Origin of the sequence: Microbacterium testaceum StLB037 (assembly GCF_900104345.1) — a bacterium.
Taxonomy (GTDB): Bacteria; Actinomycetota; Actinomycetes; order Actinomycetales; family Microbacteriaceae; genus Microbacterium; species Microbacterium testaceum_A.
This window is the reverse complement of sequence record NZ_FNJN01000006.1, coordinates 168,376-249,558: the sequence shown is the minus strand read 5'-3', so window position 1 is coordinate 249,558 and position 81,183 is coordinate 168,376. Positions and strand designations below refer to the sequence as shown.

At 70.4% G+C, this 81,183-nt stretch carries 84 protein-coding genes and 1 tRNA gene (1 of these 85 only partly in view); 38 read left to right on the top strand and 47 right to left on the bottom strand.

The features are described from left to right. Positions 1 to 155 precede the first annotated feature (155 nt). Positions 156 to 1,637: an FAD-dependent oxidoreductase gene (locus tag BLS25_RS14110; RefSeq protein WP_074696552.1), complete on the bottom strand. Its 1,482-nt coding sequence runs from the start codon at positions 1,635 to 1,637 to the stop codon at positions 156 to 158. A 165-nt stretch (positions 1,638 to 1,802) separates the two neighbouring features. On the opposite strand from BLS25_RS14110, the gene BLS25_RS14105 reads away from it, so the two are divergent. The 4 genes from BLS25_RS14105 to BLS25_RS14090 all read left to right on the top strand — a co-directional run bounded on the left by BLS25_RS14105 (position 1,803) and on the right by BLS25_RS14090 (position 6,327). Further along, the gene (locus BLS25_RS14105) at positions 1,803 to 2,471 is read left to right on the top strand and encodes a TetR/AcrR family transcriptional regulator (RefSeq protein WP_074696550.1); all 669 of its coding nucleotides are present in this window, start codon (positions 1,803 to 1,805) and stop codon (positions 2,469 to 2,471) included. Positions 2,472 to 2,659: 188 nt separating this feature from the next. Next, entirely contained in the window at positions 2,660 to 3,901 is a 1,242-nt protein-coding gene (locus BLS25_RS14100) for an acyl-CoA dehydrogenase family protein (protein ID WP_074696548.1), read from the top strand. 204 nt (positions 3,902 to 4,105) lie between these two features. Next, a complete protein-coding gene (locus BLS25_RS14095; RefSeq protein ID WP_056226570.1) occupies positions 4,106 to 5,278 on the top strand; it encodes an AI-2E family transporter in 1,173 nt (390 codons plus the stop codon). A gap of 5 nt (positions 5,279 to 5,283) precedes the next feature. Continuing rightward, positions 5,284 to 6,327, top strand: a complete 1,044-nt coding sequence (locus tag BLS25_RS14090) for an ATP-dependent DNA ligase (RefSeq protein WP_176786383.1) — start codon at positions 5,284 to 5,286, stop codon at positions 6,325 to 6,327. A gap of 181 nt (positions 6,328 to 6,508) precedes the next feature. Here BLS25_RS14090 and BLS25_RS14085 read toward each other — a convergent pair whose 3' ends face one another. Then, entirely contained in the window at positions 6,509 to 7,780 is a 1,272-nt protein-coding gene (locus tag BLS25_RS14085; protein ID WP_176786382.1) for an MFS transporter, read from the bottom strand. A gap of 55 nt (positions 7,781 to 7,835) precedes the next feature. Here BLS25_RS14085 and BLS25_RS14080 point away from each other — a divergent pair, with 55 nt between their 5' ends. Continuing rightward, positions 7,836 to 8,786 (top strand): ArsR/SmtB family transcription factor, encoded by a 951-nt coding sequence (locus BLS25_RS14080; RefSeq protein ID WP_074696547.1) that lies wholly within the window; start codon positions 7,836 to 7,838, stop codon positions 8,784 to 8,786. Here the strand turns inward: BLS25_RS14080 and ligD (BLS25_RS14075) are convergent. Further along, positions 8,783 to 9,808: a non-homologous end-joining DNA ligase gene (ligD, locus tag BLS25_RS14075; RefSeq protein ID WP_074696545.1), complete on the bottom strand. Its 1,026-nt coding sequence runs from the start codon at positions 9,806 to 9,808 to the stop codon at positions 8,783 to 8,785. The two genes, BLS25_RS14080 and ligD (BLS25_RS14075), sit on opposite strands and share 4 nt — an antisense overlap. A gap of 286 nt (positions 9,809 to 10,094) precedes the next feature. Here ligD (BLS25_RS14075) and BLS25_RS14070 point away from each other — a divergent pair, with 286 nt between their 5' ends. Beyond that, positions 10,095 to 10,721 (top strand): DUF1684 domain-containing protein, encoded by a 627-nt coding sequence (locus tag BLS25_RS14070; protein ID WP_056226561.1) that lies wholly within the window; start codon positions 10,095 to 10,097, stop codon positions 10,719 to 10,721. 53 nt (positions 10,722 to 10,774) lie between these two features. Here the strand turns inward: BLS25_RS14070 and BLS25_RS14065 are convergent, their stop codons facing one another. The 3 genes from BLS25_RS14065 to BLS25_RS14055 all read right to left on the bottom strand — a co-directional run bounded on the left by BLS25_RS14065 (position 10,775) and on the right by BLS25_RS14055 (position 15,586). Then, the gene (locus BLS25_RS14065) at positions 10,775 to 11,869 is read right to left on the bottom strand and encodes an SseB family protein (protein WP_074696543.1); all 1,095 of its coding nucleotides are present in this window, start codon (positions 11,867 to 11,869) and stop codon (positions 10,775 to 10,777) included. A 628-nt stretch (positions 11,870 to 12,497) separates the two neighbouring features. Beyond that, the gene (locus BLS25_RS14060) at positions 12,498 to 14,933 is read right to left on the bottom strand and encodes an ATP-dependent helicase (RefSeq protein ID WP_074696541.1); all 2,436 of its coding nucleotides are present in this window, start codon (positions 14,931 to 14,933) and stop codon (positions 12,498 to 12,500) included. A gap of 176 nt (positions 14,934 to 15,109) precedes the next feature. Next, positions 15,110 to 15,586, bottom strand: coding sequence for a YflT domain-containing protein (locus BLS25_RS14055; RefSeq protein ID WP_074696539.1), 477 nt, complete (start codon positions 15,584 to 15,586; stop codon positions 15,110 to 15,112). A 140-nt stretch (positions 15,587 to 15,726) separates the two neighbouring features. Here BLS25_RS14055 and BLS25_RS14050 point away from each other — a divergent pair, with 140 nt between their 5' ends. Continuing rightward, positions 15,727 to 16,134, top strand: coding sequence for a YccF domain-containing protein (locus BLS25_RS14050; RefSeq protein WP_056226553.1), 408 nt, complete (start codon positions 15,727 to 15,729; stop codon positions 16,132 to 16,134). Between the two features lie 3 nt (positions 16,135 to 16,137). Here BLS25_RS14050 and BLS25_RS14045 read toward each other — a convergent pair whose 3' ends face one another. Continuing rightward, positions 16,138 to 17,076 (bottom strand): hypothetical protein, encoded by a 939-nt coding sequence (locus BLS25_RS14045; RefSeq protein WP_074696537.1) that lies wholly within the window; start codon positions 17,074 to 17,076, stop codon positions 16,138 to 16,140. Between the two features lie 147 nt (positions 17,077 to 17,223). Continuing rightward, positions 17,224 to 17,592 carry a VOC family protein gene (locus BLS25_RS14040; RefSeq protein WP_056226549.1) on the bottom strand — a complete coding sequence of 123 codons (369 nt, stop codon included), beginning with the start codon at positions 17,590 to 17,592 and terminating at the stop codon, positions 17,224 to 17,226. A 55-nt stretch (positions 17,593 to 17,647) separates the two neighbouring features. Between BLS25_RS14040 and BLS25_RS14035 the strand changes: the two genes are divergently transcribed. From BLS25_RS14035 to BLS25_RS14015, 6 genes are all read left to right on the top strand, one after another. Beyond that, positions 17,648 to 18,085 (top strand): MarR family winged helix-turn-helix transcriptional regulator, encoded by a 438-nt coding sequence (locus tag BLS25_RS14035; RefSeq protein WP_074696535.1) that lies wholly within the window; start codon positions 17,648 to 17,650, stop codon positions 18,083 to 18,085. Positions 18,086 to 18,121: 36 nt separating this feature from the next. Then, positions 18,122 to 19,027: a DMT family transporter gene (locus BLS25_RS14030; RefSeq protein WP_074696533.1), complete on the top strand. Its 906-nt coding sequence runs from the start codon at positions 18,122 to 18,124 to the stop codon at positions 19,025 to 19,027. After that, complete coding sequence (locus BLS25_RS14025; protein ID WP_081349860.1) at positions 19,008 to 19,712, top strand: GntR family transcriptional regulator; 705 nt, start codon at positions 19,008 to 19,010, stop codon at positions 19,710 to 19,712. Before BLS25_RS14030 ends, BLS25_RS14025 begins: the two co-directional genes overlap by 20 nt. A 92-nt stretch (positions 19,713 to 19,804) precedes the next feature. Next, positions 19,805 to 19,877 (top strand) — tRNA-Met (locus BLS25_RS16985). A 54-nt stretch (positions 19,878 to 19,931) separates the two neighbouring features. Next, positions 19,932 to 20,402 (top strand): helix-turn-helix domain-containing protein, encoded by a 471-nt coding sequence (locus tag BLS25_RS14020; protein ID WP_056226543.1) that lies wholly within the window; start codon positions 19,932 to 19,934, stop codon positions 20,400 to 20,402. A gap of 185 nt (positions 20,403 to 20,587) precedes the next feature. Continuing rightward, positions 20,588 to 20,815 carry a hypothetical protein gene (locus BLS25_RS14015; RefSeq protein ID WP_056226541.1) on the top strand — a complete coding sequence of 76 codons (228 nt, stop codon included), beginning with the start codon at positions 20,588 to 20,590 and terminating at the stop codon, positions 20,813 to 20,815. A gap of 12 nt (positions 20,816 to 20,827) precedes the next feature. Here BLS25_RS14015 and BLS25_RS14010 read toward each other — a convergent pair whose 3' ends face one another. Further along, positions 20,828 to 21,166, bottom strand: coding sequence for a metalloregulator ArsR/SmtB family transcription factor (locus BLS25_RS14010; protein WP_074696531.1), 339 nt, complete (start codon positions 21,164 to 21,166; stop codon positions 20,828 to 20,830). Between the two features lie 66 nt (positions 21,167 to 21,232). Between BLS25_RS14010 and BLS25_RS14005 the strand changes: the two genes are divergently transcribed. The 3 genes from BLS25_RS14005 (at position 21,233) to BLS25_RS13995 (ending at position 22,741) form a co-directional block, all read left to right on the top strand. Further along, positions 21,233 to 22,000 (top strand): DUF2071 domain-containing protein, encoded by a 768-nt coding sequence (locus BLS25_RS14005; RefSeq protein WP_218128183.1) that lies wholly within the window; start codon positions 21,233 to 21,235, stop codon positions 21,998 to 22,000. Positions 22,001 to 22,019: 19 nt separating this feature from the next. Next, positions 22,020 to 22,244: an RNA-binding S4 domain-containing protein gene (locus BLS25_RS14000; protein WP_056226534.1), complete on the top strand. Its 225-nt coding sequence runs from the start codon at positions 22,020 to 22,022 to the stop codon at positions 22,242 to 22,244. Positions 22,245 to 22,351: 107 nt separating this feature from the next. Continuing rightward, complete coding sequence (locus tag BLS25_RS13995) at positions 22,352 to 22,741, top strand: nuclear transport factor 2 family protein (RefSeq protein WP_056226532.1); 390 nt, start codon at positions 22,352 to 22,354, stop codon at positions 22,739 to 22,741. Between the two features lie 148 nt (positions 22,742 to 22,889). Here the strand turns inward: BLS25_RS13995 and BLS25_RS17215 are convergent, their stop codons facing one another. From BLS25_RS17215 to ykgO, 3 genes are all read right to left on the bottom strand, one after another. Continuing rightward, on the bottom strand, positions 22,890 to 23,186 hold the full coding sequence (locus tag BLS25_RS17215) for a hypothetical protein (RefSeq protein WP_056226530.1): 297 nt from the start codon (positions 23,184 to 23,186) through the stop codon (positions 22,890 to 22,892). Beyond that, positions 23,183 to 23,491 carry an ArsR/SmtB family transcription factor gene (locus BLS25_RS13985; protein ID WP_056226528.1) on the bottom strand — a complete coding sequence of 103 codons (309 nt, stop codon included), beginning with the start codon at positions 23,489 to 23,491 and terminating at the stop codon, positions 23,183 to 23,185. The genes BLS25_RS17215 and BLS25_RS13985 overlap by 4 nt, the downstream gene beginning before the upstream one ends. A gap of 91 nt (positions 23,492 to 23,582) precedes the next feature. Continuing rightward, positions 23,583 to 23,705: a type B 50S ribosomal protein L36 gene (gene ykgO, locus BLS25_RS13980; RefSeq protein ID WP_056226526.1), complete on the bottom strand. Its 123-nt coding sequence runs from the start codon at positions 23,703 to 23,705 to the stop codon at positions 23,583 to 23,585. Between the two features lie 79 nt (positions 23,706 to 23,784). Here ykgO and BLS25_RS13975 point away from each other — a divergent pair, with 79 nt between their 5' ends. After that, positions 23,785 to 24,780 carry a GTP-binding protein gene (locus BLS25_RS13975; protein ID WP_074696529.1) on the top strand — a complete coding sequence of 332 codons (996 nt, stop codon included), beginning with the start codon at positions 23,785 to 23,787 and terminating at the stop codon, positions 24,778 to 24,780. 49 nt (positions 24,781 to 24,829) lie between these two features. Then, a complete protein-coding gene (locus BLS25_RS13970) occupies positions 24,830 to 25,039 on the top strand; it encodes a hypothetical protein (RefSeq protein ID WP_056226521.1) in 210 nt (69 codons plus the stop codon). Between the two features lie 85 nt (positions 25,040 to 25,124). On the opposite strand, the gene BLS25_RS13965 is transcribed toward BLS25_RS13970, so the two are convergent. The 4 genes from BLS25_RS13965 to BLS25_RS13950 form a co-directional block, all read right to left on the bottom strand. After that, entirely contained in the window at positions 25,125 to 26,213 is a 1,089-nt protein-coding gene (locus BLS25_RS13965; protein ID WP_056226518.1) for an ABC transporter permease, read from the bottom strand. Further along, the gene (locus BLS25_RS13960; RefSeq protein ID WP_074696527.1) at positions 26,210 to 27,274 is read right to left on the bottom strand and encodes an ABC transporter ATP-binding protein; all 1,065 of its coding nucleotides are present in this window, start codon (positions 27,272 to 27,274) and stop codon (positions 26,210 to 26,212) included. Before BLS25_RS13960 ends, BLS25_RS13965 begins: the two co-directional genes overlap by 4 nt. 131 nt (positions 27,275 to 27,405) lie before the next feature. Then, the gene (locus BLS25_RS13955; protein WP_074696525.1) at positions 27,406 to 28,335 is read right to left on the bottom strand and encodes an NAD(P)/FAD-dependent oxidoreductase; all 930 of its coding nucleotides are present in this window, start codon (positions 28,333 to 28,335) and stop codon (positions 27,406 to 27,408) included. Positions 28,336 to 28,454: 119 nt separating this feature from the next. Further along, complete coding sequence (locus BLS25_RS13950) at positions 28,455 to 29,447, bottom strand: glycerophosphodiester phosphodiesterase family protein (RefSeq protein ID WP_074696523.1); 993 nt, start codon at positions 29,445 to 29,447, stop codon at positions 28,455 to 28,457. A 142-nt stretch (positions 29,448 to 29,589) separates the two neighbouring features. Here BLS25_RS13950 and BLS25_RS13945 point away from each other — a divergent pair, with 142 nt between their 5' ends. Both BLS25_RS13945 and ligD (BLS25_RS13940) read left to right on the top strand, forming a co-directional pair. Beyond that, complete coding sequence (locus tag BLS25_RS13945) at positions 29,590 to 30,459, top strand: Bax inhibitor-1/YccA family protein (protein WP_074696521.1); 870 nt, start codon at positions 29,590 to 29,592, stop codon at positions 30,457 to 30,459. 122 nt (positions 30,460 to 30,581) lie between these two features. Beyond that, positions 30,582 to 31,811 (top strand): non-homologous end-joining DNA ligase, encoded by a 1,230-nt coding sequence (gene ligD, locus BLS25_RS13940; protein ID WP_074696519.1) that lies wholly within the window; start codon positions 30,582 to 30,584, stop codon positions 31,809 to 31,811. Here the strand turns inward: ligD (BLS25_RS13940) and BLS25_RS13935 are convergent. Beyond that, the gene (locus BLS25_RS13935) at positions 31,778 to 32,335 is read right to left on the bottom strand and encodes a TetR/AcrR family transcriptional regulator (protein ID WP_074696517.1); all 558 of its coding nucleotides are present in this window, start codon (positions 32,333 to 32,335) and stop codon (positions 31,778 to 31,780) included. The two genes, ligD (BLS25_RS13940) and BLS25_RS13935, sit on opposite strands and share 34 nt — an antisense overlap. Positions 32,336 to 32,404: 69 nt before the next feature. On the opposite strand from BLS25_RS13935, the gene BLS25_RS13930 reads away from it, so the two are divergent. Continuing rightward, positions 32,405 to 33,118 carry an MBL fold metallo-hydrolase gene (locus tag BLS25_RS13930; RefSeq protein WP_074696515.1) on the top strand — a complete coding sequence of 238 codons (714 nt, stop codon included), beginning with the start codon at positions 32,405 to 32,407 and terminating at the stop codon, positions 33,116 to 33,118. Positions 33,119 to 33,305: 187 nt separating this feature from the next. Here BLS25_RS13930 and BLS25_RS13925 read toward each other — a convergent pair whose 3' ends face one another. From BLS25_RS13925 to guaB, 8 genes are all read right to left on the bottom strand, one after another. Further along, entirely contained in the window at positions 33,306 to 34,673 is a 1,368-nt protein-coding gene (locus BLS25_RS13925) for a glycosyltransferase (protein ID WP_256335596.1), read from the bottom strand. A gap of 410 nt (positions 34,674 to 35,083) precedes the next feature. After that, positions 35,084 to 36,664 carry a glutamine-hydrolyzing GMP synthase gene (guaA, locus tag BLS25_RS13920; protein ID WP_056226495.1) on the bottom strand — a complete coding sequence of 527 codons (1,581 nt, stop codon included), beginning with the start codon at positions 36,662 to 36,664 and terminating at the stop codon, positions 35,084 to 35,086. After that, the gene (locus BLS25_RS13915; protein WP_056226492.1) at positions 36,661 to 37,182 is read right to left on the bottom strand and encodes a DUF3817 domain-containing protein; all 522 of its coding nucleotides are present in this window, start codon (positions 37,180 to 37,182) and stop codon (positions 36,661 to 36,663) included. The genes guaA and BLS25_RS13915 overlap by 4 nt, the downstream gene beginning before the upstream one ends. 10 nt (positions 37,183 to 37,192) lie before the next feature. Further along, positions 37,193 to 38,086 carry an SURF1 family protein gene (locus BLS25_RS13910; RefSeq protein ID WP_074696511.1) on the bottom strand — a complete coding sequence of 298 codons (894 nt, stop codon included), beginning with the start codon at positions 38,084 to 38,086 and terminating at the stop codon, positions 37,193 to 37,195. Between the two features lie 13 nt (positions 38,087 to 38,099). Then, positions 38,100 to 39,215: a GuaB3 family IMP dehydrogenase-related protein gene (locus tag BLS25_RS13905; protein ID WP_074696509.1), complete on the bottom strand. Its 1,116-nt coding sequence runs from the start codon at positions 39,213 to 39,215 to the stop codon at positions 38,100 to 38,102. Between the two features lie 15 nt (positions 39,216 to 39,230). Then, positions 39,231 to 39,917 carry a TMEM175 family protein gene (locus BLS25_RS13900; RefSeq protein WP_056226483.1) on the bottom strand — a complete coding sequence of 229 codons (687 nt, stop codon included), beginning with the start codon at positions 39,915 to 39,917 and terminating at the stop codon, positions 39,231 to 39,233. Between the two features lie 31 nt (positions 39,918 to 39,948). After that, complete coding sequence (locus tag BLS25_RS13895; protein ID WP_074696507.1) at positions 39,949 to 41,637, bottom strand: ABC-F family ATP-binding cassette domain-containing protein; 1,689 nt, start codon at positions 41,635 to 41,637, stop codon at positions 39,949 to 39,951. 217 nt (positions 41,638 to 41,854) lie between these two features. Then, entirely contained in the window at positions 41,855 to 43,357 is a 1,503-nt protein-coding gene (gene guaB, locus BLS25_RS13890) for an IMP dehydrogenase (protein WP_074696505.1), read from the bottom strand. Between the two features lie 346 nt (positions 43,358 to 43,703). Here guaB and BLS25_RS13885 point away from each other — a divergent pair, with 346 nt between their 5' ends. From BLS25_RS13885 to BLS25_RS13870, 4 genes are read left to right on the top strand one after another with little or no spacing between them, the layout of a single operon-like run. Further along, the gene (locus BLS25_RS13885) at positions 43,704 to 44,993 is read left to right on the top strand and encodes an ABC transporter permease subunit (protein ID WP_081349859.1); all 1,290 of its coding nucleotides are present in this window, start codon (positions 43,704 to 43,706) and stop codon (positions 44,991 to 44,993) included. A gap of 7 nt (positions 44,994 to 45,000) precedes the next feature. Continuing rightward, positions 45,001 to 45,984: a branched-chain amino acid ABC transporter permease gene (locus tag BLS25_RS13880; protein WP_056226471.1), complete on the top strand. Its 984-nt coding sequence runs from the start codon at positions 45,001 to 45,003 to the stop codon at positions 45,982 to 45,984. Positions 45,985 to 45,997: 13 nt separating this feature from the next. After that, positions 45,998 to 46,972 carry an ABC transporter ATP-binding protein gene (locus BLS25_RS13875; protein WP_143017967.1) on the top strand — a complete coding sequence of 325 codons (975 nt, stop codon included), beginning with the start codon at positions 45,998 to 46,000 and terminating at the stop codon, positions 46,970 to 46,972. Next, positions 46,969 to 47,691, top strand: coding sequence for an ABC transporter ATP-binding protein (locus tag BLS25_RS13870; RefSeq protein WP_056226465.1), 723 nt, complete (start codon positions 46,969 to 46,971; stop codon positions 47,689 to 47,691). The genes BLS25_RS13875 and BLS25_RS13870 overlap by 4 nt, the downstream gene beginning before the upstream one ends. A gap of 540 nt (positions 47,692 to 48,231) precedes the next feature. On the opposite strand, the gene BLS25_RS13865 is transcribed toward BLS25_RS13870, so the two are convergent. From BLS25_RS13865 to groES, 3 genes are all read right to left on the bottom strand, one after another. After that, positions 48,232 to 49,581: an ABC transporter substrate-binding protein gene (locus BLS25_RS13865; RefSeq protein ID WP_056226462.1), complete on the bottom strand. Its 1,350-nt coding sequence runs from the start codon at positions 49,579 to 49,581 to the stop codon at positions 48,232 to 48,234. 167 nt (positions 49,582 to 49,748) lie between these two features. Next, positions 49,749 to 50,690: an EamA family transporter RarD gene (gene rarD, locus BLS25_RS13860; RefSeq protein ID WP_056226459.1), complete on the bottom strand. Its 942-nt coding sequence runs from the start codon at positions 50,688 to 50,690 to the stop codon at positions 49,749 to 49,751. A gap of 138 nt (positions 50,691 to 50,828) precedes the next feature. Then, positions 50,829 to 51,125, bottom strand: coding sequence for a co-chaperone GroES (gene groES / locus BLS25_RS13855; protein ID WP_013583903.1), 297 nt, complete (start codon positions 51,123 to 51,125; stop codon positions 50,829 to 50,831). 132 nt (positions 51,126 to 51,257) lie between these two features. Here groES and BLS25_RS13850 point away from each other — a divergent pair, with 132 nt between their 5' ends. Next, the gene (locus BLS25_RS13850; RefSeq protein ID WP_074696503.1) at positions 51,258 to 52,445 is read left to right on the top strand and encodes a THUMP-like domain-containing protein; all 1,188 of its coding nucleotides are present in this window, start codon (positions 51,258 to 51,260) and stop codon (positions 52,443 to 52,445) included. A 9-nt stretch (positions 52,446 to 52,454) separates the two neighbouring features. On the opposite strand, the gene BLS25_RS13845 is transcribed toward BLS25_RS13850, so the two are convergent. Genes BLS25_RS13845 through tsaB form a run of 4 tightly spaced genes read right to left on the bottom strand, consistent with a single transcriptional unit; the run spans position 52,455 to position 55,214 of the window. Continuing rightward, on the bottom strand, positions 52,455 to 52,919 hold the full coding sequence (locus tag BLS25_RS13845; protein ID WP_074696501.1) for a hypothetical protein: 465 nt from the start codon (positions 52,917 to 52,919) through the stop codon (positions 52,455 to 52,457). Continuing rightward, positions 52,916 to 54,016 (bottom strand): tRNA (adenosine(37)-N6)-threonylcarbamoyltransferase complex transferase subunit TsaD, encoded by a 1,101-nt coding sequence (tsaD, locus tag BLS25_RS13840; protein WP_056228327.1) that lies wholly within the window; start codon positions 54,014 to 54,016, stop codon positions 52,916 to 52,918. The genes BLS25_RS13845 and tsaD overlap by 4 nt, the downstream gene beginning before the upstream one ends. Then, positions 54,016 to 54,582 carry a ribosomal protein S18-alanine N-acetyltransferase gene (gene rimI, locus BLS25_RS17210; protein ID WP_074696499.1) on the bottom strand — a complete coding sequence of 189 codons (567 nt, stop codon included), beginning with the start codon at positions 54,580 to 54,582 and terminating at the stop codon, positions 54,016 to 54,018. The genes tsaD and rimI overlap by 1 nt, the downstream gene beginning before the upstream one ends. Next, positions 54,582 to 55,214, bottom strand: coding sequence for a tRNA (adenosine(37)-N6)-threonylcarbamoyltransferase complex dimerization subunit type 1 TsaB (gene tsaB, locus BLS25_RS13830; RefSeq protein ID WP_074696497.1), 633 nt, complete (start codon positions 55,212 to 55,214; stop codon positions 54,582 to 54,584). Before tsaB ends, rimI begins: the two co-directional genes overlap by 1 nt. A 64-nt stretch (positions 55,215 to 55,278) precedes the next feature. On the opposite strand from tsaB, the gene BLS25_RS13825 reads away from it, so the two are divergent. Further along, positions 55,279 to 56,247 carry an alpha/beta fold hydrolase gene (locus BLS25_RS13825; RefSeq protein ID WP_081349857.1) on the top strand — a complete coding sequence of 323 codons (969 nt, stop codon included), beginning with the start codon at positions 55,279 to 55,281 and terminating at the stop codon, positions 56,245 to 56,247. On the opposite strand, the gene tsaE is transcribed toward BLS25_RS13825, so the two are convergent. From tsaE to coaA, 8 genes are all read right to left on the bottom strand, one after another. Beyond that, positions 56,225 to 56,728: a tRNA (adenosine(37)-N6)-threonylcarbamoyltransferase complex ATPase subunit type 1 TsaE gene (gene tsaE / locus BLS25_RS13820; protein WP_371129342.1), complete on the bottom strand. Its 504-nt coding sequence runs from the start codon at positions 56,726 to 56,728 to the stop codon at positions 56,225 to 56,227. The two genes, BLS25_RS13825 and tsaE, sit on opposite strands and share 23 nt — an antisense overlap. Further along, entirely contained in the window at positions 56,725 to 57,846 is a 1,122-nt protein-coding gene (gene alr / locus BLS25_RS13815) for an alanine racemase (RefSeq protein ID WP_056226448.1), read from the bottom strand. Before alr ends, tsaE begins: the two co-directional genes overlap by 4 nt. Further along, positions 57,843 to 58,250: a holo-ACP synthase gene (locus BLS25_RS13810; RefSeq protein WP_074696495.1), complete on the bottom strand. Its 408-nt coding sequence runs from the start codon at positions 58,248 to 58,250 to the stop codon at positions 57,843 to 57,845. Before BLS25_RS13810 ends, alr begins: the two co-directional genes overlap by 4 nt. A 104-nt stretch (positions 58,251 to 58,354) precedes the next feature. Continuing rightward, positions 58,355 to 60,205: a glutamine--fructose-6-phosphate transaminase (isomerizing) gene (glmS, locus tag BLS25_RS13805; protein WP_074696493.1), complete on the bottom strand. Its 1,851-nt coding sequence runs from the start codon at positions 60,203 to 60,205 to the stop codon at positions 58,355 to 58,357. Positions 60,206 to 60,215: 10 nt separating this feature from the next. Continuing rightward, positions 60,216 to 61,253 (bottom strand): HTTM domain-containing protein, encoded by a 1,038-nt coding sequence (locus BLS25_RS13800; protein WP_074696491.1) that lies wholly within the window; start codon positions 61,251 to 61,253, stop codon positions 60,216 to 60,218. Beyond that, entirely contained in the window at positions 61,250 to 62,059 is an 810-nt protein-coding gene (locus BLS25_RS13795; protein WP_143017964.1) for a DUF5819 family protein, read from the bottom strand. Before BLS25_RS13795 ends, BLS25_RS13800 begins: the two co-directional genes overlap by 4 nt. 2 nt (positions 62,060 to 62,061) lie before the next feature. Then, on the bottom strand, positions 62,062 to 65,400 hold the full coding sequence (locus BLS25_RS13790) for a choice-of-anchor G family protein (protein ID WP_176786381.1): 3,339 nt from the start codon (positions 65,398 to 65,400) through the stop codon (positions 62,062 to 62,064). A 412-nt stretch (positions 65,401 to 65,812) separates the two neighbouring features. Then, a complete protein-coding gene (coaA, locus tag BLS25_RS13785) occupies positions 65,813 to 66,766 on the bottom strand; it encodes a type I pantothenate kinase (RefSeq protein WP_074696485.1) in 954 nt (317 codons plus the stop codon). 74 nt (positions 66,767 to 66,840) lie between these two features. Between coaA and BLS25_RS13780 the strand changes: the two genes are divergently transcribed. Next, positions 66,841 to 67,770 (top strand): Ppx/GppA phosphatase family protein, encoded by a 930-nt coding sequence (locus BLS25_RS13780; RefSeq protein WP_074696483.1) that lies wholly within the window; start codon positions 66,841 to 66,843, stop codon positions 67,768 to 67,770. Between the two features lie 62 nt (positions 67,771 to 67,832). Here BLS25_RS13780 and glmM read toward each other — a convergent pair whose 3' ends face one another. From glmM to BLS25_RS13760, 4 genes are all read right to left on the bottom strand, one after another. Beyond that, the gene (gene glmM / locus BLS25_RS13775; protein ID WP_056226426.1) at positions 67,833 to 69,188 is read right to left on the bottom strand and encodes a phosphoglucosamine mutase; all 1,356 of its coding nucleotides are present in this window, start codon (positions 69,186 to 69,188) and stop codon (positions 67,833 to 67,835) included. A gap of 14 nt (positions 69,189 to 69,202) precedes the next feature. Next, positions 69,203 to 69,673 carry a 30S ribosomal protein S9 gene (gene rpsI, locus BLS25_RS13770; RefSeq protein WP_074696481.1) on the bottom strand — a complete coding sequence of 157 codons (471 nt, stop codon included), beginning with the start codon at positions 69,671 to 69,673 and terminating at the stop codon, positions 69,203 to 69,205. 24 nt (positions 69,674 to 69,697) lie between these two features. Beyond that, positions 69,698 to 70,144: a 50S ribosomal protein L13 gene (gene rplM / locus BLS25_RS13765; RefSeq protein ID WP_056226423.1), complete on the bottom strand. Its 447-nt coding sequence runs from the start codon at positions 70,142 to 70,144 to the stop codon at positions 69,698 to 69,700. 363 nt (positions 70,145 to 70,507) lie between these two features. Then, positions 70,508 to 71,344 (bottom strand): alpha/beta fold hydrolase, encoded by an 837-nt coding sequence (locus tag BLS25_RS13760; protein WP_074696578.1) that lies wholly within the window; start codon positions 71,342 to 71,344, stop codon positions 70,508 to 70,510. A gap of 142 nt (positions 71,345 to 71,486) precedes the next feature. Here BLS25_RS13760 and BLS25_RS13755 point away from each other — a divergent pair, with 142 nt between their 5' ends. Beyond that, positions 71,487 to 71,966: a PepSY domain-containing protein gene (locus BLS25_RS13755; protein ID WP_074696479.1), complete on the top strand. Its 480-nt coding sequence runs from the start codon at positions 71,487 to 71,489 to the stop codon at positions 71,964 to 71,966. Between the two features lie 162 nt (positions 71,967 to 72,128). Then, positions 72,129 to 73,433: a hemolysin family protein gene (locus BLS25_RS13750; protein ID WP_074696478.1), complete on the top strand. Its 1,305-nt coding sequence runs from the start codon at positions 72,129 to 72,131 to the stop codon at positions 73,431 to 73,433. Between the two features lie 51 nt (positions 73,434 to 73,484). On the opposite strand, the gene BLS25_RS16980 is transcribed toward BLS25_RS13750, so the two are convergent. Beyond that, positions 73,485 to 73,622 carry a hypothetical protein gene (locus BLS25_RS16980; RefSeq protein ID WP_176786380.1) on the bottom strand — a complete coding sequence of 46 codons (138 nt, stop codon included), beginning with the start codon at positions 73,620 to 73,622 and terminating at the stop codon, positions 73,485 to 73,487. A gap of 113 nt (positions 73,623 to 73,735) precedes the next feature. On the opposite strand from BLS25_RS16980, the gene BLS25_RS13745 reads away from it, so the two are divergent. From BLS25_RS13745 to BLS25_RS13735, 3 genes are all read left to right on the top strand, one after another. Further along, positions 73,736 to 74,212, top strand: a complete 477-nt coding sequence (locus BLS25_RS13745) for a MarR family winged helix-turn-helix transcriptional regulator (protein WP_074696476.1) — start codon at positions 73,736 to 73,738, stop codon at positions 74,210 to 74,212. A 37-nt stretch (positions 74,213 to 74,249) separates the two neighbouring features. Further along, a complete protein-coding gene (locus BLS25_RS13740) occupies positions 74,250 to 74,669 on the top strand; it encodes an organic hydroperoxide resistance protein (protein WP_056226410.1) in 420 nt (139 codons plus the stop codon). A 112-nt stretch (positions 74,670 to 74,781) separates the two neighbouring features. Continuing rightward, positions 74,782 to 75,429: a response regulator gene (locus tag BLS25_RS13735; RefSeq protein WP_074696474.1), complete on the top strand. Its 648-nt coding sequence runs from the start codon at positions 74,782 to 74,784 to the stop codon at positions 75,427 to 75,429. Positions 75,430 to 75,450: 21 nt separating this feature from the next. On the opposite strand, the gene BLS25_RS13730 is transcribed toward BLS25_RS13735, so the two are convergent. Then, complete coding sequence (locus tag BLS25_RS13730) at positions 75,451 to 76,521, bottom strand: PIG-L family deacetylase (protein ID WP_074696472.1); 1,071 nt, start codon at positions 76,519 to 76,521, stop codon at positions 75,451 to 75,453. Between the two features lie 251 nt (positions 76,522 to 76,772). On the opposite strand from BLS25_RS13730, the gene BLS25_RS13725 reads away from it, so the two are divergent. The 3 genes from BLS25_RS13725 (at position 76,773) to BLS25_RS13715 (ending at position 77,881) form a co-directional block, all read left to right on the top strand. Then, positions 76,773 to 77,054 carry a hypothetical protein gene (locus BLS25_RS13725; protein ID WP_056226400.1) on the top strand — a complete coding sequence of 94 codons (282 nt, stop codon included), beginning with the start codon at positions 76,773 to 76,775 and terminating at the stop codon, positions 77,052 to 77,054. Positions 77,055 to 77,123: 69 nt separating this feature from the next. Further along, positions 77,124 to 77,648: a YbhB/YbcL family Raf kinase inhibitor-like protein gene (locus BLS25_RS13720; RefSeq protein ID WP_074696470.1), complete on the top strand. Its 525-nt coding sequence runs from the start codon at positions 77,124 to 77,126 to the stop codon at positions 77,646 to 77,648. Positions 77,649 to 77,659: 11 nt separating this feature from the next. Then, complete coding sequence (locus BLS25_RS13715; RefSeq protein ID WP_074696468.1) at positions 77,660 to 77,881, top strand: three-helix bundle dimerization domain-containing protein; 222 nt, start codon at positions 77,660 to 77,662, stop codon at positions 77,879 to 77,881. Positions 77,882 to 77,901: 20 nt separating this feature from the next. On the opposite strand, the gene BLS25_RS13710 is transcribed toward BLS25_RS13715, so the two are convergent. Continuing rightward, complete coding sequence (locus BLS25_RS13710; protein ID WP_176786379.1) at positions 77,902 to 78,957, bottom strand: PIG-L family deacetylase; 1,056 nt, start codon at positions 78,955 to 78,957, stop codon at positions 77,902 to 77,904. A 279-nt stretch (positions 78,958 to 79,236) separates the two neighbouring features. Between BLS25_RS13710 and BLS25_RS13705 the strand changes: the two genes are divergently transcribed. Both BLS25_RS13705 and BLS25_RS13700 read left to right on the top strand, forming a co-directional pair. Continuing rightward, positions 79,237 to 80,817, top strand: a complete 1,581-nt coding sequence (locus BLS25_RS13705; protein WP_256335595.1) for a sugar transferase — start codon at positions 79,237 to 79,239, stop codon at positions 80,815 to 80,817. Positions 80,818 to 80,893: 76 nt separating this feature from the next. Continuing rightward, positions 80,894 to 81,183 carry the beginning of a UDP-glucose dehydrogenase family protein gene (locus BLS25_RS13700; RefSeq protein ID WP_074696573.1) on the top strand. Its footprint extends 1,036 nt past the window's final position, so 290 of the gene's 1,326 nt are visible here — the first part of the coding sequence; it begins with the start codon at positions 80,894 to 80,896; its stop codon lies beyond the right edge, outside the window.

Here is an 81,183-nt window from a genome sequence, read left to right as displayed (position 1 = left end):
CCTCATCAGAGCCGCCGAAGTGTCACCATCACACACCCCGAAAGTGTCACCGATGTCCTGAGGCAGAACTGTCACCAAAGTCCTGAGACATGACATCCTGCAGCGAATGTGTCAGCGAGATGCAGTCTCAGCGCCGCGTCGCGACCGCCACTTCCTCAGCGCCCGCGCACACCCAGATCGGCGGATGCCGCACCCTCGAGCCGCGTGCCGTCCGGCGCGTAGCGCGAGCCGTCGACGGGGCTGTCCCAGGAGCGTTCCGCGTCGTTCCAGGTGAGCGGGGCCGGGGCGACCACCGCGCGCGTCTGTCCCTCGATCGTCGAGACCGCCGCGGTCCGGAGCCCCTGCCGCGACACCAGACCGGCGCCCTCGGCTGGCCGCTTCACCGGCGCCGGAGCCGCCGCAGCGAACGCCCCCGCGGCCACGCCGACGCGCCGTCCCGCCTCGCCGATCCCCCGGCCGAGGTCGGCGGGAACGGTCATGCGGGTGCCGATCGTGCGCATCCACTGCGGGCGGTCTCTGCGCGAGACCCCGCGGATCTCGTCGGTCAACCGCATCGCGGCGGCGGGGCCGTTGGTCAGCCCCCACCCTGCGTATCCGGTGGCGAAGCGGAGGCGTCCGAGGCCCCTCGGCATCCCTCCGACGAAGGGCACGAGGTTGTGCGATTGGTAGTCCTGGCCCGACCAGCGGGCGAGCTCGGCGCCGACCGGCAGCGTGCGACGGGCCCAGGCGGCGAGGCCTTCGGCGAGAGCGACTTCCGAGGGGGCGGAGCCGACCGGATGCCGTGCCCCGGTCACCAGCAGAACACCGCGTCCGAACGAGGACGGTGCCGCGACGACGCTGCGGCCGTCGGCGCCGACCTCGCTCCACATGCCGCCGGGGGCCTCGGCATCCCCCTCCATCTCGAACGCGATCGCCCACGAACGCAGCGCGCGCGTCTTGAGATCGTAGAGGCCGCGGCGTGCGATGGGCGTGCCGGTGGCGAGCACGACGGTGTCGCCCAAGATCGTGCCGTGGTCGGTGTCGACGCGACCGGTGGGGAGGGCGTGGACGTCGGTCACGCGCACGCAAGTGTGCAGCGTCGCCCCGGCCGCGAGGGCTGCTTCGGCGAGCGTGCGCGAGAGCGCCGCGGGGTCGAGGGCGAGCTGGTCGTCGAGGGCGAGGGCTCGCACGGGCGTGCGACCGCCGAGGTCGGAGGGGGCGTCTTCGCGGACGGAAAGCCCCGCCTCGCGCGCGGCGTCGCGCACCGCGTCGATCGCCGAATCGGTGGCGATGCCCCGACCGAACGTGAAGGCGGTGCGCCGGTCGGCGGCGGCACCGGCGCGCTCGGCGAGCCACTCCTGCCCCGCGCGATTCGCGTCTACGTAGGCCTTCACGAGCCCGGCGGGGTGATGCGCGCGGAGCGCCGCGAGGGTCGTCCCCTGCAGAAGGGATGCCATCCCCACCGACGCCCCGGTCGCCCCCTGACCTACCTCGCCGGTGTCGACCAGGGCGACGTCGACTCCCGCTTCGGCGAGCATCACCGCGGTCGAGAGACCGGTGATCCCCGCCCCGACGACGACCACGTCGTGCCGCGCGTCGGGTTCGAACGGCGTCCCGTCGACGGACGTCTGGTCGCGGTGCCACAGGGAGGAGGTCATGCGTTCATCCCATCGCGGGCGCGGGGGTCTCGGCATCCGGTTGCCTCCATCGCCCGGATCGTCTACTCCCGCGTGAGGGGTCGAAAACGGTCGCCTGGGAATGCTCTCGGCGACACTTCTCGACCTCTCACGCGCGCGAAGGCGGGCCGCGGATAGGCTCGGGGCGTGACCGACAGCGCCGCCCCCTCGAGCCGGACGGCCGTCGTGTCCGCCGCGATCGACCTGTTCGTCGAGCACGGCTACGACCAGACCTCGGTCGAGCAGATCGCGCAGGCGGCGGGAGTGTCGCGGTCGACGTTCTTCCGGCAGTTCGGCGGGAAAGAAGACGTCGTCTTCGCCGACCACGAGGTGCTGCTCACCGAGACGCGCGCGTACCTCGCGCAGCCGCACGACGACCCGTGGGCGGCCGTATGCGAGGCGTCGGTGCGGGTGTTCCGGCACTTCGCCGCCGACCCCGAGGTCGCCCGGCGCCGCTACGCGATCGTGCGGCAGATCCCGGGCCTGCGCGACCGCGAGATCGTCACGGTGTTCCGCTACGAACGTCTCTTCGACGAATACCTGCGCGAGGCGCTCCCCGGTCTCGACCCGCTGGATGCCGTCGGCTTCGCGGCCTCGGTCACGGCGGTGCACAACCACGTGCTGCGGCGGCTGATGCGGGGTGCGCGGGTGCCGGCATCCACTCTTCGTCGCGCCCTCGACGACGTGCTGCGCCGCTACGGTGTGCACCCCGACGGGGACGAAGCGGCCGGAGACGACCTGATCGTCGCCGCGTTCCCGCGGCGTATGCCCGCGGCGGAGGTCACGCGGCGGCTGCGCGGGGCGCTCGGGGACTGAGCTCGGGGCGCGGCGCTCGGGGCTGAGCGCGGGGGTGCGGCCGCTCGCTCGACCGCCCGGCCTGACCGTTGAGTGTCCAAGACACTCGGGCGCCTCCGAAAATCGTCCGCGCGTTCTGGACACTCATCGCGTGATGAGCCACCAGAATGGCGTGACACCGAGTACCAACATGCGCGATACTGGGACCCATGACCATCGACGCCGATGCCCGCACGCTCCCCGGTGAGCGCGTCGCCCGCTACGACCTGCTCGGTCGCCGCGACACCGACTACTACGCGGTGTTCGCCGACATCCCCGACGCCGACCGCGCCGTGTGGGACACCGCCAAGGCCTTCGCCGACGAGGTCGGCACGCGCATGCAGGGCGAATGGGATGCCGCGAGCTACCCGATCGACCTCGTGAAGCGCATGGGCGAGCTCGAGCTGTTCACCGATGGCATCGAGCACGACGAGCTGCCGTACACCTCACCCCTGGCCGCGGGCCTGGTCAACATGGAGATCTCGCGCCACGACGGCTCCCTCGCCACCGCCCTCGCCGTGCAGGGCGGACTCGCGCTGCGGACGCTCGCGTTCTACGGCTCGGCCGAGCAGCAGCAGCGCTGGCTGAAGCCCCTCGCCGACGGAACCGTGCTGGGCGCCTTCGCGCTGACCGAGCCCGACCACGGCTCCGACTCCGTCTCGCTCGAGACCACCGCGACGCGCACTGACGACGGCTGGTCGCTCAGCGGCACGAAGAAGTGGATCGGCAACGGCGCCTCGGGCGGCATCACCTTCGTGTGGGCCCGCGTCGAGAACGAAGGAGGCGACGACCACGGCAACGTGCGGTGCTTCCTCGTCGAGCAGGACACCCCCGGCTACACGGGCACCGTCATCACCGGAAAGGTGTCGCTGCGCGGCATCCACCAGGCTCACATCGCGATGGACGGCGTGCGTCTTCGCGCGGATGCCGTGCTGCCCGGCAGCCACACCTTCAAGGATGCGTCGGTTGTACTCTTCGCGACGCGTTCGGGTGTGGCCTGGTCGGCGCTCGGCCACGCGACCGCCTGCTACGAGATCGCGCGGACGTATGCCACCGAGCGCATGCAGTTCGGAAAGCCCCTCGCGAAGTTCCAGATGGTGCAGGAACGCCTCGCACAGATGCTCGACGAGCTCACCGCGATGCAGCTGTACTGCCGTCGTCTCGCCGACCTCGAGTCGTCGGGCGGCCTGCGTCCCACTCAGGCGTCGCTGGCGAAGTACCACAACACCCGCGCCGCGCGCCGGGTCGCCGCGATCGCCCGCGACCTTCTGGGCGGTAACGGCATCCTGCTCGAGAACGGCGTGATGCAGCACATGGCCGACATCGAGGCGATCCACACCTACGAGGGCACCGAGAGCGTCCAGGCGCTGCTGCTCGGCCGCGACATCACGGGCATGAGCGCGTTCGTCTGATCCCGGATGCCGGGTGACCGGCGGCCGACTCCACTCAATGACGTCGCGCGCGTTCGGTCCCGGATGCCGTGGCCGGACTGAGCGGGACCGCGCGGGCCTGCGGCCCGCGGAACGCCGGGGATCCCGGCATCCGTCGCCCTATCCGCCCCCGGGATGGCGCGCAACCTCCGCACCCATGTCGGAGGCCCCCGCTACCTTGTGAGCATGGGCCTGTTCTCTCGTCACCCCGCGCCGCGCGACGCCGTCAACTCCGTCGCGCAGGCCGTCCAGACTCCGCCGAAGAGCCTCTGGGCCGACGGGTTCGGCCGGCTCGCGGTGCGGGCCGTGCAGATCATCGTCGTCGTGGTGCTCGTCGCGGGGATCATCTGGGGCATCCAGCAGGTGACGCTCGTCATCATCCCGCTGGTACTCGCGCTCATCTTCGCCTCCGCCTTCGGCCCGGTCACGATGTGGATGCGCCGCAAGGGCGTGCCCTCGGTCATCGCGACGCTGCTCACTCTGCTCGCCGTTGTCGTCGTGCTCGCCGCGCTCGGTTGGCTGGTCGCCAACGCCGTCATCAACCAGTGGGACTACCTCAGCTCGCAGGCTGTTCAGGGCTTCGAGCAGGCCCAGGACTGGTACCACACGCTGCCCTTCGCGATCTCTCAAGACCAGGTCAACCAGGCGATCCAGGGCATTCAGGGCTTCGTCACGAGCTCGTCCTTCGGCACCGGTGCACTCGCCGGCGTGAGTGCGATCGCCTCGTTCGTGACGGGCTTCGTGCTGATGGTCGTCATCCTCTTCTTCTTCCTCAAAGACGGCCCCCGCATGTGGGAGTTCGTCCTGCGTCCGTTCCACGGCAGCGACTACGAGCGGGCCCGTCGCATCGGCGACAAGACGGTTACCGTCCTCGGCTCGTACGTGCGCGGCACGGCGTCCGTCGCCGCCGTCGATGCGATCGGCATCGGCATCGGCCTCGCGATCCTGCAGGTGCCGCTCGCGCTGCCGCTGGCCGTGCTCGTCTTCCTGCTCGCGTTCATCCCGATCGTGGGTGCGGTCACCGCCGGCATCCTGGCCGCGCTCGTCGCGCTGGTCACCAACGGTCCGATCGTGGCCCTCATCGTCGTCGGAATCGTCGTGCTCGTGAACCAGCTCGAGGGCAACTTCCTCCAGCCGGTGCTCATGGGTCGCTCGATGAAGCTGCACTCGTTCGTCGTGCTCGTCGTGTTGGCCGGTGGTACCGCGATCGGCGGCATCCTCGGCACACTGCTGGCCGTGCCGCTGACCGCCGTGGTGTGGGGCATCATCACCGTCTGGAACGGCCCCGACAAGCCGGCCGAGTGGGCGCGCCGCAAGAAGCGTAAAGATCCCGTCCCCCTGTCGGGTAACGAGAGCTGACGCCCGTGCCGTACGACATCCCGGCGCCGATGCTGGCGAAGTCCGTTCCCGAGGTGCCCGAGCACGCGAAGATCGAGGGCGGCTTCAGCTACGAGCCCAAGTGGGACGGCTTTCGCGCCCTCATCTCGTGGGACGGCACCGATGTCGAGATCGGCAGCCGCGGCGCCAAGCCGCTCACCCGGTACTTCCCCGAGCTCGTCGCGGCGTTCGCCGAGCTGCTGCCTGAGCCGTGCCTGATCGACGGCGAGGTCGTCGTGGCTCGTGGCGCCGAGGGCGAGCAGCGCCTCGACTGGGAGGCCCTGTCGCAGCGTATCCACCCCGCGGCCTCGCGAGTGAACATGCTCGCCGAAGAGACCCCCGCCATGTTCATCGCGTTCGACCTGCTCGCCCGCGGCGACCGCGACCTGCAGGACGAGCCGTTCTCGGAGCGGCGGGCGCAGCTCGAAGACCTGTTGGGTGCCGTGCCGCATCCCGTGCACGTCACGCGCACGACCGACGACCCCGACCTCGCCCGCCGCTGGCTCGCGGAGTTCGAGGGCGCCGGCCTCGACGGCGTGATCGCCAAGCCCCTCGCCCAGCCCTACGCGCCGAACAAGCGCACGATGTTTAAGATCAAGCACGCCCGCACCGCCGACGTGGTCGCCCTCGGGTACCGCATCCACAAGTCCGGGGAGGGCGTGGGTTCACTACTCGTCGGCCTCTACGACGACGAAGGCCGTCTGCACGGCGTCGGCGGCGTCTCGGCGTGGACCGACAAGCGGCGCAAAGAACTGATCGACGAACTCGCGCCTCTGGTCGAGCGCGACGCCGACGGCGAGGCGGTGGTCGGCGAGACCGACCGCTCGCGCTTCTCGGCGTCGAAGGACGTGTCGTTCGTGCGGCTGCGCCCCGAGCTCGTGCTCGAGGTGCGCTACGACCAGCTCGAGGGCATGCGCTTCCGCCACACCGTGCAGTTCGACCGCTGGCGCCCCGACCGGGACGCGCGCTCCTGCACCTTCGCCCAGCTCGAGACCGTCACCTCGTACGACCTGGGCGACGTGCTCGACTGAGACCGGCTGCTCGTCGAGCTGGCGGTGCGGTCGGGGTATGGCATCCGCCGTGCCCCCGCCTGTCGCTGCCGCGCGCCGCGCGCGTCACGAGAACAGGGGATGCCACCGGAACAGGCCGAAACCGGCGCAACCGTCCTGCTCTCACGGCAGTGTCCTGTTCTGGTGACGGCGACCGCGGGCGCTACCCCGCGGCATCCGCCTCCCGTGCCGCCCGGCGGGCGATCACCACGACGCCCGCCGCAGCCCCGGCGAACATGGCGGCGAGGATCGCCCACCCGCCCGTCCCGAGGTCGATCGCCGTCAGCGTCACGACGGCGGGCGCGATCATCGCCCCCACCGCGTACCCCGTGCCGTAGACGCCCTGGTAGCTGCCCATACGCTCCTGCGGGGCGAGGTCGAAGCTCAGGCTCCAGCCCGCGGCGCTCGACATGATCTCGGCGAGCGAGTGCACGACGGCAGCCGCCAGAAGCACCACGATCACCAGCGTTGCGGGCCCCCAGCCTTCTCCCCCGACCCATCCGGCGCCCGCCCACAGCGCGCAGGCCGCGACCATGAGCCATCCGGCTCGCGTCATCGCGCGTCCCGCGCCGGCGAAGGTTCCGGTGCCGCGGCTCATCCGCACCTGCAGCAGCACGACGACGATCGTGTTGACCAACAGGAGCGGGCTCACCACCACGTCGGCGGCGATCGTGTGCGACACGACCCACAACGGCACACCGATTTCGAAGACCCCGAACTGGATGCCGAAGACCCCCATCAGAGCGGTCAGCCACAGGAAACGCGGGTCGCGGTAGGGACTCCGGCCCGCCGCGGCGGGGGCCGTCGAGTCAGGTGCCGTGACCACGACGTCGACGCGCGCCGGGTCCAGGCCGGCGACGAGCACCGCGGAGGCCAGGAAGAGCGACCCGGCGAGAGTCATCGTCAGGTGGAAGGCGAAAGGTGTCCCGAGGGCGAGGGGAATGGCCGCGACCGCCGTACCCACACCGATGCCGATGTTGGTCACGGTCCGCATCGTGGCGCGGATCCGCACGCGATCCTCGCCGCGGAACGCGCGGCCGACCACGGCGGAGCGCACGCTTCCGCCGCCCTGCTGGGCGAGCAACACGAGCGACGCGACGACAACGAGCGTGGGCAGATCGCGCACGAAGAGGTAGCCGATGAGGGCGCTCCCCTGCACGACGTGCAGCACGACGAGCATCGTCCGCGCGCTGAAGCGATCGGACAGGTGCCCGAAGACGAGCGAGCTCACGACACCGACCGCGCCGGCGATCGTGAGGCCAATTCCGACCGTGACCGGCTCGAGGCCGACGATGAGCGTGAGGTAAAGCGTGGTGAGGGTGAAGAACGCGCCGCGACCGAGGGTGTCGACCAGGGTGACTGTCAGCAGACGTCGGAGCGTCTTGTCCGTCTGCACGAGGGTTCTCAGGGGGACGGTGGGGATCGTGCTGGTCACGTCTCCATTGATCCAGGCACGGCCGAGTCGTTCAATCGATGTAGCGTGGGGCTTCATGATCCGATACGAGTTGGACGCCGCCGACATCTCGGCGATCCGCTTCGGCATCTCGCCGTTGTCCGAACTCGGGCTCAGTCTGCGCGCGCTCTCACAGCCCGACGGCTTTCCGCTGCAGCGCCCGTGGCTCGAGCGGATCGCGTCGGTGCGTCCCCTGCTCGATCTCGAGGTGCTGCTCGCGCTCGTCAACGACCGCAAGTGGACCGCCGACTTCGTGAACCCTCGGCCGGCTTCTCCGCTGACCTCTCTCGATGACGAGCTGACCGCGCTCGGACGGATCACCCGCGCCCACTTCACGACCGACCTCGAGCGCGTGCACGGAGAGGTGCCCACGGTGTTCCGGGGCCGACACGACCTGGTCATCGCCCGCCTGCAACGCGCCCTCGCCACCACGTGGGACCTGTGCTTCGCCCCGCACTGGGCGCGCATGAGCACCGTGCTGCGCGCCGACATCGCCTACCGCGGCCGCATCGCCGCCCAGGCCGGGATGGGCACCGTCCTCAACGGACTCTCGGATGCCGCCCGCTACGACGGCCGCCACCTCGACGTGCGGCTGTGGAACCCCGAGATCCGCCGTCGCCCGGTGCGCGGCGACGGGCTCACTCTCGTCCCCTCGATCTTCACGGTCCGCGTCTCGACGCCCATCGACGACGACCTGCCGCCGACGGTGATGTACCCGGCCCGCGGCCAGGGGGCGATGTGGTCGACGAGCGGGCAGCCCGCGCCGGACGCCGTGTCCGACCTGCTCGGGCGGACGCGCGCCACCTTGCTCGCGGCCCTGGGCGAGCCGGCATCCTCCACCGATCTCGCCCTGCAACTGGGCGTCTCGACCTCCGCGATCAATCAGCACCTGCGCGTGATGGAGCGCGCCGGGCTCCTGAACCGAGCGCGCTACGGCCGCGCGGTGCTGTACTACCGCAGCGCCGCGGGCGATGCGTTGACGCCCTAGGCCTCCGGGTTCTTCGCCCGAGACGGCTGCACGCGCGGGGGCTCCCCCGGCATCTTCGGGAACTCGGGCGGGAACGGCAGCTCCCCCAGACCGTTGTCGAGGTCACGCTGCCACCACTCCAGCAGGGTGTCGATGCGTCCGGGCTTGTCAGCGAACCCCTTCCAGGGATCACCGACGGATGCCAGTCGCTCGGGGATCGAGCGCACGGTGAACGCGAGCGGGTCGAGGTCGTCGAGCTCGTCCCAGGCCACCGGCGTCGACACCGTCGCGGTCGAAAGCGCCCGCGGTGAATACGCCCCGGCCATGGTGCGGTCGCGGTTCGCCTGGTTGAAGTCGACGAAGATCCGCTCGCCGCGCTCTTCCTTCCACCAGTTGGTGGTCACGGCATCCGGCATCCGTCGCTCCAGCTCGCGTGCCGCGGCGATGACCGCGTGCCGCACGTCGAGGAACTCGTGCGTCGGCTCGATCGGGCAGAACACGTGCAGGCCGCGGTTGCCACTGGTCTTGATCCAGGGCTCGAGCCCCGCCTCGCGCAGCACAGCGCGCAGCTCGTGAGCGGCGGTGACGGCCTCGGCGATGCCCGTTCCCGGCTGCGGGTCGAGATCGATACGCAGCTCGATCGGGTGGTCGGGATCGGTCGCGAGTGAGGCCCACGGGTGGAACACGATGGTGTTCATCTGCGCCGCCCACACCGCCGACGCGATCTCGCCGAGGAAGAGCTGCGGATGCCGGCGCCCGCTGTTGTACGTCACGGTCACGGCCTCGACGAAAGCGGGCGCACCCTTCGGCGGGTTCTTCGAGAAGAAGGCCTCGCCGCCGACACCCTCGGGAAAGCGCTCGAGCGACACCGGCCGGTGCCCGTTCGCGGCGATGAAGGGGTCGGCGACGGCGATGAGGTACTCGGCGAGCTCGCGCTTGGTGATCCCGACCTCGGGCCACAGCACGCGGTCGGGGTTCGAGATGCCCACCTCGCGCTCGCCCTCGGGTCCCGGAACGGTCAGCGTGATGCGGGGGGATGCCATGACCCGACGCTAGTGCGCGGGCCGGGGCCGTGTCTGCCCCGTTGCGGGCATTCGGGCGGGGCTCCGCTTCTGCGGGGTGTCACTGCCGTGGGGAACCCCTGCCGTGGGGCACCCCTGCCGTGGGGCGCCGCGGCCGTTCCGGGGCACGTTTCGTGGCCCCGGGGCGCGAGAAGTGGCCCCGGGGCGCGAGAAGTGGCCCCGGGGCCACGTACGCACAGCACCGACGCCCCGCGGCGGGCGTGTCCAGCCCGAGCCGCGGCATCCGCCCCGGTCTTACGCTCGATACATGACTTCCGCCGCCGCCCGCTCCGCCCTCGACATCGCCGACTGGCGCCGCCGCGTGTTCGCGCTGTACGACGCCGTGCGCGAAGCCGACGATCCCGAAGACGCTCACGAGCTCTGGCGGATCGAGCGCGACGCGCTGTTCGCCGATCACCCGGCCACTCCCCTGCTTCCGGAACAGCGCGAGGGCTTCGTCGGGCTGCCGCTGGCGCCGTACGACGCCGCGTGGCGGTTCGAGGTCCCGCTGCTCGACGCCGACGAGGCGTCGTTCGTCGCCACGACCGGCACCGACGGCGAGGTCGGGTTCGAACGCATCGGTCGCGTCGAGCTCCCCGACACCGGCTCGCTCGATGTGTGGCGGCTCACCTCGTACGGCGGAGGGTTGTTCGTCCCGGTGCGGGATGCCGCGGCCGGACGCCCCGGCGGCACGTACGGCGGCGGGCGCTACCTGCTCGACACCATCAAGGGCGCCGACCTCGGCCGCGGCACCGCCCCTGACACCCTCGTCATCGACTTCAACTTCGCGTACAACCCGTCGTGCGCCTACGACCCGATGTGGGCGTGCCCGCTGGCCCCGGCCGGCAACGTCCTGCCCGTCGCGGTGCCGGTCGGCGAGTTGTACGGGGTCTGACACGGACGACGGCGGGCCGCCCCGAGAGGGAGCGGCCCGCCGTCGTTCGTGTCTTAGGCGGTGGGTTCGGCGCCCTCTTGCGCGAGGGCGATCACGGGTGCGAGCTCGTCGCGGTCGATGCGCATCCACGGTCCCGCCGGGTCGATCAGGATGCCGGTGAGCCCGGTGTCCCCGGCCAGCGCCTTCGCGAGCTGGTCGCGCTTGATGGGCAGAGGCTGGTCACCGCGACCGAGGGCGAGCAGTTCGAGCGGGTGCGTGAACACCTCGAGGAAACGCTCGCCTGTCGCCGAGCGCGACTCGGCGACGCCGATCGGGCCGCCCTCTTCGGAGCGGTTCACGCCGATCCACAGCGGAGCCTCGGCGACGATCGCGTCGACGATGGTGGATGCCGTCGAGTCGTCGCGGGTCTCGCACAGGGCCGTCTTGATGCGGAGTTCGGGGTCGACTTCGGCGACCATGCGCTCGAGCAGCGCCTTGGGGAGCACCGCGCGATTCGCGCCCGACGCGGGGTCGAGGATGATGCCCGCGTAGGGACCGGCGAGCACGTGACGCAGCAGGGCCATGACCGGCTGCCCCATCGCCGAGGTGTCGCGGTCGCCATCGGCGTCGACGCTGGCGCGCAGCGCCAGTCCACCGCTGTAGGCGAGCACGAGCTGCTCGTCGCCGTTGTTGGCCACCGCGAGCGGCAGGTCTTTGCCCTCGGCCAGCAGCGCGCGGGCGTCGCCCTTCACCCGCAGGAAGACGTGCCCCTGCAGCAGCTGACGCGCGATGTTGAGCAGCTGAGCGGGCTCGGGCTGCCCCTCGATCTCAGCGAGAGCGTTGCCGAGCAGCACGTTGTCGCGCAGCCCCGGCACCGTCTCGGGCGCCTCGGGGGCTTCCATCGCGCCGGGCTGACGCGCCGAAGGGCGAGCAGCGACGGGCGGGGTCGACGACGGTTCGGGGGTGTCGGGGCCGGCACCCACACCACGGAACGACGACATCGAGATGCCGACGGTGGGGGCGGCCTCGGCCGAAACCTCCGGGGCCGGAGCGGCGTCGCTCGGGCCTGCGGGATCGACGGGCTGTTCGCCCGGCTCGATCGTGGTGTCGGGCCGGTCGACCGATGCGTCGTCGGAGTCGGACTTCTTGCGGCGCGAGAAGAGAGCCATTGTTTCAGCCTAGCCGGGGCGCTCCCCCGCCCGGTCCGCCGGGCGCGCATCGTGGGGTCGGCAGATGCGGCCCGTGGAACTGACGGGGCGCCCACGACGCGGGCTCGGCGGGCTCCGATTCACCTTTGGGGCGGGATCCGTAGCTTGGGGCAGCATTTTCACGCCCCAATCGACAGGACACGCCCCAAACCGAGAATCTCATCGCCCGCGGCCTTGTCCCACCTGCGTCGCGACCACCCCACACGAGCGAACCGCGGCTATGGGGCGCCGCACGTGCAACGGGGTGCACCGCGCACGCCCCGGTGCACGGAACGCGCCCCGAACCGCCCGCGCGCTCGGAAAACCGCTCGCACACGGGAGACCCCGGCGCCCGCCGCCCAACCCAGCGCCCGGCGCCCAGCGCCCGCCGCCCAACCCAGCGCCCGGCGCCCAGCCAGCGCCCGGGGCTCAGCCGAGCGCCCGGCGCCCGGCGCCCAGCCCAGCGCCCCGAACCGCCTCACGCGCTCGGAAAACCGCTCGCACGCGGGAGACCCCGGCGCCCGCCGCCCAACCCAGCGCCCGGCGCCCAGCCAGCGCCCGGGGCTCAGCCGAGCGCCCGGCGCCCGGCGCCCAGCCCAGCGCCCGCCGCCTACAGCTTGGTGATCGGCGCGATCTTGACGAGCAGCTTCTTCGGGCCGACGGTGTCGAAGCGCACGTGCGCGACGCGCTTCGCGCCCTCGCCGGTGACGGCATCCACTCGGCCCTCACCGAAGTCGTCGTGCCGGATGCGGTCACCCGACGCCAGCTGCATGTCGCCGTTGTCGCGGACCTTGGCCGGGATGCGGTTGGGGAACTTGCTCGGATCGGCCGGCGCCCGCTTGGGCAGCGGCACCAGTTCGTCTCCGTACCGGCTTCCGCCCCCGGGCTGGCCGGGGCGGCGTCCGCCGCGGGCGTTGAGCGCGCGCGACTGCGAGCCGCCACGGCCGTTGACGTCGCCCGGCGACTGCCGCCAGTCGATGAGGTCGGCGGGGATCTCCTGCAGGAACCGGCTGGGCATGGCCACCGTGACCTCGCCGAACTGCGCTCGAGTCATCGCGAGCGAGAGGTGCAGGCGCTTGCGGGCGCGCGTGATGCCGACGTAGAACAGCCGCCGCTCCTCTTGCGGACCGCCCGGCTCGTTCGCCGAGATGCGGTGCGGCAGCAGATCTTCTTCGACGCCGGTGAGGAACACCGCGTCGTACTCGAGGCCCTTCGCCGTGTGCAGCGTCATGAGCGACACCGAGCCCGACGCGTCGTCGAGATCGTCGGCGTCGGCGACGAGGGTGACCTCGGTCAAGAAGTCGATGATCGTGCCCTCGGGGTTGTTGCGCGCGAACTCGCGGGTCACGGCGACGAGCTCGTCGAGGTTCTCGAGGCGAGCCTCGTCTTGCGGGTCTTTGCTGGCGCGCAGGGCGTCGAAGTATCCGCTCTTGTTCAGCAGCAGCGTGAGGCCTTCGGTGACCGAGGTGGAGGGGGCGAGCTCTCCGGATGCCGGAAGCATGATCGCCGTGGCCTCGGTCAGCACCGCGTCGAGCTGATCGATGGCCTTCTGCAGCTTCGGGCCGACGCCGATCTGAGCCGAGTTGGCGAGGGCATCGCGGAACGTGATTCCGTGCTCGGCGGCGTATCGCGCAATGGCCGTCTCAGTGACGTCGCCGATGCCGCGGCGCGGGCGGTTGAGGATGCGGCGCAGCGCCATGGAGTCGGCGGGGTTCGCGACGGCGATGAGGTACGCGAGCGCGTCTTTGATCTCGGCGCGCTCGTAGAACTTGGTGCCGCCCATGATCTTGTAGGGCACCGCGGAACGGATGAAGATCTCTTCGAGCGCACGGGACTGCGAGTTGGTGCGGTAGAACACCGCGACGCCGGAGTACGGCAGCCCCTTCTTGTGCAGCGCCTCGATCTCGTCGGCGACGAACTGCGCCTCGTCGTGCTGCGAGTACCCGGTGAACCCGATGATCGGGTCGCCCGCGCCGACGTCGGTCCAGAGCTTCTTGTCTTTACGGTCGAAGTTGTTCGAGATGACCGCGTTCGCCGCCGAGAGGATGTTCTGCGTCGAACGGTAGTTCTGCTCGAGCAGCACGACCTTGGCGCCCGGGTAGTCGCGCTCGAACTCGCTGATGTTGCGGATGTCGGCACCGCGGAACGCGTAGATCGACTGGTCGGAGTCGCCGACGACGGTCAGCGAAGCGGCGTCTTCGCCCGCGGGCTCGGCGTCGAAGATCATCATGCCGCCGGACGAGAACGGCTCGGCATCCGATCCCGGAGGCCGCGTGAGCTCGTGGATGAGCGCGTACTGCGCGTGGTTGGTGTCCTGGTACTCGTCGACGAGGATGTGGCGGAACCGCTTGCGATAGCGGTCGGCGACCTGCGGGAACGCCCGGAACAGGTAGACCGTCTGCGCGATGAGGTCGTCGAAGTCGAACGCGTTGGCCCGCTGCAGCTCGCGCTGGTACGAGCCGAAGATCTCGACGAACACACGCTCGGCGGGGTCGCTCATGTTCGCGGACCGCGCGTAGGACTCGGCATCCGCCAGCTCGTTCTTCAGCTTCGAGATGCGGCTCTGCGTGCCGGCGGGGGTGAGCCCGAACGAGTCGCCCTCGTGCTCCTTGACGAGGCGCTTGATGAGCGCGCGGGAATCGCCGGAGTCGTAGATCGTGAACGACTTGGTGAAACCGAACTGCTCGGCCTCTCGCCGCAGGATGCGCACGCACGCCGAGTGGAACGTCGAGATCCACATGCCGTCGGCCTTCTGCCCGATCAGCTGGTGCACGCGCTCGCGCATCTCGCCGGCGGCCTTGTTGGTGAAGGTGATCGCGAGGATCTGGCTGGGATACGCCTCGCGCGTGCGCAGCAGCGACGCGATGCGACGCGTGAGCACGCTCGTCTTGCCGGAGCCGGCGCCCGCGACGATGAGCAGCGCCTGGCCGCGATAGGTCACGGCCTCGCGCTGCGGACCGTTCAGCCCCTCGAGGAGGTCGGCGTCGGGTCGGGATGCCGACGGTCCGGGACCGTCGACGATGAGGGGCGTGGAGGCGTCGGTCATGGCGTGGTCAAGTCTAGGCGGGGCCTCCGACATCGGCCCCGTCGAAGGCCACGCCCGCGGGTCCTCGGCGTGCAACCGTGGACCCGGGGCCGCGGATCGCGCCCCGGGGCCACGAACGACGCCCCGGGACCGGCCACCGGCCCCCGCACCCCAGCTCTTCGGCCCCTGCGGACGCCTCAGCTGCGCGCTTCGCCCGCCGCACCCGACGACAGCAGCGACTGGGCGCGCGAGAAGTGTTCGGCATCCACCGTCACGTCCCAGCGCTCGGCTTCGAAGCCCTGCACCGACGAGAAGTCGCGGCGCCCTCCCGTGAACGAGTGCCCGACGAAGCCGAAGACCGCGCCCCACACCGCTCCGAGCACGAGGCCCAGGAGCACGAACCCGAGGAACCCTCCGACGCTCAGCAGACCGATGAGGACGCCGATCATGAGGCCGAACCACGCACCCGAGGCGGCACCGAGACCCGCGGCGCGGCCGCGCGTGAGGCGTCCGGTCACCTGCTCGACGATGCGCACACCCGTTCCCACGATCGCGGTGTGCTCGACCGGGAAGCCGGCATCGGACAGGCGGTCGACGGCGGCCTGCGCCCCGGTGTAGTCGCTGAAGCTCGAGAGGACGCGGCGCTCGGGCGTGGCACGGGTGATGTCGGACATGGCGGGTTCCTTCCCTCGGTGACCCCACGCTAACGACGCCGCCCGCACCGCGCGGGGCGGTTGCGCGCGGCCCGGGCCCCGGTTAGCGCCGAAGAGTCACACCCCGGATGCCGTTCAGCCAATACCGCGATGATGGATCCATGCGGCTGATCCTCAACGTCCTCTGGCTCGTGCTCTCGGGCTTCTGGCTCTTCCTCGGCTATCTCGCCGCGGGGATCGTCCTGTGCGTCCTCATCCTCACGATCCCGTGGGGGATCGCGTCCTTCCGCATCGGGCTGTACGCCCTGTGGCCGTTCGGCCGCGAGATCGTCGCGAAGCGGTCGGCCGGCGTCGGCTCGTTCCTCGGGAACGTGGTCTGGGTGATCCTGGCGGGCTGGTGGCTCGCCCTGGGGCACATCTTCACCGGGCTGCTGCTGTGCGTCACAATCATCGGCATCCCGCTCGGCATCGCGAACTTCAAGCTCGTTCCCGTGTCGCTCATGCCGCTCGGCAAAGAGGTGCGCGAGATCGGTCGCGGCGGACCGTTCGACCAGACGCTCGGCCGGTAGGGCTCAGCGCGCGGAGCGCACGTACACCCGGCGGGGCAGGGCGAGCAGGATGCCGACCACCGTCGCGATCCCCCCGATCACGGCCGTGACGGTCATGAGCTCGACGGGGAACACCCCGTCGCGCACCCCGGTGAAACGGGCCAGATCCCAGGGCAGGATGCCGATCTGCTCGTTCCACGAGCGCAGCGCGTCCCTCGCGCCCACCACGGCGATGGTCACCGCGGGCAGGGCGTACCCGACGCCCATGCCGGCGAGCGCGACGCCGGCCGCGCGGCGGCGACCCAGCTGCGCCGACAGCGACCAGCCGGCCACGACGAAGACCCACGCGACGAGGGCGACGGCGATCGCGAGGTAGAGGATGCGCACCCACGGTTGCGCCCAGAGCGCCTCCCAGATCCCCTCGGGACCCGACAGCGATACGGCCAGCAACGCCACCACGCAGCGCAGCACGAGCGCGCCGCCGACGGCCGCGATGATCGGCCACGGCGAGCGTCGCCCGAGAAGCAGACGCACCGCGGCGGCGAACAGGAGCCAGCCGGCCACGGCGATGGCCATTCCCCACAGCCCGTCGCGCGGAGTCTGCACCACGCGCGTGAGCACGAGCAGTCCGCCCGGCACGAGGATCATCAGCCAGCGGTCGAGCGGCAGCAGGCCGAGGCTCGATTCGCGCGCCCGCCAGGGTCGGGTCGACGCGATCCACGACGCGCGCGCGGCGGCGGCCCCGGGGCGGCGGACCAGACGGGTGCGGGCGGCGACCGCTCCGATCAGCAGCCAGACCACGCCGAGGGCCAGGAGCACGCGGGCGATCCATTCCGTCGCCGGGTCGACCGTCATCTGCTCTCGCGCGAACGGGTCGACCATCACGGCGAGAACCGTGCCGATCGCCAGGAGGATCGCGGCGACGCTGAGGGCCAGGATGCCTCGCCCCGCCGTCGTCGCCATGTCCCTACGTTACCCGTCGGATTCAGGGCTCCCGACCGGTCAGCGGTGAGCAGCGGCACGGGTGAGTTCGCGCGAGCGCCGGGGTGCCGGCATCCCTCTCCGAACAGCGATCCAGGATGCCGACACCACGCGCGCCCGCGACGGGACTCAGGCCTTGTCGTGCAAGGTCACGTGGTACCCGTCGGGGTCGGCGAAGGTGAAGGTGCGTCCGAAGGGGCCGTCGATCGGCTCCATCACGATGCGGTGCCCGTCGGCGACAAGTGCGTCGTGCATCTGCTGCACCTCGGTGCCGTGGAGCCACAGAGCGACGCCGACACCGGGCTGGGCGACCCCGGTGAGGTCGGTGCCGGGGGCGAGGTCGCGCAGCGCGAAGGCGATCGGCGCGGTGTCGAAGACGACCGCGTGGGGCGGGCCGGCGGGTGAACGGCGCAGGCCGAGGTACTTCTCGTAGAAGGCGTGCGAGGCGGCGAGATCGCGCACCTGCAGTGAGATGAAGTCGGGTCCGGTGACGGGCATGAGAGTCTCCTCGCGTGTCAGTTATCTGACACCCACTGTATGTCAGAATACTGACATGACGCAAGAGGCGATCGACCTGGACACCTCCCTGGGGTACCTCCTGAAAGAGGCGGCGAGCGCTCTGCGCGCGGCGATGGAGGACGTGCTGCGCCCCCTCGAAATGACGATCACGCACTACTCCTGCCTCGAGCTCCTCGCCCAGCGGCCGGGCCTGTCGAACTCCGAGCTCGCGCGAGGGGCCTTCGTCACCCGGCAGTCGATGAACGTCCTTCTGCAGAACCTCGAACGCGAGGGCGTCGTCGAGCGCGCCGACGCCGCCCCCGTCGGAAAAGCCCTCCCCACGCGGCTCACCGCGAAGGGGCAGCGATCCCTCGATGCGGCGAGCGCGGCCGTCCGCTCGGTGGAGAAACGCATGCTGAGCGGAATGACGGATGCCGAGCAGACGGCCGCCCTGCACGCCCTGCGGTCGATGGTGACGTCGCTGCGCAGCTGACCCACGCCGAGAGCCGGATTGTGTAACAATCCATCCATGCTTCCCGCCCTCGCGATCGTCGCCGCGGCGCTGTGCTTCTCGACCACCGGCACGGCGCAGGCTCTCGCGGGCGTCGACGCCTCTCCCCTCGCGGTCGGAGCGGCGCGGATCGTGGTGGGAGGCGGCATCCTGGGCCTTCTCGCTCTCGCCCAGCGTTCGCCCGGCCGCGCGCGCAGCGGATCCCGCGCGTCCACCGCGGCACTGATCGCCGTCGGAGCCCTCGGCGTCCTCGCGTACCAACCGCTGTTCTTCCTGGGCACGCGCGAGAACGGCGTCGCCATCGGCACGGTGGTCGCCCTCGGCTCGGCGCCCATCGCGACCGGGATCGTCGATGCCGTCCGCCTGCGCCGCGCTCCCACGCCGCGCTGGATGCTCGCGACCGCCGTCGCGCTGATCGGCGTGGTCCTCGTGTCGGGCGTGACGGGCGGCGCGACCGCTCTCGCGCCCGGCGGCCTGCTCGCTTCGGCCGGCGCGGGAATGTCGTACGCCCTCTATACGGTGTGCGGCAAAGCACTGATCGAGAGGGGGTGGAACTCCACACGGGTCATGGGAGCGGTGTTCGGCATCGCCGCCGTGGCGAGCCTTCCCGTCCTCGTCCTCGCCGGGACGTCGTGGCTGCTCACCCCGAACGGCCTGGCCCTCGCCCTCTGGCTCGGGGTCGTGACCACGGTGATCGCGTACCTGCTGTTCGGATGGGGGCTCGCCCGCCTGAGCGCCGTCACGGTATCGACCCTGACCCTCGCCGAGCCCCTCGCCGCCACGCTTCTGGGCCTGTTCGTCTTGCGCGAGCACCTCACTCTCGTGAGCGGCATCGGCCTGGCCCTCATCGCGGTGGGTCTCGCCGTGGTGTCGGCTCCGTCTCGCAGGCGTGAGGAGGTTCCGGATGCCACGGCCCGCGCGTGACACCAGTGACGGCGCCGCGGCGGGCACAGGCGAGACGCACTCGCGCCGCCGGGGAGCGCCCCTGCCCGGACCCCGCACCGCGGACGCCGTCGCCGACACGCTGCGCGCCGCGATCCTGTCGGGCGAACTCGCCCCCGGCACTCCCCTGCGCGAGGAGGAGCTCAGCGCGACCCACGGCATCTCGCGGCACACCGCCCGCACGGCGCTCGCCACCCTCACGGCCGAGCGGCTCGCCACGGCCGAGCCCTACCGCGGCGTCCGGGTGTCCCAGCTCGACGACGACGCCCTGATCGCCCTTCAGCAGTTGCGCTGCGCTCTCGAGACCGAGGCGCTGCGGATCGTGCGGGATCGCGGCATCCACCTCTCCGAGGTCGACGACGCCCTCGACGCTCTCGCCGACGCCGAGTCCGAAGGCGACTGGACAGGAACCCTCGACGCGCACGCCCGCGTGCACCTGGCGTTGGTCGCCGCGGCGGGGTCTCCGCGCATCGCCGAGGAGTACCGCCGCCTCGACGGCGAGATGCGCCTGCTTCTCACGCACGTGCGGCCCGCCTACGCTCCCGGGGCGCTGACGGCGGAACACCGCGCGTATGTCGAAGCGGCGCTCCGCGATCCCGAGCGGGTCGTGCGCGCACACCTCGAGCACTCCACGAGGGCGATCATCGACGGGCGGTCCGGGCGCTGATCGAGGCCCCACCGCCACACGGCGACACATCCCGTCACCTCGCGCAACGCCCCTTCGTCGCTCGCGCGCCCCGGGTTAGCGTGGGGGCACATCGCGGCGATCCGGGCGGTCCCGGGCCTCGGCTCATAACCGAAGGCGTGGCGGGTTCGACTCCCGCCGTCGCGTCGACACCCCTCGGCAGATCGACGGATCGCTAGGGTATATCACGGAGGTATAGCCGTGACCCGAAGCTTCGACCGCAGCCGCGCGTCGCACCTCGTGCGAGCTGCGCGCCTCGACCGCAAGATGTCTCAGGCAGATCTCGCGCGAGCGGCCGGGATGAGCCAGCCCAATGTGGCGGCCATCGAGAACGGGACGAGAAACCCCAGCGACGACGCCTTCGAGCGCCTGCTGCGGGCCGCCGACTACCGACCCAGCCTGGCCGTCGAAGAGAACGCCGAAGCGATCGTCGAGGCAGGGCGGCGGCACGGACTCCGCGACATCCGCGTCTTCGGTTCGGTGGCGACCGGCGCCGATCACTTCACGTCGGATATCGACCTTCTCGCTCGCGTCGACGCAGGACGCGGCTATTTCGACATCGCGGCCTTCACTCACACCGTGGAAGAGCTCACGGGCTTTGCCGTCGACGTGATCGTCGATGACGAGCACCGGCCTTCCTTCCTCGACTCGACGGCGTGGGCCGCCCTGTGACGGAATCCGAGTCGCAACCGGCCGCGCGCTTTCGACGCGCTCCGAGGGCGGAGCAGCCCCCTGCACCGCATGCCCAGGCGAACTTCCTCGAGAGCGTCGACGCGATCGAGTCTTTTCTCGGCCACGCGACAAGCGAAGGAAGAAGCGCGTTCCGGCGCACCTCGCCGTCGTACGCGTCCGGCTCGATGGCGATCATCCGAGCCGCAGCGCTCTTCGAGACCGACGAGTTCGCGTCATTCGTCACCGACACCCCCGCCGAGGTCGCCACCGCCCTCCGGACGATGCGCAACATCGCGTCCCATGCGGGATACCGCGCAATGAACGACGATCTCTTCTGGGTCACGCTGACGGTCGAGCTTCCCCCGCACATCGCCTCGTGGCGACGCGCGGCCGAGGACTCCCCGTCACACTGACCCGCGGCGCTCCTACGCCTCCGCCGGCAGCGTTCCACCTCGGGCGGGACGCCTCTTGCGTACTTCGCGCAGCACGATCTGCTCCGGGCACACCGTCGACAGGAAGTCGCCCACCGACAGCGCCAAGCGCTCACCCACGAGCGAGTACAGGATGCGGTTCGCGTCACGCCGCTCGGAGACGAGACCGGCTTGGCGCAGCACGCCGAGGTGCCGAGAGATCGTGGGCCCACTGGCATCGAACCGCGCCGCGATCTCACCCGCGGCCATCTCGCCGTCCTTCAGGTCTTGGAGGATCTGGCGGCGCGTGGGGTGCGCGAGAGCCGCGAAGATGTCGGATGCCGCGTCGGTCACGAATCTGAATATAGCACTGGAGCTAAATTGCGTGTAGCTTCTTCGCTAAATAGCGAAGGAGATCCGATGAGCACGCAGACCGACACCCTGGGCCGATGGACCGCGAGCAGGCGCCCCGTGGCCCCTATCCCCCGGATGGCCGCGACGATCGCACAGCGAGTGCTCGTGAACTACCGCGTCGACCCCGACGTCGCCCGGTCGCTCCTGCCCGACGGCATCCGCCCCCAGCTCGTCGACGGGAGCGCCGTCGCCGGCGTCTGCCTGATCCACCTCACCGCCTTCCGCCCCGCGTGGTTCGCTCCGGCGATCGGGCATCGCAGCCGCAACGCCGCTCACCGCATCGCGGTCGAGGGGGACACTGCCGAGGGCCCGCAGACCGGCGTCTACATCCCCCGTCGCCACAGTTCATCTCTTCTCGCACGACTGGTCGGCGGACGCGTCTTCCCCGGAACGCACGCCCCCGCGAGCGTCGACTTCCGCTCCACCGCCGACGACCTCGAGGTTCGCGTCGAGGCCGACGACCTGCGCGTCCGCGTCGCCGCGCGCCGGGGTCCCGGCATCCCGTTCCGCAGCACCCTCTTCGAGACCCTCGAGCAGTCCTCGACCTTCTTCCGGGAGGATGCCGTGGGCTGGTCGCCCACCCGCTCGGGTGCACTCGAGGGGCTCCGACTCGACACCGACGCGTGGAAGGTCGAGCCGATCGACGTCACCGCCCTCTCGTCGACCTTCTTCGACGAACTGCCCGACGGCGCCGCGCAGTTCGACCACGCCCTCCTCATGCGCGACGTGCCGACGCGGTGGAGCAGCGTTTCGACACCCGCGACGATCTCATGACTGCTGTCAGACTGGACGCATGACCTCCTCCGCGCCCCAGGATGTGCCCGTCGGCAGCGAGGGCATCCGCCTCGGCCAGTTCATGAAGTTCGCCAGCATCCTCGACTCGGGCGGAGACGTCAAAGAGGCCATCATCGACGGCTACGTCGAAGTCAACGGCGAGGTGGACCGCCGCCGCGGCCGCCAGCTGCAGGTGGGCGACGTCGTGACCTTCGAGGGACGCTCCTTCCGCGTGCAGGCCTGACGCGACCCGACATCGGCGCGATGAGCCGTCCCTCGTCACGTGACGCGGCCGCAGCTCCGCCGCAACAGCGCTTGCGCACTGTCCTCCGCTCCGGAAGCGTGACCCGCATGGACAATCGCGAGAACGCCGCCGCCGCTGAAAACTGGATCGCTCGTTACGTCCGCGCGTGGTCGACGAACGACCCGGACGAGATCCGCTCCCTTTTCACGGAGCAGGCCGAGTACCGCGACGGGCCGTCGACCCCTCCCTGGGTGGGTCGCGACGCGATCGTCGACGCGTGGCTCGCTCAGAAGGACGAACCGGGAACGTGGTCGTTCACGCACGAGCTCGTCGCGGTCGACGGCGATGTCGCCGTGATCCGCGGGTGGACGGACTACCCCAACGCCACCGCGAAGGCGAGACACTACGACAACATGATGGTCATCCGGCTCGCCGAAGACGGTCGTGCCGCGCTCTTCACCGACTGGTGGGTGGCGTCGACTCCATCCGATTCGTGAACGGATCCGTTCTGCCCACCATGTCGGTGTGTTGACCCCCTCCTTCCGCGTGCAGGCCTGACCTGGCCCACGCGAAAGGCCCGCCACCCCGACGGGGGAAGCGGGCCTCGGTGCACCCCGCGCTCGTGACACGGGAGGCCGCTCGAGCTCAGTGCTCGTCGTAGTGATCCGTGTGCAGCGCGTGACGGTGGCCGTCGTGCACGTAGTCGGCGTGGTCGTCGTGCGTCACCTTCTCGTGGCCGCAGTCGTCGCCGTGACGGTGCTCGTCGACGCCGTGCTCGGCCTTCGACTCGTGCTCGTCGTAGTGATCGCCGTGCAGCGCGTGGTGGTGCGTGCCGTGCACGTAATCGATGTGATCCCCGTGCTCGATCTTCTGGTGGCCGCAGTCGTCGCCGTGCGCGTGCTCGTCGACGGAATGCTCGGCGTGGGTGTCGGCAGTGCTCATTGTTCGTTCCCCTGATCGGTCGGTTCGGTGACGTGGGCGATCGCATCGAGCACGACGTGAGCGACGTGCTGGTCGGCGAGGGCGTAACGGATCTCTTTGCCCTCGCGTTCCGAGCTCACGAGTCCCGACTGCCGCAGGGTCCGCAGGTGCTGCGATACCAGCGGCTGCGAGAGTCCGGTGCGCTCGGCGAGCGCCCCGACTGTGAGTCGTTCGCGGCTCAGCAGCCAGACGAGCGCGAGACGCGACTCGTTGCCGAGGACCTTGAACAGCTCGGCGGCATCGTCGAGCCCGGCGATCGTGTCCACATCAGGTAGACCACCACACACATGCACGAATTGCAATGTGTATACGCTTTCGGGAACGGTTCTCGTTTCCGTTATCGCCACCCCGGGGCGATCACCCCTGCCGCCCCTTGAAGCGGGGGTTGAGCTTGTTGATCACGAACACCTTGCCGCGTCGGCGCACGACCTGCGCACCGGGCTGCTTCTTCAGGGACTTGATCGACGCGCGGACCTTCATGGCATCCTCCTTGTTGATAACTGTTCTCAATAACAAGCTAGAGTGTCCCCACTCCCCTGACAAATGAGAGGTGGATGCCATGCCCCGCACGATCGCCATCATGGGCGTGTGCGCCCCCGAGCGCCGCACCTACGCGGAACGGACCGCCGTCGCGCTGTCACGCCCCCTTCACCTGCTGCGCTACGCCGACCTGCGCGTGTCCCACGCGCTCCCCCTCCCCCGCCCGCGGGCGAACGACGCGCAGACCGTGGTCGACCTCGGCACCGACGTCGACCTGATCCACGCGATCGCGGCACGCGGCGGGTCGGAGGTCGAGGCGGTGTGCGTGGTCGACGCCCGCCACATGATCGGCGACCTCCTCGACGACGCCGCGCTGTCGGCATCCGCGAAACCCGGCGACACCCGCGGTGACATCGGCGCCCGGGCGCGCCAGGCGGCGCTGGTATTGGAACTCGCGACGCGCATCGTCTGGGTCAACTGGGAGCAGGTGCCCACGCCGGCGCTCGCCGTGCAGATGGCGCTGGCGTCGCACCTGAACCCCGCCGCCGTCGTGCGCCTGTCGCGCGACCCGCTCACCGACCTGCGCTCGGCCGCGACGCACGAGGGCGAGATCCTCGAGCGGGCGGGGTGGGTGCGTGCGTTGAACGGCGAACACGACCCGTACATGCGCGACAACCGCGTGATGACGCTCACGTACGAGCAGGTGCGGCCGTTCCACCCCGCGCGCCTCTCGGCGACCCTCGATCGCCTCGACGCCGGCGCGGCCGGCCGGCTGGTGCGCTCGGCCGGGCTCTGCCGCCTGGCATCGCGCCCCGGCATCCTGGCCCGCTGGGAACACGTCGGATCCGCGATGTGGATCGAACCGCTCGGCGCCGACGACGGCCGCATGGGCCTGGGGCAGGAGATCGTCTTCACCGGTCTCGACCTCTCGGCGCCGAAGCTCGCGCACCTCCTCGACCACGCCGTCCTGACCGACGAGGAGTTCGCCGGCGGCCCCGCGACCTGGCTCGCCTTCGCCGATCCGCTGCCGGCATGGCCGGCGGTGGAGTCATCGATCCCGGATGCCACCGACTGACCGTGTCAAGCCGGTCGCCCGCACCGCCCGGTGAGAGGAACGTGAACGCATGAGCACTCCTGACATCCCCTCCCGCCACTCCGACGATGCCCGCGCCGACTCGGCCGCCCCCACCGACGCCGTCACCGACGAGGTCCGCGAGGACGCCGCCGAGGCCGAGGAGCACGTGAACCTCGACGACCACACCGGCGACGCCCTCGACGGCGACGCCGCTCCCGCCGACGACCCCGGCTTCCCCGCCGCCGAAGGCCACGCCTGACCTCCCCCGCGCACGAGAGGGGCGCCCGTCCTGCTGCGGCAGGGGGCGCCCCTTCGTGCGCTCGGCCTCGATGACCGGCGGGTCGCTAGGCGATGCGCGTCCCCGGAGGCAGCCTCTTCGCCGGCGTCTTCGTGCGGGAGATGCCCCACGCGAGCAGCCCACCGGCCAGCAGCAGCTGGAAGAACAGCCCCACGAACCAGCTCGGGGTCGTCCCCGCGATGCGCTCCTCGGTGCTCGGGTAGTCGTCGACGTTGAGACCGCGCGACAGCGTGCACCCGTCGTACGACGTGGTCTCCTCGGGCGACAGCTGCGCGGAGCGGACCCCGGCGGCGATCTGAGAGAACAGATCGGTCGGGTTGCCGTTCTCGTACGTCGGCGGAGTCGCGTCGGCGAGGATGACGAAGGGGTTGGCCGCGAGGATCCACCAGACGCGATCGAACCGGGGCTGCTCGGAGACGTAGCTCGACTCCACGCACGGCAGCTCGTCGTAGCTCGGGCAATTCGGCGAGGTCGAGGGCGAACTCAGGTCGCACCCCAGGGGCACCGCGTTCCAATCGACGTCGCGACTGATCGTCGTCGTCTGCGTGCGCAGAGCAGCACCCCCGAGCCCGAACGCGATGAGCGTGCCCACCGTCAACGCCGCCACCAAGAGATACGTCGACGCGACCGAGAAGATCGGCCGGGCGATCACCGCGCTCAGCCCCACCCCGATCGCGGCCACGACGCCGACCTCGATGATCAGGATCAGCAGCGAGGTGACGATCGCTCCGGGGTTGAGCTCGCCGGCGAGGGTGGCCACGACGAGGAACGGCAGCGCCACGACGAGGAACGCCAGCCCCGAGATCCACGCGGCGAGGAACTTGCCGATCACGATCTCGCTCGTGGTGACCAGGGTGACCTGCACGGGCGCGAGGGTCGCGGCATCCCGATCGCCGTTCACCGCGCTCCCGCTCAAGGTGGGCGAGACCAACAGCGTGAGCAGCAGGACGAGCAAGATGACGAGCGAGAAGAACCACTCGCTGCCGCCCGTGGTCAGCGAGAACGCGGCGAACGAGAGGCTCAGCAGCGCCACCAGGATGACGGCGAAGATGCCGAGGAGCACGTACCACCCGACGGAGCGCACGCGCTGGCGCAGCTCGATGCCGATGATCGTGCGCAGACGATGCAGGTTCACGAGGTGCTCCCGTCGTCGGTGCGATCGGCATCCGTCACAGGATGCGCGGCGGGCGGCGCCCAGGAGCCGGGCGGAGAGGCATCTCGCGGCCCCGCCGGGCCATCGGGGAGGTCGGGTGTCGGAGGCGAGGCCTCGGCCCTCAGGTCGAGGAACGCGTGCTCGAGGTCGCCCACCGCCGGGGCGAACTCGACGATCGGGAGCCCCGCGCTCACGAGCGAGCGCAGCCCCGCGACCGCCGCCGCCTCGTCGGAGAAGGGCACGAGGACGTCGCGCCGGTCGACCCGCACCTCTTCGGCCGTCCGCCCGAGGGCGGCCGCGATGTCGCCGCGCACGGACTCGGTCGACCGAGCGAGGTCTGCGGCGACACGCACACGCCACACCCGCACGCGGGTCGCCGCGGCGGCGACGCGATCGGTGCCGACGGTCCGCCCGTCGACCATGAACACGGCGTCGTCCACGACCTCTTCGAGCTCGGACAGCACGTGGCTCGAGATGAGGATCGTGCGCCCCTCGCCCGCCAGCCGCCGCAGCAGCACGCGCAACGCGATGCGCGCCTGGGGGTCGAGGCCCGACGCCGGCTCATCGAGCAGCAGCACCCGGGGGCCGTGCACCAGAGCACGCGCGAGCGCCAGTCTCTGCTTCTGCCCGCGAGACAGCACGCGAGCGGGCGAGGCGGCGAGCGCACCGAGGTCGACGAGTTCCAGCAGGTGGTCGGCCCGTGCACGCGCATCCTCGCGCGACAGGTCGTACAGCTGCGCGGTGGCCACCAGCACCTCGCGCGAGGTGAGGCTCGGCCACGCGCCCAGGGAGTCCGGCATCCATCCGAGAAGGCGACGCGCGCCGGCCGGGTCGGAGACGGGGTCGATGCCGCCGATGCGCATCTCGCCCTCATCGGGCCGCAGGAGAGAAGCGAGCATGAGCATGAGGGTCGTCTTGCCCGACCCGTTGGGCCCGACGAGCCCGGTGACCCGGCCGGGCAGGGCCGTGAACGTCACCTGCTGCACGGCGTGCACCGCGCCGAAGGACCGTTTGACTCCTGCGACGTCGATACCGGCATCCATAGCCTCACCATAGAGGGAGCCCCCGACACCCCCGAGGGCCACCGACGTCGATCCCCCGTCCGTCCTCGGCGATTCCGCGGCGCGCCCGGGATTCGCGCGCGCTCACTGCCCGCGCGTGTCCTCGACGTGATTCAGGATGCCGCGAGCGCCCGCCCCAGGGCGTCGCCCGACGCCCACGCGGTGCGGACGGCGGCGCTGTCGCCCCACGCGTCCCCGCACGCGGAGAGCCCCGGCGAGCGGAAGAACGGCTGCCCGGTCGTTCCGGCGGGCCGGGCGAAGGTCCAGCGATGCGCGTGCGTCGACACCGGCTGGACGTCGATGCGCAGCAGCCGCCGGGTCGCCGCGAGCACCGGCGCGATCGCCGACTCGGGGTCGTCGAGGTGCTGTCGGGCGCGGTCCGCCGTGGTGTGGACGACCAGCACGGGGGCGTCGTCGCCGCGGCGATCGCCGTCGTCGGCGACGAAGGACACGTCCGCGTCGCCGTCGGCGAAGGCGCCGTGCAGGTCGGCATCCCACTGCCGTCGGTCCCACCGCAGGACGACGGCGATCACCGGTTCCCACTCCTGCGCCCCGCCGGGCGCCTCGCCGGTCAGCCGTGCCGCCTGCGGGGCCGGCATCGCCAGGACGACCTCGCCCGCATCCTCGCCGTCGACGCGGAACGGCGCCGCGCTCTCGACGACGCGCTCCGACGAGACGTCGAGGCCCTCGGCCAGGTCGAGGGCGAGCGAACGCAACCCGGCGGGAGCAGCCCACCGCATCGGTCCGGGCTTGCGCGTCCACCCGCCGTCGGCGTCGACCACTTGGAACGTATCGGTCCACGGCCGTGCGAGCTCGCGCTCCTCCCAATCGGCGACGACGTGCGCGAAGCCCTCGGCCTCGCCGACCACGAAGTACGAGGCTCCGAGGTCCACGGGTCGACCGTCGATCGTGCGGCTCGACAGACGCCCGCCCACCCGGCGCCCGCGATCGAGCACGCGGACCGAGCGACCCGCGTCCTGAACCGCCCGCGCGCACGCGAGGCCCGAGATCCCGCCGCCGACCACCGTCACATCCATCGTCATGCGGCCATCCTGTCGGCTGCGGGTACGCCGGGGGGTCGGGGTTGCGCGGGCCGGAACTCCTGAGGATCGTCGCCTCGACGCCATCCAGGAGCTGCAACGCCCGGCACGTGGGTCGGGCCTCAGGAGTTTCGCGCCGTCCCGAAGAACCCGACCCCCAGATCGGGATGATCTACGAACACCCCGTCGAGCCCGGCATCGCGCAGCACGGCCCACTCGCCTCGCCAGTCGCCGAACGCCCCCTCACCGCCCGGGCCGCGGAAGGCGGGCAGCAGGAAGGCGTTCTCGGGCCGACACGTCCAGGTGAACACCCGCAGGCCCCGATCCTGCGCCTCGCGCACGAACCGCGCCGGCCCCCGCGCGACGCCGCGCTCGTCGGGCGCGAGCACCGAGCGCTTGTCCGGGCTGATGCCCTGCACCTCGCCGGCGAGGACATCGAGACCCGCCGCGGTCCGCATCGAGGCGTACGAGGCGGCGTCCGCCCCGTCCCGCTCACGCAGATCCCACGGCGTCCCCTTCGCCTCGATCAGCTGCACGAGCGGAACCCGGATGCCGCGCTCTCGCAGCCGCGCCAGGACCAGGGGCTCGAACGACTCGATGACGAGCGCGTCCTCGGCATCCCGCCATCCCGCGGCGCGCAGCTCGGCGTCGACGAGCTCGGCCAGGTCGAACCCGAGTCGGGCGAACGATGCCGCGTGCTTGATCTCGAGCACCACCGCCACCCCGCCCTGCCGGGCGAGGTCGAGGACGTCGCGGAGGCGCAGCACGGGTTCGGAGTCGTCGTGCGCCGCGCTGTCGGGGCGGAGGGCGGGGATCCGCTCTCGGCACTGCAGCGTCCGCAGCTCATCCCACGTGAAATCCTCGACGAACCAGCCGGTCAGGTGCTCGCCGTCGACGACCTTCGAGGTTCGTCGCCCAGCGAACTCCGGTCGCGTCGACACGTCTGTGGTGCCCGAGATCTCGTTCTCGTGCCGCACGACCAGCACGCCGTCCTTCGAGGGGACGACGTCGGGCTCGACGGCATCCACCCCCTCCGCGATCGCCCGCAGATACGAGCTGCGGGAGTGCTCGGGCAGGTACCCGGGCGCACCGCGATGACCGATGACGAGAGGCACCTCGACACGCTAACGGCACCGCGTGAACAGCGAGTGCGCTCAGAGCAGAATCCCAGTCAGCACAAGGAATCCACCGCCCCGCTCGGCTAGTGTTGTCTGACAGCACGGTGCTGTGATCACCATCTTTGGAGTGTGAGTTCCCGTGGCCCTCAACAACCCGGCATTCAACAACCCGGCGTTCCAGGACCCTCGAGCCGGTGGCGCTAACACGCGCTACAGCCCGCCCCCGGCCGTCGATCCCGCCGCCGCCGCCTCGATCGAAGGCGCGTACGCCGCCCCGTCGGCGAGCGCCGTCGAGACCGGTCGCATGACGGTCGAAGACACCGTCATGAAGACCCTGGCGCTGTTCGGCATCCTCGTCGTCACCGCCGTCGTCGGCTGGATCTGGTCGATGGCCGGCGTCAGCGTCGCCAACCCGAACCCGAGCTTCGCCCCCACGCTCGTCGGAGGACTCGTCGGCTTCGTCCTGGCGATGGTCGCGACCTTCAAGAAGAAGCCCTCCGTCCCCGTCTTCATCGCCTACGCGGCGTTCGAGGGCCTGTTCGTCGGTGGCATCTCGGCTTACTTCGAGTTCATCTTCCCGGGCATCGTCCTCCAGGCCACTCTCGCCACGCTCTCCGTGGTCGGCGTGACCCTCGCCCTGTTCGCGAGCGGCAAGATCCGCGCCTCGGCCCGCGCCACCAAGATCTTCATGATCGCGATGGTCGGCTATCTGGTGTTCGCCCTCCTCAACGTGGGACTGATGCTCTTCAACGCCCCGATCGCTGGCGGCGCCTTCGGCCTTTACAGCATGAAGGTTGCGGGCATCCCGCTCGGCCTGATCATCGGCGTCTTCGTGGTCATCATGGCCGCGTACTCGCTGGTGCTCGACTTCGACCAGATCCAGCGCGGCGTCCGCAACGGCGCTGCCCGGGTCTACGGCTGGGTCGGCGCCTTCGGCATCATGGTCACCGTCGTGTGGCTGTACGTCGAGATCCTGCGCATGATCGCGATCCTGCGCGGCAACAACTGACGCACTCGCCGGACACGAAGGGCCGTCCCGTTTCGGGGCGGCCCTTCGTCGTGCAGGCCACACCCCCGCACTCCGGCCGCAAGGGGTGCGAATCCCGGATGCCGCGGCGCTAGCCTCGCGCCATGAGTCCCGCGAAGACGCCGCCCGAGATCCTCGATGTCGACGGCCACGAGGTACGCGTCACGAGCTCCGATCGCGTCGTCTTCCCCGAGCCGGGTCTGACCAAGCTCGACCTCGTGCGGTACTACCTCTCCGTCGCCGAGGGCGCCCTGCGCGGAGCGGGCGGGCGACCGATGGTGCTCAAGCGCTTCTCGAAGGGTCTCGACCAGGAGCCGTTTTTCCAGAAGCGCGTCCCCGAGAACCACCCCGACTTCATCGACACCGCGACCCTGCGCTACGCCTCGGGCACCTCCGCCGAAGAGACGGTGATCCGGGATGCCGCGGGCCTGGCCTGGGTCGTCAACCTCGGCTGCCTCGACCTGAACCCGCATCCCGTCCGCGCCGAAGACCTCGACCACCCCGACGAGCTGCGGGTCGACCTCGACCCGATGCCCGGCGTGGATTGGTCGCAGATCGTCGACGTCGCGTTCATCGCCCGCGATGTGCTCGAAGACCACGGTCTCGTCGGCTGGCCCAAGACCTCGGGCTCGCGCGGCCTCCACATCCTCGTGCGCATCCGCCCCGAGTGGGACTACACCGACGTCCGTCTCGCCGCCGAAACGCTCGCGCGCGAGGTCGAGAACCGCGCGCCGGGACTCGCGACCGCCCGCTGGTGGAAGGAGGAGCGCGGCGAGAGCGTGTTCGTGGACTTCAACCAGAACGCCAAGGACCGCACGGTCGCCTCGGCGTACTCGATCCGCGCGCTGCCGGATGCCCGCGTCTCGACTCCCCTCACATGGGACGAGGTCCGCGACCGTCGCCCCGAGGAGTTCACCGTGCTCACGGTGCCCGACCGGTTCCGCAGCATCGGAGACCCGCACGCGGGCATCGACGACGCCGCGGGGTCTCTCGACGCCCTTTTGTCCCTGGCGAAACAGCTCGGCCCCGCCGAGAAGCCTCCGCGGGAATCCGACGGTTCCGGACGCCGCGCCTCGACGATGCCGCTCGTCGAGGTCGCGCGCACCAAGACCAAGCCCGAGGCCCTCGACGCTCTCGAGACGTGGAAGCAGCGGCATCCGGAAGCGACATCGCAGCTTCACCCCGCCGATGTCCTCGTCGACGGCATGCGCGGGTCGAGCTCGCTCTGGTACCGGGTCCGCGTGAACCTCCAGCACGTTCCGGATGCCGAGCGCCCGGCGCAAGAAGATCTGATCGCCGACTACGACCCCTGGGCCGGCCGCTCCGCCCCCTGATCCAGCGTGAGCGAGGCGACCAGGTGGCGGCGGCCGTAGCGGTACGCCTCCTCGAGGTCACCGCCCAGGCGGAAGGCCCCCGCGAGCTCCATCGTCACGAACCCGGTCGCCCACGCGGTGAGCAGCCTCGCCGCTTCGAGCGCATGAGCCTCGCCCACGGCGATGGTCGTCGCGCGCAGTACCGGGGCGCTCGTGGCAGCGAGCCGGTCGGCATCGACCACCGTCGTGAACAGCAGGCGGAACGCCTCGGGCCGGCCGCGCCCGAACGCGCGGAAGGCGACCAGTAGGTCGTCTAGGCCTCTGGATGCCGCCTCGAGCCGTGCCGTCAGGTCGTCGGCCGCGGCCGCCCCGACGAGCCCGAGCAGGGCCTCGCGGTCGCGCACCCTCTTGTACAGCGAGGGAGCCTTGACCCCGACCGCCTGAGCGACGGCCTGCATCGTCACGGCGCCGGGTCCGCCCTCTTCGAGCAGTCGCGCGGCCGCCTCGACGATCTCCTCGAGCGACGTTCTCTCCGGTGTGGGCACGAACCCTCCTCATGGCTACGGATATAAGCTATCATGGCTAATTGTCATAGCGATCCAGAAAGGCACCCCGTGAGACTCGCGCCATCGCTCCACCGCATCGGTAACGACATCGTCGCCTCGTACCTCATCGTCGCCCCCGAGGGCATCACCCTCGTCGACGCCGGCCTCCCCGGCATGTACGCCGACCTTCGCGCGGAGGTGGACGCGATCGGCCGGTCGCTCGACGACATCCGCGGCGTCATCCTCACCCACGGCGACAGCGACCACGTGGGCTTCGCCGAGCGCCTCCGCCGCGAGCGCGGCGTGCCCGTCTTCGTGCACGCCGCCGACGCCGATCGCGCCCGCGGCGGCGACAAGCCCAAGAGTGCGATGGGCCCGTTCCGCCTCGGCCCGCTGCTGCGCTTCGCCGCCTTCGGCATCCGCAAGGGCATGCGCCCGCAGTGGCTGACCGAGGTGCGAGAGGTCGCCGACGGCGAGACCCTCGACCTGCCCGGGAGCCCCCGCATCGTCGGCATGCCCGGCCACTCCCCCGGCAGCGTCGCGGTCTTCTCCCCCGCGGTGCGCGCCGTGTTCGTCGGCGACGCCCTTACGACACGCCACGTCCTCACCGGTCGCACCGGACCCGGACCCGCGCCCTTCACCGACGACCCGACCGAGGCGCTCGCCTCGCTCGATCGCATCGCGGGACTGGATGCCGACTGGGTCCTGCCCGGCCACGGTCCGGCCTTCCGCGGTTCTCCGGCGGATGCGGCGGATGCGGTGCGGACGGTCGCGCGCGGCTGAGCCGGCGCGGACCATGTCGGTCGGAGCAGACGCGCCGCCCTCCATCGACGGCCCGGGGGAGGCACTTTCCCCATCGATCGTGTCGGGGGCGTGGGCGCCGAGTGGGTGCTGCCCGGCGTACCGCGGCTCTCCGGCCGATGCGGCAACGCGGTGCGCAAGGTCGCGCGGCTGTCGCGGACGCCCGGCGTCAGCGCCGGCGCGGCCTCCCCAGCACCTCGCGTGCGGCCGCGGCGAGCGTGCGCATCGCGCGCGCCGGGCCCACGGCCTCCGCCGCGTGCCGCGCCTCGGCCGTGAGACTCTCGCGCAGCCCGTCGTCCGTGAGCACCCTCCGCAGCGCGTCGACCAGAGCGTCGTCATCACCGTCCGGAACCAGGACGCCCCCACCCGACGCGAGCATGTCGCGCGGGCCGTACCGGATGTCCCACGCCACCACCGGCGTGCCGTGCGCGAGCGCTTCGGCGAGGGCGAGCCCCTGCCCCTCGAAAGCGGACGTCGTGAGGTACACCGCCGCACGGTCGAGCACGGCGCCCGGGTCGGTGGTCAGCCCGGGCAGCGAGACGGCGTGCTCGAGTCCGCGCTCGGCGACGAGGGCCTCGAGCGCCCCGCGCTGCGCCCCCTCGCCCCAGAGCTCGAGTCGGGCGTCCGGCACGTCGGCGAGAACGCGCGCGAAGGCCTCGATCGCCCGGTCGAGCCGTTTGCCGGGGGCGAGCCGCCCCAGCACCACGACAAGGCCACTCTTGCGCTGCGACGCCGGCACCACGGCATCCGAAGCCTCCACCCCGTGCGGTGCGACCACGTCGTTCGCGGCAGTGCCGAAGCGCGCCCGCACGTCGTCGCGTTGGTACGCGGTCGGCCACAGCACGGCGTCGAATCGCGGTGAGATCTCGAACCATCGCGTCCACAGAGGGTTCAGCTCGGAGTCGGCCTGGAACGGCGGCTCGAGATGGATCGTGTGCACGGTGTGCACGATCCGCACGGCGTCGTCGCCCCAGCTCGCGATGAGCTCGCCGAGCTGCCTGGACTCGCAGATGACGACGATGGGTCGGTCGTTCTCGGCGCGGAGCCGATCGGCCAGGTCGGTCAGCCACGCGCGGTACAGCGCCCCGAATCCGTCGATCACGCCGACGGCTTCGCCCGCGGCATCCCGGATCACGATCGGCGCGGTCGTGAGGTGCCAGTCGGGGTCGATGACCACGGGCAGCTCGACCGCTCCCCCGGCCACGCTTCGGTACTCGAGCGCCGGATCGGCGTCGCCCGCGTGCGCCACTTCGCGCAGCCATCCCGCGGCTCCCCCGTCGGCGTCGACGGCCTCGTCGAACAGGTTGCGAAAGATTCCGGATGCCGAGGCCGCCCCCCGCTCGACGAAGGTCGCGCGCTGCGCGGAGTGGGCGTCGGCGTCACCGGGGTCGACGGTCAGCAGCAGCGGTTCCGCACCGGCTTCCGCCATCTGTCGCGCACGCGCGAGGGTCGCGATCGTGTATCCGCCGTCGAGGTCGGGGATCAGCCGGCTCGACAGGATGAGGTACCACGCGTCGGGGAAGTCGCCGGAAGTCACGCCCTCATCTTCCCCCACCCGCCGCGCGCCCCGCGGCATGCCGGAGCCGCGGTCGCCCCGACGTGCGCATCGGGGCGCGGGCGGTGGCCCCGGGGCGCCGCCCGTGCAGTTGCCGACATCGCCGGGGCGCCGAGCGTGGCCCCGGGGCGCCAGACGTGGCCCCGGGGCCACCTATGAACGTGGTTCGGGGCGCATCCCGTCGTTCGGGGCGCATTTCTTTCCCCCCGAACGAGAAATCCCGCCCCGATCCCCACAGCCCGGGCAGGCGGAGCGCGCACCTCGCCGCGCACGCGAGGCGAAGTGGCACGCCCTCCTGAGTCGATCGGGGCCGGGGCCCCGCTCTCGACTCAGGAGGGCGTGTCACGTAGCCGGGAGTCAGCAGCGACGTACGTCGCGACCGACACCCCGGCTCACTCCCACTCGATCGTCCCCGGCGGCTTCGACGTCACGTCGAGAACCACGCGGTTGACGTCGCGTACTTCGTTGGTGATGCGGTTCGAGATCTTCGACAGCACGTCGTAGGGCAGGCGCGTCCAGTCGGCGGTCATCGCGTCTTCGCTCGAGACGGGGCGCAGCACGATGGGGTGGCCGTAGGTGCGGCCGTCGCCCTGCACGCCGACCGAGCGCACGTCGGCGAGTAGCACGACGGGGCACTGCCAGATCTCGTTGTCGAGGCCTGCCTTGGTCAGCTCGGCGCGCGCGATGGCGTCGGCCTCACGCAGGATCTCGAGACGGTCAGCGGTGACCTCACCCACGATGCGGATGCCAAGGCCGGGCCCCGGAAAGGGCTGGCGGCCGACGATCGCTTCGGGCAGTCCGAGTTCGCGCCCGATGGCGCGCACCTCGTCCTTGAAGAGGGTGCGCAGCGGCTCGACGAGCTCGAACTGCAGGTCTTCGGGCAGGCCACCGACGTTGTGGTGGCTCTTGATGTTGGCGGTACCGGCTCCGCCGCCCGATTCGACGACGTCGGGGTAGAGGGTTCCCTGCACGAGGAAGCGCACCTGCTCGCCCTCGGCCTTCGCCTCGGCGACGAGGTCGGCCTGCACCTTCTCGAACGCGCGGATGAACTCGCGGCCGATGATCTTGCGCTTCTGCTCGGGGTCGCTGACACCGGCGAGGGCGTTCAGGAACGTCTCGCGCGCGTCGACGGTGATGAGCTTCACGCCGGTCGAGGCGACGTAGTCGTTCTCGACCTGTTCGCGCTCGCCCTGGCGGAGCAGCCCGTGGTCGACGAACACGGCGATGAGCTGGTCGCCGACGGCCTCGTGGACGAGAGCGGTCGACACGGCGGAGTCGACGCCGCCGGACAACGCCGAGATGACCCGGCTGCTACCGACCTGCTGGCGGATGCGCTCCACCTGCTCGGCGATGACGTTTCCGCTGTTCCAGTCGGCCGGGAGTCCTGCAGCCTTGTGAAGGAAGTTCTCGAGCACGTGCTGACCGTGGTCGGAGTGCTTGACCTCGGGGTGCCACTGCACGCCGTACATGCGGCGCGCGTCGTTCGCGAACGCGGCGACGGGGGTGTGCGCCGTGCGGGCGAGAACCTCGAAGCCCTCGGGGGCGCGCGAGACCTGGTCGCCGTGGCTCATCCACACGTTCTGCTCGGCGGGCTGACCCTCCAGCAGCGTGCCCTCGGTGACGACCGTGGCATCCGTCGCTCCGTACTCGCGGAGGCCCGTGTTCGCCACCTCTCCGCCGAGTGCTTTCGCCATGACCTGGAAGCCGTAGCAGATACCGAGGGTCGGGACGTCGAGGTCGAAGACGCCGGAGTCGAGGCTCGGGGCTCCCTCTTCGTACACCGACGAGGGGCCACCCGACAGGATGATGCCCACGGGGTTCTTCGCCGCGATCTCTTCCGCCGATGCGGTGTGCGGGACGATCTCGCTGTACACGCCGGCCTCGCGCACGCGGCGCGCGATCAGCTGAGCGTACTGGGCGCCGAAGTCGACGACGAGGACGGGGCGCTGGGACGTTTCGGTTTGTTCGGTCACCGGTTGCCTTCCGGGGCGGGAACGGGAGCGGAGGCCTTCGCGGCCTCACGCTCGGCGAGGTAGGCGCGCACGCGACGGGCGGTGCGCACCTCGAGGATGAAGGAGAGGAACGGCACCACGCCACCGAGGGCGAGGAAGACGAACCGACGGAACGGCCACCGCATGAGGCTCCACACGCGGAAGCACGAGATGAGGTAGACGACGTAGAACCAGCCGTGGACCACCAGGATCGCCAGCGAGATGTTCACACCGTCGCCGGTCGACAAGATCGAACACCCGTTGCCGCCCGGAACGAAGAGCGAGAACCACTGGCAGTCGGGGCCGGGCACGGCATCCGCGAACCACAGGAAGCCACCGGATCCGCCGAGGAACAGCTCCACGTGAATGGGCGTGTACTTCAGGATCATCTCGGCGACCAGCAGAAGCAGGCCGACACCCGTGATGATCGAGCAGATCTGGTAGAACTTCAGGGCTCCGCGGATCGCCGGGAAAGAGGCGAGCTTGGGGGCGCGGGGCATGGAGGCCAGTCTAGTCGCGGGATTCCGCGGCTCCCGCCGGACTGCTCGACGCGGAGCTTTCCGCGACGGCCTCGGCCTGTTCGTCCTCGAGATCCTCGACCTCTTTCTCCCACGCGTCGCGCGCGAGGCGGTACCAGAGGTAGAGCGCGAAGCCGGCGAAGATGGCCCACTCGGCGGCGTAGAAGATGTTCAGCCAGTTGACCCGCGAGCGTTCGTCGGGCGCTGGGGAGGTGATGGCGTCGAGGGGGCCGATCGCCGTCTGCGAGGCGATGTACTGGCGGTAGACGTCGAGGTTCTGGGTGTCGTGCCACCGGCCCAGCAGCATGGCGGGCGACATCTTCACAAGCGTGAGGGGGTCGGCATTCGCCGGCGGTATCGACGCCCCTTCGTCGGAGATGAGACGTCCCGTCACGTCCACGACCGCTGTCGGGTCCGCTTCGGCCTGGGCGCGCAGCTCGTCGGCGGCGGCGTTGGCCTCATCGAGGCTGCTCGTCCATCCGGTCGCGACGGCGATCGACGTCGGTGTGGTCGTCCCCGAAACGCGCAGCTGACCGGTCACCCAGTAGCCCTGCACGTCGTTGTTGAAGCGCGACGAGACGACGATGAAATCGGATGCCACCCACGTGCCGCTCGTCTCGACCCGCTGACCGACGAGAGGTTCCGGCAGGTAGTCGCCCGGCTTCACGACGTCGGCGAGAGGTTGCACGACCTCGGTCAGCCCCGGCTCGGGAGGAGAGGTGTCGACCGCGCGACCGAGCTGCCACTGCCCGAGCCAGGCGAGCACGCCCGCGACGACGAGCGAGAACGCGAGAAGCGCGATCCAGCGTGGCCGCAGCATGACCTCCCGCAGCGTCGGCGGGAAGATCTGCGGCGGTGCCGGCTCGGTCGTGGGGGTGGAGGTCATGGGGCTTTCGTGATTAGTGCCCGTAGGGGGCGACGACGACCTCGACGCGCTGGAACTCCTTGAGGTCGGAGTATCCCGTGGTGGCCATCGACTTCTTGAGCGCACCGATGAGGTTGGCGGTGCCGTCGGCGACGGGGGCGGGGCCGTAGAGGACCTGCTCGAGAGGACCCACGCAGTCGACCTCGACCCGGCGTCCGCGGGGAAGCTCGGGGTGGTGGGCCTCGGGACCCCAGTGGTACCCGCGCCCGGGGGCGTCGGTGGCGCGGGCCAGCGCGACACCGAGCATGACGGCGTCGGCACCCATGGCGAGGGCCTTCACGATGTCACCCGAGGTGCCCACGCCGCCGTCGGCGATGACGTGCACGTAGCGTCCGCCCGACTCGTCGAGGTAGTCGCGTCGGGCCCCGGCCACGTCGGCCACGGCCGTGGCCATGGGCGCGTGCAGCCCGAGCGTTGCGCGCGTCGTCGAGGCGGCGCCGCCGCCGAAGCCGACCAGCACGCCCGCGGCACCGGTGCGCATGAGGTGGAGGGCCGCCGTGTAGGTGGCGGCGCCGCCCACGATGACGGGGACGTCGAGGTCGTAGATGAACTTCTTGAGGTTGAGGGGCTCGGCCACCTTCGACACGTGCTCCGCCGACACGGTGGTGCCGCGGATGACGAAGAGGTCGACGCCCGCGGCGACGACGGTCTCGTACAGGTCGTTCGTGCGCTGCGGGGTGAGGGCCCCGGCGACGGTGACGCCCGCGGCGCGCACCTCGGCGAGGCGGTCGCGCACGAGCTCGGGTTTGATCGGCTCGGAGTACAGCTGCTGCATGCGGCGCGTGGCGTCGGCCTCGGGCAGCGTCGCGATCTCGGCCAGCAGCGGCTCGGGGTCGTCGTAGCGCGTCCACAGGCCCTCGAGGTCGAGGACGCCGAGCCCACCCAGGCGCCCGAGCTCGATCGCGGTGCGCGGGCTGACCACGGAGTCCATGGGCGCACCGAGCACCGGGATCTCGAACGGGAACGCGTCGATGGTCCACGCGGTCGAGACGTCTTCGGGGTTGCGCGTGCGCCGCGACGGCACGACGGCGATGTCGTCGAAGGTGTACGCGCGGCGGGCGCGCTTGGCGCGGCCGAGATCGATCTCCATGGTCACCCGACCAGCCTACCCGCGCCCTCCGACATCGCCGTCGGCCGCGTCGGACTCCCCCGCAGACGCAGAGGGAGGCGACAACGGGTCGTCCGATCCCCGCAGGAGTCGCGTGAGAAGGCCGTCGAAGGCGAACAGCAGGAAGCCGATCGAGCCGAGTACCGGGCTCAGCACCATCGCCGCGGCGCTCAGGATGACCGCGCTGAGGCTCGCGCGGCCCAGTCGCCGCGCATCGTCCCGCGTCAGGTCGGCGATCGCGCCCGAGCGCACGGCCCAGGCCCACTGCAGCCACCCCATCACGATCGCGAGGAAGAAGTTCACAGGGAGCAGAACGCGCCCCAGCAGCAGGTCGGAGTGCGAGGTGTCCAACGACGACGTGAAGGGCACGAGCACCACCAGCAGCAGCCGGATGTTGTTGATCCACATGCCGGTGTCGTCGATGCGCACGATCCACTCGAACTGCCGCACGTGGGTCATCCACATCACGCACAGGATGAGGAAGCTGATGACGAACGAGAACAGCGGGTGCGCGAGATCGAGAAGCCCGCGGGCGAGTTCGTCGTCGGTGGTGGGCGAGCCCAGCGACTGGTCGGTGAGCCCCAGCACGAGCAGCGTCGCCGCGATGGCGAAGACGCCGTCGGTGAACGCCTCGGTCCGCCGCGCCGACATCGACGCCGCCGGGTGACTGCGCCGTCGGATCATGCGCACAGCGTAGCCGCGCCCATCCGGCGCGTCACCGCGCCCGCACGACCCGTTTCTCGTCCCACACGGGCTCCGCCGCCTCGTACACCTCCCCGTCCGAGCCGAACACGACGAACCGGTCGAACGACCGCGCGAACCACCGATCGTGCGTGACGGCGAGGACGGTGCCCTCGAACCGCGACAGCGCGTCCTCCAGCGCCTCGGCCGAGGCGAGGTCGAGGTTGTCCGTCGGCTCGTCGAGCAACAGGAGTGTCGTGCCCGAGAGCTCCAGCAGCAGCACCTGGAACCGCGCCTGCTGCCCGCCGCTCAACGTGTCGAACGCCTGCTGGGCCTGCGCGATGAGGCCGTAGCGATCGAGCGCCGAGCTCGCGGCATCCCTCGGCATCCCCGCCCGGTTGTCGTCACCGCGATGAAGCAGGTCCAAGAGGGTTCTCCCGACGAACTCCGGATGCCGATGCGTCTGGGCGAACCACCCGGGGACGACCCGGGCGCCCAGGATGGCGCGACCGGAGTGGGCGACCCGATCGAGCCCGGCGCCCACGGTGGTGACGTGCCCGAGACGCGCGTCGGGGTCGGTGCCTCCGCCGGCGAGAAGACGCAGGAAGTGGGATTTGCCCGACCCGTTCGAGCCGAGCACGGCGACGCGATCGCCGAACCACACCTCGAGGTCGAACGGCTTCATGAGCCCGGACAGCTCGAGCCGCTCCGTCACCACCGCGCGCTTGCCCGTGCGCGCTCCGCGGAGGCGCAGCTGCAGATCCTGCTCGGGCGGGCGCTCCTCGGGCGGTCCGGCCTGCTCGAACTTCGACAGGCGCGTGACCGCCGCCTGGTAGCGCGAGGCGAAGCCGTCGTTGGCGGCCGCGGCCACCTTCATGCGGGCGACCAGCGCGCGCAGCTTCTCGTGCTCCTCGTCCCAGCGGCGACGCAGTTCCTCCAGGCGGGCCATGCGGTCCTCCCGCGCGGCGCCATACGTGCCGAATCCCCCGCCGTGCACCCACGCGGTGCTGCCCGCGGATCCCCTCTCGAGGGTGACGATGCGGTCGGCGGCGCGGGCGAGCAGTTCGCGGTCGTGCGAGACGAGCAGCACGGTCTTGGCCGTGGCTCGCAACTGCTCCTCGAGCCAGCGCTTGCCGGGCACGTCGAGGTAGTTGTCGGGCTCGTCGAGCAGGAGCACGTCGTCGGGTCCGCGCAGCAGGGCCTCCAGGGCGAGCCTCTTCTGCTCGCCGCCCGACAGCGTCGACAGGTCGCGGAACCGCGCCCGCTCGTACGGCAGCCCGAGGGCGGCCGTCGTGCAGGTGTCCCAGACCGTCTCGTGCTCGTATCCGCCCGCGTCGGCGTAGTCGGCGAGCGCCGAGGCATACCGCAGCTGGGTGTCGAGGTCGTCGCGCTCGATGAGGGCGTCCTCGGACGCCTCAAGTTCGATCGCCGCACGCCGGATGCGGGACGGCGAGACGGACACGAGGAGGTCGTGGACGCTCTCTTCGTCGCGCCCGTGCCCGACGAACTGGTCCATCACTCCGAGCGAGCCACCCATCGACACGACACCGCCATGCGCCTTCTCGTCACCGCGGATGATGCGCAGCAGCGTCGTCTTCCCCGCGCCGTTGGGACCGACCAGAGCGGTCGTCACCCCCTCGCCGACGCGGAACGTCACCTCGTCGAGCAGGGGCCTGCCGTCGGGCAGCGTGAACGAGAGGGCGGCGAGGTCGAGGTATCCCATGGCGAATTCCGGGTCGGCCGCTCGTGGCGGCGGAGGCGACGTGCGGATGCCCACGGCAGTCCCCCGTCGGCCCGCGGCTGGCGAGCCGGCCAGCTTATCGGCATCCGGATGCCGTGTCCCCAGCGACCACCCAGGCTTCGGGCGCTACCGCCGAGGAGCCGCGGCGAAACGACGACGGGCCGGGCAATCGCCTGCCCGGCCCGTTCGTGGGGAACGCCTACTTCTTGTAGTTCGGCGCTTCGACGACGATCTGCACGTCGTGCGGGTGCGACTCCTTGAGTCCCGCCGAGGTGATGCGGACGAACTTGCCCTTGGTCTTGAGCTCCTCGACCGTGCGAGCGCCGACGTAGAACATCGACTGACGCAGCCCGCCGATGAGCTGGTAGGCCACGGCCGCCACGGGGCCGCGGTAGGGCACCTGGCCCTCGATGCCCTCGGGGATCAGCTTGTCGTCGCTGGGGACGTCGGCCTGGAAGTAGCGGTCCTTCGAGTACGAGGTCTTCTTGCCGCGCGTCTGCAGCGCACCGAGCGAGCCCATCCCGCGGTACTGCTTGAACTGCTTGCCGCCCTGGAAGACGATCTCGCCCGGCGACTCGTCGGTTCCGGCGAGGAGCGAGCCCAGCATGACGGTGTCGGCGCCCGCCACGAGGGCCTTGGCGATGTCGCCCGAGTACTGCAGGCCGCCGTCGGCGATCACGGGCACGCCCGCGGGGATCGCCGCCTTCGCCGCCTCGTAGATCGCGGTGACCTGCGGCACGCCGACGCCGGCGACGACGCGGGTGGTGCAGATGGAGCCCGGTCCGACGCCGACCTTCACGGCATCCACCCCCGCGTCGATGAGCGCCTGGGCGCCCTCGCGCGTCGCGACGTTGCCGCCGATGACGTCGACGTGGTCGAAGGTGGAGTCGGCCTTCAGGCGACGCACGATGTCGATCACGCCGGCCGACTGCCCGTTCGCGGTGTCGACCACGAGCACGTCGACGCCCGCGTCGCGCAGGGCCTCGGCGCGCTGCCACGCGTCGCCGAAGAAGCCGATCGCCGCGCCCACGCGCAGGCGCCCCTGCTCGTCCTTGGTGGCGAGCGGGTACTTCTCGCTCTTGTCGAAGTCCTTGATGGTGATGAGGCCGGCGAGCTTGCCGTCGTCGTCGACGAGCGGGAGCTTCTCGACGCGGTGCTTGGCGAAGGTCGCGATGACGTCGTTGGCGTGGATGCCGACGTGCCCGGTGATCAGACCGTCCTTGGTCATGACGTCCTTGACCTTGGTGGTCTGACGCTCGAAGCCCGAGACGAAGCGCATGTCGCGGTTGGTGATGATGCCGACCAGCACGCCGTCGGGGTCGACCACCGGCAGACCCGAGATGCGGTACTGCGCGCACATCGCGTCGACCTCGGCCACCGTGGCATCCGGGTTCGTGGTGATGGGGTTCGAGACCATGCCCGACTCGCTGCGCTTGACCTGGTCGACGATGCCGGCCTGGTCCTCGATCGAGAGGTTGCGGTGCACGATGCCGATACCGCCCTGGCGCGCGATCGCGATCGCCATGCGCGCTTCGGTGACGGTGTCCATCGCGCTCGAGAGCAGGGGCGTCGCCACCGTGATGCGGCGGCTCAGACGCGACGACGTGTCGGCCTCGCTCGGGATGACGTCGGTGTGGCCGGGAAGCAGCAACACGTCGTCGTAAGTCAGTCCGATGAATCCGAACGGGTCGTGCTGCTCCATGAATCCTCCTGCGCGCGCGGCGCCTGCTCGAAAAGGGACGTCGTCGGCTGGGGCGCGTGCGAGGCGCTCCGCCTGAAAGTGTAAGCGCCGGAGGGGCGTCTTTTCTTCCCCGCCCGCGCGGTATACCCCACCCTGCGCTCTTCCCTCTACCCCCGTTCCGCATTCTCGACGGCGCCGGAAATGCGCAACGCACAGCGAATCCATCGCATCCAGGTATCGTTCTCGCATCGACTGCTGCGATGGAAACAACGCGGCAATATTCCCGGACTACGGTGTCCGGGCGGCGACGGTCCACGTCGTCGAACGACCAGGAGGTTTCGTGACCACTCGGCAAGCATCCCCACGGATGCCTCGCCGTCGACGCTCGATCTTGACGCTGTTGTCAGGACTCTTCGCTGCCGCCCTGGTGCTCGGGTTCGCCCCGGCATCGACGGCAGCCGTCAACGATGAGGATCTTCCCTATTCGATCACGGTGAACGTGCGCTCCGAAGGTGAGCCCGTCGCTCAAGCGAAGGTGACCGCCACAGACGGTTCCTTCACCGGCGAGGCCACAACGGACGAGCGCGGTCGCGCGACGATCAAGGTCCCCACGAAAGAGGGGGCGTGGACGGTCGACCTCGACCGCAACTCGCTCCCCTCGGGAGTCACCGTCCCCGACGGGCAGGAGTTCGAGCGGCAGGTGCAGTTCGGCAGCTCCAGCACCGTCTCGAGCAACTTCACCCTCGGCGCCGCAGAGCGTCAGACGGTCGGCTTCATGGACCAGCTGCTCTCTCGCACGGTGAACGGCCTGAACTTCGGCCTCATGCTCGCCCTCGCCGCGATCGGCCTCTCCCTCGTGTTCGGCACGACGGGCCTGTCGAACTTCGCGCACGGCGAGATGGTGACCTTCGGCGCCATCGCCGCCCTCTTCCTGAGCGCCGGCACCGGGTGGTCGATCTGGATCGCCATCCCGCTCGCGGTGATCCTCTCGGGGGTCTTCGGACTCGCGATGGATGCCGGGATCTGGCGGCCCCTCCGGCGCAAGGGCCTCGGCATCGTCCAGCTCATGATCGTCTCGATCGGTCTCTCGCTCGCGCTGCGCTATATCTTCCAGATCTTCATCGGTGGTGGCACGCAGCAGCTCCCGGGGGCGTCGAGCGACATCATCCCGGGCCTCGGGTCGATCCGCATCAGCGTCACCGACCTGACCAGCATGGGCATCTCGATCGTCGTCATCGCGGCGTTCGCGTGGTTCCTCACGCGCACGCGACTGGGTCGCGCCACGCGCGCGGTGTCGGACAACCCGTCGCTGGCCGCTGCGAGCGGCATCGACGTCGACAACGTCGTGCGCATGGTCTGGATCCTGTCATCGGCGCTGGCCGGTCTCGCGGGCGTCCTGTGGGCCTACTTCCGCCCCGGCATCCGCTGGGACATGGGTTCCGGCATCCTGCTTCTCATGTTCGCCGCCGTCGTGCTCGGCGGACTCGGTACCGCGTTCGGAGCCCTCATCGGCTCGATCGTGGTCGGCCTCCTCGTCGAGGTGTCCACCCTGTGGATCCCCTCCGACATGAAGTATGTGGGCGCCCTCGTCGTGCTCATCGTCATCCTCCTCTTCCGGCCGCAGGGCATCCTCGGCCGCCGAGAGCGAATCGGGTAGGTAAACCATGGACTTCCTGCAGATCCTCTCGAACACGGCCTCGCAGATCCTCGCGCCGGCCACGTTCGGTTACGCCCTCGCCGCCATCGGCCTGTCGATGCACTTCGGCTTCGCCGGCCTCCTCAACATGGGCGTCGCCGGCTTCATGGCCATCGGCGCGTACGGCTTCGCGATCTCGATCCTGACGTTCGGTCTCGCGTGGCCGATCGCGGCCCTGATCGGTTTCGCCGCCGCCGTCGTGTTCGCGCTCATCATGGGCATCCCGACGCTGCGACTGCGAGGCGACTACCTCGCCATCGTCACGATCGCGGCCGCCGAGATCCTCCGTCTGGTGTTCCTGACCTCGACCTTCCGCGGCGTCACGGGCTCGGCCGACGGTCTGTTCAACTTCCAGTCCGGCTGGCGCGGCGAGAACAACCCGCTCCCCGCGGGCGACTACGGCTTCGGCCCGTGGACCTACAACGCCAACCGGTGGTACGTCATCATCCTCGGCCTGCTCGCCGTCGTGGTCGCCGTGCTCCTGGTCTGGATGCTCATGCGCAGCCCCTGGGGTCGTGTCATCCGCGGCATCCGAGAGGACGAGGACGCCGTGCGCGCGCTCGGCAAGAACGTCTTCGCCTTCAAGATGCAGGCGCTCGTCATCGGTGGCGTGATCATCGCGGCGGGCGGCATCATCACCGCGATGGACACGAACGTGAACCCGAACGTGTACGTCACGTCGCAGACGTTCTTCGTCTACACGGCGTTGCTCCTCGGTGGGGCCGCGACGATCTTCGGCCCGGTGCTCGGCGCGGTGCTGTTCTGGGTCGTGCGCGCGTTCCTGTCGAACCTGCTGCCGGCGCTGTCCTCGATCGGACTGCTGCCGTTCCTCACCGCCGACCAGTCCCAGATGCTCGTCTTCGTCATCGTCGGCGTCGCGCTCATGCTGCTCGTGATCTTCCGCCCCCAGGGAATCCTGGGCAGCAAGAAGGAGATGACCTTTGTCCGATGAGTCCACGCCGGTCGTGCCCAGCGCTCCCGCGCAACGGGTGAAGGCGACCGGACTGCACAAGGGCGAGATCGCCCCCGGCGTCGCCAAAGTCGATCCGATCATCGTCGCCGACAACGTCCGTCGCGACTTCGGCGGCAACACCGCCGTCGACGTGAAGCACCTCGAGATCCCGCGCAACGCCATCACGGCGCTGATCGGGCCCAACGGTGCGGGCAAGACGACGCTGTTCAACCTGCTCACCGGTTTCGACAAGCCCAACAGCGGCCAGTGGTCGTTCGACGGTCGCAACCTCGCCGGTATCCCCGCGTTCAAGGCGGCCCGGATGGGCCAGGTCCGTACGTTCCAGCTCACCAAGGCGCTGGGCCTTCTGACCGTGCTCGAGAACATGAAGCTGGGCGCCACGAAGCAGAAGGGCGAGAGCCTGCTCTCGAGCATCCTCCCCTTCGTCTGGCGCAAGCAGGAGACCGCCAACGACGAGAAGGCGCGCGATCTGCTGAAGCGGTTCAAGCTCGACTCCAAGGAGACGGACTTCGCCGCGTCGCTCTCGGGCGGTCAGCGCAAGCTCCTCGAGATGGCGCGAGCGCTCATGAGCGACCCGACGCTGGTCATGCTCGACGAGCCGATGGCCGGGGTCAACCCGGCGCTGACGCAGTCGCTGCTCGACCACATCCTCGACCTGAAGGATCTCGGGATGACCGTGCTCTTCGTCGAGCACGACATGCACATGGTCCGCCACATCGCCGACTGGGTCGTGGTGATGGCCGAGGGCAAGATCGTCGCCGAGGGACCGCCCGACACCGTCATGAAGGACCAGGCCGTGATCGACGCCTACCTCGGAGCCCATCAGGACGTCGACCTCGGCGTCGTCACGGGTCGCCACGAGGGGACGGTCGATTCGGCCGCCGCCGCCGAGCTGCTCGAGACCGCTCAGCAGGTCGACGCCGCGATCGACAACGAGTCGTCGCACGAGAAGGAGGACGGTCGATGACCGCCAACGTTGTCGAGCTCCGCGACGTTCACGCCGGCTACCTGCCGGGCGTGAACATCCTCAACGGCGCCAACCTCACCGCCGCTCCCGGCGAGCTGATCGGCATCATCGGCCCCAACGGCGCCGGCAAGTCCACGATGCTCAAGGCGATCTTCGGTCAGGTGAAGGTGCGCTCGGGCTCGGTCCTGCTGCAGGGCGAGGAGATCACGGGGCTGCGGGCGAACAAGCTCGTCGCGAAGGGCGTCGGGTTCGTCCCCCAGACGAACAACGTCTTCCCGAGCCTCACGATCGCCGAGAACCTGCAGATGGGTCTCTACCAGCGGCCGAAGGGGTTCAACGAGCGCGTCGACTTCGTCACGAGCATCTTCCCCGACCTCGCCAAGCGCCTGAAGCAGCGGGCGGGATCGCTGTCGGGCGGTGAGCGCCAGATGGTCGCCATGGGCCGCGCGCTCATGATGGACCCGAAGGTGCTGCTGCTCGACGAGCCGTCGGCCGGTCTCTCTCCCGTCCGTCAGGACGAGGCGTTCATCCGCGTCTCCGAGATCAACAAGGCCGGCGTGACCTGCATCATGGTGGAGCAGAACGCCCGCCGCTGCCTGCAGATCTGCGACCGCGGCTACGTGCTCGACCAGGGCCGTGACGCCTACACGGGCACGGGCCGCGAGCTCATGGACGACCCGGCCGTGATCGGTCTGTACCTGGGCACGCTCGGCACCTGAGCCGCGCTCCCGCCGGAAGGCCCGAGCCCCCTGGGGCTCGGGCCTTCTTCGTTCGGTGAGGCTGCGCTCCCCCGCCCCTGCCGACGAGCAGCGCACCCGTGCACCCGATGCGGCCGCGGGCTCCGCCATCCGCTTCCGTCGACGAGCCGACTCGCGCATCCGCCCGTCGCGCGGTGAACCCGGCCACCCGCCCCGCCGAAGAGCGGCGCGCTCGTCCGTCCGTCGCGGCCTCGGGCTCCGGCATCCCTCCCCCGCCCGTCCGACTCGACACCGGCGTCGAGCCCGCGGAACCCGGATCGCGCCGTCCGCGTCCTACGACCCCCGTCGGTGACCGATCCGGGAAGCCCCGACGCCCTACCGATGGGCGCGTCCCTCGTCCGCGGGTCCTTTCCGGATGCCGCGACGTCCCGCCCCCGTTCCGCCCCTCGCCCGCGGGTCCGCTGCAGACCCCACCCACGCCCGGGAACGGCCCTCGGCGCCGCTGCGCGCACGACAAGAGGCCCCGGGACCGAAGTCCCGGGGCCTCTCAGAGGGAACCGATCAACCGGCGCGGAGCCAGCTGTAGTTGTTGTCGTCGCCGTACTCGAAGACACCGATGGTGGCCTGCGTCGGGTCGCCCACGTCGTTGAACGTGATCGGGCCCGAGACGCCGTCGTAGTCGGCTTCGCCGCCGCCGACGATGATGTCGGCGCACTGGGCGTAGCTGGTGCACTTCGTGCCGTTGCCCGAACCGCCCGAGACCGCCTGCATGTTCGCGGCCACGTCGGGACCGGCCGCCGAGCCCGCCTTCAGCGCCGCGAGGGCGAGGAGGACGACCGAGTCGTACGACTCGGGGGCGTAGGTGTAGTCCTCGAGCTTGGCGTTGCCCTTACCCGTCCAGAACGAATCCAGCGTGCTGCGGAAGGTCGCCGTCGAGTCGGGGTCGACGCTGGGGTACGTGCCCTTGGCACCGGTGAGGGTGCCGTTGGGGAACTGCGTGCCGAAGTTCTTCAGGTTGCCGTCGACGAAGAACAGCTTGTCCTTCGCGAAGCTGGCCGTCAGGTCGGGGATGATCGTCGAGACCTCGTCGAACGTGATCAGGGCGATCGCGTCGGGCTTCTGGGCCAGGACGTCCTCGATCTGCGCCGAGAAGTTCGTGTCACCGGTGTTGTAGAGGCTGGTGGCCACGACGGATCCGCCCGCGCCCTCGAACGCCTTCTTGGTGAAGCACGCGAGGCCGGTGCCGTACGAGTCGTTCAGCACGATCATGCCGAGGGTCTCGTTGCCCTCGGAGGCGATCAGGTTGCCGAGAACCTCGCCCTGGAGCACGTCCGAGGGAGCAGTCCGCCAGTACAGGCCCTTGTCGTTGTAGCCCGTGAAGGCCGCCGAGGTGTTGGCCGGCGAGATCTGAACGGCGTTGGCCGCGATGACCTGGTCGATGAACTGCAGCGAGGTGCCCGACGACGCCGCACCCACGATGGCCGTGGCACCGGCGCCGAGCAGGCGCGGGATCTCGGTCTCGTAGGCCTTGTTGTCGGTGTCACCCGAGTCGCCCTGGATGAGGTTGATGTTGACGCCCTTATTGGCGGCGTTGATGTCGGATGCCGCGAGCTCGGTGCCCGCGATCTCGGGCGGGCCGAGGAAGGCGAGGTTACCCGTGACGGGCAGGGCCGTACCGATGTTGTACGTGAGGTCCTTGGCGGGGCCGGTCGAGGTCGACGAGTACTCGGGCGTGTACGAGGCGGGTTCGGCGGCGTTGCAGTCGATCGGGAAGTCGCCCCCACCGGCGGCGTTGCCGGAGTCGGACGGAGTGCTGGTGCCGGTACAACCGGCGAGGACGAGCGCGGTGACGCCGACCACGGCGAAGCCGCCGATGATCTTCGCCGCACGCGAACGGGAGAGGACACTCATATGGGTGCTCCTTGGTGAGGTGGAACCGCGCGGATAACCCGCTCGGATTGTGACAAACCTAATGGCGCACTTGTAGCCGTGATGTTGCAATGTGTTAACGGTCGATTACGCGACCTAATCGTTACTTTCGCGCGGCAATTGCGGGCCGAGAAACGAAGGAAAAGGCGTCACACGGGCTCGACGACATCGACCGGAGCCCGCCGATGACGACGCGAAGCGACGACGGAGTCGACGCTGAGGATCGCGAGAGCCGCCCAGACGAGGGCGAAACCGACCCAGCGCTCCACCGTCATGGGCTCGTGCAGCACCCACACCCCGATCGCGAACTGGATGATCGGCGCGACGAACTGCAGCAGGCCGATGACGGTGAGAGGCACGCGTCGCGCACCCGAGGCGAACAGCAGCAGGGGGACGGCCGTGACGGCCCCCGCCGAGAGGAGGAGAACCGTGTGCAGCGTTCCCGCCGTGCCCAGGGTGATCCCCGTGAGGTTCGCGACGAACACCAATTGGATGGCGGCGACCGGCAGGAGCCAGAGCGATTCGAGGGTGAGCCCGCTGACGGCATCCACCGCCGGCCCGATCTGCTTCTTCACGAGACCGTAGAAGCCGAACGAGAAGGCGAGGGTCAGCGCGATCCAGGGGAACGCGCCGTAGCCGATGACGATCACCGCGACCGCGACGACGGCGAGGCCGATGGCGATCCACGGCACGAGGCGAAGCCGCTCGCGCAGCACGATGACTCCGAGCAGCACGGTCACGATCGGGTTGATGAAGTAGCCCAGGCTCGTCTCGATGACCCGATCGGTCAGCGCGCCGAACAGATAGGTCTGCCAGTTCACGTAGATGAGCACGCCGGCCACCGCGGTGAGCCCCATCAGACGCGGCTGGCGCACGATCGCGAGGAACGGCCGCCACATGCGCAGCACCGTCAACAGCAGCAGGCAGAAGACGAACGCGAGGATGATCCGCCAGGCCACGACCTCGAACGGGCCGGTGGGCTTGAGCTGCAGGAAGTAGATCGGCAGGACGCCCCACAACAGGTAGGCGCCGAGGGCGTACAGCGCACCGCGGGTGCTCCCACCGGTCGGAGCGGAGGGAGCGGAGGTCACCGATCCAGCCTAGGGCTCCGCTCGCGCGTCGGGCCGCCGACCATCGCGCCTTTCCTGCCAGAGGGAGCCGATGAGCGCCGGGGACGACGAAGGCCCCGGATGCCGTGGCATCCGGGGCCTTCGAACGATCTCACTCGATCAGCGGACGACGACCGCCAGGACGTCGCGAGCCGAGAGCACGAGGTACTCCTCGGCGCCGAACTTGACCTCGGTGCCGCCGTACTTGCTGTAGAGCACGCGGTCGCCGACGGCGACGTCGAGGGGGACACGGTTGCCGTTGTCGTCGATGCGGCCGGGGCCGACGGCGACGACTTCGCCCTCCTGCGGCTTCTCCTTGGCGGTGTCGGGGATGACGAGACCACTCGCAGTGGTCTGCTCAGCCTCGACCTGCTTGATGACGATGCGGTCCTCGAGCGGCTTGATGGAAACCGACACGGTCTACCTCTTCTTTCTCGTTACAGAAGACTTGTCAGCACTCACGCGGGGAGAGTGCTAATTCGAGTGTAGAGAAGCGCTGGCACTCACGCAACGCGAGTGCCAGCAACGACCCGCGCCTAGGCTGAATCGGTGGACACCACCGAGCTGACCGCCCTGCTCACACCCGAGGGCCTGCGCCTCCTCGACGAGGTGGGCGCCCTCGACTCGACCGACGAGGTCGCCCGAGCCGTGTCGCGCCTGCGAGCCGCCGGGCACTCCCCCGATCTCGTCTCGGCCGTCGTCGGGCAAGCGCGCCTCCGCGTCCGTGCGGCCGCGAAGTTCGGCCCCTTCGCCGAGCGGATGCTCTTCACGAAGGCCGGCCTCGAACAGGCCACGCGCCTGTCCATCGCCGCCCGACACGCGGGTCGCTTTCGCGCCGCGGGGATCGACCGCGTGACCGACCTCGGCTGCGGGATCGGCGGGGACGCCCTCGGGATGGCGGGTCTCGGCGTCCGGGTGCACGCCGTCGACGCCGACGAGGTGACCGCCGCGATCGCCGCCTACAACCTCGCCCCCTTCGGCGACGCGGCCACGGTGCAGCACGCGCGGGCCGAGGACGTCGACCTGAGCGGGACGGATGCCGTCTGGCTCGATCCCGCGCGCCGCACCGCGGGGCACGCCGAGACGCGACAGGTGTCGTCCGCCGAGTGGTCGCCGTCTCTCGAGTGGGTCTTCGAGCTGCTGAAGACGAAGCCGGGTGGGGTGAAGCTCGGGCCGGGATTCGACCGCACGCAGATCCCCGACGACGTCGAGGCGCAGTGGATCAGCGCCGACGGCTCGACCATCGAACTCGTCCTCTGGGCCGGATCCCTCGCCCGTGCGGGCGTGCGACGCGCCGCACTCGTGGTGCGGGGCGCAGACGCCTGGGAGCTCACCGCCCCGGCCGACAGCGCCGATGTCGCGGACCGCGAACTCGGCGCGTTCGTCCACGAGCCCGACGGCGCCGTCATCCGCGCACGGCTCATCGGCGAGGTCGGACGAGCCCTGGATGCCGGCATGCTCGCGCCCGGCATCGCGTACCTGACCTCCGACGCGGCGTTGACGAGCCCGTTCGTGTCGTCGTTCCGCGTGCGCGAGCAGCTGCCGTCCGACCCGAAGAAACTCGCTCAGGCCCTCCGCACCCGGGGCATCGGCACGCTGGAGATCAAGAAGCGCGGTGTCGATGTGGATCCGGCGGTGCTCCGCAAGAAGCTCGCGCTTCGCGGGGACGCGTCCGCCACGCTCATCCTCACGCGCGTGGGGTCGAAGCGGCTCGCCCTCCTGGCCGACCGCGTCTGACGACCCGGGTCACCCGACCGAGAGCTGCGAGAAACCCCAGATCAACCATCCGACGCTGAACGCGATCGACACCACCGCGAGAGCGAGAGCCCAGACGGCGACCCGTCGGCTGTCGTGCGCCCGGCGGAGGGAGACGCTCGCGAGGATCGCCCCGACGACACCGATCGGCACCAGCCACCCGGTGAACAGCGCCGCCGCGAGGGCGATGATCGCCACCCCCAGGGCCCAGGGCGCGACGGACGGCGGCTTCGGCGGAACGGGCGGCGCGTACGGGATCAGATGATCGCCGAACGCGGCCATCTCGAGTTGAGCGGTCGGCAGGCGACCGTCGTCATCGTCACCCGCGTCGGGGGTCGTCATCTCGGAACCCGCCGCCCGGACGTCGGCGGGCAGAGGTGGCACGGGAGGCAGCTCGACCGCGGGGGCGACGTCCTCCTTGCGGGCCCGACGCGTGGGCGGTGGCACCTCGGTCACGGGGTGGCTCCCGCGCGCGGCGCCGGGGTCTCGGCATCCGGATCCTCCGCCACCTGGATCTCGGTGACGGGGAGCGTCGAATCGGCCCCGAAGGCGAGGGTCGAGGGGCGACGGCCCGACGAGATGAGCTCCGCCGCGAGCGCAGCGATCATCGCGCCGTTGTCGGTGCACAGCCGCAGCGGCGGGATGCGCACGGCGACCCCGGCGGCCGCCGCACGCTCGAGAGCGACATCGCGCAGGCGCTTGTTGGCGATCACGCCACCGCCGAGCAGCAGACGCGGCACGCCGTGCCGCGCGCACGCGTCGAGGGCCTTCGTCACGAGCACATCGACGACGGCCTCGCGGAACGACGCGGCGACATCGGCGACCGGAACGGGCTCCCCCGCGGCCTCGTGCTGCTCGACCCAGCGCGCCACGGCTGTCTTCAGCCCCGAGAACGAGAAGTCGTAGCGGTGGGATGCCATGTCGGAGGCGCGGGAGAGGCCGCGCGGGAAGCGGATCGCCGTCGGGTCGCCCTCGGCCGCGGCACGATCGATCTCGGGGCCACCGGGGTACGGGAGCTTGAGCAGGCGGGCGACTTTGTCGAACGCCTCGCCGGCCGCGTCGTCCATCGTCTCGCCGAGGAGCTCGACGTCGCTCGTCAGGTCGCGCACCAGCAGGAGCGAGGTGTGCCCGCCGCTGACGAGCAGGGCGACGGTCGGGTACTCCAGCTCCCCCGCGTCGGCGTCGAGGATGTCGGCGGCGATGTGCCCGACGAGGTGGTTGACGGCGTACAGCGGCTTGTCGAGGGCGACCGCGAGCCCCTTGGCGGCCCCCACGCCGACCATCAGGGCACCCGCCAGGCCCGGCCCGCTCGTCACCGCCACGGCGTCGAGATCCGCGAGGGTCACACCGGCCTCGGCGAGGGCCGCGTCGATCGAGGGCTGCAGAGCCTCGAGGTGGGCGCGCGCGGCGACCTCGGGCACGACCCCGCCGTAGCGGGCGTGCTCGTCCATGCTCGAGGCGATCGTGTTGCTGAGCAGCTGTCGACCGCGCACGATCCCGATACCGGTCTCGTCGCAACTGGTCTCGATGCCGAGCACGAGAGGCGCGTTCATCAGCACCAGCCCTTTCCGGTGGTGGTCGGGGAGGACTGCGCCTCCGCGCCCTCGACGGGCGGAGAGCTCTCGGTCGAGGCGGATGCGGGGGCCGTCGGCTCCGCCCGCCGGGCGACCCAGCCGCGCAGGTTCAGCTGCATGACGATCGCGTCGACGTCGTCGGGTTGGTAGTAGCGGGGGCGACGCCCCACCTCGGCGAACCCCTCCGAGAGGTACAGCTTCTGTGCGACGGAATTGTCGGCGCGCACCTCGAGGAACACGTCGTGGACCCCGCGGCGCGCGGCCTCGTCGAGCAGAGCGGTCAGCAGGGCTCGGCCCCGCCCCCGACCCCGCGCGGCCTTGGAGATCGTGATGGTCTGGATGTCGGCATCCCGAGCCCCGTGCACAGCGCGCAGACCCGCGTAGCCGAGGACCCGCCCTGCCTCTTCGGCGACGACGTACCAGCCGTGCGGCGACGCGAGCTCCTCGCGCATCATCGCCGGGCTCCACGCGTCGGTCGGGAACGAGGCGTGCTCGAGCGCCATGATCCCGTCGAGGTCGGCGACGGTGGCGGTCCGCGTCGCCATCAGGTCACCCGCTTCGGCGCGTGGGCGGCGACGACGTCGGGGCTGCGCAGGTACAGGGGCTCCGAGTTCGCGAGCGTGCGGCCGGCGTCGAGGGCTCGCGCCGCGGCGAGCGCGATCATCGCGGCCGACACGATCGTGGCATCGTACCGACGCGCACCGGCCGCATCGAGCCGGGCGTCGAGGTCGTCACGGGGGCTCAGCTGCGCACCGGAGACCCGAACGGGAAGACCGTCGTCGTCGATGCCCTCGTAGACGCTGTAGGCGAACTCCTTGCGGCGTGCATCGGTGACGACGGCGAACCGACCGGTATCGCCGCCCGTCAACGCGTCGGAGAGGAGGACGCCGAGGGCGACGCCGTCGTGGCTCGGCACGGGCACGACCGGCACCCCGCGCCCGAGGGCGTAGACGCGGGCCGTGGCGATGCCCACCCGCAGCCCGGTGAAGGGTCCGGGGCCCATGCCGATAGCGACGTGCGTGGGGGCGGGCGCTCCGGCGGTCGCGCGGACCAGCAGATCGCCGATCACCTCCGCGTGGCCGAGGGGATTTCCGCTCTGCTCGTCGGCGAGCACTTCCCCGTCGCGGGCGATCGCGGCGACGGCGGTGCCGAGCGAGGTGTCGATGCCGAGAATCACGGTTCCAGGGTATCCGCCCCGTCTCCACGGCATCCGACCGCGCCCTCCGCTCCGAAGAAAGGGCATGGATGCCGACGACCTCGCGCTGCGGCGCGTCGTGGTCCCCACCGGGGTGGGGCCGCTGGTGGTGCACGCCGGCCGCCGGTCGGGCAGCCCCGTGGCGACGATCCTGGTGCACGGCGCCGCGGGGTCGTGGCGCACCTGGGGTGCCCTGATCGCGGCATCCGACGGGCTCCGGCTCCCCCTGTCGGACATCGTCGCGATCGACCTGCCCGGCTGGGGCGAGACGCCCGGGCCCGTGCCGGAGCCGGCCGAGATCGCCGTGGCGGTCGCCGCGGCCGCTCGCGCGCTCGGCTACCCGCGTTGGCGCGTGGTCGGGCATTCCCTCGGCGGAGTGATCGCTCTCGACGTCGCCGCCCGCTTCCCGCGCGCGACCGTCGCGGTCGGGGTCGTGTCACCGAGCGGAGCGGGAGCGCGGGCCATCGCGCGGCACCCCGTCCGCAGCGCCGCCCGGCTGCCCTGGCTCGCGGGGATGGTGCTCGCGATGCGGGTGCTGCGCGGACTCGGCCCCCTCGCCCGCCCGTTGCTGCGCCTGCTGCGTCGTACCGGCGCGTTGCGTCGTCTTGCGCGACCGCTGTTCCGGCACCCCGAGCGTGTGAGTCGGTCGGTGACCGACGACCTCGCCGAAGAGATCCGCCCGTCGGCCTTCCTCGCCGCGGCGCACCTCTCGACCGGCCACGACGACGGCGTCTGGCGTCGGATCACCTGTCCGGTGCGATCGGTGCGGGGCGCGCACGACGTGTTCGTCGCCGAGCGCGACGCTCGGGAATGGGGGCGCCTCATGAACGATTACGACGATCGCGTCCTCGACGACAGCGGGCACTTCGCCCACGTCGAGCAGCCGGTCGAGACGCTCCGGGCCCTGCGCGAGGTGTGGGCGGCGGACCGCGCTCCGGCTCCCCGCGGAGGATCCGGGCGCCCCCGCTCATCCATCGCGCGGCGCTCGAACCTCACGGGCGACGCGAGATCGTGACCCGGCGCGGGGCATCGGCGTCGAGTTCGACGGTGTGCACCGCGATCTCGCCGCACGCGTTGTCGACGCCTCGGCCCCCGACCTGACGATCGATCTCGATCTCCCACCACGAGTCGGCGAGGTATTCGGCGACACCGCGACCCCACTCGACGATCACCGCCGACCCCGCGACGTCGATATCGAGGTCGTCGAGCTCAACGGCGGCTCCGAGCCGGTACGCGTCCACGTGCACCAGCGGCGTCCCGCCGACCAGGGACGGGTGAGTGCGGGCGATCACGAAGGTGGGGCTCTGAACGGGACCCCGGATGCCGAGACCCTCGCCGATACCTCGGGTCAGGGTCGTCTTTCCGGCGCCGAGGGGGCCGGTCATCACGATCACGTCACCCGGCTCGAGAGCGCGGCCGATGCTCCGTCCGAGCTCCTCCATGTCGCCCGGGCCCTCGACGATCCTCTCGCCCAGCACACTGTCGGGAACGCTCACGCGCGGACCTCCCGTCGGGGCACGCGCGCTCCCACGCGCGTGACGATCTCGTAATCGATGGTGCCGGCGGCATCCGCCCAGTCCCGTGCGGCGGGGACGCCCAGCGTCGGATCGCCGAAGAGCACCACCTCGTCGCCCACCGCGACCGGGTGATCACCCACGTCGACGACGAACTGGTCCATCGCGATCCGACCCGCCACCGTGAAACGGCGACCGTTGATCGACACCGGCCCGCGCCCCGAGGCCTGCCGGGGCACGCCGTCGGCGTAGCCGAGCGGCACCAGGGCGAGCGTCGTCTCGCGCTCCGTGCGGTGGTCGTAGCCGTACGAGACGCCCGTGCCCGCGGGCACGCGCCGCACCGCCGCGACCGCGCCGCGCAGCGTCATCGCGGGGCGCAGCCCCAGGTCGGCGGACGAGCGGTCGTCGAAGGGCGAGATGCCGTACAGGCCGATGCCGATGCGCACGCACCCCAGGCGGGTCTCGGGGAGGGCGATGGCGGCGTTCGTGGCCGCGAGATGACGCAGCGGGGGGTTCAGCCCCACCGAGGCCGCGAGCACCACGCCCTCCTCGAACCGCGCGAGGGCGGCACGATCGTCGTCGACACTCGTGTTCGACAGGTGCGAGAACAGACCGACGACCCGGAGCCGCCCGATGCGTTCGAGTCGCGCGGCCTCCGAGAACACCGTGCGCCAGTCCGCCGGGGCGATGCCGTTGCGCGACAGCCCCGTCTCGATCTTCAGGTGCACGGCGGCGGGGCGCTCACCGTGGGCCGCGTCGGCCGCGCGCAGAAGCTGGTCGATGTCGGAGATCCCCAGTTCGACCTCCTCGCGCACGGCCTCGACGAAAGAGGCCCCCGGCGCGTGCAGCCAGGCGAACAGGGGCGCCGTGATGCCCGCGCGACGCAGCGCCAACGCCTCGTCGATGTCGGACACGCCGATGCGCGTCGCTCCCCCGCGCAGAGCAGCGGCGGCGGCGCGATACGCCCCGTGCCCGTAGCCGGCGGCCTTGACCACCGCGATGATCTCGGACCCCGTCAGGGCGCGCAGGTGGCGCACGTTCTCGGTGATCGCGTCGACGTCGATGACGGCTTCTCGCAGCACTCCCGGTTGCATCGTCATGCGCGGTCCTCTCGGAGGGGCGGGATTCGGGATGCCGCTGACTCGGCGCCGACACGCGCCTCGGCGATGACGTACGCCGTCGCCAGGCCCGCATCGTGCGACATCGACAGGTGCAGGGCGGTGATGCCCCGCGCGGCGACCGTCGCGGCGGTCTCTCCGCTGAGCGAGAAGACGGGGCGTCCGGACGCCTCAGAGGTGACCTCGATGTCGATCCAGTGCACGCCGTCCGACCCGCCGAGCGCCTTGATCAAGGCCTCTTTCGCGGCGTACCGGGCAGCCAGGGAACGGGGCTTCAGCACGCGCTCCGATGCCGAGAACAGACGAGGGAGCAGCCGGGGCGTCCGCTCCAGGTGCTCCTCGAACCGCGGCACGTCGACGAGGTCGACGCCGATACCGACGATCATGCGCCCTCCCCTCCTGGCATCCCTCTATTCTGCCGGTGCCCACCGACACCGAGACGACGAAGGGGCCGGATGCCACGGCATCCGGCCCCTTTTCGACGCGAGGTCTACTCGACCGTCACCGACTTGGCGAGGTTGCGCGGCTGGTCGACGTCGAGACCCTTCGCCTCGGCGAGGCCCATCGCGAAGATGTGCAGCGGAACGACGGCCAGCAGCGGCTCGAAGAGGGGGGCCGCGAGCGGGATCCGCAGCACCTCGTCGGCGGCGGGCAGCACGGCGACATCGCCCTCTTCGGCGATCGCGATGACGCGGGCGCCGCGGGCGCGGATCTCCTCGATGTTCGAGACGACCTTCTTGTGCATCTCGCCCGAGCCGCGGGGGCTCGGAACGACGACGAACACGGGCTGGCCGGGCTCGATCAGCGCGATGGGGCCGTGCTTGAGCTCTCCAGCGGCGAAGCCCTCGGCGTGGATGTAGGCCAGCTCCTTGAGCTTGAGCGCCCCCTCGAGGGCGATCGGGTAGCCGACGTTGCGGCCGAGGAACAGCACCGAGCGGGTGTCGGCCATCCAGTGCGCGAGCTGCTCGATGCGGGCCTGCTCGGTCTCGAGCACGCGAGCGATCTTGCCCGGGACGGCCTCGAGCTCGGTCACGGCTTCGACGGCGGCCATCGGGTCGATCGCGCCGCGCACGCGACCCACGTGCAGGGCCAGCAGGTACAGGGCGGTGATCTGCGCGACGAAGGCCTTGGTCGAGGCGACGGCCACCTCGGGACCCGCGTGGGTGTAGACGATCGCGTCGGACTCGCGCGGAATCGTCGCCCCCTGCGTGTTGCAGATCGACAGCGTCTTCGCACCGCGCGAGCTCGCGTACTTGACGGCCATGAGCGTGTCCATGGTCTCGCCCGACTGGCTGATCGACACGACCAGCGTGCGGGGGGTGAGCACGGGGTTGCGGTAGCGGAACTCGTGCGCCAGCTCGACGTCGACGGGAACACGGGTCCAGGTCTCGAGGGCGTACTTGCCGACCATGCCCGCGTAAGCGGCGGTGCCGCACGCGATGACGAGGATGCGATCGATGTCGGCGAGGAAGTCGTCCATCCCCTCGAGTTCGGGGATCTCGACGCGGCCCTCTTGGATACGGCCTCGGATGGTGTTGGCGACGGCCTCGGGCTCCTCCGAGACCTCCTTGGCCATGAACGACGACCAGCCGCCCTTCTCGGCGGCCGACGCGTCCCACGTGACCTCGAAGGCCTCGACCTCGACAGGAGCGCCCGAGAAATCGGTCACCTCGACACCCTCGGGGGTGATCGCAACGATCTCGTCCTGGCCGATCGCGAGCGCGTTGCGCGTGTGCTCGACGAAGGCGGCGACGTCGGAGCCGAGGAAGTTCTCGCCCTCGCCGAGACCGATCACGAGCGGCGAGTTGCGACGCGCACCGACGACGAGACCGGGGTGGTCCTCGTGCATCGCGAGGAGCGTGTAGGCCCCCTCGAGGCGCGAGACGACCGAACGGAAGGCCTGCACGAGGTCCTTCGTCCGTGCGTACTCGCGGCCGATCATAACCGCCGCGACCTCGGTGTCGGTCTCGCTGCGGAAGGCGAAGCCGTCACCCACGAGCTCGCTCTTGAGCTCGGCGAAGTTCTCGATGATCCCGTTGTGGATGACGGCGAGCTTGTCGTCGTCGGCCAGGTGGGGGTGGGCGTTGGCGTCGGTGGGGCCACCGTGCGTGGCCCAGCGGGTGTGGCCGATGCCCGTGGTGCCGTTGGGCATGGGCGTGGACTCGAGGTCGTCACGCAGGACGGCGAGCTTGCCCGCGCGCTTGCGCATGTCGAGCTGGCCGTCGCCGTCGATCACGGCGATGCCGGCGGAGTCGTACCCCCGGTACTCCAGACGCGACAGACCCGCCAGAAGGATGTCCTGGCTCTGCCGAGGACCCACGTAACCGATGATTCCGCACATGGGGTCGAGTCTACGTGGCGGGGCTGAGCAAACCCCTCCGCACCGAACCGAGGCGCGAACCCCGCCTGTTCCACGACCCGTCGCGGACCAGGAGCAAGTCGAGGGCGATCATCGCGAGCGAGAACGGCCACAGCCCCAGCAGGATCGCGATGCTCAGGTGCATTCCGGTGATGACGAACACCGCCGCGTAGCGCGTCGGCTTCCACAGGATGAGCACCGGGAACAGCATCTGCACCCAGAGCGCGGCCCAGGTCGCGAGTGCCACGACGGGCGCCGACTGCCAGGCGAGCTGGCTCAGGGCGGGCAGGACGTGGAACTGCTCGATGCTCAGCGCGTAGTAGATCGCCGTACCGTCCAGCCATTCCTCCCCCTGGAACTTCAGCACGCTCGAGACGACGTAGACGAGCAGGATCTGGAACACGCAGAGGATGAGCGCCGTGTTGTGGGCCCAGATCGCCAGCCACGGCGGCACCCAGGTCGGCATCCGTCCGGAAAGACGGGAGGGCCGGATGCCGCGGCGCCGGCGCATCCACGCATCCACCGAGAAGTGCCGACTCAGGTCGGCGAAGACGACGAAGAAGAGCACGATCCGCATGAGCGTGTCTCCGCCGTTGCCGAGCAGCGTGCTGTTGGTCGAGAGCCCCACCCAGAACACGAGCAGGACCGGGGTCACCCACCGCGTCTGGAATCCCACGACGAACAGGATCGCGAGAGCCAGCAGCACGTGGAACGAGAGGTCGAAGACCACCGCGTTGTCTTTCGGGAAGAGCATCCTCAGCGGTTCCCACCACCCACGCCGGTTGGCTTCGGGGTCGACCCACCAGGCTCCCGCACCCCAGAGGTAGTGGCGGTCGGCGTAGCTCGGCACCAGGACGATCAGCATCGCGACGCCGAAGAGCACGCGGAGGACGGAGAACCCGATCGTCGAATGCTCGCGCCCGGTCAGCCAGAGCTGCAGGCGCGGCCACAGCGTCGAAGGCGTGACGCGGTCCCGCCAGCCGGTCGTCGCGATGGTCCTCTCGTCGTCGACGGATGCCGATCGGTTCATCGTCCCGTGTACCTCTCGATGACTTCGTCGTAGATGGCCTGCACCTCATCCGATGGCGCGACCGCAGGTTGCCGCCACCCGAACGTCGTGTACGAGGGTTCCGTCTGGCGCTCCGTGTCGAAGCGGTGGAGGAAGTCGTTCGGCCGATCGTGCTCGATGCGCCACCGGACGCGCTCGACATCGTGGTCGACGTACGCACTGCCGAAGGCGGACGAGAAGCGCACGAGCATGTAGTCGTACCGCAGGTAGCTCACCAGAGCGGCGCGACTGCCCCCGAGATCGTCGAGCTCCTCGAGCAACGCCGACGGGTCCATCGGCGCGAAGGCGCCGTCGTTGACGCGACGGATGAAGGTGTCGCGCACGCGATCCCTCTGGTCGGCGCTGAGCGCCTGGTACCGCGTCAGGTAGGTCTGAGCGGCGTTGAAGCTGTTCTTCGAGATGCGAGAGGGAGTCGGGATGCCACGCGCCGCGGAGAACTCCGCGTCGGTGACGTCGACCCATTCGCTGCGCTGGAGCTCGCCGTTCTCCCGCCACTGCACCTGGATCTGGAGCGAGCGGTTCACCTTCATGATGTTCGGGGCGAACACGTTCCACCGTTGCTGGAAGTACGGGGCGAAGGCGGCCGACACGGCGGGACGCGTCGGGCTCGAGGGGATGGTGAACGACACCGCCACGAAGGCGTAGCCGAGGACGATGGCGAGGGTCATGGCGGCGGCGACCGCCGCCATGACCCCACCCGACCGCCGGGCGGAGGAAGGCCCCTCCGACACCCCCGCTTCGGGGGCCTCCTCCGCCGTGGTGGTCATCGTCAGCGCTGCTCTCCGCTGGCGCTCCGTCGACGCAGGGTCCACAGAGTCGCACCCGCGAGGATCAGTGCCGCAGCCAGGCCGCCGGCGAGAGGACCGTTGAGGTCCAGACCGGTGGCCGGGAGCGAGGAGCCCCCGCCGTTGCCCGCGGCGGCGGGCTGCGCCGTCACGGTGAAGGCGGTGTTCTCCCGCTCGGTCGGGAGTTCACCCGTGACCGAACCGCGCACGTCGACCCGGTGTGCGCCGAGCTCGAAGTCGGCGCCGACCGCGAAGGTCATGCGCGCCGTACCCGAGCCGTCCGCGGTCACCGGAGTGAGCTCGAAGGGAGTCGAGTTCACCGTCGCCGAGACCGTCTCGCCGGGCTGGAAGCCCTGGACGACCACGGTCTGGCTGACCCCGGTGCCGCGCACGATCTGCGGGAGCAGCACGTCGGCACGCGCCTGCGTGGTGACGTCGCCGTCGGTCGCGTCGGCGTCCACGGCGTCGGCGTCCGCGGCGTCAGCATCCACAGCGTCGGCGTCCGCGGCGTCAGCGTCCACGGCGTCTGCATCGGCTGCGTCGGTGTCCGTCGCGTCAGCATCCATCGCGTCGGTGTCCGTTGCGTCAGAGTCGGTCGCATCGGCGTCCACGGCGTCAGCGTCCACAGCGTCGGCGTCTGCGTCCACAGCGTCGGCGTCTGCGTCCACAGCGTCAGCGTCAGCGTCAGCGTCAGCGTCCATCGCGTCAGCGTCCGCCGCGTCAGCATCCATCGCATCAGCGTCCACGGCGTCAGCATCCATCGCGTCAGCATCCATCGCGTCAGCATCCATCGCGTCAGCATCCATCGCGTCCGCGTCCGCGTCGGCGTCAGCCGCGACCGCGGTCACCGAGAACGACGTCGTGTCGACCGAGCCGTCGATGTCCTGGATCGCGGTCACCGTGAAGTCGCCCACCGGAACCTCCGCGAACGAGACCGACCAGAGGCCGAGTCCCGAGACGGTCGTCGTCTGCGCGCCCAGGGTCGGGATCGAGACGGCGATCTCGGCGCCGGCCTGGCCGGAACCGGTCACGGTCACCGAGCGCGTGGCATCCGGCTCTCCGACCTCGTACTCCGTGCCGGCGATGGGTGCCGTGATGTCGACGGCCTCGGCGAGCACGACGCTGAACGCGACGGTGTCGACCGAGTCGTCGGCATCCTGAGTCGCCGTCGCCGTGTAGTCGGCGATCGACAGACCGTCGAACACCACGTTCCAGGTACCGTCCGGGGCCGCGGTCGTCGTCTCGACGGCGCCGTTGTCGAGCTCGACCGTGACGGTCGCCCCCGGCGAAGCCGTTCCCGAGACGGTCACCGTGGTGACACCCTCAGCAGAGCCGACCGCGATCTCTGTTCCGTCAGCGGGCTCCTCGATCACGACATCGGGCGTCTCGGCGATCGAGAAGTCGACCGTGTCGATAGACCCGTCGAACTCCTGCGTCGCGGTCACCGAGTAATCGCCGATGGGCAGGCCCGGGAACGTCGCCGTCCAGGTTCCCTCCGCGGTCACGGTGACCGTCTGGGGGGAGCCGCCGACCTCGACGTCGACATCCGAACCCGCGTAGCCGGTTCCGGTGACGATCACGTCCGAGGTGTCGTCGGCCCCGGGGACGACGATGATCTGGTCGGGGGTCGGAGCGGTGATGACCACGTCCGGGGCCTCGATGACCGAGAAGTCGACGGCCGCGGTGGTGCCGTCCGCATCCTGAGTCGCGGTGGCCGTGTAGTCGCCGACCGGGAGGTCGGGGAACGTGACCGTCCAGGTGCCCTCGGGGGTGACCGTGGCGTCCTGATCCTCCTGACCGGGGATCGAGACCGTGATCACGGCCTCGGGCTCGCCGGTACCGGAGACGGTCACGTCCGAGACGTCGTCGGCTCCGGGAACGACGAACTCGTCGCCGCTCTCGGGAGCGGTGATCGTCACGTCGGCGTTCTCATCGAGCGCGTTCGGTCCGACGGTGGCGTTCGCCAGTTCGATCGTCGTGGCCGCCGACCCCGGCAGGACCGTCACGATGGCCCCGGTGATCGAAAAGACACCGTCGGCAGTCGTCGACTGGTTGTTGACGGTCACGCTCGCGACGGCGGGAAGCACGGCGCCCAGCGCGGGCGAGAGCAGCGTCGTCACCGGGGTGACGGTCGTGTCGACCGCAGCGCCGACGTTCCCGATCACGGTTTGCACCGGAGCGAGGATCGCGCCCGCCACGACACCGAGGCTGACCGGAAGGGTGATTCCGCCCAGCACCTGGATCCCGGAGGTGTTCCCGTCGAGCAGCTGCCCGATGGTGGTGTTCACGCTGAGGACCGGGATCTGCGGGGTGATCAGGGTCGGCGGGATGACGACCCCGCCGAGGACCGAGAGACCGCGCACGGCGTTCAGGACGGCCGTGTCGATCCGGTCGGTGAGGCCGCTGACGGCGTCGACGACGGCGGCCTGGATGTCGGGCAGTGTCTGCGATCCGAGCAGTTCCGTCCCCGCGGGGAGGCCGTTGAGACCGGCGATCTCGTCGAGGTCGACCGTGATCTCGCCCGTCCCCAGGTCGATCACCACGCCGGGGTAGTCCTCCGAGGTGATCTGGCCGGTCAGGAGACCGCTGATCGCGTCGGTCAGGCTGGTCGTGCCCACCTGCAGGTTCGCCTGCACGCCGAGGAGTCCGAGGGCGCTGCCCACAGCGGTGTCGACCAGACCGTCCACCCCGTCGAGCGAGTTCTGGAGGCCTGCCACCGCGGTGTTCAGCTCCGCGGTCAACGTCGACAGCGTCGCGCTTTCGACGACGAGCTGACCGCCCGCGATCGTGTAGCTGCTCGTCGCGTCGTCGGGAGCGTCCTGCGACGCCCTCGCCGACACGGCGCCCAGGGTCAGGTCCACGGCGGCGATCTCGTCGACGAGCTCAGCGGCCAGGGATCCCGCGAGGGAATCGACCGCGCCGCCCAGACTGATACTCAGCGGGCCGGTCGCCGGGCCGCCGGTGCCGATGACCCCGCCGTCGCCCACGGCGCCCGAGGCCCCGACCGACGAGCCATCGGGATCCGCGCTCGCGTACTGGCCGACGACGCCGAGCGATCCGAAGTCGATGGGAACCTGGATGCCGCCGGGCACGGTGACGTTGATCACGCCGAGGGCCGTGAGGTCGAGCGTGTTCTGGTCGGTTACCGTCGGGACGGACCCGGCGTTGGTGGCGACCGCGCCCTGGATCTGCGCCAGGTCGTCGAGATCGACGAGGCTGAGAATCGACCCGCCCACGAACGTGCCCGAGGCGTTCGACAGGTCACCGGGGGCGGCGTTCGCGGCGGTGACGCCGCCGAACAGGCTGAGAGAGGCGGCCCCCACCGCCGCGGCCGTCTTGACCGATGCCCGTCCGATCCGGGAGCGCGTCCACAGCGCACTCCGACTCCGTGTGGCGGTCCGTCCGGGCGATGCGCCGGACGCCCCCTGATTCGCGCGATCCATAGAAACACTCCTGTACGTGGTGCTCGGGACGCGCGTGTGCAGCGCCCTCTGCGGCCTTTCGGCAGCCGTACGGGACATTCAAGGGGGCTCGGAGAACCCTGAGAACACGCTGAGCTACGGGGATCGGTACGGGTCCGCGCTCCCGGTAGTACCGAGGTCGACGGGCATGCGACGGCGCACGCGAATCGCCCGGATCGACAAGCGGCCGGGCCGAAGCAACCCGCGATCGACGCCGATACCGGTGGCCCTCGGTATACCGACTCACTACCGTGCCCGCACCACGGCGGGCACCTCAGAGCTTGCGGAGCAGGACCGTTTCGACGGTGTGATCCGCACCCTTCTGCAGCACGAGCTTCGCGCGGTGTCGCGTCGGAAGCACGTTCTCTTCGAGGTTCGGGAGGTTGATTTCGCGCCAGTATCCGAGCGCTCGCTCGACGGCCTCTTCATCGCTGATGTCGGCGAAGACGCGGAAGAACGACGTCGGGTTGGTGAAGGCGTTGTCTCGGAGCGCGAGGAACCGGTCCACATACCACCGCTCGATGTGCGCGGCGTCCGCGTCGACGTAGATCGAGAAGTCGAACAGGTCGCTCACCGCGACCTCGTTCGGAGACGGCGGCGGCTGGAGCACGTTCAGGCCCTCGACGATGACCACGTCCGGCCGATGCACGGTCACGTGGGCGTCCGGCATGATGTCGTATCGCACGTGCGAGTAGAAGGGCGCGCGCACCTCCTCGGCACCGGACTTCACCTCGCTGAGGAACTCGACGAGCGCCCGCCGGTCATACGACTCGGGGAATCCCTTGCGGTCCATGAGGCCGCGGCGTTCGAGCTCCGCGTTCGGGTAGAGGAAGCCATCGGTGGTGACCAGCTCGACGCGAGGGGTGTCGGGCCAGCGGCTCATTAGCTCGCGCAGCAATCGCGCGATCGTCGACTTCCCGACGGCCACGGATCCCGCGACCCCGATGACGAAGGGGGTCGTGGCGTCCGGTTCGCCGAGGAAGCTGCTCGTATCGGCGCCGAGGCGGCGCGTGGCGCGGGCGTAGAGGCTCAACAGCCGGCTGAGGGGGAGGTAGACCTCGGCGACTTCGCGCGGATCCAGCCGGTCGCCGATCCCGCGCAACTGGACGATCTCGTTCTCGGTCAGCGGCTGTGTCAGCCCGCCGGCCATGCGAGCCCAGTCGTCGCGGTCGATCTGGCGGTAGGGGCTCAGCGACGGTGCGGGAGCGGTGGTCTCGGCTGCGGACACCCGCTCATGCTACCCGGGGCGCCGCCCTCCCCCGCGGTCGGAGCCGTGCGCACCGCGCCCACTACGCTCGGACCGTGCGCTTGGGAGTCCTCGACATCGGTTCGAACACCGTCCACCTGCTCGTCGCGAACGCCCGAGCGGGAGGGCGCCCCACTGCCACCACCTCGCACCGTTCCGTGCTCCGCCTCATGCGTTATCTGCTGCCGGACGGATCGATTTCAGCGGAGGGTGTGCAGGGACTGGTGGATGCCGTGACCGCCGCGCGCGATCGCGCTCGCGCCGAGGGGGTCGACGAGTTGCTCGCCACCGCGACCTCCGCGGTCCGGGAGGCGACCAACGGCGACGAGGTGATCGCTCTCATCGAGGAGGCGCTCGGACAACCGCTCCAGGTGCTCGGCGGCGAGACCGAGGCACGGTTCACCTACCTCGCGGTCCGGCGCTGGTTCGGGTGGTCCGCGGGGCAGATCCTTCTGTTCGACATCGGTGGGGGATCCCTCGAGATCGCCGGTGGCGCGGACGAATTTCCCGACCTCGCCGAATCGGTCCCGCTGGGAGCGGGGCGGTCCACCGTGCAGTTCCTGCCCCACGATCCTCCGAGCGACGACGAGATCGATGCGCTCCGCCAGCATGCGGCATCCGTCCTCGCTCCTGTCGCCGAGCGATTCGCGGCGCTCCCCCGCCCCGATCACGTGGTGGGGTCGTCGAAGGCGATCCGATCCCTCGCGAAGTTGGCGGGCTACCCCGTGCCGGGGTGGTCGGGGATCGATCGCATGGTGCTCCCGCGCAGAGAGCTGAAGGACTGGATTCCGCGCCTGGCCCGCATCCCCGCCGATGCGCGCGAAGCCCTGCCGGGCATCACCGCCGACCGCACCTTCCAGATCGTGGCCGCGGCGATCGTCGTCGAGCGCGCGATGAAAGCCCTCGACGTCGAGGAGCTCGAGGTGTCGCCCTGGGCCCTGCGCGAGGGCGTCCTGTTGCGCTACATCGAATCGCTCGAGTACTGAGACGACGAAGGCCCAGGGCTCCGATGAACGGAGGACCCTGAGCCTGTCGAAGGGAACGGGACCTACAGCGCCAGACGTTCCCGGACGACGTCGGCGAGCCGGTCGGCGTGCGCGCGTGCGGTGTGTTCGTCGGCCGCTTCGACCATCACGCGAACGAGCGGCTCGGTGCCGGACGCGCGCAACAGCACGCGGCCCGAATCGCCGAGTTCGGCGGTCGAGACGGCCACCGCCTCCTGGACGCCCTCGTCGCTCACCCCGTCGCGGTCGACGCCGCGCACGTTGACGAGCACCTGCGGGTAGACGGTCATGATCGAGGCGAGTTCCGCGAGGGTCTTGCCCTGGCGGGCCATCTCGGCCACCAGGTGGAGGCCGGTCAACAGCCCGTCGCCGGTGGTCGCGAACTCGCTCATGATGACGTGCCCCGACTGCTCGCCGCCGAGGGAGTAGCCACCCTCGTTCATGGCCTCGAGCACGTAGCGGTCGCCGACCCCGGTCTGCAGGACCCGGATGCCATGGTCTTCCATGGCGCGGTGCAGGCCGAGGTTGCTCATCACCGTCGCGACGAGCGTGTCGTCGACGAGCGCACCGCGCTGCTTCATCGCGACCGCGAGGATCGCCATGATCTGGTCGCCGTCGACGATGTTGCCGTGCGCGTCCACGGCGAGGCAGCGGTCGGCGTCGCCGTCGTGGGCGATGCCGACGTCGGCTCCCAGACGGACGACGGCTTCAGCGAGCACGTCGAGGTGCGTGGAGCCCACGCCGTCGTTGATGTTCAGACCGTCGGGCTCGGCCCCGATCACGGTGACCTGGGCACCCGCGTCCTTGAAGGTCTCGGGCGAGACCCCGGCCGCGGCGCCGTGCGCGCAGTCGAGGACGACGTGGAGGCCGTCGAGACGGTGCGGAAGCGACCCGAGGAGGTGCAGCACGTAGCGGTCCTCGGCGTCGGCGAAGCGGCGGATGCGTCCGACGCCCGCGCCGGTCGGCTGCAGGCGCTCCCACTCGAGGGCGCGCTCGATGCGCTGCTCGACGATGTCGGGGAGCTTCGTTCCGCCACGGGCGAAGATCTTGATGCCGTTGTCGGGCGCCGGGTTGTGCGAGGCCGAGACCATCACACCGAAGTCGGCGTCGTGATCGGCGATCAAGAAGGCCGTCGCAGGGGTGGGGATGACGCCGGCGTCGAGGACGTCGACGCCCGAGGAGGCCAGTCCTGCGGCGACCGCGGCCGAGAGGAACTCTCCCGAGACGCGCGGGTCGCGCGCGACGACGGCCGTGAGTCGACGACCCTCGGCCTTTCGCGCCTCCGCAGAACGGCCCTGGCCCAGGACGACAGCAGTCGCCTGGGCCAGGTGCAGCGCAAGTTCGGCGGTGAGGAGGCCGTTGGCCAGCCCCCGCACCCCGTCCGTGCCAAAGAGAGGCATACGGAGGTTCGAACTCAGCGCTTGGAGTACTGAGGCGCCTTGCGGGCCTTCTTGAGACCGGCCTTCTTGCGCTCCTTGACGCGAGCGTCGCGCGAGAGGAAGCCGGCCTTCTTGAGGGTCGGGCGGTTGTTCTCGGCGTCGATCTCGTTGAGCGCGCGGGCGATGCCCAGGCGCAGCGCGCCGGCCTGACCCGAGGGGCCGCCACCGGAGATGCGCGCGATCACGTCGTACGAGCCCGCGAGCTCGAGCACCGTGAACGGGTCGTTGATCAGCTGCTGGTGCAGCTTGTTCGGGAAGTAGTCCTCGATCGTGCGGCCGTTGACCGTGATCGTGCCCGAACCGGGGACGAGACGCACGCGGGCGATGGCCTGCTTGCGACGGCCCACGGCTGCGCCGGGAACCGAGAGCACGGGGCGCTCGGTGGCGACGGCCGACTGCTCGGCCGGCGTCTCGGTGCTGTAGTTGCTGGAGTCGATGTTCGACACTGTTTCGTCCTTATCCGGCGGCGCTTACTGGGCGACCTGGTCGAAGGTGTATGCCGTGGGCTGCTGGGCACCGTGGGGGTGCTCGGCGCCGCGGTACACCTTGAGCTTCTTGAGCTGCGCCGCGCCGAGGCTGTTCTTGGGCAGCATGCCGCGGATGGCCTTCTCGACCGCGCGGACGGGGTTCTTCTCGAGGAGTTCCTCGTAGTTGACCGACTTGAGGCCGCCCGGGTAACCCGAGTGACGGTAGGCCATCTTCTTCTGGAGCTTCTGACCCGTGAGCGCCACCTTTTCGGCGTTGATCACGATGACGAAGTCGCCGGAGTCGATGTGGTTGGCGAAGGTCGCCTTGTGCTTGCCGCGGAGGAGGACCGCCGCGTGCGAGGCCAGACGGCCGAGAACGACGTCGGTGGCGTCGATAACGACCCACTCGCGCGTGACCTCAGCGGCCTTGGGGGTGAAAGTGCGCGTCACAGTAGTGCTGCTTTCTTGATCGAACGGAGGAGTTCGTGAATCCCGCTCCGGTGGTCCGTTCACCGCTTGAGGGCGATGGAACAGGGCCGGTGGAGGGCTCACGTTCGGGTGACCCGCTCGCAGAGAGGCAGGCACCAAAGATCAAGACTACGTCATCCGGATGCCATGACCAAACAGAACCGATCGCGCCCAGTCCACCCCCGGGAGGGCCCCGGAGTGTCACCCAGCGCCTCACCCGCTTGCTCGGACTTCTGCTCCGAACGCCGTGATGCCCCGTCACCGATGAGGCGACGAGGCATCATGGCATCCGCTCATGCCCTCCGCGAGTGCGGGCGAGAGGTGAGGGCGTGAGCGGAGGCGGGTTCAGCGCTTCAGGAAGTCGAGAAGCACGCGATTGAACTCGTCGACGTGGCTGACGTTGACTCCGTGCGGAGCGCCCGCGACGACGTGGAGCTCGCTTCCGGCGATCGCCTCGTGGGTCCGTTTGCCCGAGCCCTCGAAAGGGACCGTCGCGTCGCTGTCGCCGTGGATGACCAGGGTGGGCACCGTCACATTCGGCAGGTCGTCGCGGAAGTCGGTGGTCGCGAACGCCTCCATCGCCTTCAGCGCGGCGTGGTGGTCGGCCTGGTTCGCCAGGCGCTCGGCCTCTGCACGGTCGGCCTCCGAAACCATGAGCTCGCCGTCGACCGAGAAAAAGTCGGTCGTGAACTGGTGGGAGAACGCCTTCTGGTCGTCTTTCAGACCCTGCTTCATCCCGTCAGCGGTCGCGTCGTCGAGCGGCCCCTCCGGGTTGTCGTCGGTCTGGGCCAGGTAGGGCGGAACGGCCGCGGCGAAGACGACGCTGTGCACGCGGTCGGAGCCGTGACGCGTCAGGTAACGAGCGACCTCGCCGCCTCCCATCGAGAACCCGACCAGGGTCGCATCGCGCAGGTCGAGAGCCTCCAGCACCGCCTCGAGGTCGTCGCTGAACGTGTCGTAGTCGTACCCGGTGCGCGGCTTGTCGCTGCGGCCGAATCCGCGCCGATCGTAGGTCACGACCCGATATCCGGCACCCTCGAGGGCGGGGACCTGGTGCGCCCACGACTCGCCGGAGAGGGGCCAGCCGTGGATCAGGACGACGGGGCGTCCGGTGCCGCCGGTGTCGTCGACGTGGAGGTCGATGTCGGTCAGAAGTCCGTGGTGTGCAGTGATCTCGCTCATGGACGTCATGATTCGAGTCCCGCCTGAATGTTCGGCACCTGTTGACGGCTTGCGGCTCGCTTGATACGCCTGCGCTACGCACACGTCACGGTCGACGCGCAACACCTCGGGAGGGCGCCCGGCCGCTGACTAGCCTTCCCCCATGGCCCCGAGTCGCATTCCTGCCGCCGCCCTGTTGCTCGCCGCGGTCGCCCTGGTGGCGACCGCCTGCGGTTCCGACACCTCCGGGAGTGCCGCCGCGAACGATCGCGAAGCCGTTCGCGCGATCACGACCGCCGAGTCGACCGCGGGCGGACGAGCCTTCCAGCTCGAGGCGGATGACGGGGCGTGGGAGGTGCACGTGGCATCCGGCGATCGCGAGGTCGAGGTGCGCGTAAGCGCCGACGGAGGTTCGGTGCGTTCCTCCTCGGACGGTCGGGCCCTCGACGCCGAGGATCGCGCGGCGCTCGATGCGGCGAGCACCACCCTCGCCGATGCCGTCCGCATCGCCGCCGCCCAGGGCACGGGCGGCGCCGTCGAGGATGCCGAACTCGAGCGGGACGACGCCACCGCTCGCTGGAGCGTCGACCTCGCGGGCGACGTCACGGTGCGCGTCTCGGCGGCCGACGGCAGTGTGGGCTGAGCAGAATCCGCGCATCCACGCAAGCCCGCCGGCCTCGGCCGGTGGCGAGCGCGGCGCTCATTACACTCGGCGCATGAAGCACGCCCCCGACGCCGACGGCCACAGTCCACGCGCCCGGGTGACCCCGGGCGACACTCTCTCACCCGCCGGGGCGGTGCGCCGATGAACGACCTCGTCCTCAACATCGTGCTGGTCGTCGTCTTCGTCCTGATCGGCGGGGTGTTCGCGGCCACCGAGATGGCGCTCGTCACCTTGCGCGAGAGCCAGGTGAACGCCCTCGCGGCCCGCGGTCGCCGCGGCCAGAAGGTCGCCGATCTGGCGCGCACCCCCAACACCTTCCTCTCCGCCGTGCAGATCGGCGTGACGGTCGCCGGATTCGCCTCGGCGGCGTACGGGGCCTCCTCCATCGCCCCCTCGGTCACGCCGTTGTTCACCGGTCTCGGTCTCGAGCAGGGGGTCGCCGCCACGGTCGCGACCATCGCCCTCACCCTGGTCATCGCGTACCTGTCTCTGGTTCTCGGGGAACTGGTCCCCAAGCGGCTCGCCATCCAACGCAACGCGGCGTTCGCGTACGCGGTCGCGCCGGTCCTCAACGGCTTCGCCACGCTCATGCGCCCCGTCATCTGGTTGCTGTCGATCTCGACGAACGTGCTCGTGCGCCTCCTCGGGGGCGACCCGAACAAGACCGGCGAGGAACTCACCGAAGAAGAGCTCCGCGACATCGTCTCCAGTCACGAAGGACTCCCCGCCGACGAGCGACGCATCCTCGACGACGTGCTCTCGCTCCGCGATCGCCACGTGAGCGAGGTCATGCGGCCCCGCCCCGAAGTGGTGACCCTCGACGCCGGCGGCACGGTCGCCGAGGCCTACGAGCAGGTCCGCGACCTCCCCTTCTCGCGCTACCCGGTCGCGGAGCAGACGATCGACGACGTCGTGGGTTTCGTGCACGTCCGCGACCTGACCGACGATCCCGAACGCGCGCTCAGCGCCGTCATGCGCGAGATCCGGTACATCCCCTCGACCGCCCGCGTCCTCCCGACGCTCACGTCCATGCGCGCGGACGGGAGCCACATCGCGGTCGTCGTCGACGAGTACGGGGGGACGGACGGCATCGTCACCCTCGAAGACCTCGTCGAAGAGGTCGTGGGAGAGATCTTCGACGAGTACGACACGGATGCCGAACAGCCGCTGTCCGAGGGAGAGCACGGCACCGTCGAGGGGCGTTTGAACCTGCAGGACTTCGAGGAGGCGACGGGGGTCCCGCTTCCGCGCGGGGCGTCCGACACCGTGGCCGGCTTCGTGGTCGAGCGACTCGGCCGCCTGGCCCACGTCGGCGATGTCGTCGAGGTCGAGGGCGCGACACTGAAGGTGAGCGCGGTGGATCGTCGCCGGGTGGCCGAGCTGCTGGTGACCCGGCATCCCGTCGACGAGCCCGCGGAGGAACGCGACGACTCGACCGCCGACTGATCGCCCGGGGCGGGCCGAGGACGCGAGCTCGTCGGCCCGCACGGGTGGTGGTCAGGCGAGGTCGCCGGCGACCGGGGCGATCGGGCCGCCCAGGTCGAAGTGGTGCCCGTTGATGGCGAACAGATCCCGGTCCCCGTCGGGGAGGAACCCCGGGGGCGCGGATGCGCTCGCGTCGCTGCGGCTGATCATGGGACCCATGCTCCGTCGTGACGGGGCTCGATGTCAGGGCTTGACATCGTCGGCGTGGGGCTGATCCTCTCGATTAAGTTGTGCGCAATTAAGTTGTGTGCAATAGTTTTCGCATGCCCGCCGTCGATCAGCTCGTGTGCTTCGCGCTCTACGCCGCCAACCGCACGACCACGCAGGCGTATCGGGCGCTGCTCGAACCGTGGAACCTCACGTACCCGCAGTACATCGCCCTCGTGACGCTCTGGAACGACGGCGATCAGACGGTCGGCAGTCTCGGCGAGGCCCTGCAGCTCGATTCCGGGACTCTCTCCCCCATGCTCGCCCGCATGGAAAGCGCCGGCTATCTGACCCGATCACGTCGCGCCGATGACGAGCGCGTGGTGTCCGTCACGCTCACCGACCGCGGCACCGAGTTGCGCACCGAACTCGCCCACATCCCCCAGTGCATCGCCGCGGGGTCGGGGATCACCGACGCCGACAGCGCCCGAGAGCTCATCGACGCACTGCACCAGCTCACCGAGGCCATGAAAGGCCTGCGAGACCACCCCGACGAGGTGCGCGACGCCGACGCGGCGCGCCACCCGGCCTGACGGCCGCACCCCCCCTCCGTCCCCAGAAAGGAACACCATGGACGTTCTCTACACCGCCGAAGCCGTCTCCACCGGCCAGGGCCGCCTCGGCCACGTGACCGCCGGCACCTACCTCGACCTCGACGTCGCTCCCCCCAAGGAGCTCGGCGGCTCCGGCGCCGGCACCAACCCCGAGCAGCTCTTCGCCGCGGGATACGCCGCCTGCTTCCACAGCGCGCTGCACTCCGTGGCCCGCGCCCGCAAGGTCGCCATCGCGGACTCGTCCGTGGGTGGCCGCGTCCACATCGGCCCCAATGGCCAGGGCGGCTACCAGCTCGCCGTCCTGCTCGAGGTCGTCCTGCCCGGCATCGAGTCCGAGCTCGCTCAGCAGCTCGCCGACGAGGCGCACCAGGTCTGCCCGTACTCGAACGCGACGCGCGGCAACATCGAGGTCACCGTAACCGTCTCGGAGGACTGACCTCTCCCCGACCCCGGGGCGAGGCGCTGAGCCCCACGTATCGTGCCTCGTCCCGGCCCGCCGCCCCGTATCCCGCGGGGCGGCTTCGTCGTATCGGCGTACAGTGACTGGCGTGATCCGGGTTGTTGTCGTCGACGATGAGGCCCTCGTCCGCTCCGGCTTCGCCTTCATCCTCAATGCCGCCGACGACATCGAGGTCGTCGCGGCCGTTGACGGCCCCGACGCGCTCGACGCGATCCGGGCGCTCCGCCCCGACGTCGTGCTCCTCGACATCCGGATGCCGGGACTCACCGGCCTCGAGATCCTCGCCGAGGTGCGAGGCGATGACGATCCACCCGTGGTCGGCATCCTCACGACGTTCGCGGCGGACGAGTCGATCGCGAGAGCCCTGCGAGAGGGCGCGACGGGTTTCCTCGTCAAGGACACCGACCCGGAACACCTCGCCGCGATGGTCCGCTCGCTCGCGGCCGGCGGCGTCGTGCTCTCTCCGGAGGTCTCTCGGGCCCTCGTCGACGGGTTCTCGGGCGGCCCCGACCTCGACTCCGCGCGCCGCGTCGCTCTCCTGACGGAGCGCGAGCGTGACGTGCTCGAGTGCCTCCCCACCGGAGACTCCAATGCCGAGATCGGGCGCCGGCTGCACTTGAGCTCCGCCACGGTCAAAGACCACGTCAGCTCGATCCTGAGCAAGTTGTCGGTCTCGTCCCGGGTCGAGGCCGCTCTCATCGCGGAGCGCGCGGGCTCTCCCGCTTCGCGACGCTGACCCGCCTCGAACCGCGAGGCGTCAGGTGAGACGCAGCTCGGCCTCGGTCTTTCCGTACGAACGACGCAGCCACTGCCCGAACCCCGGCTGCGCGAGGCAGGCGGCGGCGCCGTCGCACGTGACCACCGGGTCCTGGGCGGCGTAGGTGGCGTACACGTCGACCTTGGCATCGAGAGCGTCGCCCTCGACGTTGACCGGCTCGTGCAGCGAGGGATAGCCGATGTAGTACGTGACCGCTTCCGGGGCGATCCCCGACACGGGGGCGACGGCGCGGACGAGCGAGCCGACGCACGAGTGGTCGGGGTGGTCGCCGCGCGCGAAGGCGCTCTCGTGCGGAATGTTGGTCGTGATGTGGTCGGGGCGACCCGCGTGGATGAGCTCGGCGACCGTCTCGGCCAGTCTGCTCGCGTCGAGCGTCGGTCCGTCGTCGATCGGGGCGAGCGCGGGGACCGAGCCGTTGATGAGCTGGGTGAGTCCCGCTTCGCCCGTGGTCGCGAACCCCTTTCCGCTGAGATTGCCGTCGGGGAGGCGCAGCACCGTGATCGACAGGCGCGGGTCATCGGACGGCACGAATCGGGTGACGCGTGCACCGCTCCGGAGGGTCAGTTGGGCGGTGTTCCACGGCTGCGTGCTGCCGCGCATCTCGTCGTACGCGGCCCGGATGCCGGCCTCGCGCTGCTTCGCGTAATCGAGGCCGCGGCCGGCGTCACCGGCGGTGACGAAGATCGTGCGCAGGGTCGCACCGGAGCCGATGATTCCGGCGAGGTGCGGGTTGGCGAAGATGATGTCATCGTCGGCGTGCGCCCAGACCGCCACCGTGGTGTCGCTTCCCGGCTCCTCGAAGGCCGGCGACACGGGCCGCGGTGAGGCTTCGGGCACCGGGACGATGGGACTGAGTTTCACCCAGGTCCCCTCCGGCGGCGCTGAGCGACGGATCTCGCGGTAGACGAGCGCGCCGCCGCCGAGCGCGGCGAGGCCGCCCACGGCGATGCCGCCGAACACGAGGGCTCTGCGGGAGATCCCGGAGCGACGCGGTGCCGCGGGGTCGACGGGTGCCTGATCGGCGCCCGAAGGCTCGTCGATGTCACTCACGGCGACTCCGTCCTGTACTTCGCCCCCCGGCGACGGATTGCGGGTTCCCCCTCGCCCTCGGGCGCCTTCCGACGCTATCGCGACGGTGCCGGTTTCCGGATCCGAAACCCCGCAGCCCCGCCACCCGGCGGGGTGGGGTGAAACCGATCGGCGGATCACGCTCCCACACGGGCGGCGCGATGAGGACGCCGCGCACCGGACGCATCGGCGATCCTCAGCGCGCACCTAGAGAGGGTGACGACACTCGCCCTATGCAGACGTCCACACCGCCGCGGTCACTGTCGCCCGTAGCCCTGCGCATCCGCGCCGTCCTCAACGAGTGGGATCCCATCGGGGTCCACCACATCGGTCAGGGCTGGCCCGATGACGAGTACGACGACCTGATCCTGCCGATCCTCGAGGCACTCGACACAAGGCCCTCGGTCGATGAACTGGCCGCGGAGCTGCGGACGGTCGTCGAGAACGACTACGGCCTTCCTGCTCCCGAGGGGTGCCGCGAGACCGCGCACTCTCTTCTCCGCCTGCACGGCTGAGCGCTATCCGGCGTCGGGCCGGGATGCAAGCCCTGCTCCCCGGCCACCGGGCGGTTCTAGCGTGCCTGCATGGCTGATCTCTCCCGACCGCAGACCCCCGATCCGTACCCGCTCCTTCCGTCCGTGCCGTCCTTCGCGGTGACCAGCGACGACATCGCCGACGGTCAGCCCCTGAAGGACGACCAGGTCGCCGACAAGGGCAACACCTCCCCGCACCTGGCGTGGTCGGAGGTCCCGGAGGGCACCAAGTCCTTCGTGATCACGGGCTTCGACCCCGACGCGCCGACCCCGAGCGGCTTCTGGCACTGGGTCCTGGTCGACGTTCCGGCGGATGTCCGCGAAGTGGCCTCGGGCGCCGCTTCCGGAGAGCTCCCGGGCGCGGCCTTCCACGTTCGCAACGACGGCGGCGAGAAGGGGTTCCTCGGGGCGGCTCCCCCGCAGGGCGACCAGCCCCACCGCTACTTCTTCGTCGTGCACGCCGTGGGCGAGGAGACGCTCGGCGTCGACTCGGATGCCTCCCCGGCCGTCGTCTCGTTCAATCTGGCGTTCAAGACGCTGGGGCGGGCGATCCTGCACGGCACCTACCAGCACTGAGGATCCGGACCATGACGAAGCGCAACGAGAGTTTCGACAAGGACGAGACGGTCGCCGGAGTCGAGGAGCGCGTCCAGGCGCGCTTCCCCGACGCCCAGCCGGAGGTGGTTCACGAAGAGGCCGTCGTCGCGGTGGACAAGTACGCCGAAGCTCCCGTCAAGGACTTCGTCGACATCATCGCCGAGCGTGAGGCCCGCGCGGCCGTCGAGGAATCCCTCGCCGCCGACTCCTGAGTTCGGGCATCGGGACCGATTCACCCCATCTGCAGGTCGGCTTCGGCCTTCGGATAGGACCGTTGCAGCCACTGGCCGAACTTCCGGGTCTTCAGGCACGCGCTGCGATCGGCGCACCGGACCACCTGATCCTGCTGCGTGTAGATGCGGTAGGTGTCGACCTTGGTGTCGAGCACCGCGCCCTCGAGATTCGCCGGCAGGTTCTCGGAGGGGTACCCCACGAAGTACCGGATGCCGGGCCCCACCGCCGCGTCGGAGGTCAGTGAGTCGCGGATCAGGGTTCCCACCGCCGAGTGATCCGGGTGGTCCCCGGGGGCGAAGGCGCTGCCACGCGGGATATGGGTGAGCGTCCCTTCCGGGTGGAATGCCGACACCAGCTCCCGGACGGACGCGATGAGCTGATCGCGGGTCACGGCCGGTCCCCCGTCGACGGGTGCGAGGGTCCCCGCTGCTCCGTCGTAGAGCTTGCTCAGGGTCGCGTGCGCCGTCGCGTCGAATCCCTCGCCGGTGAGGTTCCCGTCCGGGAGGCGGAGATACAGAACCGACAGGCGCGGATCGTCCTTCGGAACGAGCCGCCGGACCTGCATTCCCGTGCCGAGCGTGATCTCGGCGGCATCCCACTCGCCGTCCTTGCCGCGCATGGCGTTGTACGCGCGCAGGATGCCGAGCTCCCGCGCCGCCACGTAGTCCAGGCCCTTACCGGCGTCGCCCGCGGTCACGAACACCGTCCGCACGCACCGACCGGTGGCGATGGCGTCCGAGATGGTCGGGTTGGCGAAGATGATGTCGTCGTCGGGGTGCGCCCAGATGGTCATCAGGGTCGACGCCCCCTCGCATCCCTGCGCGGCGGGCGACGACGGGACGGGCGGGGGCGGCGGCGGGATCGTCGCGGTCGGCGAGGCCGACGCGGACGGCGTGGCCGTCGTTGCCGCCGCGGACGGGGTCGGCGTCGGCGTCGACGCGGGCTCCGGACGGAACAGTGCGAAGGCGAAGACGCCGCCGACCGCCAAGACCACCACGGCGGCGAGCGCGATCGCGACGACGAGGCCGGCCTGCACCCGACGGGGGCGAGACATCGACGACGAGGCTCGTGGCATCGGAACCTTTCGGACGGGGTGTGACGACCCCACCGTGCGGCACGATCTCGAGACAGCCGAGTTCGGCTGATCCGCGCCCGAGTGTAGAGGAACGTCCATAACGGACCAACACGTCATCCGCCAGGTGAATTGCACACGCCTATCGTTCAGGTTTCCTACGTATGACAAGAGATGAAGGGTGACTTGACGGGTGAATATCGCCTGTTACTGTTCGCGGGAGGGCTCCCACGCACGCGTGGGATGGGGGGAGGAAGAGACATGGCGATGTCTGACCTGCGCCCCGGCGCGTCCTCCGCAGATGCGGATCCGGTCGGTGCCACCGCCCCGGCATCCCGGACCGTATCGACCGAGGTCTCCGCCGGAGTGACACCGGTGACGGCACCTCCCCCGTCGCACGTGAAAGACCGCTGGCGCGGTCGGTACCGGCGTAATCTGGTCCTCACCGACTTCGCCGCGCTCGTCTGGGTCGTCTACGGCACCCAGCTGCTCTGGTTCGGCCTCGGGAATGCGCAACTCGCCGCGGGCAGCGACAGCCGCATCAGCGATCTCTCTTATTGGGCCTTCTCCGCCATCCTCATCGTGACCTGGATGTGGGCGCTCGCCTTCGTCGAGTCCCGCAGCGACCGGGTCATCGGCACCGGCTCCGCCGAGTACGTGCGCATCGCCGACGCCAGCTTCCGCCTGTTCGGCGCCGTGGCGATCATCGCCTTCCTCACCCAGATCGACGTGGCCCGCGGTTACCTGCTGGTCAGCCTGCCGTCCGGCATCCTGGTCCTCTGCTTCACGCGATGGATGTGGAGGCAGTGGCTCGTCGTGCAGCGCTCCCGCGGTCGGTACTCCGCGCACGTCCTCCTCGTCGGCTCGCTCCCCTCGGTGACGCAGCTCGCGCGCGAATTCGCCCGCACGCCCAGCGCCGGCTACCGCGTCGTCGGCGCCTGCGTGCCCCACGCCAAGACGGCCGACACCATCCCGGGCACCGAGATTCCGATCATGGGTCACGTCGGCGACGTGTCGCGGGCACTGGCCGCGACCGGCGCCGACACGGTCGCCATCACCAGTGCCGACGAGCTGCCCGCGGAGAAGGTCAAAGAGATCTCGTGGAGCCTGGAGGCGGGTCGCCAGCACCTCGTCCTCGCCCCGAGCATCGTCGACATCGCCGGGCCACGACTGCACACCAGGCCCGTCGCCGGCCTCCCCCTCATCCACGTCGAGACCCCGAAGTTCTCGAGGGGACAGAGCTTCCTGAAGAGATCCGTCGACCTCGCCGCGGCGAGCCTCGGGGTGGTATTGCTCAGCCCCCTGCTGCTGTTCCTGGCCGTCGCCGTGCGACTGTCGAGCGAGGGGCCGGTCCTGTTCCGCCAGACTCGCGTCGGCTTCCGCGGCCGCGAGTTCACCATGTTCAAGTTCCGTTCGATGGTGGTCAACGCCGAGGAGTTGCGCGCGCAGCTGATCGCACAGCAGCGAGATTCCGGGAACGAAGTGCTGTTCAAGATGAAGAACGACCCGCGCGTCACCCCCATCGGTCGCGTGATGCGCAAGTTCAGCCTCGACGAGCTCCCCCAGCTCTTCAACGTGGTGGGGGGCTCGATGTCGCTGGTCGGACCGCGCCCTCCGCTTCCCTCCGAGGTGGCCGTCTACGCCGACCACGTGCACCGGCGATTCCTCGCCAAGCCCGGCATCACGGGCCTCTGGCAGGTCAGCGGGCGGTCCTCCCTCTCCTGGGAGGAGTCCGTACGACTCGACCTGTCGTACGTGGAGAACTGGACCCTTCTGGGCGACTTCGTCATCCTCGGCAAGACCGCCCGCGCGGCCCTCGCTCCCGGTGAGACGGCGGCGTGACGATCGCCACTACCCCGTTCCGGTCTTCGGACCGTCGCCGTCGGTTCTCGCCGCGGATATCTGAAAGGCTTTGATCGTGCGTCTGTCTGTCGTGGGTTGCGGATACTTGGGAGCTGTTCACGCGGCGGCGATGGCCTCCATCGGCCACGACGTGGTGGGCATCGACGTCGACGAGCGCAAGATCGCGACGCTCTCGCGGGGAGAGGCACCGTTCTTCGAGCCCGGCCTGCAGCAGATTCTCACCGAGGGGATCGCCTCGGGACGCCTCTCGTTCACGACGGACATGTCGGCGGCTCGAGGTGCCGCGGTGCACTTCATCGGCGTCGGCACACCCCAGCAGGCGGGCGGCCACGCTGCGGATCTGAC

What these genes read in the sequence shown, in the direction of transcription:
- BLS25_RS14110 (WP_074696552.1), bottom strand. Translation starts at nt 1,637, where the DNA reads ATGACCTCCTCCCTGTGGCACCGCGACCAGACGTCCGTCGACGGGACG.
- BLS25_RS14100 (WP_074696548.1), top strand. Translation starts at nt 2,660, where the DNA reads ATGACCATCGACGCCGATGCCCGCACGCTCCCCGGTGAGCGCGTCGCC.
- BLS25_RS14095 (WP_056226570.1), top strand. Translation starts at nt 4,106, where the DNA reads ATGGGCCTGTTCTCTCGTCACCCCGCGCCGCGCGACGCCGTCAACTCC.
- BLS25_RS14080 (WP_074696547.1), top strand. Translation starts at nt 7,836, where the DNA reads ATGATCCGATACGAGTTGGACGCCGCCGACATCTCGGCGATCCGCTTC.
- ligD (WP_074696545.1), bottom strand. Translation starts at nt 9,808, where the DNA reads ATGGCATCCCCCCGCATCACGCTGACCGTTCCGGGACCCGAGGGCGAG.
- BLS25_RS14070 (WP_056226561.1), top strand. Translation starts at nt 10,095, where the DNA reads ATGACTTCCGCCGCCGCCCGCTCCGCCCTCGACATCGCCGACTGGCGC.
- BLS25_RS14065 (WP_074696543.1), bottom strand. Translation starts at nt 11,869, where the DNA reads ATGGCTCTCTTCTCGCGCCGCAAGAAGTCCGACTCCGACGACGCATCG.
- BLS25_RS14060 (WP_074696541.1), bottom strand. Translation starts at nt 14,933, where the DNA reads ATGACCGACGCCTCCACGCCCCTCATCGTCGACGGTCCCGGACCGTCG.
- BLS25_RS14055 (WP_074696539.1), bottom strand. Translation starts at nt 15,586, where the DNA reads ATGTCCGACATCACCCGTGCCACGCCCGAGCGCCGCGTCCTCTCGAGC.
- BLS25_RS14050 (WP_056226553.1), top strand. Translation starts at nt 15,727, where the DNA reads ATGCGGCTGATCCTCAACGTCCTCTGGCTCGTGCTCTCGGGCTTCTGG.
- BLS25_RS14045 (WP_074696537.1), bottom strand. Translation starts at nt 17,076, where the DNA reads ATGGCGACGACGGCGGGGCGAGGCATCCTGGCCCTCAGCGTCGCCGCG.
- BLS25_RS14040 (WP_056226549.1), bottom strand. Translation starts at nt 17,592, where the DNA reads ATGCCCGTCACCGGACCCGACTTCATCTCACTGCAGGTGCGCGATCTC.
- BLS25_RS14035 (WP_074696535.1), top strand. Translation starts at nt 17,648, where the DNA reads ATGACGCAAGAGGCGATCGACCTGGACACCTCCCTGGGGTACCTCCTG.
- BLS25_RS14030 (WP_074696533.1), top strand. Translation starts at nt 18,122, where the DNA reads ATGCTTCCCGCCCTCGCGATCGTCGCCGCGGCGCTGTGCTTCTCGACC.
- BLS25_RS14025 (WP_081349860.1), top strand. Translation starts at nt 19,008, where the DNA reads ATGCCACGGCCCGCGCGTGACACCAGTGACGGCGCCGCGGCGGGCACA.
- BLS25_RS14015 (WP_056226541.1), top strand. Translation starts at nt 20,588, where the DNA reads ATGGCGATCATCCGAGCCGCAGCGCTCTTCGAGACCGACGAGTTCGCG.
- BLS25_RS14005 (WP_218128183.1), top strand. Translation starts at nt 21,233, where the DNA reads ATGAGCACGCAGACCGACACCCTGGGCCGATGGACCGCGAGCAGGCGC.
- BLS25_RS14000 (WP_056226534.1), top strand. Translation starts at nt 22,020, where the DNA reads ATGACCTCCTCCGCGCCCCAGGATGTGCCCGTCGGCAGCGAGGGCATC.
- BLS25_RS13995 (WP_056226532.1), top strand. Translation starts at nt 22,352, where the DNA reads ATGGACAATCGCGAGAACGCCGCCGCCGCTGAAAACTGGATCGCTCGT.
- BLS25_RS17215 (WP_056226530.1), bottom strand. Translation starts at nt 23,186, where the DNA reads ATGAGCACTGCCGACACCCACGCCGAGCATTCCGTCGACGAGCACGCG.
- ykgO (WP_056226526.1), bottom strand. Translation starts at nt 23,705, where the DNA reads ATGAAGGTCCGCGCGTCGATCAAGTCCCTGAAGAAGCAGCCCGGTGCG.
- BLS25_RS13975 (WP_074696529.1), top strand. Translation starts at nt 23,785, where the DNA reads ATGCCCCGCACGATCGCCATCATGGGCGTGTGCGCCCCCGAGCGCCGC.
- BLS25_RS13970 (WP_056226521.1), top strand. Translation starts at nt 24,830, where the DNA reads ATGAGCACTCCTGACATCCCCTCCCGCCACTCCGACGATGCCCGCGCC.
- BLS25_RS13960 (WP_074696527.1), bottom strand. Translation starts at nt 27,274, where the DNA reads ATGGATGCCGGTATCGACGTCGCAGGAGTCAAACGGTCCTTCGGCGCG.
- BLS25_RS13955 (WP_074696525.1), bottom strand. Translation starts at nt 28,335, where the DNA reads ATGACGATGGATGTGACGGTGGTCGGCGGCGGGATCTCGGGCCTCGCG.
- ligD (WP_074696519.1), top strand. Translation starts at nt 30,582, where the DNA reads ATGAGTCCCGCGAAGACGCCGCCCGAGATCCTCGATGTCGACGGCCAC.
- BLS25_RS13915 (WP_056226492.1), bottom strand. Translation starts at nt 37,182, where the DNA reads ATGCCCCGCGCCCCCAAGCTCGCCTCTTTCCCGGCGATCCGCGGAGCC.
- BLS25_RS13910 (WP_074696511.1), bottom strand. Translation starts at nt 38,086, where the DNA reads ATGACCTCCACCCCCACGACCGAGCCGGCACCGCCGCAGATCTTCCCG.
- BLS25_RS13905 (WP_074696509.1), bottom strand. Translation starts at nt 39,215, where the DNA reads ATGGAGATCGATCTCGGCCGCGCCAAGCGCGCCCGCCGCGCGTACACC.
- BLS25_RS13900 (WP_056226483.1), bottom strand. Translation starts at nt 39,917, where the DNA reads ATGATCCGACGGCGCAGTCACCCGGCGGCGTCGATGTCGGCGCGGCGG.
- BLS25_RS13895 (WP_074696507.1), bottom strand. Translation starts at nt 41,637, where the DNA reads ATGGGATACCTCGACCTCGCCGCCCTCTCGTTCACGCTGCCCGACGGC.
- guaB (WP_074696505.1), bottom strand. Translation starts at nt 43,357, where the DNA reads ATGGAGCAGCACGACCCGTTCGGATTCATCGGACTGACTTACGACGAC.
- BLS25_RS13885 (WP_081349859.1), top strand. Translation starts at nt 43,704, where the DNA reads ATGCCTCGCCGTCGACGCTCGATCTTGACGCTGTTGTCAGGACTCTTC.
- BLS25_RS13880 (WP_056226471.1), top strand. Translation starts at nt 45,001, where the DNA reads ATGGACTTCCTGCAGATCCTCTCGAACACGGCCTCGCAGATCCTCGCG.
- BLS25_RS13870 (WP_056226465.1), top strand. Translation starts at nt 46,969, where the DNA reads ATGACCGCCAACGTTGTCGAGCTCCGCGACGTTCACGCCGGCTACCTG.
- BLS25_RS13865 (WP_056226462.1), bottom strand. Translation starts at nt 49,581, where the DNA reads ATGAGTGTCCTCTCCCGTTCGCGTGCGGCGAAGATCATCGGCGGCTTC.
- tsaD (WP_056228327.1), bottom strand. Translation starts at nt 54,016, where the DNA reads ATGAACGCGCCTCTCGTGCTCGGCATCGAGACCAGTTGCGACGAGACC.
- rimI (WP_074696499.1), bottom strand. Translation starts at nt 54,582, where the DNA reads ATGGCGACGCGGACCGCCACCGTCGCCGACCTCGACGGGATCATGGCG.
- BLS25_RS13825 (WP_081349857.1), top strand. Translation starts at nt 55,279, where the DNA reads ATGGATGCCGACGACCTCGCGCTGCGGCGCGTCGTGGTCCCCACCGGG.
- alr (WP_056226448.1), bottom strand. Translation starts at nt 57,846, where the DNA reads ATGACGATGCAACCGGGAGTGCTGCGAGAAGCCGTCATCGACGTCGAC.
- BLS25_RS13810 (WP_074696495.1), bottom strand. Translation starts at nt 58,250, where the DNA reads ATGATCGTCGGTATCGGCGTCGACCTCGTCGACGTGCCGCGGTTCGAG.
- glmS (WP_074696493.1), bottom strand. Translation starts at nt 60,205, where the DNA reads ATGTGCGGAATCATCGGTTACGTGGGTCCTCGGCAGAGCCAGGACATC.
- BLS25_RS13800 (WP_074696491.1), bottom strand. Translation starts at nt 61,253, where the DNA reads ATGAACCGATCGGCATCCGTCGACGACGAGAGGACCATCGCGACGACC.
- BLS25_RS13795 (WP_143017964.1), bottom strand. Translation starts at nt 62,059, where the DNA reads ATGACCACCACGGCGGAGGAGGCCCCCGAAGCGGGGGTGTCGGAGGGG.
- glmM (WP_056226426.1), bottom strand. Translation starts at nt 69,188, where the DNA reads ATGCCTCTCTTTGGCACGGACGGGGTGCGGGGGCTGGCCAACGGCCTC.
- BLS25_RS13760 (WP_074696578.1), bottom strand. Translation starts at nt 71,344, where the DNA reads ATGAGCGAGATCACTGCACACCACGGACTTCTGACCGACATCGACCTC.
- BLS25_RS13755 (WP_074696479.1), top strand. Translation starts at nt 71,487, where the DNA reads ATGGCCCCGAGTCGCATTCCTGCCGCCGCCCTGTTGCTCGCCGCGGTC.
- BLS25_RS13750 (WP_074696478.1), top strand. Translation starts at nt 72,129, where the DNA reads ATGAACGACCTCGTCCTCAACATCGTGCTGGTCGTCGTCTTCGTCCTG.
- BLS25_RS16980 (WP_176786380.1), bottom strand. Translation starts at nt 73,622, where the DNA reads ATGATCAGCCGCAGCGACGCGAGCGCATCCGCGCCCCCGGGGTTCCTC.
- BLS25_RS13745 (WP_074696476.1), top strand. Translation starts at nt 73,736, where the DNA reads ATGCCCGCCGTCGATCAGCTCGTGTGCTTCGCGCTCTACGCCGCCAAC.
- BLS25_RS13740 (WP_056226410.1), top strand. Translation starts at nt 74,250, where the DNA reads ATGGACGTTCTCTACACCGCCGAAGCCGTCTCCACCGGCCAGGGCCGC.
- BLS25_RS13725 (WP_056226400.1), top strand. Translation starts at nt 76,773, where the DNA reads ATGCAGACGTCCACACCGCCGCGGTCACTGTCGCCCGTAGCCCTGCGC.
- BLS25_RS13720 (WP_074696470.1), top strand. Translation starts at nt 77,124, where the DNA reads ATGGCTGATCTCTCCCGACCGCAGACCCCCGATCCGTACCCGCTCCTT.
- BLS25_RS13715 (WP_074696468.1), top strand. Translation starts at nt 77,660, where the DNA reads ATGACGAAGCGCAACGAGAGTTTCGACAAGGACGAGACGGTCGCCGGA.
- BLS25_RS13710 (WP_176786379.1), bottom strand. Translation starts at nt 78,957, where the DNA reads ATGTCTCGCCCCCGTCGGGTGCAGGCCGGCCTCGTCGTCGCGATCGCG.
- BLS25_RS13705 (WP_256335595.1), top strand. Translation starts at nt 79,237, where the DNA reads ATGGCGATGTCTGACCTGCGCCCCGGCGCGTCCTCCGCAGATGCGGAT.